This is a genomic window from Bifidobacterium criceti, from assembly GCF_002286935.1.
GTDB lineage: Bacteria > Actinomycetota > Actinomycetes > Actinomycetales > Bifidobacteriaceae > Bifidobacterium > Bifidobacterium criceti.
Genome location: NZ_MVOH01000002.1, coordinates 1 through 115,343 on the forward strand (window position 1 = coordinate 1; position 115,343 = coordinate 115,343).

Annotated in this window: 74 protein-coding genes and 1 tRNA gene (1 of these 75 running past the window's edge); 21 read left to right on the forward strand and 54 right to left on the reverse strand. The window is 62.8% G+C overall.

Features of this window, described 5'->3' with window-relative positions:
* The coding region (locus B1526_RS00370) for a transposase (protein WP_162287909.1) at positions 1-537 on the forward strand (537 nt) is incomplete at its 5' end.
* Here B1526_RS00370 and B1526_RS09235 read toward each other — a convergent pair.
* The 4 genes from B1526_RS09235 to B1526_RS00390 all read right to left on the reverse strand — a co-directional run bounded on the left by B1526_RS09235 (position 534) and on the right by B1526_RS00390 (position 3,394).
* The gene (locus B1526_RS09235; protein WP_095614162.1) at positions 534-1,139 is read right to left on the reverse strand and encodes a hypothetical protein; all 606 of its coding nucleotides are present in this window, start codon (positions 1,137-1,139) and stop codon (positions 534-536) included. The genes B1526_RS00370 and B1526_RS09235 overlap by 4 nt on opposite strands.
* Before the next feature lie 59 nt (positions 1,140-1,198).
* Positions 1,199-2,500, reverse strand: coding sequence for a hypothetical protein (locus tag B1526_RS00380; RefSeq protein ID WP_095614163.1), 1,302 nt, complete (start codon positions 2,498-2,500; stop codon positions 1,199-1,201).
* Positions 2,501-2,573: 73 nt separating this feature from the next.
* Positions 2,574-2,873, reverse strand: a complete 300-nt coding sequence (locus B1526_RS00385) for a hypothetical protein (protein ID WP_095614164.1) — start codon at positions 2,871-2,873, stop codon at positions 2,574-2,576.
* Positions 2,874-3,112: 239 nt separating this feature from the next.
* Entirely contained in the window at positions 3,113-3,394 is a 282-nt protein-coding gene (locus B1526_RS00390) for a helix-turn-helix domain-containing protein (RefSeq protein ID WP_095614165.1), read from the reverse strand.
* A 435-nt stretch (positions 3,395-3,829) separates the two neighbouring features.
* Here B1526_RS00390 and B1526_RS00395 point away from each other — a divergent pair, with 435 nt between their 5' ends.
* Entirely contained in the window at positions 3,830-4,474 is a 645-nt protein-coding gene (locus B1526_RS00395; RefSeq protein WP_095614166.1) for a hypothetical protein, read from the forward strand.
* 131 nt (positions 4,475-4,605) lie between these two features.
* Here the strand turns inward: B1526_RS00395 and nrdG are convergent, their stop codons facing one another.
* Both nrdG and nrdD read right to left on the reverse strand, forming a co-directional pair.
* Entirely contained in the window at positions 4,606-5,310 is a 705-nt protein-coding gene (gene nrdG, locus B1526_RS00400) for an anaerobic ribonucleoside-triphosphate reductase activating protein (RefSeq protein WP_095614266.1), read from the reverse strand.
* Positions 5,311-5,419: 109 nt separating this feature from the next.
* Positions 5,420-7,813 carry an anaerobic ribonucleoside-triphosphate reductase gene (gene nrdD / locus B1526_RS00405; RefSeq protein ID WP_095614167.1) on the reverse strand — a complete coding sequence of 798 codons (2,394 nt, stop codon included), beginning with the start codon at positions 7,811-7,813 and terminating at the stop codon, positions 5,420-5,422.
* Positions 7,814-8,173: 360 nt separating this feature from the next.
* Between nrdD and xseA the strand changes: the two genes are divergently transcribed.
* The gene (gene xseA, locus B1526_RS00410; protein WP_095614168.1) at positions 8,174-9,475 is read left to right on the forward strand and encodes an exodeoxyribonuclease VII large subunit; all 1,302 of its coding nucleotides are present in this window, start codon (positions 8,174-8,176) and stop codon (positions 9,473-9,475) included.
* An 80-nt stretch (positions 9,476-9,555) separates the two neighbouring features.
* A complete protein-coding gene (locus B1526_RS00415; RefSeq protein WP_095614169.1) occupies positions 9,556-9,903 on the forward strand; it encodes an exodeoxyribonuclease VII small subunit in 348 nt (115 codons plus the stop codon).
* A 194-nt stretch (positions 9,904-10,097) separates the two neighbouring features.
* On the opposite strand, the gene B1526_RS00420 is transcribed toward B1526_RS00415, so the two are convergent.
* Positions 10,098-11,117 carry an endonuclease/exonuclease/phosphatase family protein gene (locus B1526_RS00420; RefSeq protein ID WP_095614170.1) on the reverse strand — a complete coding sequence of 340 codons (1,020 nt, stop codon included), beginning with the start codon at positions 11,115-11,117 and terminating at the stop codon, positions 10,098-10,100.
* Between the two features lie 461 nt (positions 11,118-11,578).
* On the opposite strand from B1526_RS00420, the gene B1526_RS00425 reads away from it, so the two are divergent.
* Positions 11,579-11,651: transfer RNA gene (locus B1526_RS00425), tRNA-Arg, on the forward strand.
* A 272-nt stretch (positions 11,652-11,923) separates the two neighbouring features.
* Positions 11,924-12,646 (forward strand): DUF4391 domain-containing protein, encoded by a 723-nt coding sequence (locus B1526_RS00430; protein ID WP_157908650.1) that lies wholly within the window; start codon positions 11,924-11,926, stop codon positions 12,644-12,646.
* Positions 12,647-12,773: 127 nt separating this feature from the next.
* On the opposite strand, the gene B1526_RS00435 is transcribed toward B1526_RS00430, so the two are convergent.
* Together B1526_RS00435 and B1526_RS00440 are read right to left on the reverse strand one after the other, a co-directional pair.
* Positions 12,774-13,742 (reverse strand): Ppx/GppA phosphatase family protein, encoded by a 969-nt coding sequence (locus tag B1526_RS00435; RefSeq protein WP_095614172.1) that lies wholly within the window; start codon positions 13,740-13,742, stop codon positions 12,774-12,776.
* A gap of 72 nt (positions 13,743-13,814) precedes the next feature.
* Positions 13,815-14,948, reverse strand: a complete 1,134-nt coding sequence (locus B1526_RS00440) for a pyridoxal phosphate-dependent aminotransferase (RefSeq protein ID WP_235606965.1) — start codon at positions 14,946-14,948, stop codon at positions 13,815-13,817.
* Between the two features lie 435 nt (positions 14,949-15,383).
* Between B1526_RS00440 and B1526_RS00445 the strand changes: the two genes are divergently transcribed.
* Together B1526_RS00445 and B1526_RS00450 are read left to right on the forward strand one after the other, a co-directional pair.
* Positions 15,384-16,517 carry a Gfo/Idh/MocA family protein gene (locus B1526_RS00445; RefSeq protein ID WP_095614174.1) on the forward strand — a complete coding sequence of 378 codons (1,134 nt, stop codon included), beginning with the start codon at positions 15,384-15,386 and terminating at the stop codon, positions 16,515-16,517.
* A 145-nt stretch (positions 16,518-16,662) separates the two neighbouring features.
* Positions 16,663-18,111, forward strand: coding sequence for a hypothetical protein (locus B1526_RS00450; protein WP_095614175.1), 1,449 nt, complete (start codon positions 16,663-16,665; stop codon positions 18,109-18,111).
* 137 nt (positions 18,112-18,248) lie between these two features.
* Here B1526_RS00450 and B1526_RS00455 read toward each other — a convergent pair whose 3' ends face one another.
* From B1526_RS00455 to B1526_RS00485, 7 genes are all read right to left on the reverse strand, one after another.
* Positions 18,249-19,748 carry a S10 family peptidase gene (locus B1526_RS00455; RefSeq protein ID WP_095614176.1) on the reverse strand — a complete coding sequence of 500 codons (1,500 nt, stop codon included), beginning with the start codon at positions 19,746-19,748 and terminating at the stop codon, positions 18,249-18,251.
* A 109-nt stretch (positions 19,749-19,857) separates the two neighbouring features.
* Complete coding sequence (locus B1526_RS00460; protein ID WP_095614177.1) at positions 19,858-21,981, reverse strand: APC family permease; 2,124 nt, start codon at positions 21,979-21,981, stop codon at positions 19,858-19,860.
* Between the two features lie 104 nt (positions 21,982-22,085).
* A complete protein-coding gene (locus tag B1526_RS00465) occupies positions 22,086-23,444 on the reverse strand; it encodes a C1 family peptidase (RefSeq protein ID WP_095614178.1) in 1,359 nt (452 codons plus the stop codon).
* A gap of 82 nt (positions 23,445-23,526) precedes the next feature.
* Positions 23,527-24,885: a C45 family autoproteolytic acyltransferase/hydolase gene (locus B1526_RS00470; protein ID WP_095614179.1), complete on the reverse strand. Its 1,359-nt coding sequence runs from the start codon at positions 24,883-24,885 to the stop codon at positions 23,527-23,529.
* A 336-nt stretch (positions 24,886-25,221) separates the two neighbouring features.
* A complete protein-coding gene (locus B1526_RS00475; protein ID WP_095614180.1) occupies positions 25,222-25,869 on the reverse strand; it encodes a peptide deformylase in 648 nt (215 codons plus the stop codon).
* Between the two features lie 96 nt (positions 25,870-25,965).
* On the reverse strand, positions 25,966-27,348 hold the full coding sequence (gene glmM / locus B1526_RS00480; RefSeq protein WP_095614181.1) for a phosphoglucosamine mutase: 1,383 nt from the start codon (positions 27,346-27,348) through the stop codon (positions 25,966-25,968).
* Between the two features lie 249 nt (positions 27,349-27,597).
* Positions 27,598-29,214 (reverse strand): S8 family serine peptidase, encoded by a 1,617-nt coding sequence (locus B1526_RS00485; RefSeq protein WP_157908651.1) that lies wholly within the window; start codon positions 29,212-29,214, stop codon positions 27,598-27,600.
* A gap of 717 nt (positions 29,215-29,931) precedes the next feature.
* On the opposite strand from B1526_RS00485, the gene B1526_RS00490 reads away from it, so the two are divergent.
* Entirely contained in the window at positions 29,932-30,729 is a 798-nt protein-coding gene (locus B1526_RS00490) for an anti-sigma factor (RefSeq protein WP_095614183.1), read from the forward strand.
* 98 nt (positions 30,730-30,827) lie between these two features.
* Here the strand turns inward: B1526_RS00490 and eccCa are convergent, their stop codons facing one another.
* From eccCa to B1526_RS00545, 12 genes are all read right to left on the reverse strand, one after another.
* On the reverse strand, positions 30,828-34,775 hold the full coding sequence (eccCa, locus tag B1526_RS00495; protein WP_235606952.1) for a type VII secretion protein EccCa: 3,948 nt from the start codon (positions 34,773-34,775) through the stop codon (positions 30,828-30,830).
* Entirely contained in the window at positions 34,772-36,091 is a 1,320-nt protein-coding gene (locus tag B1526_RS00500) for an FHA domain-containing protein (RefSeq protein WP_157908652.1), read from the reverse strand. The genes eccCa and B1526_RS00500 overlap by 4 nt, the downstream gene beginning before the upstream one ends.
* Positions 36,088-37,158 (reverse strand): hypothetical protein, encoded by a 1,071-nt coding sequence (locus B1526_RS09035; RefSeq protein ID WP_157908653.1) that lies wholly within the window; start codon positions 37,156-37,158, stop codon positions 36,088-36,090. Before B1526_RS09035 ends, B1526_RS00500 begins: the two co-directional genes overlap by 4 nt.
* A 93-nt stretch (positions 37,159-37,251) precedes the next feature.
* Positions 37,252-37,665, reverse strand: a complete 414-nt coding sequence (locus tag B1526_RS00505) for a hypothetical protein (RefSeq protein ID WP_095614186.1) — start codon at positions 37,663-37,665, stop codon at positions 37,252-37,254.
* 46 nt (positions 37,666-37,711) lie between these two features.
* Positions 37,712-39,139, reverse strand: coding sequence for a hypothetical protein (locus B1526_RS00510; protein WP_133088386.1), 1,428 nt, complete (start codon positions 39,137-39,139; stop codon positions 37,712-37,714).
* 46 nt (positions 39,140-39,185) lie between these two features.
* The gene (locus B1526_RS09205; RefSeq protein ID WP_201260111.1) at positions 39,186-40,508 is read right to left on the reverse strand and encodes a hypothetical protein; all 1,323 of its coding nucleotides are present in this window, start codon (positions 40,506-40,508) and stop codon (positions 39,186-39,188) included.
* 55 nt (positions 40,509-40,563) lie between these two features.
* Positions 40,564-41,016 carry a hypothetical protein gene (locus B1526_RS00520; RefSeq protein WP_095614188.1) on the reverse strand — a complete coding sequence of 151 codons (453 nt, stop codon included), beginning with the start codon at positions 41,014-41,016 and terminating at the stop codon, positions 40,564-40,566.
* A 44-nt stretch (positions 41,017-41,060) separates the two neighbouring features.
* Complete coding sequence (locus tag B1526_RS08940; RefSeq protein WP_133088388.1) at positions 41,061-42,629, reverse strand: hypothetical protein; 1,569 nt, start codon at positions 42,627-42,629, stop codon at positions 41,061-41,063.
* 57 nt (positions 42,630-42,686) lie between these two features.
* Positions 42,687-44,381, reverse strand: a complete 1,695-nt coding sequence (locus tag B1526_RS00530; RefSeq protein WP_095614190.1) for a S8 family peptidase — start codon at positions 44,379-44,381, stop codon at positions 42,687-42,689.
* A complete protein-coding gene (locus tag B1526_RS00535) occupies positions 44,381-46,018 on the reverse strand; it encodes a S8 family serine peptidase (RefSeq protein ID WP_157908654.1) in 1,638 nt (545 codons plus the stop codon). The genes B1526_RS00530 and B1526_RS00535 overlap by 1 nt, the downstream gene beginning before the upstream one ends.
* Before the next feature lie 206 nt (positions 46,019-46,224).
* Complete coding sequence (locus B1526_RS00540) at positions 46,225-46,512, reverse strand: WXG100 family type VII secretion target (RefSeq protein ID WP_095614192.1); 288 nt, start codon at positions 46,510-46,512, stop codon at positions 46,225-46,227.
* A gap of 55 nt (positions 46,513-46,567) precedes the next feature.
* Complete coding sequence (locus tag B1526_RS00545) at positions 46,568-46,879, reverse strand: WXG100 family type VII secretion target (protein WP_095614193.1); 312 nt, start codon at positions 46,877-46,879, stop codon at positions 46,568-46,570.
* Positions 46,880-47,323: 444 nt separating this feature from the next.
* Between B1526_RS00545 and B1526_RS00550 the strand changes: the two genes are divergently transcribed.
* Genes B1526_RS00550 through B1526_RS00560 form a run of 3 tightly spaced genes read left to right on the forward strand, consistent with a single transcriptional unit; the run spans position 47,324 to position 51,408 of the window.
* Entirely contained in the window at positions 47,324-48,694 is a 1,371-nt protein-coding gene (locus B1526_RS00550; RefSeq protein WP_235606953.1) for a ubiquitin family protein, read from the forward strand.
* Between the two features lie 18 nt (positions 48,695-48,712).
* Positions 48,713-50,143, forward strand: a complete 1,431-nt coding sequence (gene eccB, locus B1526_RS00555) for a type VII secretion protein EccB (RefSeq protein ID WP_095614194.1) — start codon at positions 48,713-48,715, stop codon at positions 50,141-50,143.
* Complete coding sequence (locus B1526_RS00560; RefSeq protein ID WP_095614195.1) at positions 50,140-51,408, forward strand: S8 family serine peptidase; 1,269 nt, start codon at positions 50,140-50,142, stop codon at positions 51,406-51,408. The genes eccB and B1526_RS00560 overlap by 4 nt, the downstream gene beginning before the upstream one ends.
* A 110-nt stretch (positions 51,409-51,518) precedes the next feature.
* Here the strand turns inward: B1526_RS00560 and pepN are convergent, their stop codons facing one another.
* The 8 genes from pepN to B1526_RS00600 all read right to left on the reverse strand — a co-directional run bounded on the left by pepN (position 51,519) and on the right by B1526_RS00600 (position 70,255).
* Positions 51,519-54,143, reverse strand: a complete 2,625-nt coding sequence (gene pepN, locus B1526_RS00565) for an aminopeptidase N (protein WP_095614196.1) — start codon at positions 54,141-54,143, stop codon at positions 51,519-51,521.
* Positions 54,144-54,229: 86 nt separating this feature from the next.
* Positions 54,230-56,200, reverse strand: coding sequence for a ribonuclease J (locus B1526_RS00570; RefSeq protein WP_095614197.1), 1,971 nt, complete (start codon positions 56,198-56,200; stop codon positions 54,230-54,232).
* 454 nt (positions 56,201-56,654) lie between these two features.
* Positions 56,655-57,563 carry a 4-hydroxy-tetrahydrodipicolinate synthase gene (gene dapA / locus B1526_RS00575; protein ID WP_095614198.1) on the reverse strand — a complete coding sequence of 303 codons (909 nt, stop codon included), beginning with the start codon at positions 57,561-57,563 and terminating at the stop codon, positions 56,655-56,657.
* Positions 57,564-57,728: 165 nt separating this feature from the next.
* Positions 57,729-58,481 (reverse strand): 4-hydroxy-tetrahydrodipicolinate reductase, encoded by a 753-nt coding sequence (gene dapB / locus B1526_RS00580; RefSeq protein WP_095614199.1) that lies wholly within the window; start codon positions 58,479-58,481, stop codon positions 57,729-57,731.
* Positions 58,482-58,628: 147 nt separating this feature from the next.
* On the reverse strand, positions 58,629-60,050 hold the full coding sequence (locus tag B1526_RS00585; RefSeq protein ID WP_235606954.1) for an MFS transporter: 1,422 nt from the start codon (positions 60,048-60,050) through the stop codon (positions 58,629-58,631).
* Positions 60,047-60,811, reverse strand: coding sequence for a GNAT family N-acetyltransferase (locus B1526_RS00590; RefSeq protein WP_095614200.1), 765 nt, complete (start codon positions 60,809-60,811; stop codon positions 60,047-60,049). Before B1526_RS00590 ends, B1526_RS00585 begins: the two co-directional genes overlap by 4 nt.
* A 217-nt stretch (positions 60,812-61,028) precedes the next feature.
* Entirely contained in the window at positions 61,029-65,531 is a 4,503-nt protein-coding gene (locus tag B1526_RS00595) for an ATP-dependent DNA helicase (RefSeq protein ID WP_162287910.1), read from the reverse strand.
* A gap of 2 nt (positions 65,532-65,533) precedes the next feature.
* A complete protein-coding gene (locus B1526_RS00600) occupies positions 65,534-70,255 on the reverse strand; it encodes a PD-(D/E)XK nuclease family protein (protein WP_162287911.1) in 4,722 nt (1,573 codons plus the stop codon).
* A gap of 424 nt (positions 70,256-70,679) precedes the next feature.
* Here B1526_RS00600 and B1526_RS00605 point away from each other — a divergent pair, with 424 nt between their 5' ends.
* From B1526_RS00605 to B1526_RS00635, 7 genes are all read left to right on the forward strand, one after another.
* The gene (locus B1526_RS00605) at positions 70,680-72,110 is read left to right on the forward strand and encodes a serine/threonine-protein kinase (RefSeq protein ID WP_095614203.1); all 1,431 of its coding nucleotides are present in this window, start codon (positions 70,680-70,682) and stop codon (positions 72,108-72,110) included.
* Between the two features lie 87 nt (positions 72,111-72,197).
* The gene (locus B1526_RS00610) at positions 72,198-78,203 is read left to right on the forward strand and encodes an Ig-like domain-containing protein (protein ID WP_095614204.1); all 6,006 of its coding nucleotides are present in this window, start codon (positions 72,198-72,200) and stop codon (positions 78,201-78,203) included.
* A 100-nt stretch (positions 78,204-78,303) separates the two neighbouring features.
* Entirely contained in the window at positions 78,304-79,734 is a 1,431-nt protein-coding gene (locus B1526_RS00615) for an AAA family ATPase (protein ID WP_095614205.1), read from the forward strand.
* Between the two features lie 124 nt (positions 79,735-79,858).
* A complete protein-coding gene (locus B1526_RS00620) occupies positions 79,859-81,085 on the forward strand; it encodes a DUF58 domain-containing protein (RefSeq protein WP_095614206.1) in 1,227 nt (408 codons plus the stop codon).
* Complete coding sequence (locus tag B1526_RS00625; protein WP_235606955.1) at positions 81,082-83,604, forward strand: DUF3488 and transglutaminase-like domain-containing protein; 2,523 nt, start codon at positions 81,082-81,084, stop codon at positions 83,602-83,604. Before B1526_RS00620 ends, B1526_RS00625 begins: the two co-directional genes overlap by 4 nt.
* A gap of 34 nt (positions 83,605-83,638) precedes the next feature.
* On the forward strand, positions 83,639-84,793 hold the full coding sequence (locus B1526_RS00630; protein ID WP_095614208.1) for a PP2C family protein-serine/threonine phosphatase: 1,155 nt from the start codon (positions 83,639-83,641) through the stop codon (positions 84,791-84,793).
* Between the two features lie 209 nt (positions 84,794-85,002).
* On the forward strand, positions 85,003-85,734 hold the full coding sequence (locus B1526_RS00635) for a variant leucine-rich repeat-containing protein (RefSeq protein WP_095614209.1): 732 nt from the start codon (positions 85,003-85,005) through the stop codon (positions 85,732-85,734).
* A 130-nt stretch (positions 85,735-85,864) separates the two neighbouring features.
* Here B1526_RS00635 and B1526_RS00640 read toward each other — a convergent pair whose 3' ends face one another.
* The 5 genes from B1526_RS00640 to B1526_RS00660 all read right to left on the reverse strand — a co-directional run bounded on the left by B1526_RS00640 (position 85,865) and on the right by B1526_RS00660 (position 96,539).
* A complete protein-coding gene (locus B1526_RS00640) occupies positions 85,865-86,599 on the reverse strand; it encodes an FHA domain-containing protein (protein WP_095614210.1) in 735 nt (244 codons plus the stop codon).
* A 161-nt stretch (positions 86,600-86,760) separates the two neighbouring features.
* On the reverse strand, positions 86,761-90,789 hold the full coding sequence (locus tag B1526_RS00645) for a DNA-directed RNA polymerase subunit beta' (RefSeq protein ID WP_095614211.1): 4,029 nt from the start codon (positions 90,787-90,789) through the stop codon (positions 86,761-86,763).
* Positions 90,790-90,840: 51 nt separating this feature from the next.
* Positions 90,841-94,401 (reverse strand): DNA-directed RNA polymerase subunit beta, encoded by a 3,561-nt coding sequence (gene rpoB, locus B1526_RS00650; protein WP_095614212.1) that lies wholly within the window; start codon positions 94,399-94,401, stop codon positions 90,841-90,843.
* Between the two features lie 430 nt (positions 94,402-94,831).
* Positions 94,832-95,530, reverse strand: a complete 699-nt coding sequence (locus tag B1526_RS00655; RefSeq protein WP_235606956.1) for a hypothetical protein — start codon at positions 95,528-95,530, stop codon at positions 94,832-94,834.
* Between the two features lie 34 nt (positions 95,531-95,564).
* Positions 95,565-96,539, reverse strand: a complete 975-nt coding sequence (locus B1526_RS00660; protein ID WP_095614213.1) for an HhH-GPD family protein — start codon at positions 96,537-96,539, stop codon at positions 95,565-95,567.
* Between the two features lie 40 nt (positions 96,540-96,579).
* Between B1526_RS00660 and B1526_RS00665 the strand changes: the two genes are divergently transcribed.
* Entirely contained in the window at positions 96,580-97,260 is a 681-nt protein-coding gene (locus tag B1526_RS00665) for a tRNA (cytidine(34)-2'-O)-methyltransferase (protein ID WP_407640974.1), read from the forward strand.
* 56 nt (positions 97,261-97,316) lie between these two features.
* Here the strand turns inward: B1526_RS00665 and B1526_RS00670 are convergent, their stop codons facing one another.
* The 7 genes from B1526_RS00670 to B1526_RS00700 all read right to left on the reverse strand — a co-directional run bounded on the left by B1526_RS00670 (position 97,317) and on the right by B1526_RS00700 (position 105,235).
* A complete protein-coding gene (locus B1526_RS00670; RefSeq protein WP_095614215.1) occupies positions 97,317-98,681 on the reverse strand; it encodes a PFL family protein in 1,365 nt (454 codons plus the stop codon).
* Positions 98,682-98,704: 23 nt separating this feature from the next.
* Positions 98,705-98,977, reverse strand: coding sequence for an ACT domain-containing protein (locus B1526_RS00675; RefSeq protein WP_095614216.1), 273 nt, complete (start codon positions 98,975-98,977; stop codon positions 98,705-98,707).
* Positions 98,978-99,171: 194 nt separating this feature from the next.
* A complete protein-coding gene (locus B1526_RS00680; RefSeq protein WP_235606957.1) occupies positions 99,172-100,269 on the reverse strand; it encodes a class C sortase in 1,098 nt (365 codons plus the stop codon).
* 243 nt (positions 100,270-100,512) lie between these two features.
* Positions 100,513-101,763, reverse strand: a complete 1,251-nt coding sequence (galK, locus tag B1526_RS00685) for a galactokinase (RefSeq protein ID WP_095614217.1) — start codon at positions 101,761-101,763, stop codon at positions 100,513-100,515.
* Positions 101,764-101,823: 60 nt separating this feature from the next.
* Positions 101,824-103,083 carry a galactose-1-phosphate uridylyltransferase gene (gene galT, locus B1526_RS00690; protein WP_095614271.1) on the reverse strand — a complete coding sequence of 420 codons (1,260 nt, stop codon included), beginning with the start codon at positions 103,081-103,083 and terminating at the stop codon, positions 101,824-101,826.
* A 5-nt stretch (positions 103,084-103,088) separates the two neighbouring features.
* The gene (locus B1526_RS00695; RefSeq protein WP_095614218.1) at positions 103,089-103,892 is read right to left on the reverse strand and encodes a DeoR/GlpR family DNA-binding transcription regulator; all 804 of its coding nucleotides are present in this window, start codon (positions 103,890-103,892) and stop codon (positions 103,089-103,091) included.
* 371 nt (positions 103,893-104,263) lie between these two features.
* Positions 104,264-105,235, reverse strand: coding sequence for a polyprenol monophosphomannose synthase (locus B1526_RS00700; RefSeq protein WP_235606958.1), 972 nt, complete (start codon positions 105,233-105,235; stop codon positions 104,264-104,266).
* 157 nt (positions 105,236-105,392) lie between these two features.
* Between B1526_RS00700 and B1526_RS00705 the strand changes: the two genes are divergently transcribed.
* Positions 105,393-106,541 carry a quinone-dependent dihydroorotate dehydrogenase gene (locus B1526_RS00705; RefSeq protein WP_095614220.1) on the forward strand — a complete coding sequence of 383 codons (1,149 nt, stop codon included), beginning with the start codon at positions 105,393-105,395 and terminating at the stop codon, positions 106,539-106,541.
* Between the two features lie 115 nt (positions 106,542-106,656).
* Here B1526_RS00705 and B1526_RS00710 read toward each other — a convergent pair whose 3' ends face one another.
* The 6 genes from B1526_RS00710 to B1526_RS00735 all read right to left on the reverse strand — a co-directional run.
* Positions 106,657-108,921, reverse strand: coding sequence for a transglycosylase domain-containing protein (locus B1526_RS00710; protein ID WP_407640975.1), 2,265 nt, complete (start codon positions 108,919-108,921; stop codon positions 106,657-106,659).
* 189 nt (positions 108,922-109,110) lie between these two features.
* The gene (locus B1526_RS00715) at positions 109,111-109,821 is read right to left on the reverse strand and encodes a Crp/Fnr family transcriptional regulator (protein ID WP_095614222.1); all 711 of its coding nucleotides are present in this window, start codon (positions 109,819-109,821) and stop codon (positions 109,111-109,113) included.
* A 261-nt stretch (positions 109,822-110,082) separates the two neighbouring features.
* Positions 110,083-111,279, reverse strand: coding sequence for a lipoate--protein ligase family protein (locus B1526_RS00720; protein ID WP_095614223.1), 1,197 nt, complete (start codon positions 111,277-111,279; stop codon positions 110,083-110,085).
* Positions 111,280-111,298: 19 nt separating this feature from the next.
* Complete coding sequence (locus B1526_RS09240; RefSeq protein ID WP_235606959.1) at positions 111,299-112,087, reverse strand: NINE protein; 789 nt, start codon at positions 112,085-112,087, stop codon at positions 111,299-111,301.
* Between the two features lie 532 nt (positions 112,088-112,619).
* Complete coding sequence (locus B1526_RS00730; protein ID WP_095614273.1) at positions 112,620-113,657, reverse strand: 3-isopropylmalate dehydrogenase; 1,038 nt, start codon at positions 113,655-113,657, stop codon at positions 112,620-112,622.
* Positions 113,658-113,735: 78 nt separating this feature from the next.
* Positions 113,736-115,343, reverse strand: the 3' portion of a protein-coding gene (locus B1526_RS00735; RefSeq protein WP_095614224.1) for a S9 family peptidase. It continues 846 nt past the right edge of the window; 1,608 of the gene's 2,454 nt are visible here — the last part of the coding sequence; its start codon lies off the right edge, out of view; it ends in the stop codon at positions 113,736-113,738.

Genomic DNA, 115,343 nt, shown 5'->3' on the forward strand with positions numbered 1-115,343 from the left:
GTCGTGCAACTGGCCGCCGCCCGCGTCACCAAGGTGCGCTGCCGCCTGCAACGCGACGCCACCGGCAGGCGCGGTGTCAAGGGCGACAGGCTCTACGACTGCAGGCGCGCCCTGCTGACCAGCGACGAATACCTCGGCGCACGCGGCCGTGCCAGACTCATGGCCCTGTTCGCCATCCAGACCAACCACGACCTCATGCTCGCCCACGACGTCTACCAAAGGGTCATACACGCCTACCGGTGCGACGACCGGCGACGCGGCGAACGCATGATGCGCGAGCTGATCGACGACCTGACCGGACCGGGGCGCTACAAAGGCTGCCGGGAACTCGCCTCCCTCGGCCGCGTGCTCAAAAGACGCATGCGCGACATCCTCGCCCTCTTCCGCCACCCCCACTCAAGCAACGGACCCACCGAAGCCATCAACGGCAGGCTCGAGACCCTGCGCGGCAACGCCATGGGCTTCGCCAACACCACCAGCTACATCCAACGATGCCTCATCCACAGCAGCCAACTCAAAGACATCCTTACACACTAACCTGAGAAGAGCCACTTATGGAACGTACCATCGACCGCAGTGAATACACGACCTTTATTGGGATGGCATTCGTAGAATCCGGTTCCCGACGCTTGCATCACCGCACGATCAGGGATTGTCACGCTGGGCGAGCCAAGGCCTATATCGCCGCCCGTCGTCACATCGATGCCCCGCCATTGATGGAGTTCCCGACCACCGTCCGGCCGGTGCAGTTGTTCATCGACGATGATGCACTGACGGTCCACCGTCAACGCCACGGTACGCCATGGGTCGTTCATCATCGAACCTACACGCCGCGGCCATACATGCACATACCCATCCCGCTCGTCCATCTGCGGCAACGAAACGACTTCCTGCCATTGATGTGTGTGGGCGTCAAGCCGAAATACGACATGGTCGATGCCCGTCGGATGCGCCTCCTGCCTGAGCTTACGGGCGAGCATATGCAGCACGCCTTCCTGTGTTCGCGCACGGTCGCGGTCCACCAGGACGATGAGCGACCCAGTGACATCCGGACCGAGGATATCATATAACATCATCGCCGATTCCGGAGTGCTTTGCCACAGCACCGTCGGCTGCACAGGATAATTCACATAAGCCATTGTCGTTCCCTCATCATTGCCGCATTGTCATCACAACTGGTTCTATACCACCGCCGATGTCACCAAGTGCTCCATGCGCCCGCTGACTGCGTCGCATCATTGGCCGCGCTGCCGTCGAGTGGCACCATGTATCTGTGGATATCGGAGACATCGACACGGGACCATAAGTTGGCGTGGTCGTTGTTCCTAAAAATCAAAGCACCATCGTAATATATCGGCCCATAGTCCCTTCCCCAATGTGTGAAATCTATATGATATTCAAGATTATCTTTCTTTGATTCGTATAGGGAACCATAACTGAATCCGACAATGAATTGCATAGGAATGTTTTCAATATCGGAATCTGAGAAGTTCTGCGCGTCGTTGACAAGTACGCACGCTTTCTTGTCCTCTATATCGATGAACACCCACGGAGGACCGTATTGATGACCGCATGCGCAGAAGAGCACCCGCTCATCGGCGGACAACTGCATGAATCGGTGAATGGAGGGGAACCCTTCAGGCAATTGGATGTCGCTCTTCAGACGACCCGTAGGCGTATACACCCGCAGGCATTGGTTCTTTCGGCAAAGGAAACCGCCATTCTTCAACGGGAACACGTTATTCCACTGGATATTCGCATAAGGGTCGGTTTCTCGCACCTTCTTCCGTGAATCCAGTTCGCGCACGATTGACATCGAATCGATATCAAGAATCGCATTGATATCGTCATTACTCCATCCCCATCCGCCGTCTTCCCATTCCATCCGTTCCCGCCAGTATTTTCGCCCTGTGAACGCAAGCGCATGCCCCTTTTCTGCGAACTGGCTTAATCTGCATTCGCCGAGCGCGGGGAAATACGCCGACCTGCGTTGCTCAAGATCCACAACACGCAGTCCATCAGATTCATACTCATATTTCACGCTTTGCGGTTCGCTGAACGTCACGTAACGTTCATCGTCGGAGATTGAGAAACCTTCATATGGACTAGAGTATTGCATGAGCTTCGTATCGGGAGGGAGAGGCGAAAGCACACTCAAGTCCGCGGCATCGAGGTCGAGGCACAGCAGAGAATGATCGCGCAGGAAAACGATATGCTTTCCTCTTTTCGTTGTTGCAAATTTAATATTATTAGGATAACGATTACAATCCATATGCGTCAATCCCCAATCCGAAAAGTCCAACCGCTCGCACACAGCTGGTGGAACACGCTTCCATCGGCCGTTGCTCAAGACCCAGTACTCATCCCGGGTTCGGAACAGCACACCTTTCGAAGAAAACGCGACGACATCGCACAACACCGTTTTCTCGCCATCGACCGACTCCACCTCGTCAAAGAACGTCGTATCAAATATCGGTGTCGGGTATCTAAATGCCATCATTCCCCCTTGTCTGCAATCATTGAATATTCACCATCATTCACACATCAATGTGCTCCACACGAATGGCGACCGCTCACTCGTATGTGTCTTTGAACCAACGTTTGAAGATGTTGATGACCTGCGTCGCGGACGCCGCCGGTACACCGTTCGAAATCATCATCGTGCGCGTCTTCGTGCACAACGTCGACATATGCGCATGGACCCAGTTGACGGTATCGCTATGGAATCCCTGCGGATACCCACCCTTATCCATCCAATACCGGAATGCGGATGAGAACTTCTCCAGATACCGCGAATTATCGGTACGCGACGTGGCTTTGTAATACGTCTTGAACTTGTCAAAAGCCACCGTGTAACCAGCCCACCTCTTCATGGGTGCTCCTTTCGACGCCACCGTGCAATACACCATACAAGTATGCATATTGTATATTGCATTCAGTAGGGAACATCGTAGCGTCGAATCACGCATGGCGCAAATTATCGGCGTCACTACAGCGTTTTCAACAACCAACATCTAACATTGCTAAAGCAATATACAGTGTGCTGGTTCGTCGGAAAGCGGGCGCGGCCACCGAACGGCCGCGTCCATCGTTCACACTGCGGACCGCAGCGTCAGCGGCCTTGCAGATCAGGCCACGGCGTCGGCACGAGTTCGTCAAGCGTCACGCCGAGCACTTGCGCGATCGCCATGACATTGCGCAGGCTCGGATTCGCGGGAGTTCCCGGCATCGATTCGCCTTTTTCGAATTTCTGGTAGGTGTTCCGGGAAAGGCCGGCATCGTTCGCCACCCGTTCCTGTGAGAGGTTCTTCCTCGTACGGAAGCGTTGCATGCGTAGACCCAGTTCTTTCGCGTAGCTGGACCATTCCTGTTCAGTCGGTGAGTTTCTTGGCATATCGCAAACTTAAGAGTCTCCACCGGTAATGCAACCTTGCACATATAGCTTTATTTTTCGTTGTGACACAAAGGTTTTCAAGTGTCTTGTTTTTTTTTTGCATACTACATATGTCAACATACAGTTGTCAGCACATCCATATCTTGCACCGACGGAACCTCAGTCAGTTCAGATATACCATGACTTCCCACACATGCTCCATATGGCCGTATATGTGCTGCCGTATATGGGATGCATGCACCGAAGCGTGATATGTATGTTGCATGATGATGGTCGCACGCGCACATGAACTCGTGCATACCTTAGAAATAGACAAAGATGGTGAGTCTACAAAAAGCCATATATACTTGGCAACGTGAGGTAACAACGTCTTCCATCGATCCTCTCCAACCTCCGGCGTGGAATCCACACCGCGCATCAACGAAAGGGCACCATATGATTCCGGAATATTTTGTATGGCAGAAAGCCGGCACCGAAAGCGGACAGCAATTCGCCGACATCGTCGCAGCCAAGGAAGCCCAACGGCAACTGAGCGGGAATGGCATCTTCCTATGGGGAGTCGGGAACAACCTGAACCTTGCTCCGCTCGTCGAAACATTGGGCATAACACGGCCGGAAGTCATCTTTACCCTTGTCAACGACACCCATCCCGATGACGCCCGTCAAGACCTGATCCGCGTCTGGAAGAAGGCGTACGCCAAGGACGCGAACGGCGTCGAACGGGAATGGACGATGCCACACGGAGCCGAGGTGAGATCCAAAGTCAACGCAGAACGTCATTATGCGCTCGTCTGCCACTCCGATACGCCGCTCGTCGCTGTGGATCCAGCACATGCGACCGACGCATTCGATTACGCCGACGTATACAGCTTAAGCGCGAGCGACCCTACCAAGCCCCTCAAACCAAGTCCACGTACCCTATTCGCGGTACGCTATGACCCGTCGCACCGTGGCCTCGGTAATAACAAATGCGTACTCCGGGCCGAACTCGTCCCACCCTATATCGTCAGACTCGACGCCCCGGAGAAACGTGTGTATGACGAGGCCACCGACAGATATCTGCCGCTGAGCACCCACTGATCGCCCCCGCCCACTCATGCTGTGTGCGGTACACCGCTGTCCCGCGCACCAACAGCACCCAGCACCAAAATCGCATGCCGGTACGCTAGCGGACGTCTCAGCGTACCGGCGTGCGGGAAATGACGCAGCGCTCAGCTCGCGTCGCCTTCGCCGGCGGCGCGCTCGTGGCCGTAGATTTCGGGGATGAACCGCTCCTGGTCGTGCAGTTTGCTCCAAATGACCACTTCGCCCTGTTCGAGGCTCGCCGGCACGTCGATGATGCGCTGGTTCGACGAGCCGCGGAACTGCAGGAGCGAATCGTGCAACGTCTTGATATAGCGGCCGTCGACGAGGATGTCGATTTCGCGCAGTAGATCGAGCTTGTCCGCGCTCTCCCCGTCGCGCATGAGCTCCTCCCATGTGTAGCCGGTCCAGCACCAGATGTCTTTCGTATGCCCGAAGCGTTCGCGGATCTTGCGCGCGAGCGGCAACAATATGCCGGTGTTGAGCAGCGGTTCGCCACCGAGGAACGTGATGCCCTGCACGAAGCTCTGCGCAAGGTCGTCCATGATCTGCGCTTCGAGTTGTTCGTTGTATTCATGCCCCGACTGGAAATCCCAGATCGACGAGTTGTAGCAGCCTTCGCAGTGGAACGGGCAACCGGAGACATACAGCGAACAGCGGATGCCCTCGCCGTCGGTCATCAGGAACCGTTTGTAGTCGGCGACCATGTTGTGGCTCATGCGCGCGCTCGTCCACTGCCCCGCGCGTGGATTGTTCGTCAACGGACTCGGTATTGACGGTCCCCTGTATTCGTTCGTTTTGACGAAATCATGACGTGCGCCTGACTCTACCATGCGTTCCTGTTCCTCCGTGCCCAATCTGCATCCATCATGACACAGGGCGGCACATCCCGCGTCCACCGCGGATGTGCCGCCCTGCCGGTCGCGCTATGCGCTGTGGGTATTACTTCGTCTCCTCGAACCATTCGCGCGTCTCGCCGTTGTCGAGCGTGACGCGGCCGGTCTCGCCTGCCATGTGCTTGACGCGGTGGGCGATCTCCTCATGGCGGCCATGCACCATCGGGCGCTGCACCGGGTTGCCCAGATAGCCGCATGTGCGCTTCGTCACGTTGCACTTGTCCGGGTCGGTATTGCCGCATTCGGGGCACTTGAAGCCTTCCTCGGTCGGCTCGAAGTCACCCTGGAAGCCGCATGCGAAGCAGTGGTCGATCGGCGTGTTCGTGCCGAGGTAGCCGATGCCGATGTTGTACGCGTAATCCCACACCGCTTCGAGCGCCTTCGGGTTGGCCTGCAGGCACGGGAACTCGCAGTAGTTGATGAAGCCGCCGGACGCGTAATACGGGAAGTCCTTCTCATAGTCGAGCTTCTCCATCGGCGTCGGCTGGAGCCACACCGGGTAGTGGAACGAGTTCGTGTAGAAGTCGTGGTCGGTCACGCCTTCGATGTCGCCGAACTTCTCGCGGTCCATGCGGTTGAAGCGGTCGGTGAGCGATTCCGCCGGCGTCGAATAGACCGAATAATGGTAGCCTTCGGCGGCCGACCAGTCCTTGCACAGCTGGTTCATGCGGCGCACGATCTCGAGCGCGAACTCCTTGCCCTGCGGATCCCAGCCGTGGTCGCGCATCCAGTGCTTGCCGTAGAACACGGCCGTCGCCTCATACAGGCCGATGTAGCCGAGCGAGACGGTCGCACGCTCGTTGCGGAACAGCTGGTCGACGTTGTCGTTCGCGTCGAGGCGGCCGAACGCGCCATAGCGGAACAGCGTCGGCGCGTTGACGGGCGTCGCCTGCTTGCAGCGCATGATGCGGAACTGGAGCGCCTGGTGCGCCGTTTCCATGCGTTCGTCGAACAGACGCCAGAAGCGGTCGACGTCACCGTGCGATTCGAGCGCGATGCGCGGCACATTGACGGTCACGACGCCGAGGTTCATGCGGCCGTCCTCGACGTCTTCGCCGGTCTCCGGATCGATCCACCCCTGCAGGAACGAACGGCAGCCCATCGGGGCCTTGAACGAACCGGTGATCTTGACGATGTTCTCATAGAACACGACGTCCGGGTACATGCGCTTCGTCGAGCATTCGAGCGCAAGCTGCTTCAAGTCGTAGTTCGGGTCGCCCTCGTCGGCGTTGATGCCGTGCTTGATCGTAAAGACGAGCTTCGGGAAGATCGCCGTGTGGCGGTCCTTGCCGAGGCCGCGGATGCGGTTGAGCAGGATCGCACGCTGGATCTCACGGGCGAACCAGCTCGTGCCGAGGCCGAAGCCGACCGTGACGAACGGCGTCTGCCCGTTCGAGACACGGTTCGAGTTGATCTGGTATTCCATTGTCTGCATCGCGTCGTAGATCGCCTTGCGCGTCATGATCTTCGCGTAGATCTCGCGCAGCTGGTCGATCTCGGGAAGGTCCTCATCGAACGGCGTATCCGCTGGAAGCGGTTCGCGGTTCTCGAAGTGCAGCCACTGCGGTTCCTGCTCCTTGAGGCCGCGCACCATGTCCTCAGCGACCTCGATCGGCATCGAATCCGGGATGAGCGCCTGCGCCATGTTGAGGTTCTTCGCGTAATCGCGGCGCGCGTATTCCTCAAGCATCTCGTCGGCGCGGTTGACGGTCTGGCCGCCGTACTGCGCGCCCGCGATGTCCTTGATGATCTGCGTGATCTGCGTCGCCGCGGTACCAATCGACTTCGGTGAATCCATCATCGCATTGCCGAGCGCGAATCCATGGCGCAGCATATCGCCAAAATCCGGCAGCGAGCAATTGTTCATCGACGTGAACGGCGAATAGTCGGCGTCATGGAAGTGGATGTCGCCCTTCATATGCGCGTTCGCGACGGCGTCCGGCAGCATCGAGAACGCCGACGCCTTCGAAACGGCACCCGCGAGCAGGTCGCGCTGCGTCGCGTAGACGTTCGAGTCCTTGTTCGCGTTCTCGCGTACGAGGGACTCGTCCTTGTTGACGAGTCGCTTGACGGCTTCGTTGATGTCGGTCGCCTTCGCACGCTGGATGTCCTTGTTGAGACGGTACGTCGTGTACGTGCGCGCGACCTCATACAGATGGTCGTCGATGAGTGCATGTTCGACGAGGTTCTGGATGTCCTCGATGCGCGCGGGGCCGTTGTACCGTTCCTTGATCTCCCCTTCGACCTGATCGGCGATGTCCGCGATCATGCGTTCCTCTTCGGGACCGACTTCCTTGTTCAGGTCAGCGAATGCGGATTTGACTGCGACGATGATGTTGACCGGATCGAAATCGACGATGCGCCCATCGCGCTTCTCGACGAGTACCTTCGCGGCGGTCTTCGGCTGCGCCATCGTCGCATCCAGAACCTGTGCTTCCATTCGCTGTTCCTTTCTCGGGGCCGGGGGCTTGCCGGCTCTTTTCGTGCGCCCGTGCTGCGCCGGACGTCTTGCTGACTGATAAGACTGTACGCCCTTCCCAAGAACGACGCGCCGCTATATGTAGTGTGACATGCGACACTCCATCACTAAATATGGAACTTTCGTTGATACGCCGCCGAAATGACATCGATGTGATTCGAGTGTGGCGTTCATCACGCACCACCGTGTTCGCTGAGCGGAAATCATCATAGTGTCGCCAAGTCCACAACCGTCCGGAAACGCCACCGATGCGGCGGAATCATCGATGACACGCCGTCGTCGCGCGGAATCGATGTCCGTTCGCTGATGGAACCTAGAACCATGTATTGGAACAACGAATATGGCGGCGGAACGCAGCCCGCGGACAACGCCGTCGGCGCGCCGCGACCGCTCGACGAACTGCCGAAATACGCGCGCGACACGACGCCTGAGCACCCGTGGCCCGTCCATCTGCTCAGCCGCAAATGGCATGACGTCATCGAACGTTGGCCGACTGTGTGGATCGAAGGACAGATCGTCGAAATCAACGCGCGCCGCGCGACATCCGTCTACATCACGCTGCGCGACAGCTTCGAGGACGTCTCGATCTCGGTCAACGGCTTCGGCGCGTTCGCGCAGATGGCGCGCGGCTTCAAGCAGGGCGACCGCGTCGTCGTGCACGGCAAGGCCGACCTGTGGGTCAAGCAGACGAGGCTGAGCCTGCGTGGCGACGACATCCGCAAAGTCGGCGTCGGCGACCTCAAGGAACAGATCGACGAACTGCGCCGCAAACTCAAAGGCGAAGGCCTCTTCGACGAGTCGAACAAAGTGCCGCTCCCCGAATTCCCGAAGAACATCGGCCTCGTGTGCGCGCCGCAGGCGAGGGCGGAAGGCGATGTCATCACGAACGTCATGCTGCGTTGGCCGACCGTCGACTTCACCGTGTGCCATGTGCACGTGCAGGGCCCGCAATGCCCACCCGAAGTCGTCGACGCGATCGCGCGCCTCGACGCCGACCCGAACGTCGACGTCATCATCGTCGCGCGCGGCGGCGGCAGTTTCGAAGACCTCATCGGTTTCTCCGACGAGCGCGTCGTGCGCGCGACCGCCGCGTGCGTCACACCGATCGTCTCCGCGATCGGACACGAGGACGATTGGACACTCATCGACCTCGCCGCCGACATGCGCGCGTCAACGCCGACGGACGCCGCGAAACGCGTCGTGCCCGACGTGCGCGAGCAGCAGCGGCTCATCGCGAACGCGATCGGCACGATGCGCATGCGCATCGGCGCGATGGTCGACAACGAAACGCGGCTCGTCGAAGGGTATGCGAACCGCCCAAGTCTCACACGGCCGCAGACGATGCTCGACCCGTACGAACGGCAGATCGACGACGCCGTGCGCACGATGAGGATCGGCCTGACACGCATCGTCGACGACGAACAGCTGCGCGTCGAGAAACTCGAGGCGACATTGCGCGCGCTCAGTCCGCAATCGACGCTCGACCGTGGGTACGCGGTGCTGCAGACCGCGGACGGCCACGTCGTCGACGACGCGTCCGCTGTCGCCGTCGGAGACGACATCACCGTCACGTTGCGCCGCGGTGCCATCGTCGCGAAGGCGACGCGCATCGTCGAAGCGTGACGCGCGCGCGTATATACATATATACAAAACGAAACACGAATCTCAATACAGACCGAATACATATGAACAAAGGAGCCAACATGGCCGAGGAAACGATCGACATCACCGCGACGGAGACGACCACGGACACCGTGGATACGACGGACGACGCGAACACGCAGGCCGCGTCGAGCCTGACGCAGCAGGAACGCGACATGATCGCGCAGATGCCGTACGAGGAAGCGCGCGACAAGCTCATGCAGGCCGTGCGCGCACTCGAGAACGGCGGCCTGAGCCTCGACGAATCGATGCGCCAGTGGGAGATCGGCGAAGCGCTCGCGCAGCGCGCGCAGTCGCTCCTCGGCGCCGTGCGCGCGAAGCTCGACGCCGCCCAGGCGCAGCAGGCGCAGACGGCGGCGACCGCGGGTACGCAGTCGAACCTGCAGTGACGGCGTCCGTCAGCTACGCGCATACGTACAACGTTGCGCATACGCCGCACATACGCATCGATGCATGACGGGGTCCGCGCACATCAACGCGCGGACCTCTTCGCATATATGCATATGCGCGTTCGTAGGTGCGTCGATGGGGGGTGTGCGGGTGTACGGGTGTGCGGGCGCGGTGCGCACGTGCGCATCGTGCGCTACGGCTGTGGGAACTCGAGCGTCGCGAGGAGCGCCTTGTGGTCGCTCCCGGGAATGCGGACCGTCTTGACCTGTCCGACCTTGACGTCGCGTTCGGTCACGATATGGTCGATGCCGGCGCCCGCAGGTACGAAACGGTAGTTCATCGGCCACGTGAACGCGAACCCGTGTCCGCTCGTCTGCGCCGCGTCGCGGAAACGGTTGCCGAGGAGACGCTCGAACGGCGCGTGGTCGGTCGTCGCGTTGAAATCGCCCATGAGCACGTAGCGCATGTCGTTGCGCGAGCGCAGCACATCCATCTCATCGATCGACGTACGCCACAGATCCCATGTGTCGGTCGTCGGCGACGTCGTGTGCACGCTCACGAAACGGACCGGCAGCGCGCCGCCCGCGAAACTAATCGTCGCACCCGGCATGTCGGATGCGCTCGAATCGAATTCGGCGTCCGCGGGCGAACCAAGCGGCGACGCCGAGAACAGCGCGTTGCTGTAGTACTTGTGGTTGGCGGATGCGACGGTCGAATAGGGCAGATAGTCGTAGATGCCGGCGTTCGCGAGTTCCTTGAGGAACGGTTCCGTCGTCTCCTGGAGCGCGAGCACTTCGACGCGTTCGTCGCGCACGGTGTCGACGATGTCGCGCGCGCTCGCCCCACCTTTGTAGACGTTGCACGTCATGACGCGCGCGTAGGCGTCGTCGGTCACGGGTTTCGTGTGGGCGACGGCGGACATCGCGGCGCCGCTGAGCGGCTGGCCACTGCGGAAATACGGCAGCTGCCACCACACCTGCAATGCGATGCACGCGAGCGCGACGCACGCCGTGAACCAGCGGCGCGACGCGCACGCGAGCGCGAACGAGATGAGTGCGACGAGCGCGAACCACGGTGACAACGAAATCACATACGGCACGTACGGCAACGATTGCATATCCTCGGGCAGCAGTCGCGCGGCGCAACCGAGCAGTGCGACGATCGCGAGGATTGCAGCGAGCGCCGCAAGTACCGGATGTTTGTGCCGTACCATATGTCTCCTTATCTGTTGTGGGTTGATTGGGTGGTGTGGGTGGTGTGGTGTGTTTTGCTGATGTGTGCTGTGGTTGGTGCGGATGGTCGGTTGTGATTGGTTGGTTGGTTGGCGGTGTTGTTGGTTGACGTTGCAGTGTTGTGTTTGGTTGTGGTGTGGGCGTACAGGGCGAGCGGTGCGCATCCGGTTCCGTCCGGTAGTTTCATACAGTAGTGCGTCGGTGGCGTGTTCCCATCGTTCTTGAGGTCGATTTCTCGGTGGGATGGTACGTACTCTGCACCCCGGTACGCTGACGAACCCCCAAGCGTACCGCACTGCGGCATCTCACGCACTCCGGTACGCTGACGGGCACCTGATCGTACCGTGGTGCGGTATGTATGGGCATACGATGCGCACGGTGTACACGATGCGCGCCGTGGTTGTGCTGTATGCGCGACGCTGTGTATAATGACAGGTTGTGCGCCCTGGTAGCTCAGTGGATAGAGCACCGCTCTCCTAAAGCGGGTGTCGTCGGTTCGAATCCGATCTGGGGCACGATCGCAGCCGTGGTGGCCTTCGCCGCCGCGGCTGTTTTGCTGTCTGCCGCCGTCTCCAGCGTCGTGCGCCGCCGCATCGCGCGGCATCGCACGTCACTGAGCCGACCTCAGCGTCCACTTTCCCCACCAACCGCGGCATCGCACGACGCTACCAACAGCATCAACACGGCACACATGAGACAGGATGGTGAGGCGCCCGCGCACAACGGTAGAGTGGAGTCGGCATCCGTTACGACATACGGAAACACGACATACGAAAGAAGGCTCACGATGACGATGGCCGCATGCGGTTCCGTGACCGCCGCAACACTCGGTCTGCCCACATCGAGCGCGTTCCCCACCGAAAAAAGCGTGCTGCCGAAGGCTATGTTCGCGGCGAAAACCGGCGCTCCCCTCTCAGCGAAGACAAAACAGCATCTGGTGCACGCGGTCACATCGATTACGCTGCTCGCGCTGCTGCGTCCGTCGAACACGGGACTCGAAGCGAGCGCGCGTATGCCGGAAGTCCTCGTGCTCGGCATACGTCTCGCCGACGGCGTACACGACACACCCGATGACGTCATCGAACTCATCGCGTCGCAGCGCAAATCAGGGATTGTGTTCGCGGTCGTACGCGATGTGCCGCACGAGGGCATGACGCGCGAGGAATGCCAATTCGTCGTGCGCCGCGCGATACCGGGACGCGCAGGGCATACGCCGACGTTCCGCGTATTCCATGGACCGTGGGAACCGAGCGGCGAAACGTTCCTCGATGTCAACGGCGCGACGATGGACGAACTGTGGGCGTCGTTCTGCTCACAGACGATTCTGGGTTCCGTCGATTGCAATGACCTCGACGCGCGCATCGCACGCGAAGAACACATCCGCGAGCTTGAGGCGACGGTCGCGAAACTGTCCGCCGACCACGCGCGCGCGAAAAACCCCAACCACCGCAACGAAATCTACGCGAAACTGCACAAAGCAAAAAACGAACTCGCCACACTCACACAGTGAGATACCGCAGCACGGTACGCTTGGGAGTTCGTCAGCGTACCGCGCTGCGGCAGCTCACGCCCCCCTGATACGCACACGCACGCACACGCACTCCGGTACGCACACGCACTCCGGTACGCGCACACGCTCAGAAGCCGATGCGCGTGCGGCCGTATTGGTCGAGCCAGCGCAGGATCGCGCCTTCACGCAACGCCCATGGGCACACTTCGATTTCGTTGATGCTGAGTGCGTCCATGATTTCGACCGCGACGATGCCCGCGCCGACGATCGTCAGCGCACGGTCCTGCGTGATGCCGGGCAGTGCGGCGCGGCTCGCGGGTTCGATGCTCGCGAGCCGCGGGACCCAGTCCTCAAGCTGTTCGCGTTCGACGGACAGCGCATCCTCACGCCCGGGTTGGTGGATGACCGACCCCGCGAGACGCGCGAGCGAACGGATCGCCTTCGACGTGCCGACGGCGTGGCTCGAATAGTCCTCCGCCGGGATCGCGTCGACGAGGTCGCCGATGCGTTTGCGTACTTTCCTGCGCGCCGTCTCGAGTTCCTTCGGCGTCGCCATGCCGCCGGGAAGGTAGTCGCGTGTCACGATGCCCGCGCCGACGCGCGCGCTCGTCGCGATCGACGGTTCCTCTTCCGAACCGAGCGCGACCTCAAGCGAGCCGCCGCCGATGTCGATGACGAGCAGGCGCCCCGCATCCCATCCGTACCAGCGGCGCGCGGCGAGGAACGTCATGCGCGCCTCGTCGTCCCCTGACAGCACCGTGATGCGCTGTCCGACGATTTCCTCGATCTTATGCAGGATCTTGTTGCCGTTCGGCGCGTCGTGGATCGCCGATGTCGCGAGCGCGAGCAGTTGCGAGATCTGGTATTGTTCCGCGAGCTGCATCGATTCGTCGACCGCGTTGAGGAGCGCTTCGACGCCCGCTTTGCGAATCGACCCGTCCTCTTTGAGGAAGTCCATGAGCCGCACCGTCGTTTTTGTGCTCGCTTCCGGTTCGGGCCGCGAGCCGACGGCCGCGTCGACGATGAGCATGTGCACGGTGTTCGATCCGATGTCGAGCACGCCGAGGCGTGTGGAATGGGCTTTGCGGTTCGCCATCCGTCCTCTTTTCCGTTCGTTGTCCGTTGTCTGTCCGTTCCTACAGGTTCCGTATGACGCTACGCGACGCCGTCACGCGCGCAGTGTGGCGACGAATGCCTTGAGGCGCTTGAGCCCTTCGCGCAGCGCGTCGCGCGACGCCGCGTACGACAGGCGCACATGGGTGTCCGCGGTCGCCTCTCCGAAGTCCGCGCCCGGGGTGAGCGCGACGTGCGCCTGTGTGAGCGCGCGTTCGCAGAATTCGGTCGCCGTCAGTCCTGTCGAGCTCACATCGAAGTAGGCGTAGAACGCGCCGTTCGGTGCCACGTCGACGGGCAGTCCGAGGTCGGCGAGTCCATTGATGACGATCGTACGACGTTCAAGCAGTTCGAGGCGGCGTTGCTCGCTTATCGCGAGCGACTCGTCGTCGAAGCACGCCATCGCCGCCATCTGCGTCGGCGTGTGCGCGCTCAGGAAGAAGTTCGCCGCGAGTTTGTCGACCGCGTCGACGATGCCGTCGGGCACGACGAGCCAGCCGAGCCGCCAGCCGGTCATGCCGAAGTATTTCGAGAAGCTGCTGCATACGATCGCGTTCGGGTCGACGCTCAGCACCGACAGCACACGTGTGCCGTCCTCTTCGACGTCCGCGAGGTCGAGGTAGGTCTCGTCGACGATGCGCCATGCGCCATGCTCGGCCGCATAGTCGCATACGGCGCGCAACGTGTCCTCGCTTATCGTCGTCCCCGTCGGATTCGACGGGGACGTCACCATGACGGCTTTCGTCTTCTTCGACCAGTAGTCCTCGAGCAGCTGCGGTGTCAGATGGAACCGTGTCGCCGCGTTCGTCGGCACGTCGACGACGACGCCGCCGAACGAGCGCACGAGTTCGCGGTTCGTCGGATACGACGGGTCCGCGATGATGACCTCGTCGCCGTCGTCGACGGTGAGCGCCGCCGCGAGCAGGAGCGCCGACGAACCTCCTTCCGTCACGACGATGCGTTCCGGATCGACCGTCACATTGTGCTGGCGCGCGTAGAATCCCGAAATCTTCTCACGCAGCGCGGGCAGTCCGCGCGATTCGGTGTAGGGCAGCGGACGGCCGTCGTACAGTCCGCGCATCGCGATGCGCACTGGTTCGGGCGCGCCGTAGTCCGGCTGTCCAACGTTGAGTTTGATGACGTCCTCACCCGCCGCGATCATGACGTTCGCACGTTCACCGATCTGCATCGCGCGGAACGGGTGCACTTCGCACGCGCGTTTCGACAACCGCGGCTGCGGCAGCGGCCGCTCCTGCGCACCCGGCTCCGTCTGCGCGGCCGCCGTTCCCTGTTCATCCTGCGCTTCGCGCACATCGCCCGTCATATCGTCTCCTTGACATCCAAACAGCCATTCGCCGCCCCCATTGTGCCACCACGGCCGCACACACGACGCCGCACACCCCCACTCCTCCCCCGGCGAACGCCGCCGCGGCACATGGTCGATGCGGCACCGTGTGCGGATTTAGACACCGATTGCGCTCGCAGACGACACCACCGCGGCCGCGCTTTCACGCTAGCGTAGGAATACAGGACACCTATATATACATACGGACGCGGCCATCGCGACGCCAGTGCAGGCCGCACACGCAACAGCCGCGGCCCGCCGATGACAAAAGGACATGACATGACGAACGAACCGGTCGAACAGACCCACACACCAATACACGAACAGCTCGAAGCACACGACGAACCCCAAGCGGCAGGCGGCGAACGCCCGCTCAACGTCGCGATCCTCGGTGCCGGACGCATCGCGCAGTCGATGGCGCGCACGTTGACGATGATGGCCGCTGACGAACGCTACCGCACACTCGTCACACCGTACGCCGTCGCATCCCGTTCGGCCGAGAAGGCGCGCGTGTTCGCGCGGCAATTCGGCATGCGCACCTCATTCGGTTCCTACCGGGACATGCTCGACGACCCTGACGTGGACCTCGTCTACATCGCGACGCCGCACACGCTCCACGCCGACCAGGCGATCGCGTGCATGCGCGCCGGCAAGCATGTGCTCGTCGAGAAACCGTTCGCCGTCAACGTCGACGAGGCGCGGCACATGCTCGACGTCTCCGCGTCGACCGGCCGCTTCTGCGGCGAGGCGATGTGGACGCGTTTCATGCCGTCGCGACTCGTCATCGACCGCATCGTCGCGTCCGGCAAAATCGGCGCGCTCACGTCGGTCGCCGCCGACCTGAGCTATCCGATGACGCACAAGAAACGCCTGACCGACCCGGACCTCGCGGGTGGCGCCCTCCTCGACGTCGGTGTCTACCCACTCAATTTCATCGACATGGTCATCGGCGAACGTGAGATCACGGACATCGTCACCTCGATGACGCCGTATCCGACGGGCGTCGACGCACAGAACGCGACGACGTTGTACTACGATGACGGCACGATCGCGAATGCGACGTCGTCGATGCTGTGCGCATCCGAACGCGGCGGCCACATCCGCGGCACGAACGGCTACGTCGAATGCACGAACATCAACAACGTGAGCGCCGTCGACGTGTACGCGGCGGACCACACCCCCATCGACCACATCGACATGCCGCAACAGCTGACCGGATACGAATACGAGGTCGCCGCCGCCGTGCGCGCGATTCGCGCCGGGCGCCGCGACTGCATCGAGATGCTGCACGCCGACACGTTGCGCATGCTCGCGCTCACCGACACGTTGCGCGAACGTTGGGGACTGCGGTACCCGTTCGAATCCACGGACGCGCACGACGACGCCGACGGCGACGTCGGCACTGACGAATAATGAGATGCCCCACGTACACAATGTAAAAACTTCGCATAGGGGCACCACGGAAACTGCTAGCGTGGCTCATGCGCATCAACGCGCACACCACGCGGAGCCGTTATCGCGTGCACGCACACCCGCGACCCCCAGCGAAGGGAACACCATGACCATGCGATCCGACCGCGCGAAGCTCACGGCATACCGTGAGCTGACGCAAATGCAGGATTTCATCGACAACGAATGGGGCTTCAGCGACGAATTCGACGGCCCGACGTTCCTATGGGACCCGACGATCGGCACATGCTCACGCCACGACGACGCGCTGCGCGCCGACACGCCCGTCGCACCGCCCGACGAAGCCGAACAGATCATCAGCAGGCCGATGCAATGGTATTTCGACGGCATCGCCGCGATCACACCGACCGCACACCATTCGACCGATGGCGTCGACGTGCCGCATGCTGACATGCCGACGTTCCGCATCGAATCGCAGGCACTCGCGGGCGTCGACGCCGTCGTCGCGAACGCGACGCCGAGCACGCATTGGCTCGACGGCACACGCAACCTGTGCCGCGCGATCGAATTGACCGCACGGTTCCTGAGCACATGCGAGGACCGCAACCAGGAAGGGCTCGAATACCTGGGCGAATTGTTGCAGACCACGCGCATCTACCTCGACGCCGTCGCGCGCAACGCGGACGCCGCCGATGGCGCCGAAGCGCTGCGCATGGTCACGGCCGTCGCATGCAACGATGATTTCCGTCTCAACCCGGCGCCGATGATCGAACTGCTGTCCTGCTGCCTGTCGTTCGCGCAATACGACGACACGCGTATCCACGCGTACGAGACGCTCGGCACGGCGGTCGCGCGCATGGAAGAGATGGCGAGCCGCCATGGCGAGGCCGCCGACGACGACGCGCGCTTCCGCACGATGATCGACGACGAATACGCGTTCGAACTCGCCGACCTTGAGGGGCTCGCGCACGACCTGTACATGTCCGACAACACGCCGGCGGAGCTCGACGAGCAGGACGCGGAACTGCACGCGCTCTACCGTTTCCGCCAGGCCGTGCTGCTCATGCGGCACGACCTCATGCGCATGAGCGGCGACGGCGACGGAGCCGACGCGCTGTTGCGCACGCATGCGATGACGTCGCCGCTCGGCGACGCGTACGCGGCCCGTCTCATCCATGCGCGCCGCTGGAGCGAACTCCTCGATTTCACGAGTGCGATGGTCGATGACGACAGCGCGCCGTTCCTCGTCATGTTCCCCGACGAACTCGTCCCCTACGATTGGGAATCGCTTCAGGAGGTCGCGCTGCAGGCGCTCGACGACCGTCCGCATCTGCGTGACCTGTACCGCGAACGGGTGCTGTCGTCGTTCGACGAGGACGAGATGCCTGCGTTGACGAACCTGCGCCGTGTGAGCACGAAGCGCGAATGGCGCGAACAGGTCGCGCGCATCGTCGAGATCTACCAGCACGAAGCGACGCACGCCGTGCGCAACCGCGTCTACGAACGGATGCTTGTCATGCAGGGGCTGCGCGACGAGGCATTGCGTTACCTTGACGATTTCCCCGATGCGTGGCCCGACCTCGCCGAGATCCTCTGACGGACGACAGCATATTTTCCGCGTCGTGGTACGCTTCGGCCCCCGCCACCGTGCCGTTGTGCGGCAATTGCCGCACAACGGCACGGTGGCGGGGGCCGAAGCGTACCACGACGCTCAATCGGAGAGCGTGGCAGACGTCACTGCACCGCCTGGTCCTCGTGGCGCTTGTCGTAGAACGCCTTGAGTTCAGGGCCGGCAGCCGCGAGCGCGACGCCGTCGCAGTACAGCATGTGGCCGTTCGAATGCAGATGGTATTCGATGCGGTCCTTGAGCGCCTGCGGCAGGAACAGCTTGTTGATGTCGTGGCGCACGTTCCAGTACGGCGTCGCGGCGTCATGGATGCCGCCGAGCACGCAGATGCGGCTCGTCGGGTTGCGGCGCAGCGCGGTCGCGAGGTCGTAGGCGACGTTCGGCACCTGGTCCGAACCCATCGTGCCGGGCGCCTGATGCGTCCAGTTCCACGACGAATTGACCTTGAGCGACAGTCCCTCGTAGTTCTCGTAGCCGTGGAAGCCCATGTCGCCGAGCATCTTCATATAGACGTCGAGGTAGGCGGCGTTGATCGCGTCGTACGACGGGTCCTCACCCGCGTAGAACTCGTTGTCGCCCTGCACGTCCTGATAGGCGTAGGTCGCGAAACGCGTATCGTAACGGCCGATCGTCTTGCCTTCGTCCTTGAGCAGGCTCTTGCGGAACGTGTCGAGTTCGATGCGCAGGCCCTTGCTTTCGATGAAGTCGGCCGGCAGTCCGGTGAAGTCGCTCATCTGGGCCGCGATCTGCTTCATCTCGTCGGCCGGAAGCGCGTCGGCGAGCGTGATCGCGCGTGCGAGCGTGTTGTTCGCATAGTCGAACGCCTTGTCGTACCACTCGTACTGGTCGACGCCGACGCCCGCCTTCTTGAAGTAGTTCGCGGTCGCCGCGTACACCGGGAACATGCCCAGATAGTAGGCGTCCTCACCGGAGAGCGTCGGCTCGTAGTCGAGGATCGTCGACTGTTCGGTCACGCCCGCGACGCCCACGCCGTGTTCGCCGAGCATGCGGTAGACGACGGCGTTGCGCATCGTGCCATACGATTCGCCGTACAGGTAGTGCGGCGAGTTCATGCGCCCATACTTCGTGAGCCATGCGATGATGCCGCGCGTGAACGCGTCGGCGTCACCGTCGACCCCCCAGACCTTCTTCGCGTCATAGTTCGGGTCGACGTGCGAATAGCCGGTGCCGAACGCGTCGATGAACACAAGGTCCGAGCTCGGCAGCAGCGAGTACGGGTTGTCCTCGACCTCGCCGACGCCCGTGAGGTGCGCCATGCCGTCGGTCTTGACGCGCACGGCGCCCATGCCGCCGATGTTGACCATGTAGGACGCGCCGCCGGGGCCGCCGTTCCACAGGAAGGTGACCGGGCGGTCGGACTTGTCCTGCTGATCGGAGACCTGGGAGAACATGAACATGTTGCCGATGAGCTGGCCGTCGTCGGCACGCACCGGGATCATTTCCGCGGTGGCGGTGTAGTTGATCCTCGTGCCGTCGGCGCCGGTCCACGTGTAATTCTTGGTGGCGGTCGCGGGGACGGGCTCAAGCGGCTTCTTCTGCTCGCCGTTGTCTGTTTCGTTCTTGGTTGCTTCTGTGTTGTCTGCCATGGAATACTCCTTAGCTTGTATACGCATGGAGGCAATGCCCATGCGCCGAAGAATGTGGTGAATGTGCGGCCCCGCGTCATTCACGGGGCCGCATCGGGAACGCCCGGGCTCAGTGCTTGGGCTGGGACGGGTCGTCCGCCGGCTTGGTCGGGTTCACAGCCGCATCCGCGTTGATGGAATCGATTGGCTTGACGCTGGCCTGCGCCTCATGCACCTGCGCCTCATCGACCTGCACACGGTGCGCTTCGCGGGCCAACGTCTCGTCGTCCTTCGCCTCATCGGTGAGGGCCACGGCCTCGTTGTGGTATTCATGCGCATCATGGCCGGCGACCTTGGCCTCGGCCTCGGCGCGTCGCGCATCGGCCGCGGCGTCCGTGGGGACGCGGGCCGCGGCTACATCGGCTGCGGTCGGCGTCGGGACCATGTTGCCGGAGATGTTCGTATGCACCGGTTCCGGTTCGTAGGCAAGCGTCTTGACGCCCACCGTCGGATCGCCGACCAACGCGACCTTGGCGGGTTCGGACGGTTCGGTGATGCCATGCTGCTTGAGCAGCTGGGCGGCCGCCTCGCCTTGTGCGGGATCGTTGCCCGCCGGAAGATTCTTGAGCATCTCGTTCGGGTCGAAGTGTTTCTTGATCGGCAGGCCCATCGGGTTCTGGCCTTCGGACAGCATCGCGGTCGGAATGTTCGACAGCGCCTTGCCCGGCTTCTTCATGCCTTCGATCTGCCAGGTGAACGGGGCGAACTCGTTGGTCGGATCCGCCCAGTTGTGCTTGCGGGAGGCACGGTAGATGAGCACGCACGCAAGGAACACGAACGCGAGCAGGCCGATGATGATGAGGTCATACGTCGCGCCGGAGCCGACCTCGGCGGCCAGCTGCGCCGGCGGATAGAACGCGAGCACAATGCCGAAGACCGAGGCGAGGATGCCGATGCCGGCGACGATCCATGCGCCGACGATGCCGCCGGGGACCCTGAAGCCACGCGGACGGTTCGGCTGCTGGTAGCGCAGACGCAGGAACGCGATGAACATGAGGACGTAATACGTCAGGTACAGGATTGTGATCGCCTGCGTGATCAGGGCGACGAATCCCTCGACGTTCGGCAGCAGGAACACGATGAACGCGATGATCGTCATGAGCGCCATCTGCGTGTACATCAGGCGGCTCGGCATGCCGTGCTTGTTGTTGTTCTGCAGGAACTTGGGCAGGAAGCCCGAGCGGCCGGCCTGGCCGAGCATGTAGGACGGGCCGGCGAGGTTCGTGATGAGCGCGGCGAAGCTGTTGAGCATGCCGAGCCAGCAGAACACCAGATACAGGTCGGGGAATCCGATTGTGGCGCCGAGCGCACGGTATGTGGCGTACAGCGTGTACAGCAGGTTGATCTGCTTGTTCGGGATCACCATCGCGATGATCAACGTGCCGACGATGAAGATGATGAGCGACAGGATCATCGAGACGAAGATCGCGAGTGGGAACTGCTTGTTCGGCTTCTTGAGGTCCTTGATGTGCGCGGCGTTCATATCGATGCCCGCGAACGAGAAGAACACACCTGCGGCGAGTGCGAGCGTCGACATGCCCTCCCACTTCGGCACGAGGTTGCTTGGGGCCATGTCGATCGCCGGCGCGTGGCCCTGGCACAGCCAGACGACGGCGAGGATCGTCATGACGCCAAGCGGCAGGAACGTGCCGAGGATGACGCCGTACTTCGCGATCTTGCTGAAGGTCTTGACGCCCTTCGTCGCGAGGAAGCAGCAGAACCAGTAGTAGGCGAGCCAGCCGATCATGATCGGCAGCGTGACCTTCCAGCTGTGCGAGTTCTTTGCGAAGTCGATCGCCCAATCGTACTTCGTCGTGAAGAAGCCGATCGTCGCGGACATCGACGGGATGCCGGAACCGAATGTGAATGTGGTCTGGAACCACAGGATGAGCAGGCAGGCGACGGCTGGGAACACGCCGATGCCTTCGCCGACCCAGCGGAAGATGCCGCCGCGCTGGCTCCACCCGGATGCGAGTTCAGCCGCGACGAGGCCCGTCGGCAGGAAGAACAGCAATCCGCCGAGCAGGAAGAATGTAACTGAGGAGAGGCCGTAGAACGACTGCTGCACGTCATTGGCAAGGCCCGCGATGACGGTGACGTTCATCATGATGAGCGCCATCGTCGTGAGGTTGCCGGAACCCCCCTTGGCGCCCTTGACTATGGCGCCGGATTTGTTTTTCGTTGTATCACTCATGATTTCCTGGCTTACGTCCATGCGTCGCCCAGGGCCCCGGCGCATGGCCGGGGCGGTGGGCGACACCATTGATTACAGACGCGACCCTGCGAAGCCTCGCGGGATCACGGTTCCGGATTGAACGTGTTCCAATACGGGAGCACCTCAGGTTCGGCATCGTACGCCTTGACGACGTCGTCGGGCAGGTATTCCCTGCGCACGGCGACCTCATAGTTGTATTCGGTGAACCACGAATCGTCCATGATGAAGTAGCCCTGATGGCCGACCGGCTTGCCATGCGCCGTCGTGCCCCACGAATTCTCGACCTTCCAGCGGATCGGCTTGCCGTCCTCGCCAAGGTCGACGCCGGCGATCATCATCGCATGCGTCGGCATGCTCTGGTTGTACTGGAAGCGTTCGCCTTTGTCCATCTTGAACTCCAGGCCCATCATCTTCTGCACGTCATACAGGTTGAGGGACATGATGCCCTTGACGAAGTCGGAATCCTGCAGCACATCGCAGCCGAACCACACCGGTTCGCCGGCCTTGAGCTGCTTGATCGCCGCCTCCTTCATGACGTCGATCGGCACGTTGACGTAGCGGCAGCGGCGCTTCGCGCCGAGCACCTCGCCCGTCATGTCGATCTCATAGGCCTTGTTGTATGCCATGCCTTCCACCGGCAGGTTGATGACGCCGATGCAATCGCCGAGCTTGACATCGCCCAGATACTTCTTGTAGAACTCAAGCGGCGTCAGGCCACGGTCGGCATGGTACTTCTTGTCGGTGTCGCGGTAGACGAAATCGACCTTCTCCGGCGGCTCGCCGAAGCTCACACACAGCACACGGTAGATGTCGGACAGCATGTCCTTGCGCGCGGCGTCGATGTCCGCATCCGACTTGCCGTCCGCGACAAGCTTGCGCAACGCGTACGCGTCCTCGCGCAGCATGCGGTTGAGCAGCGCGTCGAGCTCGGACGAGTTCTTCGTCGCCGCCGTCTCCGGCATCGCCTCCTCAGGGACGACACCATACTTCTCGACGAGTGCGACGATCGGGTCGAAGTCACCGCCGTCCTGTTGCGGGGTCGCGAGCAGGAAGTCGACGCGGCGGTCATCAAGGTCGCTTTCCGCGTACTTGACGATGTTCTCCATGAAGAAGTTCGATTTCTCGAGCTTGTCATAGAAGAAGTTGTACGCCTGCGACAGCTCGAAGCTGCCCTTTGGCAGCTTGAGCTTCTTCTCCATATGGAACCGCAGGAAGTTGAGCGCCGAATACATCCAGCAACGGCCGGACTGGCGCTGGTTCGCGACGGCTTCATCATCCACGTCGACGGAGAACACGAAATTGTTCTTCGTCACGACGACGTGCTCACGTTCGCTTGAGGCGTGGATGCCATTGTTCTTGACGGCCTGCTCCGCGATCTGCTGAGCGGCGTCCTTCTTGTACGCGTCTGCCATCTTCAGCAGATCTTCCTTGGTTAGTTCCATGATGGATCCTTTCTCCTAACCGTTGCGCTTACTCGAAATAAGTCCTGAATTCGTATCGTGTGGCGTCGTGTGCGGCGGTCGGTCACTCGAACAACGTCCACGGCTGGCTCGGACGGTCATACAGGTACCCTTCCTGCCAATTCCACTGCGGATGTTGGCGCAGGAACGCGGCCGCGTCGAACGGTTCGCCATCCGCGCGTCCGAAGATGCCCCACATCCTCATGTTCACGATGTCGTCGGCGTCCGCGCACTTGCCGTCGCACGAACCACCGGGGAAGAACGGCACGTTCCACACACCGTGCGGATCGTCCGCGTAATATTGCGGATCGCAGTCGTAATGGGCGCAGATGTCACGCGAACTCGCGCATTCGTATCCCAAATACGGATCGAATTTGTCGGCGAGGATCTTCTTCGCCATATCGTCGTCGATGCGCCCCGCGACCTCGGGCATGAGCTGCTCAAGGCGCGTGCGACGGCCGCCCGTCTGCTGGCGCGGGTCGTTGTAGCCGTTGTCGACGCATTCGAGGTTGCGGATGCGCGGATTGTGCGCGGCGTTGCAACCGTAGTACCAACCATCCTTCGTGCGCAGCAGCTCCTGGTGCTTGAGGCCCTGCTCGTAGCGCGCGATCTCGTTCGTGTTCGTGTCCGCGAGCAGCCAGATGTTCGCGTATCCGCCGTTGTTGCCGTCGTTCTCGATCGCAACCCATTCGTCGATCGTGTGCGCGTATTGCGACGCCTTGCGTGAACGCACATATTCGGGGACACCGTCGACGTCGTAGCCGACGAAGCCCGCGAGTGTCGTCTCCGTGATCGCGAGTCCCGCGGACGTCACGTAGAAATCGGTCATCGAACTGATGTATCCGGGGATCGTCTGCATCTTCATCGCGAAACCATGGCTCGGCTTGATCATTTCGCACACGTTGAAGTACTGTCCGCTCCAGAAATCATCGAAACTCTCGTGCGCGATGACGGGGCGTCCGTCCGTCGTCGCGGAACCGGTCGCGACGAAGCCCGTGCAATGCGAACCCTTCGGCCCCATCGGCGGGTTGTTCGAGTACTGCGCGGCGACCTGCGGCCACCAGTAACCGGTCAGTTCCATCCACGCGTTCCATCCGATCACGTCGTCGAGCGTCGTCGGGAACCCACCGGCCGTGAATCCATCCGCCATGCCCTGCATCTCATCGAGGTATTCCTGCGGGATCTTGTCCTTGTGCAGCTTGACGGCCTGCTTGACGAAGAACTCGTAGTCCATGCCGAGCGTCTCGAGCGTCATATGCGTGTAGACGCGGATCGCATCCTTGAATTCGTCGACGAGCAGATAGCCGTGCTCGAAGCCGATCTCGTATGGCTCCCCTTCCACGGTGATGTAGTGCCAGCCGTTGATGTCCTGCCTGTCCGCCTTCGCGAGCGCCGCCTGTTGGGCTTCGGTGAGTTCCGCCATGGTCATTGCCATCCTTCGTTGTCCTGTTTGCTATGGCACACGTTAGGTTCGGGCGGCATATGTGCGGAAACCGTTTCAATCAAGGCATAATCATTTACGGTTTTCCATAGTTGATATCGGGAAAATCATTGATTTCATGTTTATTTGTGAATCTTTTTTGCTGACAACTATATATCGGCGCCGGTAATTGGTGCGTATCCCCCGATTGCACCATTTACCGGCGTTTCCTGTGTGCGCGCCGTCGTGCGCATGCGCATTCCGCAGAGTGGTACGCTGACGCGGCGTCCAGCGTACCGGAGTGCGGCATAGATGCAGCGCGGTGGGCACTGTGGGGCGTCAGAGCGTGAAGCCGAGGGTTTTCGCGGCCTCCGTCGGGACGGGGTCCTCGCACCAGAAGTCCTCGAGGTTCTCGACGGTCGTCAGGCTGCGGATCTCCGCGTTGTCGATGTAGAGTTCGCCGCTCAGATGGTCGGTTTCGTGCTGGAAGATACGCGCCGGCCATCCGTGCAGACGTTCCTCGTGCGGTTTGCCGTTCTCGTCGTGCCACCGCGCGATGATGTCGAGCCAACGTTTGCGCACCGCCTGATACCCTTCGAAACTCAGGCACCCTTCATAGAACGAGCGTGTCTCCTCCCCGACCGGCGCATACGACGGGTTGATGATCACGTGGAACGGGAATTCGGCGATCTCACGCGGGTCGTCGTCCGCGTCCGCATGGTCCTCGACGACCGCGAGCGCAAGGTTGAGTCCGATCTGCGGTCCCGCAAGGCCGACGCCGGGGGCGTCGAGCATCGTCGTGCGCATCGTTTCGATGAGTTTGTCGAGCGTGTGTTTGCTCAGCTGCCCGTCGTAGCGCACGCATTGCGCGCGCAGGACCGGTTCGCCCGCTTCGACGATTGGCAGCACGCCGTTCTCCGCCGTTTTGAGCAGTCGTTCGACGTCCCTGTTGAGTGCGATGTCGACGCGTTTGTTCGATCCGAACATCCGTTTCTCCTTCTCGTTCTTCCGTTCTCGGTCTTTCATATTGCCGGTTTGGTGCGCACCGCGGTCGCGACGCGCACCGTCATGATGTCGCGCGCGTCACAGCGCGAGTTCGTCGGCGACGACTTTCGCGAGGCGCGCCGTGACTTCGTCGGCCTGTTCCTGTGTCGCGGCTTCCGCCATGACGCGTACGAGCGGTTCGGTGCCCGACGGGCGCAGCAGGACGCGTCCGGTGTCGCCGAGCAGTTCCTCCTCGCGCGCGACGGCGGCGAGGACCGCCTCGTTCGTCTTCGCCGCCATCTTGTCGACGTTCGGCACGTTGATGAGCTGCTGCGGCAACTGCGGGAAGTCGGCTGCGAGGTCTTTGAGGCTGCGTCCGGAATCGACGATCTCCTTGCACAACGTGAGCGCCGTGAGCGTGCCGTCGCCCGTCGTCGCGAATTCGCGGTTGATGACGTGTCCGGATTGTTCGCCGCCGAGGCTGTAGTCGCCGCGCAGCATCTCCTCGAGCACATAGCGGTCGCCGACGTTCGTCTGCACGGTCTTGATGCCCATGTCCTTGAGCGCGAGTTTGAGGCCGAGGTTGCTCATGACGGTCACGACGAGCGTGTCGTGGTTGAGTTTGCCTTCGCGCTGCTTCGCGCGCGCGAGGATGCCCATGATCTGGTCGCCGTTGACGAGCGTGCCGTCTTCGTCGACTGCGAGGCAGCGGTCCGCGTCACCATCGAACGCGACGCCGAGGTCGGCGTCGGACGCCTTGACCATCGCCTGCAGCTGCTCGGGATGCGTCGATCCCGCGTTCTTGTTGATGTTGTATCCGTCAGGTGACGCGTTGATGACGATGACGTCGGCACCGGCGCGGCGCAGCGCCTCCGGTGCGACGACGGACGTCGCGCCGTTCGCGCAGTCGGCGACGACCTTGAGTCCTTTGAGTGGTTTCGTCTGTGCGCCGTCGACGATCGGAGCGACGGTCGCGACGAGGTGGTCGATGTACATGTTCGTCGCCGTGTTCGAATCGTGGCTCACACGTCCCACGCCCGCTCCCGTCGGACGTTCCCAATCCTGTCCGAGGACCGCTTCGATCTCGTCCTCCTTCGTGTCCGGGAGTTTGAAACCACCGCGTGCGAAGAACTTGATGCCGTTGTCTGGCATCGGATTGTGCGATGCGGAAATGACGGCGCCCATTTCCACATTGAGTACGCTCGTCAGATATGCGACGCCCGGTGTCGGGATGATGCCCGCGTCGATGACGTCGAATCCACCCGCGGACATGCCTGCGGCGAGCGCGTTCGACAGGAAATCGCCCGAGACGCGCGTGTCACGTCCGATGAGTGCGCGGCGGCGCCCTGTCTTCCGGTCGTTTGTCCCATCATCGTCGCCGAGCACGCGCACGGCGGCGTCCCCCAGGTCGAGCGCGAGCTGCGCGGTCAGATCACGGTTGGCGAGACCGCGGACACCGTCGGTTCCAAACATACGTGGCATATCGTCCTCACTTATATGCATCCAAGACCGGATCCGACCAAACCATACGGCCGGACCACACGTGCACGATTCTACTGCACCCGCGCCCATTGCGATGCCGAGCGAAACGGTATGCTGACACCGGTCTGAGCGTACCATCGCGAACACGTCCCGCACCGCGGTACGCTGACATGCGCCTGAGCGTACCACCATGCGATAAAACATGAACGGCGGTATGGTGGCGTTTGTTCAATACCACCTTCGCTGGGATCATATCCGCCGCTTTGACGGAGATGCTTGCTTACGATGGTTGATCACCAGCACGGCGACCAACACAAACAGCGCGAGGACCACGATGATCAGCGCCCATGCCCACACCGGCAGGCACCCCCACACCGATTGCGTCGAAGTCTGCGATGACGCATACGCCTCAGGGGAAACCCTCTCCTGCTCATCATTCTCATCAGACGCGTACAGATAGTCATACTCAGTGAACGAACCCGGTTTGACCTCCTTGGGCACGAACTCGTCGGCCTTGTCCGCCGTCGCCGTCGCCGAGTATCGCATGCAATCCGAACCACCGTCCTTACGGCACTGCTCAACCTGCGCCCACGCCGTCTTCTGCCGTTCATACTCCACACCGACCTTCACCGCGTCACGCTGCACATCGATCGACTCCGGGAACGGCTCGGTATGGCCCCACAACGTCTTCTTCCAGAACGAATCCGTACGGTCGGTATACATGCCCTGCGTCTGCTCATGCGCCTCGCTGTTCGTCACCGCCGCCTCCAACAGAGGATTGATGTCCGGATACTGCGACGGGTCCGTCGACAACAGCTTCGCCACATCAGGCTGCCCATACCCGTATTTGTGCGCAGGATCCAGCTTGCCCGCACCCCACGGGTTGTTCTTCGTCGAATGCACCAACGCCTGCAGGATCTGGTTGCCCGTCGCATCCGGCCACCGCTGCATCATCAATGCCAGATACCCCGCCACCATCGGCGCCGCCAACGAATTACCCTGACCATCAGCACTCAACCTCTTGGGGTTGCCCGAATTTGGAGTCGATATTCTTGCCCCGGGCGCAACGAATGACACATTGCCGTCCTTCGTATCCGACGGCCCCTCGTCCAGCTTGCCTTCCGGCCCCACAGCGCTCACCGCCAACGTCCCCGGAAAATACGTCACATCCATCGGATCCCCCACCAGATCGTCAGTCCCCGGCGTCTGTGTGTCCCAACGCGCGTTCACGATGACTACACCCTTGCGCAACGCCCTGACATATGTATCCACATCTGGATGCTGCATCGAAGTAAATGACATGTTCACCACACGCGCACCATCATCAATCGCAGCCGATAGCACACGATTGATGGCTATGCCTCGACCACTATCAGTCATGCAAGTTGCATTGTTGAATGATAGATTGGACTTAGATACATCGACGGGGTAGGCGGTCACGCTTGCGTCCGGTGCCACGCCCGTCATACCCGGATTGCCGTCATATCCCTTGCCAGACCCCACGATCACACTTGCCACTTCCGTGCCATGCGTCGACAGGATATCGGAGCTCTTCCTGTACGGCTCATCCACCGTCAACACAATATCCTCATGATCCTGCGCATGGCACCGCGTAGCGCCATCCGGCAAAACAAGCCTGTAGGATATATCCGCATCCGCCAACGCCGGATAATCCGACACCACATCCGAATCCAACACCGCCACCTTCACACCCTTGCCCGTGACACCCTGCGCCCACGCATCACGCACACCAGTGGCATCCACATACCACAACCCCGCATCCACGGCCAACGCCGACGGGACGACCGCCAACACCACCGCGCACACAGCGGCGCACACCGACGCCACACCACAACGCAACCGCATTGCACCTCTCGTTACCGTTACACCCCTCATTTTTCCTCAGTCCCCTGCTTGACCAGACCATTGCATGGTTCCATCGATTTGCGCGCAAGCGCACATGCGCCGGCTGCAATCCGTCCCGCCATTTTCACCCTTTACGTTTTGGAGACTGTATGCGTACGCTTTGTCAGACATTGCCGTCTGACACCCTCGGGATCCGCCCCATTGCCCAGTCATGCCCATATAGGTCACTGAAAACGTTGTCACTAGCGTTTGGTCGATACTGCGAAGCAACCCCCGCAACACTTCCCATCCCTGATGGCAGCCACACCACGATGCGACATGGTGGAAAAGTAACACACACATGCACGAAATGACAAATTACGCTCATTGCGCATCTCATAACGAAAGAGGAGATTGCTCCTGATATCATCCACATCTCGTCATGGAGGGCATGCCCCTATACGACAACGCCCACGGCACAATCTCACGCATACCGTACGATGGAGGACATGAGTTGGGAGACAAGAACAACAAGGACCCCAATCAAAGCGGAAGAATCCAATTGGCACGACATTCACCAAACCATCCCTCTTTGATGACACCGTTGTCATACCAGATCAGCGCCGTAATCCGAGCGTGCGATCACGCCCGGTCCACTCGGCAACCCTGACGCAGATACGTGAACCCACACATCCAACACCCATCAGCCCAATACCCATGACATGAACAAGGAGCGCCATGAGCACACCCAACGGCTACCAATGGAATCAGGGGAACCAACAGCAGCCGCAGTACCCGCACTACCAAACACCATATGAGAACGGCCCACAGCCGACGCCTGCGGGCGGACCGTGGCCATCCAACGGCGCAACGGACGCGGTCCCCTGGTACAAGCGGTGGTATTTCTGGGCGGTCGCCGCGCTCGCCGTCATACTCATCGGTGTGCTGATATGGCTCATCGTGAGCGTCAATGATGACAAGGACACGAATGCGCAACAGGACAACGGCTCCGGACAGCCGACCACATCGCAATCGCAGGACGCCAATGGAACAACACAGCGTGGTGGCAAGACAAAAAATGACGCAACGGACGCCTCAGATGGCGAAGACATGTCCGACGACACCGACGCGTTCGAATGCGACGCGAACGGCTACTGCCGCATGAAGAACTACGGCCACTACGCTCCCGACTACGACAAAATGATGGACGACAATTCGGGAGCGGGCGCCTCCGATGCCGCCACAGGCGATGCCCGTGCGTCCGACAATGCCGATTCCCTCGATAAGATGAACGATATGATGATGATGGCGGTCACATACAGGGATCCCAGTTATTTCTCCGCCTACATGACCGGCATCTACAGACAACTTGGGGTTTCCGATGCGGATTGCCGTATGCTGGAAGACCTGAATAGGCGTCTGGTCGAGGATCTCATCAAACTGACTACGGAAAAGGATCCAGACGCACGTCAGGCCATCAACGATGATTACGATCGAGTACAGGACCGGATTGACGAAATCCTCGACAAATACTGACGGCGTCGCATACCGACCATATGGATGGGGGCGGACCGTGGCGATTGCCATGGTCCGCCCCCATAGGTCTGGAGAAGAGTAGGTTCGTCAGTCCTTGCTCAGTCACGCAACGGCGTGTAAGCGAGCTGGGCCATGAACAGGCCTTCGTCGCGCGTGACGATCTGCGCGCGCCCGGGAACGGCACGCTTCGGCTTGAACCGGCCAATGAGCTGCCCCTCATTCGGATCGCCGGACAGCATGATGCCCGGCATACCCAAGTCCTGGCACGCCTGAATGACCGGGTCATACATCGCACGGCTCGCACCACCAGTGCGGCGTGTGAGAATCACATGCAGTCCTACATCGGTCGCCTGCGCGAGGAAGGGCACGAGCGGACGCAACGGGTTGCCGGCGTTCGTGGAGACGAGATCATAATCGTCCACCAGCACGTATACTTCGGAACCTTTCCACCATGAACGGGTGCGCAGCTCCTCAGGCGTCAGGTCAGGGCCGGGCATACGCGTCTTGAGGTATTCGGCAAGCTCCTGCATCTGCGCTGCCGCATCGTCGGGCGATGTGATGTAGCCGGCAAGATGCGACTGGGGAATCTGGGCGAGGTTTGCACGACGGTAGTCAATCATGAAGATCTTCGCCTCATTGCCGGCGTATTCGCGTTCGATCTCCTTGCAGATGAGACGCAGGAACGACGATTTTCCAGATTTTGATTCGCCGAAGAGATAGCACAACGGATACGTGTTGAGGTTGAACCCGATCGGAGCAAGCGCATCCTCGTTGATACCGAGCACAAAATTGCCTGGTACATCGATGATCTTCCTATAGGATTCGTTCTGCTGCATGTACGCGAGCAGCTGTTCGTGTTTCAGCATCTCCGGCAGCAGCCGCAGCTTCGGACCGGGCTTGCCCTGCCATGCACGGTTGACTTTCTCAATGAGGTCTTCGACGCCGTCGCCGACCGTGGCTGGGTCGTCCCCGCCATCGATGCGCGGCAGACCGCCCATCATATGCAGTCCGGAGGGGCTTACACCACGACCGGCCATGCCCATCGGCACCGTCTGGGCGACTTTGCGGTCGATGACGGAATCTCCCGGCTCGCCGAGCCGCAGTTCAAGTTTCGTGCCGACGGAATCCGCGATGTTCGCCCGGATTTCCATCCAGCGGTTCGCGCTGAGGAGTACGTGCACACCATAAGTGAGACCACGTGCCACGATTTGCTGCACTTTCGGTTCGAGTTCCTCGTAGTCGGCGCGGAAATTGCCCCACCCATCGATGATGAGGAACACGTCACCGAATCCGTCATTGATCGCACCTTCGGCACGTCGACGACGGTACGTTTCGATGCCGTCGATGCCTGCTTTCTTGAAGAAGACCTCTCGACTCGCGATGATGCCACTAATCTCGGCGATTGTTCGGCGCACTTTCTCCTCCTCGTTGCCGGCGGCGACACCACTGACGTGTGCGAGCCGCTGCAATGGTGTGAAGGAGCCACCGCCGCAGTCGACGATATAGAACTGCGTCTCGTGTGGGGTGTGCGTCAGCGCGAGTGAGGTGACGATCGTGCGCAGCATCATGCTCTTGCCGCTCAATGGACCACCGACAAGCGCCATATGACCGCCCGCTCCGGAGAAGTCAAGCGCCATGACCTCGCGCTTCTGTTCGCGCGGCTTATCCTCGATCGCGCACGGGGCGACAAGCGCGCCCCTCGTGCGCCAATACGGGGAGATGAGACCGAGGCCTTGCACGACCTGCAGATCCGGCATGAACCTGTCCAACGTATCCGGTGTCGTCAACGGCGGCAGCCACACCTGGTGCGCCGACGTACCTTTGCCGCGCATCTGCTCGACGGCGTACTGGAACGTCGTCATATCCCCATCGAGCCCATCCGGTACGCCTGATACATACGACGCACGGAACCGCGACATCGTGCCATCCGGCTTCTTGAGATACCCGATGCCCGGCAGGCTCGGCAACTCGAACGCATCCGTCACACCAAGCACCGCACGCGACTCGCTCGCCGAGAACGTCTTCAAACCGATGCGGTACGACAGATGCTCATCAAGACCACGCAACTTGCCCTGCTCGAGACGCTGCGACGCGATGAGCAGATGGATGCCGAGCGAACGTCCCACCGCGCCGATGCGCACGAATGACTGTACGATGTCCGGCTTCGCCTTCATCAACTCGGAGAACTCATCCACGACCACGACGAGCGACGGCAACGGCTTGAGGTCACTCCGGCCGCCGTTGACGCGCAGTTCCTCGTATTCGGTGATGTTCGCCAGATTACCGGCATCACGCAGCAGTTCCTGACGACGGTTGATCTCACCGTCCAACGCGTCCTCCATACGGTCGACGAGCGACGCCTCACGCCCAAGGTTCGTGATGATCGACGAAATATGCGGCATGCCATCCATACCAGCGAACGTCGCACCACCCTTGAAATCGATGAGCACAAAATTGAGCTGGTCGGGCGAATGGCTCAACGCGAGCGAAAGCACAAGCGTGCGCAGCACCTCCGACTTGCCCGAACCCGTCGCACCGACGAGCACACCATGCGGGCCCATGCCGCGCTGGCCCATCTCCTTGATGTCCAACATCGCCGGCGACGTATCGTCATACAAACCGATTGGCACATTCAGGCGCGTGCGACCGGTCCTGTATGCCCACAACGCATCGAGGTCGATATGCGTGAGATCCGCGATGCCGAGCAGGCTCGGCAGGTCGTTGCTCTTCTTGCGCGACGGTGCCGCCACATCCGAACCTGCGCTCTCCTCATTGAGCGACATGTCACACAGCCGCCTCGCGACGGCGCGCGCCTCACCTTCGCTCAATGCGTCCGCATGCAGTTCGAGCGGATGTTTCATCGCCGTCGATGACAGTTGGATGATCCCCGCGTCGAGTGTCTGTTCGACGACGTTGAGCCCCCGCTCGACCATGGTCTCCGAGAACAGCATGCGCAGCACGTTCGCGTCGGTCAGGTCATCCCATGCGTCGGGCATATCGATGACGGTCACGCCGTCAAGTCCGGCCTCGTCGAAGACACGTGTCTGTTCGCCAAGCGTCCTGGCGTCATACCCGTCATTGATGATCAGCAAATGCGGCTCGGAGGAATAGTCCGCGGTGCTGAACACGCTTCGGCTTGTGATGTCCGACCCGACGAGTGCATCCACGTCATGCACGTTTGACGTGACCATGTACCGCCGTGAGGAAACGGACTCACCCGCATAGTCGCCGTCGGTATACGCCCCTTCCGTCCGGGCATGGGGCAGCATGCGCACCCACTCCCATGCACCGATCCTGTCCTCAGTCGCGAGGACGGCCACTTTCAGATGTTCGGGCGAATGCCAGACCGTGGCCTGCGCAAGCAGGGCGCGCACCAATGGCTGCACCTGCTCGGGGTCACCGAGCATCTCGATGCGCTTGTAGTGTCGCATGTCCACAGTGAACGGCATATTGCGCAATTTCGCATGTGCGATGAGGAACCGGTGCGCGGCGGATGCGGATACCGGGTCAAGCTGCGCGAGCGCCGAGACTTCCGGGGATTCGAGTTTGACGCTCAGGTCCTCTTCATGGGTGCCCACCCGCAATGTCATGAAGTCGTCATCGGAGGGCATGCGTTCCCAGCACCGTGCCGGCTCGCATGCGATCGTCACGAGCGCCTCCGGCGACGGCGAGTTCCACAGTGCTGCGCTGCGCTGACGGTAGGCCGACGTGCGCACCGCCTTGCGTGTCTGCGCAAGATAGGTGAGGTATTCGCGCCGTGACGCGGTGAGGTTCGCCATACGTTGCGAGCGTTGGCGCACGCCGTTGACGACGACGAATCCCATCGAGGACAGCATGAACATGCCGCCAGTAAGTATGCCGGTCAATCCGCCGTTCGTCATCAGCATCATGACGATCGCGCTCACGGAACCGAGCAGCGGCACCATTGATGTCAGCAGTGTGTTGACGCCGTCGCTCGCTTCGAGTTCCGGCGGCGGCTGCAGCACGATTCTCCCCTTCGGCGCCACAGGCCCCTGCAGACGGTCCGATTTCATTTCCTCACTCACGCGCTCCTCCTTCGCGCCGTTTCCATGATGCTGCCGGTCATGTCACCGAATGACAGGCGCGCACCAGGTTCCACATGTTCCCTATGGTCCCGCTGCAGTCGTCTTTCCTCGCCGTCGATGGTGATCGACGTGCCGTTGAGGCTGCCCAGATCGGTGATCCAGATGGTTCCATCGTTGATTTCGATGCGTGCATGGCTTCGCGACATCGTCCCCGTCGTGTCCTTGACCGTGACAGTGCCGTCGCCGTCCTCCACAGCAGTCGGTTTCCTGCCCACGACAATCGCCCCATGCGTCGGCAGACCTATCCGTGTACCATCCTCAAGATACATGATGAACGCACGTTCCTGCACCGTATCCACGACCGGTCGTTGCGGGAGATCGACATGTATGCCTCCTGAGAGTGGTCGCTGCTGATGTTGTGCCGCAGATGGCCTCGCCGGCAGATCGACTTCGGGGCGAGGCACCGCATGCCGCATCCGCTCCTGTCGACGTGGTGTCCGAGCTGGCATTGCAGGTGTCGACGCCACAGGGGCCGGCACGGGCGCAGGCGCCGGGGCCGGAACGGGGGTGGAAACCTCGGCAACAGACACCGACGTTCCGGGAGCCGGCACAGCAAGCGGCTGCGGCACCGGAACGGCGGGCGCGGACGGCAACGTCTCTATGTTCGGAGCCGGCGCTGCAGGCGGTTCGATGCGTTCCGAGTGCCATTCACCCGACGGACTCCGGGAAGGCTGTTCCGGTACCATCCGCGGTTCCGGCACGGCATCCGTTTGCGTCCGTGACGTGAAAAGGACATCGAATGATGAGTCAAGCGGCGAGCCCACTGTGCTGATGTTGAGCAACAACGGGCGGTCGATATCCACTTGGACGAGGGATGCGATGCCGTCCGCCCAGTCCCGGCGCACCGCGGCCTTCGACGAAAACGCCGATGAGCACATCTCCGCAATGAGTCCAACACCGACCGCGCACGCGCAGAGCAGCAACATGCCGTATTTCTTCGCGATGAGCAACATGCCGGCCGGCAGCACACCGCCGGTGCGTGTCATCACACATTCCTCGCGCACGGTACGCGTGCCGGTGATGAGCTTGCCGACCGTCTCACCACGCGCGCCTTCCCAGATCATCATCGTCAATACGAGCTCAACGGACACGATGACCGTCAATATCGCATCATGGCTCAGCAGATGGGTGGTGCTCGCAGCGACGACGAGCACAGCGAAGTCGATCCAATTCGCCGCGATCTGTTTGCCACACGATGCAACCGCGTAGGTCTTCTCCTGCCGTTGTATGGACGATGCACCAATGACGACGCTCATACGACTCCTCTCAACCATTCCACGAGTCCCGCGGACAGGAACGCCGCGACCGGCGCAAGACACAGCGCCGCAAAGCAACATCCGTCCCCCAGCCGGGACAATGCCAGCGAATAGAACCCATTGTTCTGTGAAATCATGCCGAATCCCAACGCAAGTCCCACCACCGCACACACGCCGATGACCGCGAGCGCCATATGCGCCCCCATGTGTGGCAGCGCCTGCGGCATATGGGACACAAGCACACACAATGATGCGACCGCGGCGCCTCTCAGCAGGAAACGTTCGAACGGACGGCCGGATTGACGCGGTTTCAACGCCAGGTACAGGACGATTGCGATGCCTACGGTGAGGAACGTGACACGTTCCAGGGCGGCCGAATAATCGGCACATCCCGCGAGCGCGATGAAGGACATGATGATGCATGCCGTGCAGCAGATTGTGCCTGCCGTGTATTGGGCGAGGAACCGTTGCATGTCCTCGTGCACGTCATCATCGGTGAGCATGCGCGCATCTTCGGGGATGCTGCCGCGTACTGTCCAACGGCGTGTCATATATGTGCGCCACTGCACGAGATAGCGGTCAGGGACGCGCACGACGAGGTTGGCCATCATTTGCGTGCCCCACATGCCCATTGCGATGCCGAACGCCGCAAGGATTGATGGGCGCACATCGAGGCAGATCGCCGTCGCGCAGCTGAGCGCCGCGAGCAGAAACACGATCATGCATACGCGCACCATGCCAATCAATTGCGGATGGGCGACGCGTGTCGACATGATTGCCGCTTCGATGCCTCCTGTACAGGCCATGCAGAACACGGCGATGATGGCTGGATGCGATGTGGGGATGAGTGCCGCCCCGCAAATGCCCGCGCACATCGCAAACCAGATGCCGGCACTCAGGTACCATGCGGCGGCATTATGCTCATGCCGTTTCAGGCAGCCAAGACATGCGACATCGGCGACGAGTGCCGCAAGCGTGAGACCTGCGACAATGCCACCTATGATGCCGATGGCCGCACGCGTCTCCATTGCCGGAAACGAGTATGGCAGGATGGCGGCACCTGCCATAAGACCCATGATGATGGGCAAGGTCAGATGCACGCCATCCTGCCGCACCGCCTGTCGCGGATGTGAAAATGAGGAGACTGACATGGGAGTGTGTCAGACGTCCTTACGCATGCCGGCTTCCATCGCCTGGAGCTTTGCCATGCTCTCCATTGCCTGCCGGTAATGCTGTTTCGTCTCTTCCTCTGGGTCCATCGCGTCGATCTCATCGCGGATCTTCGTCATGTTCTTGATGAGGTCCGCTCTCACTTCACGTGCCTCCGGCGACTTGTCGATGCCATTGAAGATGTCCATCTCACAGGTCTTGCCCAAATCGATGCGTGATTGCAGCGTCTGCCAGGCTTTTCCCATCTGGCCGGCGCGTCGTGCCTTGACGACTTCCTCATGGTGCTCGGCGAGACGGGGCTGGTTGTCCGCGTGGAGTTTGTCGAGTTCCGTACGTGCCTGTTTGAGTTCCTGCTGCGCTTGTTCGATTTGTTGCATGAATGCTTCGAATTCCACGGATGCCATCTATGTTTCCTCTCGTTATGCCAGTCGTTGCCTTATCGGTGGGGACTCAGCGCGCGCCAAAGACCGCGCCACCGGATTCCTCCTTCCTCTGGCCCCGCGTCCCGTCCAGAGCATCGTTGATACCCTCTTGCAATGAATCCCCGAAGTCCTCGATGGCATCCTGCCCACGATCGTAGAATTCGTTGTAGGTCTTCTGCCACGCATCGCCGCTCTCCCGCCGATTCTCCTGCCGTTGATCGGTGATGCGGTAATTGGCTTCATTGCGGGCATCGTTGGCCGCCGTGCGGTCCGCAGAGCGCTGATCAAGGTTGTCTGCTATCCCATGCCCCCCAAAGGCATCGAACATGTCCGAGAGTCTGTCATCCACAAAATTGGCAGCTCCGGTTGTGACGTTGTTCCAGCCGCGCCGAATGTCCTGTCCGCGATCGGTGCCCCAGTCCCATACCGCTTGGCCAGCATCGTAGAGGACATTACCGCCCCATTGCTGTGCGTCACCAAGCGCACGCTGAACGCCCTGCGCGCCATCGAACAACCCATTGCCGAGGAGCTGTCCGCCATCCACGAGAGTGTCACCGGCCCATTCGATGCCATCCCAGACTTTTTCGCCAAACTTGCCCAAGCCGTTCCCAAAACCTGACACCGCGTCTTTGAGACCGGCACCCGGATTCGTAATGAACGCGGCACCCTTGATCATGTTCTGCGTGGAAGCGCTCAGCGGTGCTCCGGATGTCAGGTTGCATTCGGACAGTGCGCTCATCGACTGGTCATACGCGGTACCGAAATGCGCAAGGCAGTTGGCGAAGGTCCTTGCCGTTGCCAGCATCTGCTGGAGTCGGTCGCTAACGGTCGTGATGAGGTTCGTGACGGCGTCAATCGCCTTATGGGTGTCCCACGCCCCCTTGAAGTAACCGATCACCGGAATCGAGATGTCCGCCAATACGCTTGCGAGCAGATTGGCGATCTCCTGCAATGTACTCATGATGAAGTCGAACGTGTCCTCGGCGAGTTTGGCGAGCTTCCGCATACCTTCCGCCCCTTCCTGGCAGGGCGCGACGCCGGCTTGCATCGCCTTCGCGAGCACATCGTTGTCTTTCTTGAACTCGTTGGATGCGTTGCCACTCCAGCTCGTGCCATCCCCCACGGCGTTGGAGACCGCTGTGATGGCGGATGCGGTCTGCGTCAGATTGGCCGCGAGCGCGTCCCAGCGTTCGGCGGTCGTCGTCATCGCATCCCAATCGCCGCTGAATGGTTTCTTGATCCATTCATCGATTGGGCTGTAGCCGAACAGGCCTTCGAATATGCCGTCGACCGCCGAGATGATCGCACCTCCGAGTTGGATGCCGGATTGGATCCGCTCGTTCAGTTCGGAAACGGTTTTGGCGTCGCCTACGAGTTTGCGCAATGTTGACGAGCCGGTCGCCACTTGGGTGCCTCGTGCCGTCAATACGTTGGTGCTCAATGCAGGGGATGTCATGGTATGGTCCTTCTGTCCGTATATGTCTCGTTACCGCATCGTGTGTTCAGATTGCGGTGCTGATGCCTTCGCGCTCAGGAAGGCGCGTGATGTCTCGGTCAAGGAAGAGCGCCTGGAGCTCTTCGGGACTGCGTCCGAGGGGGTCGTTGCTGGCGATCTGTTCCCATGCGGCCGCCATGGCGTTCTGCTGTGCCTGCGCCCGTGCCGCGGCTGATTCGCCGACGCGCATGACAGCGTCATAATCACCGTCATTATCGAAGTCCACTGCGGCGAACTGGCTGTCGCCTTCCTCATAGACGCTGATCCGCGAATCAGCGGCCATGTCCGGCGTCATCGCGAGGTCATTGATGCCGTCATTGTTTGCGTCCAATGTGAAGGTGGACGCGTCCTTCGGCTGCATGCCGTCTGGCAACGGTATCGCCGTTGTGTCCGTATCGGTTTTACTCAAGCGAATCGAACCGTCCGCCTCCATGACCGCATGCGTGTTGCCATCGGTGAGGTTGAGCGAGTATTCATCCTGTGCGTCACCGCTGACGTCCAGCCCAATCGTATTGATGCCGTCGCGCGGATTGCCTGGACGCCCGTCGATTCCGGTTCCGTCCATGCCTGTCAGCCCGTCACTGTCTGTCTTGGTGGAGCCATCGGTTCCGGGTGCCGTACCGGCGCCACCATCCGCAGTGGATGCGTCTCGATCGGGTGGGATGGTTCCTGTACCCGGATTGACGCTGCCTGCTGTGCGGTCGTCGCCAGTGGAGCCGTCCTCCGCTCCCATGTCCGCACTGTCGTTGGCCGTCGGTGTTCCCGATGCCGTACCGGCTCCGGATGCATCCGCATCAATCGTTCCGGTGCCTTGTGACACGGATCCTTCATACCGGTCGTCTTCCTGCGCATCATGGCCTGTACCACCGCCGGATGCGCCACCGCCGGCGTAGCCGCCTCCACCTGATCCTCCGGAGACGCCACCGCCGACGGATCCACCGCCGCCACCGCCGACGGTACCGCCTGCACCGCCATTGCCGCCCTGGGGGTCTCCGAGCTCGTCAAGCTTGTCATCGATATCATCGAGTTTGTCTTGAATGCTTTTCAGATACTCGATGATGGCGTTCTCATTGTTGGTGAAGTCCTGCTGGGCTCCGTTGATCGCACCCTGCAGATAGGTGAGCACCTGGCCGATATTGCTCAGGTACCCTGATGTGCATTCCTTGGCCGACATATACATCGGACGGAACATCTGCAGCACAAGGCCGAAATTCGGGTCCTCATTCTGGTTGAATGCGCCTGTCGTCGCCATGAATTCATGTGAGGCCGAACCGTATTGTGCCTGCAACCCTTTCAGATCACTGCATTCAATGTTGATTACGTCTGCCACTATGCCACTTCCTTATCTTCCGGTGAGGGTCCGTTGATCATCGAGTTGAATGATCCTATGCCCGGTCTTGTTGGGCGATGAAGTCGAGAATCGTGTCATGGACGTCCACGATCGATGACATCAATGTTCCCGAAGACTGCTGCTGGTTGCTGATTGCATGCTCGTTCGCCTGCACCTCGAGGCTGAATGCCAGACTATCCACAGCCGAAGCGACTTTGGCCACTGCCGCCTGCTGATCCTGCTCGGTCGTCTCGAAGTCGACGATGATCTGTTCAAGTGCCTTCGCATAGTTCGACAGTGTCGTCTTGAGGTTCTCACGCGACTGCCGGTAGTTCTCATGCATCTGTTGAATCTGCTCGTCGAGATCCTGCCCGAAGAACTCCGGCGACGTATGGGCAGCCGGCTGCCATCGCGCGTTCCGCGTACGGTCAATGTCCTCGCTGAGATGTTGCAGTTTGCGCACCATCTCGCGGTCCTGTTGCGGATCGATGTTGATTTCATCCACCATTGGTCATGCTCCTTCCATGTTGTGGGTGAAATGGTCGCCACCGGTCATGCATCTTCGGCGGTCCGGCGGTGGCCCGCCATGTTGCCGATCGGTGTCGGGCTGAACTCCTCATCATCTTCGATGACGGGCGCCACATAACCGAGCAGTTGTTTCTTCTTCTTGTCACCACCGGCGCCACCGGCCCCCGTGCCACCCATCATCGCGGGATTGGCGCGTCCGTTCGCGCCCGTGGCGGCATTTGTCGCTGCGGCGTTGTTCTGCAATCCCGCAGCAAGGCCTTGCGCGCCACGGATTGACGATGCTGGTGTGATTGTGGCCGTGACCGGATTGTTCGCATAGAACGAACCGACACCACCGGCGGCACCTACTGACCCCAGACTGCCACCCATACCTGCGGCGCCCATGGTGGAGCCGGCCATAGCCGAGGACATTGCTCCTGCGCGTCCTGCGATGCCCGCCGCGGCGGCACCGGTGGCCGCTACACCGGTGCCGGATGCGACCGAAGACAGATTCGATACGCCTTGCGTACTGTAGCTGTCGACGTCGACGCCTTTCGCATCGGTGCGCACCCATGCGTTCTTGTCGGGATCATACCGGTATGTACCGTTCTCATCCCATTCATACAGATAGTTGTCATCGTCATACTGGTAGTCGCCGTTGGAACCATTGGAACCGTTGACGCCACCTGTATAGCGTCCGTCATATCCGGTCGAACCATTGGTACGGTGGGCACTGCCTTGCATCGATCCGGACGTGGCAGATCCTCCGGACGCGCCAGTTGCATGCGACCCTCTCACCGCGGCGGAGCCACCCGTCGTGCCTCCGGAAGCATTCGCCGAAGTAGCTGACACCGAGACATTCGTATGTCCTCCACGGCTCGCCACTGCGCCTGCGCCCACAGCCGCCGCGGCTGCAACTGCCGCCGCGCCACCTCCCCAAGATTGCGGATTATCGGAAGAGGACCCTCCCTGCCCTCCTCGCGGGATATTAAAACGAGACCAATCTATTTCTATATTAACATTAAGAGGTATATCCACAACCGGAATCACCTCAGGCGCTTTCGGATCTGTATATCCAATGCTCTCCTGTATACTTTCATACTTTTCTCTCGCCTTATCCTCACGGTGGCTGGACATCAATTGAGAGATGAGATTCACACCGGCGATTCCCATGACACCCGTCAACGTTCCCAGACCCGGTATCGCGACATTCAATGGCTCAGTAGTATCCATAATCTGTTGCTCCTGGGCTGCATTGAGCCGGTCCCCCGGCAACATAACCGCATTAGCCTCATCTATACCGTTATTATATGCGCATATCGCTTGTCTTATATTTTTCACATACAGTTCATTTTTAGAACGGCCTGCATCTATTACATCCCTTATCTTCATCGCCGTTTTATACATCCCACTCTGCGCAGCACACTTAAACACCCCAGGCTGCATCATCCATGAACACATGTTATCAATCCTCTCCCGCAGCACCAGCAACATTGCCTGACAATTTTTCACATTGTCGACGATATCATCTTCATCCCAATGATCAGTTTGCGCAATTCTCGCAAGCCGACCCTCGTATGACCCCACCGACGCTTCACCAAACTCTAACATCATGCTCCTTTCATGGATTAATATACACAATAGTTTATAAAAAGCGATGACACGTTACTTTTAATTCGATGAACCAAATCTTCTTTGATTCTCTATATTATCGTTAATAGGTGAATGTGCTTCATACTCGTTTCTGTTTCTTCGGGAAAGCAAGCATGCAACGACGATGAGCGCGACCACAGCCGCGACGCCAGCGCCGACCGCAAGCCACAGCCACACACCAGTCGATGACGAAGAAGACGATGACGATGCGGACGAAGCCTGCGCATTGCCCTCGGAGCCCACGGCACCGGAACCACTCTCCGAGCCCGCCAACGACGACAAGGATGTCTGGCCGGTGCGTGTGGCTGAGTACTGCATGCAATCGGCGCCGCCATCGGCACGGCACCGCTCCACCCTCGCCCACGCGTCTTTCTGACGCTCATACTCCTCACCCACCAACGACGCCTCACGCTGCACATCGATATGGGAACTGCCATCCAGATCAAACACCTGCGTGTTGGCGATCTGATGGTCACCCCAACCCGAACGGTCCGTATACATGCCCTTCGTCTCCTCATACTTCTCGCTGTTGACCACCGCGGCCTCCAACAACGGATTGATGTCCGGATACTGCGACGGGTCCACAGCCAACAGTTTCGGCAAATCGATCACACCGAACCCCGAACGAAGCTCCTTGTCGAACACCGGCTCACCGGACGTGTTGCCCTGCGTGTGATGCACCACCGACTGCAACACCTGATTACCCGTCGCATCCGGCCATTTGCTCATCACCAGCGCCAACATCCCACTCGTGATCGCAGACGCCGCCGACGAACTGTTCGCCCTGCCGTCGGCATCCTTCCCAAGCTCCCGGTCCGCCGTCGTCCCATACCCGTTGATGCCACCGCCTGGCGCCAACAAGGTCACACCACCATCACGACGGTTCGTCCCGCCCGACGCATCCATCGCATTGACCGCCAACGCACCGGGAAAACGATTCGTCTTCGTCGGCTCACCCACATAATCCCTAGGCCCCGAATCCTCCTCGTCATTGCCAGTGCTGGATACAATCACCACACCGGCACGCAACGCCTCGACAAACGCCTCCACCGTCTGCGGACGATACTTCGACTCGAACGACATATTCACAATCCGGTTGCCATCCGCAACCACTCGACGCAGCACTGTCGAAAAATCGACATCATCCCCAACCTCGCACAACGGCGCCATCCCGCCAAGCATCCCATCATTGCTGAACGACATCGGGAAATGCGTCACTCTGGCGTCCTGCGCCACCCCCACCAGACCACGACTGCCGTCATACCCCGAACCATCACCCACAATATATGCGGTCATCTCCGTGCCATGCGTCATATACAAGCCACGATCCCCCGCACGCAGGTCCGGATTCGATACATCCATACGCAACGTCCGATCCTTGTCCATGCACGACGAGCCACCGTCCTTCAACACCAACTTGGACTCCACATGCTTGCCTGCAATCGCCGGATAATCCGACACAATCTGGCTGTCCAATACCGCGACCTTCACACCGTTGCCGGTCACACCCTGACCCCACGCATCCTGCACACCGGTCTTCGTGACATACCAATCACCATCATCCAACTCAACCGCCCACACCGACGGCACAACCGCCAGCGACACCGCCAACACTGCAGCCACCACAGCCAGGCACACGACACGCAACCGCGCCACCACACGAGACAATCCCATCACCAGATCCTTTCCAAAACAGTCAACAACACCAAACATCAACGACCACCCCCAACACCATGCATCCCCGACACATTCGCCGGCATGGACGCAACCGTCGCACACCCACGCCCACGACGCGCAAACAGGCACGCGACGACGATGAGCGCAATCAGGGCTGCGACACCAGCGCCGACAGCCAGCCACAACCACAAATGATTTGACGAGGAGGACGACGGCACAGCCGTCGGCGATGACACGCCATCTCTGGCACCATCAGCTTTAGACGAGGAAGACTGCCCACCAGAGGACGAGGACGATGCGCCTTGGCCGGTGCGTGTGGCTGAGTACTGCATGCAATCGGCGCCGCCATCGGCACGGCACCGCTCCACCCTCGCCCACGCGTCTTTCTGACGCTCATACTCCTCACCCACCAACGACGCCTCACGCTGCACATCGATATGGGAACTGCCATCCAGATCAAACACCTGCGTGTTGGCGATCTGATGGTCACCCCAACCCGAACGGTCCGTATACATGCCCTTCGTCTCCTCATACTTCTCGCTGTTGACCACCGCGGCCTCCAACAACGGATTGATGTCCGGATACTGCGACGGGTCCACAGCCAACAGTTTCGGCAAATCGATCACACCGAACCCCGAACGAAGCTCCTTGTCGAACACCGGCTCACCGGACGTGTTGCCCTGCGTGTGATGCACCACCGACTGCAACACCTGATTACCCGTCGCATCCGGCCATTTGCTCATCACCAGCGCCAACATCCCACTCGCAATCGCAGACGCCGCCGACGAACCACCAGACGTCACACTGGCATTCCTCGCATCACCGCGAGCATAGCCATTGATATCATCGCCAGGTGCCAACAAGGTCACACCACCATCACGACGAGTAGTCACCCCAGACGCATCAACCATGTTCACCGCCACCAATCCCGGGAACCGGTTCGTCTTCGTCGGCTCACCCACATAATCCCGCGGACCCGAATCCTTCGTATTGTTACCCGCCGCGCTCACAATGACCACACCGGCCCGCATCGCCTCGACAAGCGCCTCAACCGCCTCATTATTGTCCTCCGAATGCCACGACATATTGATGACACGATTCCCATCCGCAACCGCCGCACGAACCGTATCACCAAAACCGATGACATTCCCATTGACTTCACATGCCGTCTGTAATCCGAAGAGGTTCGCCACACCAAATGTCATGGGATAATGCGTCGCCTGCGCGTCCTGCGCCACACCCACCAGACCACGACTGCCGTCATACCCCGAACCATTACCCACAATATACGCGGTCATTTCCGTGCCATGCGTCATATACAAGCCCTCCTCACCGGTACGTAGACTCGGATTCGATACGCGCATCGTCCGTGTCCCGTCCGTACTTTTGCACGACGAAGCCCCCTCCCTCAACACGAGCTTCGACGCCACACCTTTGCCTGCAATCGCCGGATAATCCGACACAATCTGGCTGTCCAATACCGCGACCTTCACACCCTTGCCGGTCACACCCTGATCCCACGCATCCCGCACACCGGTCTTCGTGATATACCAATCACCCTCATTCAACTCAACCGCCAACGCCGACGGCACCCAACACAACACCACCGCGCACACAGCCGCCACCGCGCTGCAGAAGGCGGTGCCCCGTTTCCCCTGAGTCAATCGTCCCATCAATCGAATTACTTTCCAATCTCCATCGGCCATAGTTGCTGGACACATAGCACAACAGCCCATCCATACCCGTCACACACAAGGCATCGTGCGTACGATGGTGCGGTGCACACAGTCTCACATACACCGCACCATCATGCATCTCCGATAGTTCCGAGACGCCGTCGCCATCCAATACAGCGGATGACGACGACGCCAGCGTCCCCTCAGAAGCGCGCAGCGGAACGATTGTCCGATTCCACGTACTGGTCAGCGATCTGCTGGGTCGTGGAGGAAATCTGAGCCAGAATCTGATTCATCTCCTGAATCTTCTTGTTCCAATCGGTCTGCGCGCGGTAATACGCCTCTCGCGCAGCGCCATCCCACTGATCGATAAGGGAACGCACTTGCGAATCAAGCGTGTCGAGCTCCTGGCTGATGCCCTTGGAATCATTGGCGATTTCGTTCGACAGCTGACCGACCATCTCCGGGCGAACAGAAATAGAACCTACCATTGGTTTCTCCTCAACTTGTTATGTACTTAGCTATGTACGGTTGTCTTATTTATCGTCAGCCCAAAAGAGCCTGCAGACGAGAGGTCTGGGACTGGTTGTCCTCTTCGTTCGCCGCCTGATCCTTCGCGGTGCCACGAATGTTGTCGCGCAGATCATTGAGGATGTTGTTCAGTTGATTGGCTTTCCTCTGCCACTCCATCATCAGCGCGTTGTACGATGTGGCCGCATCGCCTTTCCAGAACGAGCCAAGCTCCGCCATCTTGCTTTCGATGTCCTTGATGTGATGATCAATGCCGACCCTCGCATTCTCCACCGCTACAGCGCCCTTCTCAAGCGCTCCTTCACCAGCCGCGATTTTTTCTGCCATGCTTTTCCTCCACATTCAGCAGGTTGGTTGATACAGCACTGCCATTTGCATTGCGCTTACACCCCTACGAGAAACCTGTCCTCATTGGCACTAGCGAGAGCGAACCCAAACCGCAGATTGCCTCAGTATATCGAACACATAACACCAATCATGCCACTTTCTCCACACAATGCCCGTACTATCAGCAGATTCATTGATATTTCTGCGCATTATCACCCATCTCATGTTCGCTCTGCGTATGATTTCCCTGATATGCTATACAATCCCATACATACCGTTGGGGCATATTCACAGGCACCGTCGGCACACAGCCAATATTCACTGCATCCCAATGTGGGATGCAATGTTCGGCTCAACGGGATTCATTGAAGAGGAGAGACAGGGTACATGGACGCCAACGCATACCTACCATTGCCTCAGCCCCCCGCTGCGGGCGACGAGTCAATGGCGCCGCATGCAGACAACATTCTGGAAGACCAGCCTACCGCACTGCAATCCCCCGTCTCGATCACCGTCATGTACAAGAAACGCTCGGTGACCTTGGAGGCCGCGCCGGACATCATCGTCGCTGAACTCCTGCCTGACATCGCACGCCGTCTCGGCGTCCTCGACCCTGCGATCGTCTATGGCGGCTACCGACTCGTCAACGACGAGGACGAAGCGCTCGACCCGGCCCAGACCATCCTCGAGCAATGCATCGCGCCACAACGCCCGTTCACGCTCACGCCAGGCGCACTCGTCGACTCGGATCTCATGTATGACGATGTCGTCGAAGCGGTCGGTTCGAATGTCGGGCAGGTCTACCGCGCATGGACGACCGCCCATACGACAATTACCACATTGATCATCTGCGTCGGTATGCTCGCAATCAGCGCGGTATGCCTCGCCGTCACGCCGGCGTCGGTCATCACCGCATCCATCGGCATCGCGTTCGCCATCATCATGCTCGCGCTGACCGCATTGCTTGACAACCACGGTCTGAAGAACCAAGCCATCATCATCGGATTGTTATCAGGCATCTTCGCGGCCCTCGCCGGTTTCCAAATCATCTCGGCGACATACCAACCGACCACCGCATATGGCATGCCGATGCTCGGTGCATCCGCTGGATTCCTCATCGCCGGAGCTGCCATGACCTTCGCCGCGCCCCATACACGACCCTACGGTTTCGTTCCGGTCATCGTCGGCACGGCGACGCTCATCCCGAGCACCCTCGGAACCTTCTTCCCACAGGCGCTCAAGCCAGCGTGGACCATCACCGCGACGATCGTCGCGCTCATCATCAACGCGTTGCCCTGGATGTGCCTGTCCGTGGCCCGCATCAGCGTACACAGTCCACAATCCGAATCGGAGATCTTCGCACTACCCAAACCCATCGATTACGACGATATCCGCGCCCGATACATCCAAGGATCCACCTATCTGTTCATCGGGCGCATTTCCGTCGCCGCAACGTTGCTCATCTGCACCCCGTATATCATCGGTCTCGGCGGCACCTTCGCCCCCCTCTTGTGCCTGCTCTCCTTCGCCGCGATCCTGCTTGATTCAAGACAGATATACACATTGCGTGAGATGGCAATCACCGTCGGAGCCGCCGGCATCGGCATACTGCTCAGCGTCCTGCTCCTTGCCGCGACACAGCCACAGACGCGTCCCGCACTCGCCATCGGCCTGCTCGTATGCGCGATCGTCGCACTCGTATTCACGTATATCTCACGCCGCCAATCGCTTTTCGTCACACGTGTGACGGACGCGATCGAAATCATATGCGTCCTTGCGTTGCCCCCGCTCACCTACTTCATCATCGCGGCATGACAATCCAGAGGAACCATCATGGCTGACAAGAAAGACCTTGCCGAAGCGCAACGCTACTCACGACGCAGACTCGTCACGGCCTTCACGAGCGGCATCCCATCGGATGTCGAACTCACACCGAAAAAGAACCAGACACCCGTCATCGTCGGCATCGGATTGACGATCATCGCAATCCTCATCGGCATCTTCTACGGATACATGAAACCGGCGTTGCCCGACAACTGGCAGAACAACAAACTCATCGTCGCCAAACACTCCGCGGCACGCTACGTCAGCGTCGATGGAAGACTACATCCTGTTATCAACGCGATCAGCGCACGGCTCATGATCCCGTCTTCCGATTTCGACGTCATCACCGTGGACGACGAACAGCTCGAAGGAATACCGATCGACGCCACCCTTGGCATCCTCGGAGCCCCGGATTCACTGCCCGAGCATGACGGACTCGTGGACGGCGCAGCAACAAGCTGCACCTATGAACAACGCCTGTACAACACTCTCAGCGGCGACAAGAAGAACATCCCGGCGACCAACGAAGCCGTCGTCGCGCATGTAGACGACACGGACTACCTCATCACCGGTACGAAAAGGCACAAGCTTCCCTCGGACGTGACCTCGCGCGACGGATTCCTACGCGCATATGGGATACCACAAACCGCACACGTCGAGACCTCCATCCAATGGCTCAACCTCTTCGAAGCGGGTACAGCGATGCAACGCATCACCATCGACGGCGCATCGGAGCTCAACACCGGCGACATACGGCCCGGCGCGATCGTCATGCAACAGGGCGCCCCATCGGAAGCGCGATACGTCGTCATGGCCGATGGATCGATCAGCCATCTCGACGACGTCGCCTATGCACTGTACGCCATCGGGAAAAGCGACGCCCAACTCGAACCCGTCATGCTGAGCGCGTCGGAATTCCAAAAGCTCACGAACGCGGAGCTCTCGCCGCTACCCGCGGATTGGCCAAGCGCTACGCTCACGACGGCGGACGGCACGAGCGCGATGTGCGCGGTGCTTCCGTTGCAACAAGACGGCGACGAAACGGCTGCGCGGTTCTACACTGATGAGGACATCGCGCGTCAAGCACGTGGTGACGCCGCAAACGCGCAAATGGACGAATCGAACATCACGACGACAATCCATGGCGGGACTGGAGCGCTCATCCGGACCAGCATCGGCGGTGCGAGCGATGCTGGAACCGTATATGCAATCGACGCGACCGGCACCGCATATCCACTTCCCGGCGCTCAGGAAGAGACACTCAAACGGCTCGGTTACACCAATGGGGACGTACACAACGTGCCACGCGGCTGGGTCGACATCTTCCCGACTGGCGTGGAACTGACACCACAAGCAGCCTCAAGCGCACCAGGAGCGAAGAAGCCGGATGTGGAGACAGTGAAGGACCGCGGCGCCGCAGCACAGGTGAACGCATCATGACGCGCGCCACCAGGATCCGGCACCACCTCATGCGCGCGGCCGCAGCGGCCTGCGCGGCCCTAGGCACGATAGGCGCCATCGGGCTCGGTCTACAGGCCACATCCGCCACCGCACGCGCCGAAGAAGGCCAACGCCAATGCCAGGCGGGCATCGAGAACTACATCACCGAGACGCCATGGACGAACACATTATTCAATGTGGAGGCGTTGCATGAGCAAAGCACCGGCAAAGGAGTGACGGTCGCGATCATCGATTCGGGTGTGAGCGTCGACAATCCCCATCTCGTTGACGCCATCGTCGAGGGGACTTCATATGTGCCCGATGACGATTCCCATGGAAAACAGGATGTCTACAATCATGGCACAATCGTCGCGGGCATCATCGGAGCGCGGCGCATCAACGGCTCGTCGCTCGTCGGCATCGCGCCGGACGCGAAGATCATGCCGATCCGCGTCTTCGAAGCGCTACGGCAGGAAAATGGTCAGACGACGGGCGGCCCCGACATGTTCACCATCGCGGAGGGCATCCGCTACGCCGTCGACCATGGTGCGGACGTCATCAACATATCAATGAGCGACACCCATGACGTCCCGGTCGTGAAGGAAGCCGTCGCCTATGCGGACGACCACGGCACACTCGTCGTGGCGAGCGCTGGGAACCGTCTCACATCATCGAGCACCGTGGACGGCATGCGGTATCCGGCGGCATATCCGCAAGTCGTCGGCGTATCGGCCGTGACCAACGAACTCCTATCCACCGAGGACGCAATCCACGGCACGCAGGTCGATGTCGTCGCCCCCGGCGCGAATGTGGCCTCGACAATCCCCAGCGGCATCGACTGCGCATTCAGCGACGGATCATCGACGAGCTATGCAACGGCTTTCGTGAGCGGACAGGCGGCGCTCATCGCCGAACGCTACCCTGACGAGACACCGGCACAATGGAAGCAGCGCATTCTTGCGACTGCGAACCGCGCACACCCCGATGAACGGGACGACGAATACGGATGGGGTGTCATCGATCCGATCGCATCACTCAACGTGGCGCTCTCGGATGACATACGCGGACCAAGCGCGGAAGGCGGCGCCGCGCGTCTGCAAGCCGACCAGACGACGGAACGTGTCACGTTAGTGCCACTGCACGATCCGAATGCACTTGCCAAACGAATCGTCATGCTGATGACGATTGCCACCGTCGTCATATGCGCGACGGCATGGTTGTACAGCCTACGCCGACGTGACAACGCAGACAGTACTCAAGCCTGACGTGCGTGGTAGTGGTAGAGGAAGTGGGGGTGTGATTCAATATGAATCACACCCCGCCTTCCTTACACTAATATATGAATCGAATTATTAAGGGACTTTCGTTCGTCTTGTCAGCCTTCGACAGTTCCAGTGACCGACGTGTTGAACGCGGCGACGTCGCGCGTGCGCTCGGATGCCTCGACATTGCCGCGGACGATGCGCTTGAGCGCGTTGTCCGCGTCCTTGTGCTCGTCGAGCCACGCGTTGCCCGCTTCGACGAGCTTCGCCGGATCGGCGTAGCCCGGATAGAGGCCCTCAAGGAGCGCTTCGGCCATATGGAAGGACTTGTTCTTCCAGATCCATTCGGCCTGCGCGAAGTATTCGTCGACATACGGGTCGGCGAGCGTCTGGCTCGGCGTGCCCGCGAAGCCGCGCGCGACCTCTTCGAGCTGGCTGTTCGTCAGGTCCGCGTTGTGCAACGCCTGATCCCATGCCCACGCCTTCGCGTCGGCGGTCGCGCGCACGGCGCGGGCGCCATAGGCGAATTCGCGGTTCTCGGTCGTGTCGCGGCGCTGGAGTTCGGCGTCGATGTCCTCGTCCTTGATCGCGTTGACGGACGCGAGCGCGCGCACGAGCGACCAGCGGAAGTTGTTGTCGAGTTCGAGGCCTTCGAGCACGAGCGAACCGTCGAGCAGGCCGCGCACGGTGTCGGCGAATGCGTCGTCGCCTTCGACGCCGTAGCTCAGGTAGGCGGACGCGAGCTGGAACTGCATGTCGGAGCCTGCGGGCGCGCGCTTCGCGAGCGTGAGCAGCGCGTTGGCCACATGGCGCGCGATGAGCGTGCGCTTCGCCGGGTCGGTGTAGTGCCATACGGTCGTTGAGAGCGTCGCGAGCGCGTAGCGGAACGTCGTCGATTCGGTTTCGGTCGACAGCAGTTTGAGTGTCGTGTCGATGAAATCGGTCGCGGCGAGTTCGGCGTCACGTGTCATGTCCCACAGCGCGAGCCAGATGACGGCGCGTGTGAGCGCATCGTCGAAGCGGTACAGGTTCGCGAGCGCGAACGCGAGGGAATCGTCGTCGAACCGCAGTTTCGTATAGGTGAGGTCGTCGTCGTTCGCGAGGATGAACGCGGGCTTCGCTTTGCCGGCGGCGGGTACGATCGTCGTCGCGCCGTCGACGTCGAGTTCGATACGGTCGGTGCGCACGATCTTGCCGCTTGCCGCGTCCTCGTTGTAGAAGCCGACGGCGAGGCGGTGCGGGCGCAGCACGGGGTGTGCTTCGGGCGCGCTTTGCGTGAGCGTGAGTGTCGTGATCGTGCCGTCGTCGGCGGTCGCGACGTCGGTCGAGATCGTGTTGATGCCCGATTGCTCCAGCCACTTCTCGCTCCACGTCTTGAGGTCGCGACCGGAGGTCTGTTCGAGTTCCGACAGCAGGTCGTTGAGTGTCGCGTTCGAGTATGCGTGGCGGTACAGGTAGTGGTTGATGCCTGCGAAGAACTTGTCACGGCCGACGTAGGCGACGAGCTGCTTGAGGACGGACGCGCCCTTCGCGTAGGTGATGCCGTCGAAGTTGACGTAGGTGTCGTTGAGGTCGTTGATCGGCGCGACGATCGGGTGCGTCGTGCTCAGCTGGTCCTGGTTGAGCGCCCAGCTTTTCTCACCCGAGCAGAACGTCGCCCATGCGTCGTGCCATTCGGTCGCTTCGGCGGTCGCGAGCGTCGACGTGAACTCGGCGAACGACTCGTTGAGCCACAGGTCGTTCCACCATTTCATCGTCACATAGTCGCCGAACCACATGTGCGCGAGCTCGTGCAGGACCGTCACGACGCGGCGCTCGGCGAGCGCGTCGGTCACCTTCGACGAGAACACGTAGGAGTCGCGGATCGTGACCATGCCGATGTTCTCCATCGCGCCCGCGTTGTATTCGGGCACGTAGATCTGGTCGTATTTCGCGTACGGGTAGGGCACGCCCCACGTCTTCGCGTAGAACGCGAAGCCTTTCTTCGTGATGTCGAACAGGTAGTCGACGTCTTTCGCGAAGTCGTCTTTGAGCGCCTGGCGGCAGTATTGCGCCATCGGGATGGTGCGGCCGTCCTCGTTCTCGTACGTCGTATGCCATTCGGCGTACGGGCCGGCGCAGATCGCGGTCAGGTAGGAGCTCATCGTCGGAGTCGGCGCGAACGTCCAACGCTTCGTCGTTTCGGACGGTTTGCCGGCGAGGGTGCCGTCCATCGTCATCCGGTCGAGGTCGGCGACGGAGGCGACGGGCATGTTCGACGTGACGATCCACGACTTGGGTGCCGTGACGGTGAAATCGAACACGGCTTTGAGGTCGGGCTGGTCGAACACGGCGTAGACGCGGCGCGCGTCCGGCACTTCGAACTGCGAATACAGGTAGACGTTGCCGTCGGAGGGGTCGACGCTCCTGTGCAGGCCTTCACCGGTCGTCGAATAGCGGCACAGCGCGGTGACGGTCACGGTGTTGTGTTCGGCGAGGTCGTTGAGTTGGATACGATCGTCGTCGAAGACCTCGTTCGGGTCGAGTTCGGTCCCGTTGACGGCGACCTTCGTCACTTCGTCGGCGATGAGGTCGAGGAATGTGCTCTCCCCCGGCGTCGCGTCGAATTCGACCGTCGAGGTCGAGACGAACGTCTTGTCGCCCTGTGTGAGATCAAGGTCGACGGCGTAATGGATCGGGTATTGGACGACCGATTTGCGTTCCTGCGCTTCGACGCGCGTAAGGTTGGCTCCTGGCATACTGCTCCTTCACTTCGTTGGTATCGCGCCGCCGGGCGTACGGCGGCGCCGTTCATGGTTCTTCGTGCACGCGGTGCGCGTGGCCGTCAGTTCACGTAGCCTTCCATCGCGTCCATGTCGGCTGCGATGTCGGCGACGACGGGCACGATCATCGGCTTGCGGTGCAGTTCGCGCGCGACCCAGCCGCCGAGCGTGCGGCGCATGATCTGCTGCAGCTTATACGTGTCCTTCGTGCCGGTCATCATCGCATCGCGCAGCTGTTCGACGATCTGATGGCGCACCTTTTCGAATTCCTTCTCGTCCTCGGCGACGGCGTTGAGATACACCTTCGGCCCCGAGACGACCTCGGACGCGTCCGTGTCGACGACGGCGAAGCACGAGACGAAGCCCTCGGAGCCGAGGATACGGCGCTTTTCAAGCTCCTCGTCGGTCAGTTCGCCGACCGAATCGCCATCGACGTAGATGTACCCGCACGGCACCGAGCCGACGATCGCGGCCTTGCCATGGTAGAGGTCGACGACGTCGCCGTCTTCGGCGAGCACGACGTTCTCCGGGTCGATGCCGGTCTTGACGGCGATCAGGCCGTTCGCGACGAGGTGGCGGTTCTCGCCGTGGATCGGCATCGCGTTCTTCGGCTTGACGATGTTGTACATGTACAGCAGCTCGCCCTCGTTGCAATGCCCGGAGACGTGCACGGCCGCATTGTCACGGTTGACGACGCGTGCGCCAAGCTGCACGAGCTTGTTGATGACCTTGTACACGCCGTGCTCGTTGCCCGGGATGAGCGAGCTCGCGAGGATGACCGTGTCGAACTCGTTGATCGTGATGTCGCGGTGGTTGCCGTCGGCGATGCGGCCGAGCGCGGCCATCGGCTCACCCTGCGAACCGGTGCACATGTAGACGAGCTTGTTGTCCGGGTAGTCCTTCGCCTTCTTCAGGTCGATGACCGTGTCCTCCGGCAGGTGCAGGTAGCCGAGGTCGGCGGCGATCGCCATGTTGCGCACCATCGAACGGCCCACAAAGACGACCTTGCGGCCATACTTGTGCGCGGCGTCGACGACCTGCTGCACACGGTGCACATGGCTCGAGAAGCTCGCGACGATGATCTTGCGCGTCGCCGTCGCGAACACCTGGTCGAGCGCGGGACCGATCGACGTCTCCGGCTTGACGAACCCAGGCACCTCGGCGTTCGTCGAATCCATCATCAGCAGGTCGATGCCCTGTTCGCCAAGCTTGCCGAACTCGACAAGATCGGTCACACGGTGGTCGAGCGGCAGCTGGTCAAGCTTGATGTCGCCCGTGTCGATGAGCGAGCCGGCAGGCGTGCGCACGCACACGGCGAGCGCGTCCGGGATCGAATGGGTGACGGTCACGAATTCAAGGTTGAACGGACCAACCTTGAGCTTGTCGCGGCCCTTGACCTCGATCATCTCCGGATCGAGATGGTGTTCCTTGCATTTCGCCTCGACGAAACCAAGGGTGAGCTTCGAACCGATGAGCGGGATGTCCGGACGCATCTTGAGCAGATACGGGACGCCGCCGATATGGTCCTCATGTCCGTGCGTGAGCACAAGCGCCTCGACCTTGTCGAGACGGTCCTTGATGTAGTTGAAATCAGGAAGGATGAGGTCGACGCCCGGCTGCTCCTCCTCCGGGAACAACACACCGCAATCGATGAGCAGGATATGCCCGTTGTATTCGATGACGTTCATGTTGCGGCCGATCTCACCGAGGCCACCGAGCGGCACGATGCGCATCGAACCCTTACGGTACTTCGGCGGCGCGATGCGGTTCTCATCACTCGTGTCCGACGTCGCGAGCGCACGTGTGCGCGCCTTTCTAGCGTCCGACTTCGCGTTCGACTTGCGCGTGCGCGTCGCCTTCTTCGTCGACGCCGATTTCGACGACGTGGACTTCGACGACGTCTTGCGTGTGCGCGTCGTCTTCGCCGTCTGCTCACTGAGCGATTCGACGGCGAGTTCGGCGGCCTCCTGCGCCGTCTGTGTGGTCTTCCTCTTCGATCCACGCACATGCGTGGTTGTTGTTGTCTCTGTCATGGTTCTGTTGTTGGTTTCTCTTACGTGCCGCCCGCCTGTGCGCGCGGCGAGGCTTCATACGATCGTGTCCGGCGCCTGTGTGGATGCGCGACCGGCATCGTTCGGTACGGCGATGAGGCGGGTGGTCATCGGCTCACAATCGTCATTCATTATGCTCATTCTGCTCACAGTGTATCGCCACCGGGAACCGTCGTGGGGCGCCAACGGCGCACTTGCAGCTCATGGCGCAATCACCGTGCGCCAAACTGTGCAACCGGACGGCGCGGACGTGCGTGTGTGGACATGTCTACTGCAGTGGACGATGGCGGACGTGTACGGCGGTGTGCGTCGTGTGACCGCCGACGATATGACAATGCGATTGCACGCGACGCATGCAATCGCACATTGTCGGCGTCCGTTGTGGCGGCGTCCATCTCGGCGGCGTCCGTCGGCTTACGGCGCGACGCTGACGCGTTCAGTCGATTAGGCCGCTCGCCTGCATTCCCGCGCGCACGACCTCGATCTGTTCGGGCGTCGGACCGACGTTCGGCAGACGCATCACGGTGCTATCGAGGACCCCGCGCACATACAGCGCCGCCTTCGCCATGACGGCCTGGAACCCGGTGCCGTTCATCGCGTCGATCGCGGGCGCGATGCGGTTCGCGAGCTCCTGCGCGCGATGGATGTCCCCGCGGTCGAAGGCTTCGGCAAGCTCACGCATCGGATGCGCGGCCGCATGCGCGACGACGGAGATGATACCGACGGCGCCGATCGACAGGAACGGCAGATAGAGCGCGTCATCACCCGAATACCACGTGAGCCCCGTCTCAAGACGCTTGCGGACGGCGCCCGCGATGTCGCCCGTCGCGTCCTTGACCGCCTGAACATGGTCGAGTTCGGACAGATGGCAGTAGGTGTCGAGCGCGATGCGCACACCCGTGCGGCCCGGGACGTCATAGACGATGATCGGTTTGTCTGCGGACTCGTCGACGGCGCGGTAATGATAGAAGATGCCCTGCTGCGACGGGCGCGAATAATACGGGCAGACGACGAGCACGGCGTCCGCGCCCGCCTCCTGCGTCTGCTCGACCATGCGCACCGTATGCGCGGTGTCATTCGAACCGGCACCGGAGATGACGGGGACGTCGACGACCTCCTTGACGGCGCGGACGAGGTCGACTTTCTCATCCATATGCGTCGTCGGCGATTCACCGGTCGTGCCGTTGACGACAAGACCGTCGGCGCCGTCGGCGACAAGCTGTTTCGCGACCGCCTGCGCGGCGTCGTAATCAATCGATCCGTCATCCTTCATCGGCGTGACCATCGCGGGAAGGACACGCCCGAACGGGGCGGGGTCAAGAAGATGCATCGTTCCGTCTGTCATAGCTGCAACGGTACTTGTCGGTTAGGACGCGCGCAGCCGCGCGGATGTGGATGTTCCACGCCCGCGCCGCGATACGCGCGTCGCGATATGCGCGGCGCTGTGAAACATCCGTGGAACGGTGGGATATCGTCGAACTGAATCCGGATATCATCGAACCGGAGAACGTCACAGGTCGAGGAAATGGTCGAGACCGACCGTCAATCCCGGGAACTCATGCGACGCCACTTTGCGCACGGCGAGCAGCACACCAGGCATGAACGAGCCGCGGTCGAAGCTATCGGCGCGGATGACGAGCTGCTCGCCGGCGTTGCCGAACAGCACCTCCTCATGCGCGTTGAGACCACGCAGGCGCACGGCGTGCACATGGACGCCGTTGACGACCTGGCCGCGCGAGCCACCATCGGTCTGCGTATTGTCCGGGACTGCACCGAGCCCCGCCTTCGCACGCGCATCGCCGATGCCCTGCGCGGTGTGGATCGCCGTGCCCGAAGGCGCGTCCACTTTGTCCGGATGGTGCAGCTCGATGACTTCCGCGGATTCGAAATACGGTGCGGCGAGACGCGCGAAATAATCGGCGAGCACAGCGGAGATCGCGAAATTCGGCGCGATGAAGACGCTCTGTCCTTCGCGCGGCGCATTGGCGAGCGCGGCGCGCACCGCGTCGAGCTTGTCGTCGGTCCAACCGGTCGTGCCGACGACGACGTCGAGGCCCTGGCCGACGAGCGTGAGCACATTGCCGAGCGCGACCGACGGCACCGTGAATTCGACGACGACATCGGTGTTCTCGGGCGTGATCTGCGTGAGGTCGTCGCCTGCGTCGAGCGCGAGCGCGAGTTCGGCGTCGGGCGCGGCGTTGACGGCGTCGACGACGTGCGATCCCATGCGCCCCTTGGCGCCTACTACGGAAACCTTGATCATGGTGTCCCCATCTTTCTTTCTCATGGTGAAGTGGATAGGTATGGCTGTATTCCAAATCCAGTGTAGCTGCGCCCCTGCGCGGCGGGTACGCAGTGCGGTACGCCGAGCGGCGCCTCAGCGTACCGTCGTGCGGATAGGTGGTCGGGGTCAGAGGGTGTCGCCGCGTTCTTGTTCGATATCGGCGTTTTTGTGCGTGAAGACCCACCATCCGAAGAGGGCGAAGGGGATCGCGGCGGCCGTGTACACCCATGTCATCATGACGCCCGCGTGGGAGTCGAGATGGTCGAGGATGACGCCGCCGAGGAGCGAACCGAGCGACGCGCCGATCTGGCCGGCTGTCGTGAGCCATGAGAGTCCTTCCGTGAGCGACTGCTCCGGCACTGTTTCGCGCACGATGAGGTTGCCCGTCGCGAACAGTGGTGAGACGACGAGTCCTGCGAGCAGTTCGACCGCACCGAGCGCGAAATAGTTGTCCATCGTCGCGCGCATGCACGCGAAACCGACGACGAGGATCGAGAGGCACACGATCATGCGCCGCCAATGGGGGCCGCGGTGCTGCCGCGAACCGAAATACAACGCGCCGATGCACGAACCGACGGCGATCATCGCGAGCTGCAGTCCGAGGAAACGGTCGAGGTGGTCATGTTCCATCGCGGCCGTGATCGACACGTCGAACGTCGTGAAACTCATGTTGAAGCAGATGAACGTGAGCATGAGCGGGAGGATGCCCGCATACAGCAGCACATTGCGGGTCGTCGTGCGCGACGACGCGGCGAGCGCGTTGCGTTTGCGCATCGTGTCCTGCAACGCGGCGCCCTCGGCTGCCGCGACGCCCGCATTCGCCGTCGTACCGTCCACATCGAATTCGCCGCGCGCGATACGCAGTTCCATATCGTCGGCGGCGACGGGGTTCGTCTCGACGACGCGCAGCACAGGCGGTTCCGAACGTTTGAGTGAGAAGAAGACGGTGCCGCCGATCGCGCACGCGGCGGTCGGTACGAACAATTGTGAGACCGGATGCACCGATGTCGCGAGCGTCGCCGCGAGGATCGGTCCGAAGATGAATATGATTTCATCGATTGCCGATTCGAGCGCGTACGCGGTGTTGAGGAGGTCCATATTATCGGTGCGTTCGAGGAGATATGTCCACCGTGTGCGCACGAGCGCACCGAACGAGAACTGCGTCGCGCCCATGATGAGCGCGAGTGCGAACAACAGTGGTATCGGCACGCGCGCGAGCGCCGCGAATGCAAACGTGAGCATCGCGACGACCTGCACGGTGAGCGCGACGCGCCCGACCTTGCGCTGGCCGAAGCGGTCGAACAGGCGCGCGTAGAACGGCGTGACGGCGGCGACGGCGAGGATGTACGCGCCGCTCATCGAACCGGCGATCGTCCAATTGTCGTACAGGTGGTTGAGCGCGAGAACGATGCCGAGGCTCATCATGCTCATCGGCAGCCGCGCGAGCGCCGCGGACAGGCAGAACGCCTTCGCCCCAGGCAGTGCGAACATGCGCGCGTATGGCGAACGCTGTCGTGTCGTCGGTGTCGTCGTTGTCTTCCCGCTCATGCTCCGCGCACCTCGTCCTGTGCGGGGTTGAGCGCGCCTGTGAGCGCGGTGTTGTTGAGGTCGGCGCGGTAGATGTATTGGTCGTCGGTGTTGAGTCCTTCGGTGAGGTCGGCGTCTTCGGGGTGGTCGGCGGCGATCCGTTCGGCGACGCGCACGAGCCCCTTGTGGTCGTAGAAGCCGTAGTCGCAGCTCGAATCGGTGTGCAGGAAGAACGCGCGCACTCCCATCGCGCGCAGCGCACCGAGCAGATCCTCCCACAGGGCGCGTCCGACGCCGTGGCCGCGCACGTCGGGGTTGACCATGAACAGTTCGAGTTCGGCCTGGGTGTCCGCGCGCACGTCGCTGTCCTCTTCGAGGATGTCTTCGCGTACGAAGAAACCGTGTTCGAACATGTCGAGCATCTGCGCGCCGCGTGGGTCGGCGTTGATGAGCGCGCGCGTCTCCTCGAGCGCGTCGTGCGCCTGCGGGAAGAGTGTGGGATGTCCTTCAACGCGTACGAGTGTGATGCCGGCGAAGGTGCCGTCACCGAGTTCGGCGATGTTCGCCCATGTGCCCTGTTCAACGTAGTGAAGCGTCAGATAGCGCGCGATGAGCAGCGCGAGCGGTGTGCCCGCGATGCCTTCGCGCTGCGGCCAGACGCGGTCGAAGCACGCGGTGACGTCGTCGAGGTCCTCCCAGCGCATCGCGCGATAGTGCACGCCGTTCGTTGACGTGCCGGTGGTGCGTTGGATGTTCGTTGTGGGTGCGTCGTTCGGGGACATGTGCGAGCTCCTTCATATGTTCGCTGTGCGCATGTGTGCCCGCCCACGCATGCCGAAGCGGCGCCGCGCACACCGCGCAGTGCGTTTCCCTGCGCCGTCCGTGCCGTCCTGATGTGCGCGGGGCCGCCGGCGCATATGCCCGGCGGCCCCGTTGCCGTACGTTCAGCGCATCAGTGTAGTGCGCGGCGTCGATTGGCTCACGGTGTACGCCTGCGGCCTAGTGGCGTTCGACGTTGCCGTCGTCGTCCTCGAATGCGATGCCGTCGCGGATTTCGTTGATGATCGTGGCTTCGTCCTTCGGTTCGGCGTCGATTTGCCGCGCGTCCGCGTCCTGTTCGGAGACGTAGTAGAGCGCGCCGTCGACCGCGTCGAGCGGTATGCCGCGTTCCTTCGCGAGCATGAGCCGGTAGAAGTCGAGCTGTTTGAGTTTCTCCGCGACCTCTTCAGGTGTACGTGGGCGCCGTCCTGTCTTCCAATCGACGACGGTGAACAGTTTCGACGTGTCCTGTGGATCGATGCCGCCGACGAACACGGCGTCGAGTTTGCCTTGCACGAGGTTGTCGACGCCGTCGAGCGCGACGACGATCGATTGTTCGGCGCCGTAGGGCGTGCGCGACGCCCACGGTGAGTCGATGAGCCGCCGCTGCCATAGGGCGAATCGATGGTCCGACGATGCCGTGTCGTCGGCCGTCTCCTCGAGTGCGCGTTCCACGTCCCCGATGAGCCGCGCACGCGAACCGCCGTCATCAATGCCCGCGTTGACGAACGCCTCCGCCCACGCGTGGAACCGTGTGCCTTCCTCGGCGTACGGCGACGACATCGACGGAACCGGCCGCAGGATGCCCGCGATGACGTCGAAACGCTCATACGCGTTGTTGTTGTCTGTGTTGCCGTCTTTGTGCTTGCCACTGTTCTTGCCACTGTGGCCGCCGATCGCATGGCCGCGCTGGAGCGCCGTCGCGTTCATGCGCTGGCTGCGCAACGCACGGCGCGCCTTGTCCTCAAGCAGCTTGAGCAGCTCGTCCTGCGGCATGTCCGGCAGCGCGCCGAAGCTCGCGTCGTCGATGAGCGCGCTTGCGCGGTCGTAGAGCGAACCACGCTCCACGTCGTGCTGTTCCGACGTCGCCGCCGGTTGTGCACCATCCTTGCCCACACGCCGGTCCATCGCGTTGCCGATCTCATCGGCGCCCGCACGCAGCCGTTCGGCGAGGCTTGCGCTCAACGTGAATGGCCACGGCCGCCGCACGGCACCATCCTCCTCATCGATCGGCGTGTTCCACGCGTCGCCGACGACGGCGTCGGCGAACTCCTGCGCGTGTTCGCCGACGAAGTATCCCGTCGGCCTCGCCTCACCGATCTCGTCAAGTGTCCACATCTGCGGGGCAGTCGCCGGAATCTCGTCGGCATCAATCACGAACGCGCATTCGTATGCCTGCTCCTTGAGCCCTTTGAGCGTCTCGTTGAGCGCGTCGAGTTCGTCTTTGCCGACACCTGCCGCTTGGGCGGCCTCAATCCTCATCTCGGCGTCCTCGACGCGTTCGCGCGCCGCACGCGCCATGTTGTAGCGCGCGATGAACGATGGCTCATGCATCGCCGCAAGCCACGCATCATCGAGCGCCGCGGCCTCATGCGCGGTGCGCGCCGTACGATGTGCGGCGTACGCGGCGGCATGCGATGAAACGTCGAACATGAGCGAACTGTGCACTTCCTGCCAGAACGCGGACGCCGTGTACGGCGGCACGATGTTGTCGGCGTGTGTCGTCGTCCAGTCGCCGTAGCCGGCGGCGCATGCGACCGCGTGTTGTGCGACGTCGGCGCGCGCGGCGGCCGCGTCCTCGAGCGTGCGCGCAAGCGACGCGTCCTCACTGTAGGTGAGGAGCGCCTCGTCGCGCGCACGCGTGAGCGCGACATACATGAGCCTGCGTTCGTCCGCGTACAGCCTGCGTCCGAACTCCTCGGTCTGCGGCATCGTCCACAGGTCCGCCTCGCCCCACAGTTCGCGCGCGTGCTGCGGGAACTGCGGATCGTTGACGATCGTGTATTCGCGCAGCGAACCGAAGACGTCGTCGTCGAGCAGTCCGACTTCGTCGTCGTTCGCGAGCGCCGCGATCGGATCGTAGTCGTTCGAACCCGCGACCTTCCGCGCGTTGCCGGGGAAGGCGGGCAGGATCGCCGCGTCGGTGCGCATCGGCACGGGCACGGCGGACGGGTCGGTGATCCATGTGTGTGCGCGCGCCGTGTAGCGCGGCGGTGTCCACGCGCCGATCTGCCCAATCAGCTCTTCGACTTCGGCGTCCTGCTGATCCCCATCTGGTTCGACGCCCGGCAGGTCCTCGACTTCGACGCTGAGGCGCTCGCCTTGGTTCGACGGGAACTTGTTGCGCTGCAGGCCGACGACGGCGACGGCGTCCCATTCGAGGCCCTTCGACTGGTGCACGGTCATCAGGATGACGTCGACGGGTGTGTCCGGCATCGGCGCGGCGCCTTCGTCGATCGAGCGTTGCGCGTCGATCCACGACAGATACCCGCGCAACGTCGGCGTGAGCGACGTCGAGATTTCCTGGACATACGTCTGCACGGTGCGCAACAGTGCGTCGATCGACGCACGCACGGCCGTTGTGCCGCATGCGCCGTCGTTGCCCGTGTCCCGCCCATCGCCGTGCGCATGGCGGCGTTCGGCGTCGGCGACGAGCAGGTCGATGTCGAGGTTGAGCGCCTCGACGGTCGCGCGCATGACGTCCTCGATCGGACCGTACGCGCTCTGCCGCACATGCCGCAGCACGGCGCCCGCATGGTGGAGCGCGCGCTTGCCCGCGTCGGATATCGGCGAATGTTCGATCGTGTGGTCGGCGTCGTCGTCGATGAGCAGATCGGCGGCGAATATGGCGTTTGGCACTTCGCGCGCATGGTCGCGCACGATCCTGCGGCGCGCGGCCGCGTCGTCGGCGGCCGTGTCCTCGATCGCGCCCGCTTCGATGAGCGTACGGTACCGGTAGTCGGTGTTGCGCGCGTCCGCCATCCGCGCGAGCGTACGCAGGTCGGCCGCGCCGAGGCCGAAGCGCGGCGTCGCGAGCAGCCGCATGAGCGATGCGGCGTCGGAACGGTCGGCGACGACGTGCATGAGCGCGAGCACGTCAAGCACTTCGGGTTGTTCGAGGAGCGACGACGTGCCGACTGCGAACGTCGTCAATCCGGCTTCCTCAAGCGCCGCCTGGAAATACGGGATCTGCGCCTTGCCGCGGAACAGGACGGCGACGTGCGGGCGTGCGCCGCCCGTCGGGTCATCGTGTTCGTGTTTCGCGATCGCCTGTTGCGCGAAGCGCACGACGCCGTCGATCTCCTGTCCGCGCGTCGCATAGCCGAGCACGCCGAGCGTGCCTTCGTGTATCGGTGTCGCGCCGTCGTGCGGCACCGAGAGTTTGCACACGTCCACTTCGCGCACGCCGACGCTGCTGCCATCGTCCCCCACCCCGCGCAACGCGGCTGTCAGATTGTTCGCGGCGTCGAGCACGATGACCGAGTTGCGCCGCGTTTCGGACAGCGCAAACGGTTCGTAGTCGTCATCAAGGCCGAACGAACGCTGGAACATGCGGAACGCGCCCGGGCTCGCGCCACGCCACGCGTAGATCGATTGGAACGGGTCGCCGACGGCGTTCACGGCCGACTTGCCGTCCTCGCTTGAGAACAGTTTCGCGAGCAGCATCGCCTGTGTCGTGGACGTGTCCTGGTATTCGTCGAGGAGCACATGCGTGTAGCGGCGGCGGTAGCGTTCGCCGATCGATGGGAACCGTGTGACGAGCTGGTACGCGGCGACGGTGAAATCACTGAATTCGGCCATATGGTTGCGCCGTTTCGCATCCGTATACCACTGCACAAGTGTAAGGAGCAGTTCGCGTTTGCGTGTCGCGTCGCGCATCTGCTTGACATGGAACGATTCGATCGTGTCACGCCAATGGTCGATTTTCGCATTCGTGCGTTCGGCTTGCGCGTACGGTTCGCCGTTCGTTTTCTTCCTGTTGTCGCGTTGGTATTTGCTGTACCGTTTCGACGATGGCGACAGGTCGGGCACAGTGGGCTCCTCGTCGGGCACCGCGTCGAAATCGATGTCCATCGCGTCGATGAGGTCGAGGAACGCCTTGTCCCATGTGCGTATCCTCTCGACTGCCTTCTCCACGCTGTCGCATGTGCCGCCGATCATCGCACTCGAGATGTTCGCGGACAACGCGTAGACGCCATCGACGATCGCGTTGAAGTTCGTGAATTCGATGCCGCTGTCGTGCACGATGTCGATGTGTTCGCCGACCGTCGTCGCGATGAGCTGACGCGCGCCCGCTTCGCTCAGCGGCTGCGTCTGCTGGTCGAAGCCGACGAGGAGGCCGTATTGGCGTACGATCGTCTGGAAGAACGCGTCATAGGTGTACACGTCCGGTTTCATGAACGACGATGTGCGCGAAGGCGCGCGTTTCGTGACCGCCGCGGACACGCGTGTGAGGAGTTCGGACGCGGCCTTCTTCGTGAACGTCAATCCGAGGATGCGTTCGGGTGGCACATTGTTCGGCGGTGCGATGAGCGCGATGATACGCTCCGTCATCGTGAACGTCTTGCCCGATCCGGCGCCCGCGACGACGAGCAGGTCGTCGTCGGCGGACGCGTCGATGATCGCGCGTTGCTGCGCGCTCGGTGTCTTCTTCGTCTCCTGTGGTTCCTCGTCGTGCGCCATCGTCACATTCCCTTCGTTTCGTAGATCGTCTGCAGTTTCTCGGCGCACGCCGGGCATATCGGTTTGTCGCCGCAGTGTTTGAGATGGGCCTGTGTCGGATGCGCGTCGATCGTGTCCGCGAGGCTCGCGGCGGCCGCGTAGAACACGCGCGCGATCATCGTGAGCGACCACACGAGCGTATGTGACGACGCGCCGGCGACGAGCGTCTCCCACACCTGGTCGTCGACGTCAGGCGTCTTGAGGTCGCCGACCGTCTTGATATCAGGGAACAGCACCGAGATCTGCGAAACCGTGTAGGTGCTCATCGGATCGGCGCGTTTGGACGGTGTGCCGGCGTTGATGCCGTCCCCTGCGAAGAGCGGCTCCTGATAATGCATTTCCGCTTTCGATTGCTTCGAGGACGGGTAGGTCACATGCGAGACGTCGAAGAGCGCGGCGCGCGAGACCGGCAGCCGTTCGCCCGCACCGCCGTCCTCGGTGTGCGGGAAGCGCATCGCGAGCTGGTAGCACACGAGCTGCAGGTCGCTGAAGTTCTCGCCCCGTCCGTGCACATGGCCTGTCTTGTAGTCGATGAGGCGCCATGACAGCGCGCCGGCTTCGTCACGGCGCGTCTCGCGGCGGTCGATGCGTCCCGTCAGGCGGATGCGCATATCGTGGTCCCATGCGCATGGCCAGCCGCCGATGAGCGCGCCCATGATGGCGGCGAGCTGCTCGCCGTCGACCTGCAACCGTGTCGCCTTGTTGAACGCCGCCGTGATGTCCGCGAGCGTGAAGCACGCGTCGAACGAGACCTCCGGTTCCGCGTCGACGAGTGTGCCGACCGTCGGGATGCTCGCATGCGTGTATTGGCGTGGGCGTTGCTGTTGTTGCGGTTTGCGCTGCCGTCCCGTCGGCGGCACGGTGATCGTCTCGGTCGAATCGGGGCCCTGCTCGTAGATCGGCATGTTCGAGCGCACGAAATAGTCGGCCACGTTGAGCAACGTCTGTTTCGTCTTTTCGTCACGCAATGTCGCGTTGTAGCGTTCCGCATCGTCGCGCAATGTCTCCGGGTCGATGCGCAGCGTCTCATAGTACGCGATCATCAGCTCGGCGATCCTCGCGGCGCGCAGCCCGGCGACCTCGTCCCATGTCGCGTAGTCGGGCGACGGCGCGCGGAACCGTTCGGCGAGGTCGGCGTCGTCGATCGCGATGCGCTCCTGGTATTCGGGTGTGTCCCAGCCAAGCTCGGTCGCATGTTCGAGCACGGCATGCACGATCGAACCGTAATCGAGTGTGAATGGTTGCACCGTGGGTCCGAAGAACTCCCTCTCCATGCGCGCACACACCGGGCACGCCCACAGCGCGTCGACCGTGGATGGCGACAATGTGACGGTCGGTGGCTGCCCGGTGCCATCGTGCTCATGCGGCTTCGTACCGGTGCCCCCGGCGTTGTCGGCACCATTGGCGTTGTCGGCACGGTGGGCCGGCACGAACGGCCGGTTCGAGATGCGTGGGATCGACGCGCGCAACGCATGGCTCGCGTCCTTGCCGTCTTTGCTGTCTTTGTCTTCCTTGCCTGCATCCGCCTTCAGCGCCGCCGTATCCTGCGCATCCTCTTGCTTGGACGGGGCTTCGTATGCGCCCCACATGTCGAGGAACGGCCAATTGCCGGGACCTGCGTCCGCGTATCCCTTGGTCGCGAGCAATGCGAGCGTCCGGATCGCATCCTCGCCTTCTTTGCTCGCGGGGCCTGATGTGGCGAGGCGTTCGCGCGCGAGCGCGATGATGCCGCGCACATCCGCGTCGAGCACGGTGCCGCCGTCGCCGCCCGTCGGCGTATAGACGCGCCGTTCGGGCTTCGCGTCGCGGTCGCGGTCGTAGCGCTCGGGCATGTAGTTGTAGAGGAACTCGGATGGCACCATGTCGTCGTTGAGCGTCGCGCTCACATGCACATGGGCGTCGGCGCGTGTGAGCGCGACGAGGAAGCCCTTCTGCTCGGTGCCGAGCACTTCCAGCACGGCGGGGTCCTGTTGGCCCATCCGCACTTCGCGCAACGCGTCGAGCGTGCCGTACAGGCGGATGTCGACGAGGTCCTCGCCGCCGAACATCGTGTTGCGTGCCGCGAGGTTCGGCCAGACGCCCTCCTGGACGCCCGGGAGCCACACATGCTTCCAGTGCCTGCCGACCGCGCCCGCGGGCGTCGCCAACGTGACGGCCTCGTCGAGCGGCGCCGTCTTCGCGAGCGAATCCGCCTCGATCTGCAATTGGCGCACCTGTCCGATGAACGCCGGAATCGACATATGCGTGCCGTTGCGGTTGACATAGTCGAACAGGCGCATCGCTACGTCGAGGCGGTCGTTCGCGGCGCGCCCCGTCGGTGTGTTGAACAACGCGAGGCGCTGCCAATGGGATGCGACACCGCACACCGTCCACGCCGCCTCAAGCGCGAACCTCGGCTGCGCCGCATCCTGTTTCGTCAATGTGCGCAGCCGTTCGGCGAGCGTCGCGACATACCGCCATAGGCGCACGAAACGGCGAATCGGCGCGTTGCGACCGACCGCGCGTCCGTGCGCCCCGTCGCCCTCGTCGAATCCGGATATGCGTTCGAGGATGCCGATGACGTCGGGCGAGCCGTCCTCGGCGAGCATGAGATACATCGCGTCGACACCGAAACCGATATCATCACCCGCGTCGTCGTCGAGGACGTGCACATGGTCGGCGTCGGCGTGCGCGGCGGCGACGGCGTCGCGCAGCGCCGCCCATTGCGCGCGCAACGCGCCCAACGCGCGCGACGACGCGCCATCCGCACCGTCCACATCATTGCGGTCGTGCACATCGACGATATCGTCCGTATGACCGTCACCGGGCACGACGCGCGCCTCGTCGGCCTCCTCACGTGCGCGCACATCTCGAATCAGGTCGGCGCGGTCCTGCACGTCGGCGATCGACTGCAGCGAGCGCATCGCGATGTCGATCGCATGCATGTCGACGGGACGTGTCGCGTTGTAGACCTTCGCCTCACCACGGCGCGCCCTCGGCGCGACGTCGAGGAGCGGACTCGCGACGACCGCGCGCACACGCGAACGCACGAACGCGGCGAGCTTCGTGAGCGGCAACGCGCGCTGCGCGAGACCATCGTTGCGCAATTGCGCGAGTTCGATGAGCGAGAACAGGCCCTCGACGAACGGTTCCTCGGCGAGTGGACGTGTGACCGACGAGAACCGTACTGGGACGCCGTCCCTGCGCAGACGTTCGCCATATGCGCGGATTGCGTCGTTGTCGTGCATAATGACGGCGATGTCGTTCCACGACACGGCATCGCCCTCCCCCGTGTTGGTCGACGTGTCCGAGGAATCCATATCCCTCGAATCCTCCCTCGCATCGAGGTACGTGCGCTTGATATGCCACACGACGTCGTCCATCTCCTCTTCGGGCGTGCGGTAGAGCGCGGATGTGACCGACGTGTCCCCACTGGGGGCCTCAACGGGCGCGACCGGATACGCGCCCGGAAGCGCCGGCATCTTGCCCAGGCGTTGCGCGACAGGAGGGAGCCCCTCCTCGCCCGTCGCGACCGAAAGGCTCACGCGCGCCTGCACGACGTGCAGATAGTCGTCGCCGCCCACGTAGCCGAGCGTGACATGCGCCGGATCGAGTTGTTCGTCGATCTGACGGAACAGGTATTCGGGGTACGACCCGCGGAACGACTGGACCGATTCGTCCGGATTGCCGACAAGCACGAGACGCACACCGCGCGCGTGCAACGCCGAAAGGAACGCGAAACCGGCGAGCGTCAGATCCTGCACGTCGTCGACGATGACGATGCGCGGCAGCTCATGCTCCTCGACGCCACGCGCGGCGACCGTGCCCGCGACCTGCAGATAGCTCGCGTCAAGGCGGTATTCGTCCGGATAGGCGTCGCGTACCGCCTCGATGTATTCGGCGCGCAACGCGTACGCGAGGCGCCATTGGATGCGCAGGCGCTCGCCCGTCATGCCGCAGTTCTCGACGGCGGCGAGCGTCGCGTCCTCGGTGCTCGCCCCGGCACCGACCTCGTCCATGCGTGCGAGCATGTCACGCAACTGTGCGACGAACGCGGCGTTCACACCTTCCTCGAGGATCGCCTCGGTCGTCGCCGCCGACGTCTCGTCACCGACGTCTCCGTCGGCGACGAACGCCATCCACCGTTCGTTCTGGAAATAGTCACGCAGCAGGCGGCACGTGCCGCACGTGTCGCCCGAGCGCACATGGTCGAGATGCGCGGCGAGCACACGGCGCAGCAACGCGTCCTGCTCGGCGCCATTGAGCAGGCGCGGTGACGGGCGTCCGTCATGCGCGCGCTGCGCGGCGACGAGGCGGAACGCGAGCGCGTTGAGCGTCGTCGCGGGGCGTGCCTGTGTGCTCACGCCGATGTGGCGGATGAGTTCGGGCGTGTACTCGTCGGCGAGACGGCGGTTCGACACGGCGAGCACGGCGCGCTGCGCGCCGAACACGTCGAGCGCTTCCTTCGCAGCGGCGAGCGCGAACGTCGTCTTGCCGCTGCGCGGCGGTCCGGTGACGAGCACGGCGCGACGCGCAGGCGCGGCGCCAGTGTCGGTGTCGGCACCGTCGGCGTCGGCATCTGCATCGACAAACAATGCGCGTATCGCATCCGCATCGAGCGCGGCGCGCACATGCGCGTCGACGGTCGTGTCGGTGTCCGGCTGTGCATCCGGATCGCAGGTGAACTGGGACGACTGCGTCTCCATATGGCCCCTCCTGGGTGCGGCGCACGCCCCCGCGCGCCGCGATCGATGTTCGGCATCCGCGCTCCAGCATACCGCATGCCATTTCCGCACTGCGGCATGTTGCACCCTTCCCACCGTACCGTGGTGTGGCCAATTCCGCATTCCGGTACGCTGAGCAGCCCGTGAGCGTACCGTTCTGCGAACATGGCGGGCAGTGGCACTCATGCGCGGTTGCATGCAAACGTGTGCAAACGGTGGGCTTCCGTATGAGGAACGGCACCTTCCATATCGTGAAAACAACCGTGGCATTTGACCACCGTTTCGGCAACAATGGGGATATCAGAGGAAACAATGCTTTGCGCACGTGCGCACCGACGCGACCAGGGGACGGCGACGCGTTCGTGCACGGACACGTCGCGCAGGACGAAGGACGGGAACAAGCCACATGCCCAATGTGACCGCGCATACGGCCGGACGCAAACCCACCGCCACCCCCACGCCCCCACGGCTCAAGGGATATCGCTATGTGGGCGTCATCGGCAAGGGGTCCACGGCCTACGTGTACCGCTACCGGCAGGAGGCGACCGAACGCGACGTCGCGATCAAGGTGAGCAACACGCACCTCGACCCGAAGTCCGGCGCGCGATTCAGCACCGAGGCGACGGTCATGGCGTCGTTCCCGCATCCGAACATCCTGACCGTCTACGGCGCGGGCATCACGGGCGATGGCCGCAGCTACATCATCTTCGAATACGCGCCCGGCGGCTCCGTCAAGGACATCATCGCGAAGCAGGGCGCCTACCCGGTCGACAAGACGCTCGACTACGGCGTGCAGCTCGCGAGCGCGCTCTACCTCGCGCACCGCAACCGCATCGTGCACCGCGACATCAAGACGAGCAACATCCTCATCACCGCGCAGGGCCTGCCGGCGATCGCCGACTTCGGCATCGCGACGAGCCTGTACGATCACCGCAGCACCGGCTATTCGCCGCCGTGGGCGCCGCCGGAGGTGCTCGCGTCGAACGGTTCGGGCGACGACCGCAGCGACATCTATTCGCTCGCGGCGACGCTCTACGCGATGCTCGCCGGCAAATCGCCGTTCGAATACGCGTATGCGCCGCGTTCCCTCGACGAGCTCGTCGAGTGCATCATGCACAAGCCGGTCCTGCCGATCAACCGCCCCGACGTGCCGAACGCCGTGCAGCAGGTGCTCATGAAGGCGCTCAGCGCGGACCCCGCGGACCGTTATTTCACGGCGGTCGAATTCGCGCGCGCGTTGCAGGATGCGCAGATCCAGCTCTACGGCCATGCGACGCCCGTGACCGTGCAGGGCATCGAACCATACCCGGCGCGTGTGGCAATCGCGCCGGCGGCCGTGCAAGGCAATCTGCCGACCGCGCAGGCACCGGCCCCGAAGCACCGCAAGCCGCTCATCATCACGGCGGTCGTCGCCGCTGTGCTCGCCGTCGTCGGCATCGTGTTCGCGGCCGTCATCATGCCGAACATCGACCGGTCGCAGCACACAACCGCGGCCGTCGTCAACCCAGGCATGAACGGCGCGACATCGGACGGTGAGGATTCGGATGTCACGGATGGCGGTGGCACCGCCGTGCCGTCCCCCGTCGAACTGTCAGGAGCATACGCGGGCGACGGCGTGAAGTTCACCTGGAGCAACCCCGACCCGCAGGATGGCGACAAATACGCATGGTCCGTCATCAACAACGGCGACTCGGCGAGCACGGGCGCGCAGCTGACCGACGACACGTCGGTGAGCGTGCCGGCGTCCGATGGCGCACAGACGTGTATCCAGGTGAGCATCGTCAGACAGGACCGACGCATGTCGTCGACGCCGGCGACCGTCTGCGCGGTGAAATAGGACAGCATGCAGCCCATGCGGTGAAATAACGGTGAACAAGACGGGAAACGGGCACATCGACGGCTCCGGGCCGGTACGGTTCGAGGCATGAGGGAAGGAACACGGATGAACGGCAAACGCAGCACGCCCCCAGCCGTCGCGAACGATGGCTACGAACGCGACACACGCCGCAAGGAACGGCTGCAATCGGTGCTCAGGACCGGCAGGCGGCCATGGGTCATGCCCGTCGTGTGCCTGTTCGCCGTGCTCGCCGTCATCATCGGCGCGTTCATCGTCAGTTCGGTCACCGAACGGCATCTCAAACTCGACGACGGCACCGTGTGGGTGACGTCACGCAACGACGGCAAAGCGGCCCGCTTCAACGTCAAGCTCAAGGAACCCGACGTCGCCGTCATGGCGTCGGGTGCGCAATTCGACGTCGCCCAGGCGGACGGCGTCGCGATGCTCGACGAGGACACGTCGACGGCCGCGATCGACCAGGCGACGATCTCGATGGCCGACGCGACACCGACGAAGAACGGCATGCGCACCTACGTCGGCGGCGGCACCGTCGCGATGTTCGACGCGCGGCGCGGCAGCGTATGGGTCGGTGCCGCCGACGACATCAAATCGATCCGCCCCGTCGACGACGATCCGACGATGAAACTCGGCATCGGAGGCAAAGTCGTCGTCGCCCACGACGGCACTGTCTACGGCTACCGTCCGCGCGACGCGAAGGTCCTCGCGGTCGACGTCGAACATCCGGACAAGCCACGCGAGGTCGCGGCGCTCGCCGACGGCGCACAGCGCGCCGATTCGTTCACGGTGATCGGCGACCATCCCGTCATATCCGATGGCGACCGCATCATCTGGGACAAAGGCGGCAGCGCCGTCTTCAAGGACGCCGGCCCGCTCGTGCTGCAGGCGCCGAGCGCCGACGGCAAACAACAGGGCTGGGTCGCCGCGGGCGCGCAAAGCGGACTCGCGGTCGCCGAACTCAAATCGGGCGGCGAACCACGACTCCTCAAAACGGACGCGAAAGGCGACGTGGCGCAGCCGGTCTCACTCGACGGCTGCGTGCACGGCGCATGGTCGCAGCGCGCGAACAACGCGATCAAAGTGTGCTCACCATCCTCGGACGCGCAATTCCAGACCCTTGAGGAAGTCACCGGCACATCCCAGCTTGTATTCCGTGTCAACCACCGTTTCGTCGTGCTCAATGACGTTACGAACGGCAACCTGTGGAATCCGGACGTCGACACAAGCGTCATCAAGATCCAATGGAAGAAAATCGAGACGAAACAGCAGAACCGCGAGGAAAGCAGCGACGAATCAACGAACAGCAAACGCAATTTCGAAAAGCAGTGCTCAGCGCAATCGGGACAGATCAAGGCCGAAGACGACGAATTCGGCGTACGCATCGGCTCACATGAGATCCTCGACGTACTCAGGAACGACGAACAGACCGACTGTTCGGTGCTGCGCATCACGTCGGTGAGCGCGCCGAAGGATGGTTCGTTCCAGATCTCGCCGATCTACGACGGACGATTCCTGCAGCTCAACGCATCCAGCGCGTCGAGCGGCACGGCGACGTTCACCTATGAGATCAGCGACGGACGCGACCAGACGAGTTCGGCGACCGTCACCCTCAAGTTCAACGCGTCCGGCAACCATGCGCCGAAGCAGAACGAGACACCCGAACAGATCGACGTCGAACAGGGCGCGAGCTACACCGGCAACGCGCTCGGCGGCTTCATCGACGAGGACGGCGATCCGCTCACACTCGTCGGCGCGACCGTCGAGAACACCGAGGAGGCGACCGTCTCGACGCGCGCGGACGGCCAGATCACGTTCAACGCCGGATCGATGAACTCGGGACGCGCGACCGTCAAACTCACCGTCTCGGACGGCACAGAGACAAGCACCGGCACGATGTACTTCGCGGTGCGCCCCGCACATACACTGCCCGCGAGCATCGACCCGGTCGTCAGGAAGACGACGCCGAACACGCCGACGCACATCGACCTCAAACCATATGTGCACGGCACATCGGTCGACCCGGTCAAGATAAGCGACGTCGAAGCGCCCGACAAGACGACGGCGTCACCGGACCCGTCGGGCATGGGATTCACGTTCACGGCGCAGCAGACGGGCACCTATTACGTCTCCTACACGGCGACGCAAGGCACAATCCCGGCGACGGGACTCGTGCGCGTCGAAGTCGAGGCGCTCACGAAGGACGAGGCGAAACCGGTCGCCGCGAACGACATCGCGCTCCTCGGCGCCGACAGCACGGCGATCGTCGAACCACTGACGAACGACGTCGACCCACTCGGCGGCGTCCTGTCCGTCACCGGCGTCAAGGCCCCCGCCGACTCAAGCGTCAAAACAGGCATCGTCTCGAACAAACGCGTCTATCTGACGGCCGTGCAGATGCCGACAGCGCCCGTCGCGATCGAATATACGGTCGCGAACGCCGCAGGCTCATCGACGGGCACGATCGTGCTGCAGCCGCCGGCGCTTTCCGGCGCGAGCAGCGCGCCGAAAGCGACGAACGTCGACGTCTCCGTGCGCACCGGCGGCATCGTCTCGGTCGACGTGCCCGACCATGTGAGCTATTCGGACGGCACGACGATCACGTTGAGCAACAAACTGCAATACGACACGAGCACGTTCAAAGGACTCGTCTTCGTCGCGTCCGACGTCGTGCGCTACCAGGCGCCGGGCGAACCCGGATCGTATCCGGTGACCTACACCGTGACCGACACGCTCGGCAACAGCGCATCCGCGACGATCACGTTCAACGTCCACCGCGCCGACGCCGACGCGAAGAGCGCCGCAAGCCCGAAGGACGTCGAGGCGCAGGTCGCCGCCGGACAGAAGATCCGCATCCCGATCACGTTGCGCGGCATCGACAACGACGGCGACGACGTGCAGCTGCTCGGCCTTGGCAACGATGTGCCGGAACTCGGCCGCATAAGCGAGGTAGGCGCCGACTACCTCGTCTACGAGGCGTACGAGGATTCGTCGGGGACCGACGAATTCAGCTACGCCGTCGAGGATTGGACGGGACGGCGCGCGCAGGCGACGGTACGTGTCGGCATCTTCAAAAGCGGCGCGAACTCAAGCGTCTACGCACGCGACGACACGGTCACGTTGCGCCCGAACACGGCGACGACGGTGCCCGTGCTCCTCAACGACGTCTCAAGCGACGACAGCAAGATCAGCGTCGAGAAGGAACTCGAAGCGCAAGGCGTCAACGACGCGGCCGTCACGAACGACATGGTCTCGTTCACGACGCCGGACGCGGCGGGCACCGCCTACATCATCTACACGATCCGCAACAAGGCCGGGCTGACCGACCGTGCGACGCTCACCGTCAACATCGACCCGAAGGCGCCGATCGAGCCGCCGACCGCATACGACTACCATGTACCGGCGATCGCGACGATTGACAAACGGTCGGTCGACGTCGACGTCTCGAAGTTCATCGCGAACCCGTCCGGATCGAGCGACGTGCTCGCCGTCGACGTCGACAAATCGGCGCGCGACCATGCGCATATCGCGTCCGGCAAGAAGACGACGGTCTCGATCGATCTGACCGACGAGGCTCGCGCGGTGCCGTACACGGTCACGAACACCGAACACAACATCACATCGACCGCGTTCATCATGGTGCCCGCATACGGTGTGTTCCCGCCGCAGCTGCGTCCGAAGGCACCCGCGTTGAGCGTCAACGCCGGATCGTCGATCACGATCAACATCGCCGACTATGTACGCGTCGGCGTCGGCAAGACGGCGGTCGTCGAGAAGGATTCGGTGAGCGCGACGAAAGCCGCGAACACCGACCTCTACGTCAACGACACGACGCTCAAGTTCACAGCGGCGAAGGACTACGGCGGCCCCGCGTCGATCACATTCACGGCGACCGACGGCAAACGCGAAGGCAAAGGCAACGTCAAGATCGTCAATTCGTCGGTCATCACGTTGCCGATCACCGTCATCGGACACGAGATGCCGGCGCCGACGTTCTCGTCGACGACCGTCGACGTCGTCGCGGGCGAAACGGCGACGACGATCGACCTGCGCGCGCTCACGCACACGTCCGAATCCGACGAGGACGCGAAGTTCAGGTATGCGGGAGGCACGACGAGCGGCGGCATCACGTCGAGCGTGACGGCGGACGGCACACTCACCGTGAGCGCCGACAAGACGGCGAAGCCGGGCGCGACGGCATCGATCCCGATCTCGATCGCATACGGTGACAACGGTGGCGTCGTACAGGCGGGCGTGACCGCGCGCGTGACGGCATCGACACGTCCGCTCGCACGTGTCAACGGCACGACGACACAGATCAAGGCCGGCGAGACGAAGAACGTCGACGTGCTCGCGGACGCCTACAACCCGTTCCCCGACACGCCGCTCAAGATCGTGTCCGCGGCGTCCGACGACGGCGGCAAGCTCACCGTCGCCGTCGAGGGGTCAAGGATCTCGGTCACGGCCGCGCAAGGCATCGGCGCATCGTCGACGCGCGTCCTCGTGACGGTCGGTGACGCGACCGGAAGCGCGGACCGTCAGGTGACGGCGACGTACACGTTCTCGGTCGTCGACAAGCCGGACGCGCCGATTCTCTCACCGATCGCGGGCGAGGCGCAGGACAGCGCCGTCGCATTGTCGTGGACGCCAGGCAACGCGAACGGCAGCCCGATCACCGACTACGAGGTCAGCTGGCAGGACGGCAAGAAGTCGTGCGGCGCCGTGACGGCATGCCAGGTCACCGGACTCAAGAACGGCACGGAATACACGTTCACGGTGCGCGCGAAGAACGACGTCGGCTGGTCCGACTCGTCGAAGCCCGTGAACGCGACGCCGGACAAGGTGCCCGATGCGCCTGAGCACGTCCAGGTCACCGGTGGCTACAAGAAGGTGCATGTCTCGTGGGACGCGCCGAAGTCCACCGCGAGCGCGCCGACCGGCTACACGGTCACGGTCAACGGCGCCCAGCATGCTTCGGACGGCACGCGCACAAGCATGGACTTCGATATTGACAACGGCCAGATCGGCGACGGCAAGTTCTCGGTCACGGTGAGTGCGACGAACAAGATCGGCGCGGGCAAACCGAGCGCGGCCGCGACGACATCCGATGTCTACGGCGATCCGGATGCGCCGACCGTCACGGTCGCGCAGAAGGACGAGGACACGATCGAGGTCACGACGAAGACCGGCAATCTGCGCGGCGCCGGATGCTCGGCGATCGAGATCGTCGGGCATGGGTCCGTCGCCTGCGGCGCATCACTGCCAATCAAGATCACGCATGACATGTACCTCACCGATTTCAAAGTCGACGCAATCCTCAAGCCGGCGAAATCCGGCGCGTCCGAGGCGAAGGCATCGTCGAACACGATCCATATCACGGCGGATACCGGAACGGTCACGATCAACGACGTCGGCGTACGTGACAACAACATCTGCACAGCATCGTGGACGCATAGCGGCAAGGTCGATGACGTGCAATTCACGTTCGGCACGGAATCCGGCACAAAAGGCGCGAGCGATTCCGCCGAAGTGCGCATCGGACCGTGGGATCAATGCCCGGCGATCACGGTGACCCCGCGGTTCAAGGGCCAAGGTGGCACATCTGAATCGAAGAAGCATGAGTACACGTACAAAACGAAGCCTGCGATGGATGCGGGCAAGTTCGCGCTCGCATGGAGCCAGAATGACCGCGACAAACTCACCGTCATCAGCAACAATCCAGTGAACTCCTACGGGCAAAGCGTCTCGTACCAGCTCGAAATCGACGGCAAATCGTACCCCTACGACCAGAACATGGGGGAGATCACCGTCGAGGAATCCACGAACGACCATGCCCACTGGAAGCTGACGGCGACGATCAACGGCACCGACCTGAGCGAATCGATCACCGGCCAGATCAACATGTCGCCGAACCGCAAACCGAAGCCGGAACCGGCACCGACACCATCGCCGAGTGAGCCGACGCCGTCACCGTCGCACAGCGGCGAAGCACAGCCGAGCGCGTTCCTCGAACGCAGCATACGCCCGTATACGCAGCGCGCCGTCGTGCCGGGAAGGCATACCGTGCTGTTCCTGTAGCGGCGCGGCGGTCCATCATCCATCAACCCACGATCCATCAACCCACGATCGACCAACACAATCCAACCCATCTCGACAACCAACATCAAGGAGCCAGCAGATGACGAACAACAACGACGACGCGAAGCAGGAGATCGCCGAGGAGACGGTCCTCGCAGGCGCGCACGAATCGGCCGTCGAACAGTCGGCCGCCGCGACGGCCGATGAGACGGTTCTCGCGTCCCCGTCGGCGAAGGATGCGGCGTCCCCCACGCCGTCGGTGCCGCATGTCGTCATGCCGGACCTGCCGACGCGCGAGATGTTCGAGCACACGCATACGACGGGCACGGCCGACGACGCCGACATCAACATCGAAGTCGACGAAGGCACGATCCTCGCGACAGCCGCGGCGCCGGTGACGGCACCTCCTGTCGTCACACCGCCCGTCGCCGCGTCCCCGGTCTCATCCCCTGTCACTGCATCGCCGTCCACGGCCGCGTCGTCGCCCCTCCCCACGCGTGACGGCAGCGTCATGACGTCGACGGTGCACACGCTCCCGCCGATCGGCGCCGTCGCCGGCACAGGGCAGGCGACGAACGAGGAGATCGCGACGTTCAAGAAGCATTTCTCGGCGATTGTCGACAACGTCTCGCAAGTCGTCGTCGGCAAGGAATCACCGATCCGCCAGTGCGTGACCGCGCTCGTCGCGGGCGGCCATATCCTCCTCGAGGACAATCCGGGAACCGGCAAGACGCAGCTCGCGCGCGCGATCGCGAATTCGGTGCGCGTCTCGTTCAAACGTATCCAGTTCACGCCCGACCTGCTGCCGTCGGACGTCGTCGGCGTCACGTTCTACGACCAGAAGACCGGCGAATTCAGCTTCCGTGAAGGCCCGATCTTCGCGTCGATCGTCCTCGCCGACGAAATCAACCGCGCGTCGCCGAAGACGCAGTCCGCGATGCTTGAGGTCATGGAGGAGCAGAAAGTGACCGTCGACGGCCATACGCACCCTGTGCCGCAGCCGTTTATCGTCATCGCGACGCAGAACCCGATCGAACAACTCGGCACTTACAAACTTCCCGAAGCGCAGATGGACCGTTTCCTCATCAAAACGACGATCGGTTACCCGTCGACCGAATACAGCCTCGACATCCTGCGTCAGGTCAACATCACCGACCGCGCGGGCGAGATCGGGGCCGTCGCGTCCGGCGACGACATCCTCGCGATGCGCGCGATCGCGAACAAGGTCAGGGTCGACGATTCGATCCTCGAATACATCATGCGCATCATCGAAAGCACACGGCATGACGAGAGCATCGCCGTCGGCTCGTCGATGCGCGGCGCGCTCGCGCTCACGCGGTGCGCGCGCGTCTGGGCGGCCGCCGACGGACGCGGCTACGTCATCCCCGACGATGTCAAGGCGCTCGCCGTCCCCGTCCTCGCGCACCGCATCATGCTCACGTCGGACGCCGTGTTCCTGTCGAGCACACCCGAGGACGTCCTCACGCGCATCCTCGGCGAGATCCCCGCGCCGCAGCTCGGCGCGAACTGATCCGCACGCCGGCAATCCACACCGATGTGGACAACACGGTGGAATGGCACCGGACGTTGTCCACACCCCATCCCCTGCGCCGCTCACGCCGGCGCGACATCCCCGTTCACCGGAAGGTTTCATCATGACCGATTCCGTGGTCCGCTCACGGCAGCGCAAGCGCGCGTTCATACGCCGCTGGAACCGCTTCACGCGCCGTGTACGGCACGCCGTCACCGCCTACATCTCGCCGCTCGGATGGACGGCGATCGCGCTCGCGGCCGTCGGCCTCACGCTGTACCTCACGCTCGGCTATGTGGAAGCGCTCGCGTTGTGCCTCGCCGTCGTGACGATGCTGCTCGCCGCGCTCGCATTGTCGATCGGCAACACGTTGTTCCACGCGGTCATCAGCGTCTCCGACAACCGCGTCAACGTCAACGATGTCGTCGAAGTGCAAGTCGACGTCTCGAATCCGGGCACGACGCCGACCGCGAGCGCACGCGCCGACCTCCCGCTCGGCGACGAGCATGAGCGTTTCGGCATACCGATGCTCGCGCCGCGGCAGTCGAAACACACGACCGTCACGTTCACGGCGATCGCGCGCTCGGTGCTCACCGTCGGCCCGCTCACGATTCGCAAAGGCGACCCGTTCGGGCTCATGCGCCACGAACATGAGCTCGCCGACCGCTTCAACGTCTACATCCATCCGTCAATCGTCCTGCTCGATGCGCTCCACGCCGGCATCCCGCGTGACCTCGAAGGCAATCCGAGCGGCGACATCGTCGACGACGACCTTGACTTCTATGGGTTGCGCGAATACGAGCCGGGCGACGACGTGCGCCATGTCCACTGGCTCAGCTCGGCGCGCACACGCACGCTCATGCTCCGCCAATACGAGGCGACGCGGCGCACCGACACGTCGGTCACGCTCGACGTGAACCCGGATGATTACATGAGCAAGGACGAGTTCGAGCTCGCCGTGAGCGTGCACGCGTCGATCGGCGTTCAGGCGCTCCGCGAGGGCCGTCCGCTCTACACGCATGTCTCGCGCACGAACCTCAACCCGCGCAATCCGACGGAGCTGCTCGACGCGTGCAGCGCAATCAAACCCGATTTCCGCGACAACCGCAATCTCACGCAGGAGGCGCTCGCGACGACGCCCGACGCGTCGTTCTATTGCTTCACGGTCGGTCATGCGAAGCCGCTTGATGACATCCGCCGCATGATGATGGCGCTGCCGCCGAGCGCGACGTGCCTTGTCCTGCAGACGACGCCGACCGAACCGCGCACGTTGCGCCGCTTCCCCGGTTTCACGTTGGCGACCGTCAACACACTCGACGACCTTCCGCAGATCATGGGGGCACTGAGATGAGCACCGCACCCAATCCCTCCACGATTCCCGACATGTCGCTCACGGGTACGCACACGTCGACCGAGACCGGTTCGTGGGCGATGACGACGCATTCGGTCATCTGGTCGACGAACACCGGCAGACCGACGCACCGCGTCGTGCGTGAGAAGACCGAGGCGCGTCCCGCGCTCGTCTCGTGCGCGGTCCTCGCTGTCGTCACGTTGTTGTGCGCCGCGAACCTCATCGACGTCTATGGTTCTGCCGCCCAATGGGCGCTTGGTGCGGTCCCGGCTGCCGTGATCGGCGCCGCGGTCGCGTTCGCGGGCGTCTTCCGCGCGTTGCGCCTGTGGTGGCAGTTGTGCTTCCTTGTCGTCGCGCAATGGGTCATCGGCCCGGTCGTGTGCCTCAACGACACGACGATCGGCCATGTCGTCCCATCGCTTGAGACGTTGCGCGTCGGGTGGCGTGAGACCTTCGGCTCGTTCAAATACCTCATCGCGATCGAGCCGCCCGTCGGCAACGCGCAGGGCGCGCTCCTCGCCGTGTGGACGCTGTGCCTGTGGGCGACCGCGATCGCCGGCTTCTTCGCGCTGCTGCCCGACCCACGCTGGTCGTTCGTGTCGATCGTCATCGAGATCGCGACGTTGTGCGCATGCGCGCTTCTCGGCACGTCGGCGGGCGTCGCGCGCATCCCGTGCGGCATCGTGTTCGCGCTCACGCTCATCATCTGGCTGTCGTGGCGCATGCGGATGTTCGAATCGGGACGGTGGGTCAGTTCGTGCGTCATCGTCGTGCTCGCCGCCGCCGTCGCGTGCGGCGGCTGCCTGCTCATGCCTGCGGACCGCACGATCCTGCGCGACCATTACGAGCCTCCGCTCAGCCCGAACGACTATACGAGCCCGTTGAGCACGATGCGCGCGTACATCAAGTCGTACCGCGACACGACGGTGTTGAGTGTGCGCGATCTGCCCGAAGGCACACCGGTGCGCCTCGCTGTCATGGACCGTTTCGACGGCAATGTGTGGAACCTGTCCGATTCGAGGGAATCGAAGGATTCGGCGAACTATACGCGCGTCGGCACGTCGATCAGGAACGATGCTCACGGCCGCGGCTTCACGGCCGAGTTCACCGTGCACGATGGTCTCGGCGACGACTGGCTGCCGCTCGCGGGCGCGGCGACGTCGGTGCGTTTCGGTGACGAGAAGAACGCGGAGGCGTTCTACTACAACGTCGGCACCGATTCGGGCCTGCTGCGCGACGGCGTGCACAAGGGGCTGACGTACACGGAGACGGGCATCCTCCCCGACGAGCCGAACGACAAGCAGATCGCCGAAGCCGAAGCGGCGCACATCGACCAGCCGAAGGCCGAGGATGTGCCGAACGAGGTCGGCAAGCTCGCTTCGGCGACGGCCGGCGGCCAGTCGCACGGCGGCGAGGCGGCGCAACAGCTCGTCTCGATGCTCAGGGAGCAAGGCTGGTTCTCGCATGGCCTCGGATCCGACTACGCGTCAAGCCCGGGCCACGGCAACCACCGCCTCACGCAGCTGCTCGGTGGCGAAATGGTCGGCGACAGCGAACAGTACGCATCGGCGATGGCGCTCATGGCGCGTGAACTCGGCCTGCCGAGCCGCGTCGTCCTCGGCTTCCTGCCGAAGGACAAGGACGGCGACATCTCGAACGCGCGCACAACGACCGAAGGCGATGGTACGCTCATCGACTTCACCGGCAACGATGTGACGGCATGGGTCGAGATCAACCTCGACCATTACGGCTGGGTGCCGTTCTATCCGACGCCGAAGGAGACGAAGACACCCGACGACGACCAGAACCTCACACCGCCGAACCCGCAGAACCTCGTGCGCCAGCCCCCGCTGCCGCTCACCGACCCGCTGCGCGACGAGACGAACACGACGAGCCAATCGTCGTTCGGAGGTTCCGAAGCCGCGGAGGCACCGGAGCCGTCGAAGTGGGCGCAGGCCGGACGCGTCATCGGCAAGGTCGCGCTCTACGGTTCGCCCGTATGGGCGCTCCTGCTCATATGCGGCGCGATCCTGCTCGGCAAGGCGCTCCAGCTCGCATTGTTGCGCAAACGCGGCAAACCGCAGATGCGCATGGCGTCCGGCTGGCAGTCGGTCGCCGTCCTCGCGCGCCAAAGCGGCATCGACGCGCACGGCACACGGCGCGAACAATCGCAGCAGATCGCCGAACAACTCAAGATCGATTCATCGATGATGCAATCGGCGTGCAGACAGGCCGATTATGCGACGTTCTCCGGGCAGGACGTGAGCGACGAACAGGCGGCGTCGTATTGGCGGCGCGTCGACGAACTGCGTGCGGCGATGCTCGCGGCGCTCCCCCGCATGCGCCGCTGGCGCACGAAGCTCTCACTGCGCGGCGTGCGCCAGATGAAACCGACCGATGTCACCGTCGAGTATCATAAGGCCGAGGCAAGTGACGACGCCGACACGATGCGCGGCGACGGCACGACGGCACGGAAGAAGCACAGGAAACGCTGGTTCTCGCACGCCCGTCACCAATGACGGCGGCTGTGACACATAGACAGGAAGGATGCGCATGCAACAGGCAGTGATCAGTGTCGCTGCGCTCACCGACATCGGACTCAAACGCCGCACCAACCAGGACAGCTGGCTCGCCGAACGCGGCGTCTACATCGTCTGCGACGGCATGGGCGGCGAATCCGGCGGCGAACGCGCGAGCGCGATCGCCGTCGAGGAACTCGCGCAGCTCGCGCGTGAGGAACACCGCACGCGCATGTCGATCGACGATGCGCTCGAGCGCGCGCAATCGCGGACGCGCGCGCTCGGGCTCACGCTCGGCGGCATCGCCGGGACGACCGTCAGCGGCATCGTGCTGCCGCATTGGTTCGCGGCGCCGTGCCACGACGCCCCCGCGGCCGGCGATGGGATCGAATGCGGCCGTGCGGACGGCTCGACGCATGTCGCCGACGCGCATATGACGCCGGCGGCAACGCATCATCCAAAGCACAGCGCGCAATACAACGCGCTCGCGACGCTCGGCGCGATCGACGAACTCAAACCGCTGTGCGGATTCGGCGATGATTGGGACGTGACGCAGCCGGGCGCCGACGACGCCGATGATGCCGCGCAAGCGGCGACCGAGGCGTCCTTCGGCGAGCACCGCGCGGACACCGCGCCGGACGCGTGGTCGATCGCGATCCGCCAACTGCTCCCTGACACCGAACCGCGCATGTGCTACGTCATCAACGTCGGCGACTCGCGCACTTACCATATGGACGCCGATGACGACGGCCATTGGGACGCCGCGACGCTCACGCAGATCACACACGACCATTCACGCAGGCAGGAGGCGATCGAATCGGGTGAGATGACGCGTGAGGAGGCGGAACGTTCGATCGCGCGCAACATCATCACCCAGTGCGTCGGCTCCCCGATGGGCATCCATCCCGACATGTTCATGGCAGGTGCGTCCGGACGGTTCATCATATGTTCGGATGGGTGTCATGGTGAGATCGATGATGCTACGATTGCAAACGTTGCAGCACAACACGGAACGGCTGATGCGGCGGCCCGCGCGCTCATAGATGCGGCACTTGCGGCCGGTGGCGGTGACAACGTTACCGTCATCGTTGTCGACATGCCGACGGACACCGCGGAGGACTGGACGTGTGAACGGCTCGAGGTCGACGAGGATCTCTCGGACATCGACGATGCCACCGTGGAAACGTGAAATGGTTCCACCAGACAGCACCGTGGAAACGTGAAACGGTTCCACCAGACAGCACCGTGGAAACGTGAAACGGTTCCACCAAATGACAACGTGGAGATGTGAGACGTTCCCGTTCGCGGCGGCGTCGGCAGATACAATTTAATAACTACAATAAATAATCGATATATCATCGAACCATATTCGGGAAGATGTCGGGAAAGAAGGACACCATGGTCAGTTATGATGACGCGGTCGCGATCATCCAGGATCCGCAGGCGGACCCGGTCACGCTTGCGAAGGTCGCGTATGAGAATCCGGAGTTCGGCGCGAACGTCGCCGCGCATCCGCGCGCGTATCCGGGACTGCTGCGTTGGATCGCGCAGTTCGGCGACGAACGTGCGCGCATGACGGTCGCACAGCTCGGTTATGAGGCGCAGCTCGGCCCCATCGAGGACCGTGAGGTCGAAGACGCCGTCATCGCCGCGGCCGAAGCGAACGCGGACGCCGTGCAGGCCGAGGCCGCCGCGAACGACCATCCGGTCGCCGTCGAAACGTCGACCGTCGAATATGAGGAACCCCAGCCGGCGTCATTCGAACCACAGCAGCAGACGGGCGTCGATCTGCTCAGTGACCAGTTCGACAACATCAACGTCGACGCGTCGCACGTCACCGACGCGTCCTCCCCCGCCACCTCCGCGCAGTCCACTGCACAGAACGCCGCGCAGACGCCACAGCAGTCGCCGTACGCGCAGATCCAGGCGACGAACCAGTACGGATTCACCGCGGAACTCGCGATGACGACGCCCGACACTGGCGTCATGCAGCAGATCGCGCAATACGCGCCCGAACTGCATCCGGCGCTCGCGCTCAACCCGTACCTGTATCCCGAACTGCTCACGTGGCTCGGCATGCTCGGCGAACCGGCGACGAACGCGGCGCTCGCGCAGCGGCCGCAGCACTGAGCGCACAGCGGCGCACATATGCACCTACAACGCGCGCAACGCATATGACGAAGGAGGTCCGCGATGGTATCCATCGCGGACCTCCTTCGTTGTATCGGCGGCAGTGGATGCCGCCTCTCCTATGCTTCCCCTATGCCTCGGTCGCCTCGAAATCGAAGATCTGGTCGCCGATGCGCACCTTGCACGGCACCGGGAGCCTCATCGGCGTGCCTTTCATCACCTGATGCTCGCCTTCGTCATCAATGACATACGTGCCATTGAGCGAACCGTAGTCCTCGATCCACAACGAACCGTCCTGATCGAAGCTGATCGCCGCATGGTTGCGCGAGACGGTACGCGTCGGATCGACGAGACGTACCGACTTCGCGCCCTGAGGAATGTCCTGCGACGGCTTGCGCCCCATGAGCACACCCATGTCGACGAGGATGTTCTGCCCGGTCACCTCGTTGACGAGGCGGTAGACGTTGCGCGGCTCCTTTTTCATGAACGCGGTCGACAGGACCGTGCCGTCCCACTCCTCGCTGCCCTGCGCGCCTTCCTCGGCCGTGTATTCCAGGTCGTCGCCAAGATGCGCATTGTACGAATCGTCGGGGATGAACGCGGGCTGCTCGGACGTCGCCGCACCGATGTGCGCCGCGTCGTTGTCCGCGATCGTCACGATGCCGTTCGCTGCGGGCGTCTGCTCCGCGGGCGCCGCGGTGGCGGTCTCCACTGCTGGTTTTGCTGTGGGTTCCGTTGCGGATGTGGCCGCTTCGGTCTGCTGCGGCGTCGGCTGGGCGTGTTCGGGAACGAGCTTGTCCGCGTCGACGTCATCGTCGGCGTACCAGCCCATTTCAGGCGCCGGAGGATACGGTAGTTTCTGCATATGTCAGTCTTATCACATCATCCCGGACCTGCATACCCATGCGCCACTGTGCGGACGGCGATGCCGGCGCGCGGCGCTGCACACTGTATGGACGCGCGACACAGACTGCAATGAAAAACGGCCCCTCCCGAAGTGGGAGGGGCCGTTCATGTCAGCGGCGATCAGAAGTTGAAGTCATCGCCGAGATCGATGCCCAGATCGGACTGGCCACCGTTGTCGTCCAGATAATCGTCCGGGTTGAAATCGTCGCCGAGCTTGAGGTCGCCGAAATCGACGCCCGAATAGTCGACATCGGACATGTCGCCATCACCGAAGTCGCCACCGAGCGCGTCGTCACCGAGACCGAAGTTCGGGTAGATCGTGTCACGGATCGCCTTGTCCGGCTCGACGACGGCGTTGCGGTACCGCGCGAGGCCCGTGCCGGCAGGGATGAGCTTACCGATGATGACGTTCTCCTTGAGACCCTTGAGATCGTCTTCCTTCTCGCTGAGCGCGGCTTCCGTGAGCACACGCGTCGTCTCCTGGAACGACGCGGCGGACAGCCACGAATCGGTCGCAAGCGACGCCTTCGTGATGCCCATGAGCTCCGGACGGCCGGCCGCGGGCTTGCCACCGTTCGCGACGGCCGCGCGGTTCGCTTCGGTGAAGCGCGCACGGTCGACGAGTTCGCCCGGAAGCAGCGTCGTGTCACCGGAATCGATCACGGTGATGCGGCGCAGCATCTGGTGGACGATGACCTCGATGTGCTTGTCGTGGATGTCGACGCCCTGCGAGCGGTACACGTTGTGCACCTCTTCGACGATGTTCTTCTGCGCGGCGTTCGGTCCGAGGATGCGCAGGATCTTCTTCGGGTCGACGGAACCCTCGATGAGCTGCGTGCCGGCTTCGACGTGCTCGCCGTCCTTGACGAGGAGCGGCGCGCGGCGCGTGACCGGATAGACTTCCTCTTCGCTGCCGTCGTCGGGCTTGATGAAGACCTGGCGTCCGCGTTCGCTGTCCTCGACGCGCACCGTGCCCGCGACCTGCGCGATCGGCGCCTCGCCCTTCGGCGTACGCGCCTCGAAGAGCTCGGTGACACGCGGAAGACCCTGCGTGATATCGGAAGCCGACGCGACACCACCGGAGTGGAACGAACGCAGTGTCAGCTGCGTACCCGGCTCGCCGATCGACTGGGCGGCGACGATACCGACCGCCTCGCCGACGTCGACGAGCTTGTTCGTCGCGAGCGACCAGCCGTAGCACTTCGCGCACACGCCACGCTTCGATTCGCACGTGAGCACCGAACGTCCCTTGACTTCCTCGACGCCGTGCGCGACGAGGTCGTTGAGGACATCCATCGAAAGCGCGTCGCCGGCATGGTAGAGCACCGTCTTGCCGTCGGCCGGGTCGATGACGTCCGCCGCGAGCAGACGCGAGTACGGACCGCCATCGGCCGCCTTGACGAGCACGAGGTTGCCGTCCTCGTCACGTTCGGCGACCTGCATCGTCAGGCCGCGCTTCGTGCCGCAGTCCTCTTCACGGACGATGACCTCCTGCGAGACGTCGACGAGACGACGCGTGAGGTAACCGGATTCCGCGGTACGCAGTGCCGTATCGGCGAGGCCCTTGCGCGCGCCGTGCTGCGAGATGAAGTACTCGAGCACGGACAGGCCGTCGCGGTAGTTCGACTTGACCGGTCGGGGGATGATCTCGCCCTTCGGGTTCGCCACGAGGCCTCGCATGCCGGCGATCTGGCGGATCTGCATCCAGTTGCCTCGTGCACCGGACTGGACCATGATGTTCACGTTGTTGTCATCATGGAAGTTCTCGCGCATCGCCTCGGCGACCTTGTCGGTGCACTCGGTCCACAGGTTGATGAGCTCCTGGCGGCGCTCCTCCTCGGTGAGCAGACCAAGGTCATACTGGCTGTTGACCTTCGCGGCCTCATCCTCATAGCTCTTGATGATCTCGTTGCGGTCGGCGGGGGCGACGATGTCGGAGAACGCCATCGTGACGCCCGACCACGGCGCGCGCGTGAAGCCGAGGTCCTTGAGCGCGTCAAGGACGGCGGCGACCTGCTGCGTCGAATAACGGGTCGCGATGTCGTCGACGATCTTCGAGAGCTTGCCCTTCGGGCACTGCTCGTTGATGAACGGGTAGTTCACCGGCAGCGTCTCGTTGAACAGGATGCGGCCGAGCGACGTCGCGAACAGCACGGTGCCGTCGGTGAAGCGTTCCTCCTTGACGACATCCGGGCTGCCCGGCCCCGGATCAACGACCTTGACCTCGCCCGGTTCCCAATCCTTCGGCAGCACGAAGTCCTCGGGAAGGCGGATGAGCACCTTCGCCTGCATGTCGATCTCATGGCGGTCGAGCGCCATCTGCGCCTCGTCAAGCGACGAGAACACACGGCCCTGGCCCTTCGCGCCGTCGACGACGGTGCTCAGGTAGTACAGGCCGAGAATCATGTCCTGCGAAGGCATCGTCACGGTGTGGCCATCGGCCGGCTTGAGGATGTTGTCGGACGCCATCATGAGCGAACGCGCCTCAGCCTGCGCCTCGGCGCTCAGCGGCAGGTGGACCGCCATCTGGTCGCCGTCGAAGTCCGCGTTGAACGCGGCGCACGCGAGCGGCGGCAGATGGATCGCCTTGCCTTCGACAAGGATCGGCTCGAAGGCCTGGATGCCCAGACGGTGCAACGTAGGCGCACGGTTGAGCAGGACCGGATGCTCGGAAATGACGTCTTCGAGCACGCCCCAGACCGCGGAGTCGCCGCGGTCGACGAGGCGCTTCGCGCTCTTCATGTTCTGCGCGTAGTTGAGGTCGACGAGCTGCTTGATGACGAACGGCTTGAACAGTTCGAGCGCCATCGGCTTCGGCAGGCCACACTGGTGCATGCGCAGCGACGGGCCGACGACGATCACGGAACGGCCCGAATAGTCGACGCGCTTGCCGAGCAGATTCTGACGGAAACGGCCCTGCTTGCCCTTGAGCATGTCGGAAAGCGACTTGAGCGGGCGGTTCGACGCGCCGGTGACCGGACGGCCACGGCGGCCGTTGTCGAAGAGCGAATCGACGGCTTCCTGGAGCATGCGCTTCTCGTTGTTGAGCATGATCTCTGGGGCGCCGAGCTCGATGAGACGCTTGAGACGGTTGTTGCGGTTGATGACGCGGCGGTACAGGTCGTTGAGGTCGGAGGTCGCGAAGCGGCCGCCGTCGAGCTGCACCATCGGGCGCAGGTCCGGCGGGATGACCGGAATCACGTCGAGGACCATCGCCTCCGGCTTGTTGCCCGTCGTCAGGAACGCGTTGACGACTTTGAGACGCTTGAGCGCGCGGGCCTTGCGCTGGCCCGTGCCGGTCTCGATCTCCTCGCGCAGTTCCTTCGCCGCGGCCTCGAGGTCGAAGTCCTGCAGGCGCTTCTTGATCGCCTCGGCGCCCATGCAGCCTTCGAAGTAGTCGCCGTAGCGGTCCTCCATCTCACGCCACAGGTCGACATCGTTCTCCATGTCGCCCGGCTTGAGGTTCTTGAACTTGTCGAAGACCGCGCCGAGACGTGCGATCTGGTCGTCGTAGCGCTGGCGGATCGCCGCCATGTCGCGCTCGGCGCCGTTGCGCAGCTTCGTACGGGCGCTGCCCTTGACTTCGCCTTCGGCTTCGAGCTCCGCGAGATCGGCCTCGACCTTCTTCGCGCGCTCCTCGATCTCGTTGTCGCGGCGGCGCTCGAGGTTCTTCACCTCGGTGTCGAACTCGTCCTGCAGGTCGGGAAGATCCTGGTGGCGCTGCTCCTCATCGACCTTCGTGACCATATAGGACGCGAAGTAGATGACCTTCTCAAGCTCCTTCGGCGCAATGCCGAGGAGGTAGCCGAGACGGCTCGGCACACCCTTGAAGAACCAGATGTGCGTGACCGGCGCGGCGAGCTCGATGTGGCCCATGCGCTCGCGGCGCACGCGGCTGCGCGTCACCTCGACGCCGCAGCGTTCGCACACGATGCCCTTGAAGCGCACGCGCTTGTATTTGCCGCACGCGCACTCCCAATCGCGCGTCGGTCCGAAGATCTGTTCGCCGAACAGGCCGTCCTTCTCCGGCTTGAGCGTGCGGTAGTTGATGGTCTCCGGCTTCTTGACTTCGCCATAGCTCCAGCCACGGATGTCGTCCGCGGTCGCCAGGCCGATTTTCAGTTTGTCAAATGCGTTGACGTCCAGCACTTACGTTTGTCCTGTCTGTGTAGGTTCTTGTTTCTCTTGAATGACTCGTGATCACTTGTATTCAGGTTCATCAACGATTTGGTCGGCCTTCGCGGCGGCGTCCGGGCGGGCGCCGATGTTGAAGCCGAGGTCGTTGGAGGAGGAGACCGGATCGTCGTCCTCGTCCTTCATGTCGATCGCGACGCCTTCGGCGTTGAGCACTTCGACGTTGAGGGACAGGGACTGCATTTCCTTGAGGAGGACCTTGAACGACTCGGGGATGCCCGCCGGCGGCAGGTTATCGCCCCTGACGATCGCGCCGTAGACGCGCACGCGGCCATCGACGTCATCGGACTTCGTGGTCATCATCTCGTGGAGCGTGTACGCGGCGCCGTAGGCCTCAAGCGCCCACACCTCCATCTCGCCGAAGCGCTGGCCGCCGAACTGCGCCTTGCCGCCGAGCGGCTGCTGCGTGATCATCGAGTACGGGCCGGTCGAACGCGCGTGGATCTTGTCGTCGACGAGGTGGTGCAGCTTGAGCATGTACATGTAGCCCACCGAGATCGGCTTCGGGAACGGTTCGCCGGTGCGGCCGTCGAAGAGCGTCGCCTTGCCGTTGTCGCCGACGAGCTTGTTGCCGTCGCGGTCGGTGAGCGTCGTCGACAGCAGGCCCTTGAGCGTCTCCTGGCGCACGCCGTCGAACACCGGCGTCGCGACCGGGGTTCCCGGCGCGCCCTTTTCGGCGCCCTTCGGCACGTACTGCTTCCATGCGGCCTCAAGGTCCGGATCGAGCGAGATGTCCCAGCCCGCGTGCGCGACCCAGCCGAGGTGCAGTTCGAGCACCTGTCCGAGGTTCATTCGCGACGGCACGCCGAGCGGGTTGAGCATGATGTCGACGGGGGTGCCATCCGCGAGGAACGGCATGTCCTCTTCCGGCAGGATGCGCGAGATGACGCCCTTGTTGCCGTGGCGGCCCGAGAGCTTGTCGCCCTGTGTGATCTTGCGGTGCTGTGCGATGTAGACGCGAATCATCTGGTTGACGCCGTTCGGCAGCTCGTCGCCGTCCTCCTCGGCGTCCTCACGCGTGATCTCCTTGACGGCGATGACGGTGCCGGTCTCGCCGTGGGGCACGCGCAGCGACGTGTCGCGCACTTCGCGGCTCTTCTCGCCGAAGATCGCGCGCAGCAGGCGCTCCTCGGGCGTGAGTTCGGTCTCGCCCTTCGGCGTGACCTTGCCGACGAGGATGTCGCCGGCCTCGACCTCGGCGCCGATGCGGATGATGCCACGCTCGTCGAGGTTCGCGACCGCGTCCTCACCGACGTTCGGCAGGTCGCGCGTGATCTCCTCGGCGCCGAGCTTCGTCTCGCGCGCGTCGATCTCGTATTCCTCGATGTGGATCGACGAAAGCGTGTCGTCCTGCACGAGGCGCTGCGAGATGATGACGGCATCCTCGTAGTTGTAGCCGTTCCACGGCATGAACGCGACGAGCAGGTTCTTGCCGAGGGCCATCTCGCCCTTCTCGGTCGCAGGGCCGTCCGCGAGGACGGTGCCTTCCTCGACGCGTTCGCCGTCGTGGATGAGCGGGACCTGGTTGTAGCACGTCGTCTGGTTCGAACGCTGGAACTTCGCGAGCTTGTAGGAGCTCGTCGTGCCGTCGTCGTTCATGACGCGGATGATGTCCGCGGACACGTACGTGACGACGCCCGGCTTCTCGGCGAGGATGACGTCACCCGAATCGACGGCCGCGCGCCATTCCGCACCGGTGCCGACGAGCGGACGCTCGGACTTGATGAGCGGGACCGCCTGGCGCTGCATGTTCGTACCCATGAGCGCTCGGTGGCCTTCGTCGTGCTCGAGGAACGGGATGAGCGATGCACCGACGGAGACCATCTGACGCGGCGAGACGTCCATGTAGTCGACCATCTCGACCGGGACGTCCTCCGCCTCGCCGGCCGCGTCTCGCACGAGCGCTTCCTTCTCGACGAAGTCGCCGTGCTCGTCGAGCTTCTGGTTCGCCTGCGCGATGACATGCTCGACGTCGCGGTCCGCGGTCATGTAGACGACCTCGTCGGTCACATGGCCGTTGACGACCTTGCGGTACGGCGTCTCGATGAAGCCGAAGGGGTTGATGCGTCCGAACGTCGCGAGCGAGCCGATGAGGCCGATGTTCGGGCCTTCAGGGGATTCGATCGGGCACATGCGGCCGAAGTGGGACGGGTGCACGTCTCGCACTTCCATCGACGCGCGGTCGCGCGACAGGCCACCGGGGCCGAGGGCCGACAGGCGGCGCTTGTTCGTGACGCCCGCGAGCGGGTTGTTCTGGTCCATGAACTGCGAGAGCTGCGACGTGCCGAAGAACTCCTTGATCGTCGCGTTCACCGGACGGATGTTGATGAGCGACTGCGGCGTGATCGCCTCGGCGTCCTGCGTCGTCATGCGTTCACGCACGACACGCTCCATACGGCTCAGGCCGGTGCGCAGCTGGTTCTGGATGAGCTCGCCGACCTGACGGATGCGGCGGTTGCCGAAGTGGTCGATGTCGTCGACGTCGACGCGCAGCTCGATGTCCTCGCCGTCACGCTTGCCCGGGAATGTCGCGGCGCCGGCGTGCAGCGTCACGAGGTACTTGAGCGTCGCGATGATGTCCTCACGGCTCAGGCTGCGGTCGTTGTAGTCCCGCTCAAGGCCCAGCTTGCGGTTGATCTTGTAGCGGCCGACGCGCGCGAGGTCGTAGCGCTTCGTGTTGAAGTAGAACGAGTCGAGCAGGTTCTTGCCGGCCTCCGGGGTCGCCGCGTCGGTCGGGCGGATCTTGCGGTACAGGTCGACGAGCGCCTCGTCCTGGCTGTCGATCTTCTCGTTCTCGAGCGCGTCGAGCACGAGCGGGTAACCTTCGAAGGCCTCGCGGATCTCGCTGCGCGACATGCCGATCGCCATGAGGAAGACGATCGCGGACTGCTTGCGCTTGCGGTCGACGCGCACGCCGAGGAAGTCACGCTTGTCAATCTCGAACTCAAGCCATGCGCCGCGGCTCGGGATGATCTTCGCGCCGAAGATCTCCTTGTCCGACGAACGGTCCTGCTGACGGTCGAAGTAGACGCCCGGGGAGCGCACGAGCTGCGAGACGATGACGCGCTCGGTGCCGCCGATGATGAACGTGCCGTGCGGCGTCTGCAGCGGGAAGTCGCCCATGAAGACGGTCTGCGACTTGATCTCGCCGGTGTCGCCGTTCTCGAACTCGGCGTTGACGTAGAGCGGCGCCGAATACGTGTAGTCCTTCTCCTTGCATTCCTGCACGGTATGGCGCGGCTCTTCGAAGTACGGGTCGGAGAACGTCAGGCTCATCGTCTGCGAATAGTTCTCGATCGGCGAGATCTCCTGGAAGACCTCGTCAAGTCCGGAGATGTGCGGCACCGTGTGCGTGCCCTTCTCCTCGTCCTCCTGGACGCGCGCCTGCCAGCGTTCGTTGCCGATGAGCCAATCGAAGCTGTCGGTCTGCACGCCGAGCAGATACGGCACGTCGATGGGTTCGGCGATCGAGCCGAAGTTCACACGGTCCGACGCCTTGTGCAGGGCGATGTCCTGTTCGTCGGCGCGCGCGATGATGGAAGTGGTGTTCGTCGTAGTCTCAGACAATGGACGTTCCTTATCACTGCTTGTTGTTCGTAACTATCTCACAGTCAGAAGCGCGGTCACCGGCCGCCATATGCCTAGGTACGCGGGCGCTTCGTCTTCGATTAGCATGCCCGCCATATGACACACTAAGACACGAAATCAATATACTAGTACGTTCAACGGTTCCACACGATATCTATTCCAACAATGTGAGCAATATCACATTATGTCGATATCGATATCGACTATCATCGACAATCACCCCATACCGACACGAACGACGACAGCCGCCCACTGCGGCACCGCCGCCAACAACGTCTGTTCATACGCCGCAAACAGCCGCACGGTGCGGCACCGCCGCCAACGACACCCATCCACACGCCGCAAACAGCCGCACGGTGCGGCACCGCCGCCGCGCACAGCCGCACGCGACCGCCTACTCCACTGTGTCCTACTCCACGGTGATCGTCACCGGTTTGCTCTCGACATGGGCATCGCCGTCGATGACGAGTTTCGCCGTGTACGTGCCGCGGTCGACGTGCGGCAGCTCCGACGACGCTTTGCATTCGGCGCCCGAACGCACCGTGTCCCAGACGATCTTCTGTTCGTCGGTCACACCTTCCATCATCAGCAACGGACGGTACGTCGATTCGCACATGTCGGAACGCCACACCGTGTCGTTCTCGGACGTGATGACGAGGACGCGCGCATCGTCGGCACCGTCGACGAAACACCCCTCCGTACCGGAACCGATGTACGTCATCGCCGCCGTGAATTCAAGGGAACCACCCACGGGCACCGACGTCGACGCGGGCGTGAGCGTCATCTCAAGGTTCTTCGCCGTGCAATCCTTCACCTTGCTCTTCTTCGGCACCGCAGGCACCGCGGAACGCGACACGGACATGCGGTCGGACACACCGATCCACTCATGCGCGGCGACCGCGCCACGGATGAGACTGTAGGCGCACAACACACATACGACGACGAACACGAGCAGACCACCGAAGAACACAAGACGACGTTTGCGGTACATCGCGCGACGCTGTTTCGACATCGTACGTGTGCGCGGCTTCGCGGCACCGCCTTTCGTGGCGCGCGGTTTCGAGGTGCCGTTCGACGACGACGTGCGTTTGCGTGGAGGGTTCGGCATGGTCTTCATAGTACGACCCCATAGTACGCCGACGTCACGCGGGAAGCCGCACATCGTGACCGGACACGATCTCGACGAGACCGTCGTCGTCAAGTGACGCGATGCAGCGGTCGAGCTGCGCCGTGTCCTTCCACAGACGCGACGCGTCCTCATGACGCAGCACACCGTGCGCGTCCTCGGGCAGGTCGCGCAACGCCTGCATGATGATACCGCGTACCTGACGGTCCGTCCCCGCGAACCGCTGCCGCGGACGTGTACGCCGTTCCCCGAGATGCGGCAGCCCCGCCGCAAGGAACAGGCAGCCGCCGCGCAACGGACAATCCGCACACGCCGGCTGCTTCGCCGTGCACACAAGCGCACCGAGTTCCATGACCGCCTGGTTCCACGTCGCGCTCGCCGCCGCGTCGCGCGGAAGCACCGCGTTCGCGAGCGCACGTTCGACCGCGCCCGTCGCACCACCCAACGATTCCTCACCAAGGAACGCGCGGCTGAGGACACGTCGTATGTTCGTATCGATCACGGCGATGCGCTCGCCATAGGCGAAACTGAGCACAGCGCTCGCGGTGTAGTCGCCGACGCCCGGCAGCGCGACGAGCGCGTCGTAGTCGCGAGGCAGTTCGTCGCGGCATTCGGCGGCGACGACGCGCGCGCATTCCTGGAGCCGCAGCGCGCGGCGCGGGTAGCCGAGGCGCCCCCACGCCGCGAGCACGTCGGCGCGTGGCGCGTCGGCGAGCGCGGCGGCGTCGGGCCATCGTTCCATCCACGCGTTCCAATACGGCACGACACGGCTCATCTGCGTCTGCTGGCTCATGATCTCGCATACGAGGACGCCCCACGGCGACGTGCGCGCGTCGCGCCACGGCAGGGCGCGCGCGTGCACGTCCCACCATGCGAACAGCGGACGGCGCAGCCGCGCGCCGAGGCGTTGCGCGGCGCGCGTGCGCGTGACGCCGAGGACGGCGTCGGGGTCGTCGTGTCTGCGTTTCGTCTTCTTCGTCGCGTTCGTCATCGCGCACCCATTGTAGTGCGCACACAATATCGTGTCTCTCGTGACGAATGAAGCGATGCACGCGGACGGTCCGCAGACCCCGGATCCGCAGTCCCCAAACCCCGAGTCCCAAGTGGAGAAGATGTTTGAATACGGCTACCGTAAATCGAATTACGGTCCCGACGAACTCGTGACCGACGCGCACGGCAATCCGATTTCCGTCGTCGATGCGATGATGTCGGCGAAGGAGGCGGCCGCGACGCCCACGTCGACGCCGCATCTGTGTTATTACTCGCCCCGTATCCCCGGGAACACGGGGTCGGCGATACGTCTGTGCGCGGTCACCGGGACGATCCTCCACCTCGTCGAACCACTCGGGTTCAATCTGCGTGACACGAAGTTGCGGCGCGCGGGGCTCGACTACCATGACATGGCGCACGTCGTGCTCCATCCGGATTTTGACGACCTCGTCGCATCGATGCCGGATTCGCGCATCATCGCGTTCACCGCGCACGCGACGAAGTTGTACACGGATGTCGAATACAAACCGACCGACATCCTGTTGTTCGGCCCTGAACCCGGCAACATCCCCGATCCGACCGACATCATGTTCGGGCCGCATGTCGCCGAACAGGTACGGCTGCCGATGCGCCCGAGCCTGCGCAGCCTCAATCTGACGAACTGCGCGTCGATCGCGATCTATGAGGCGTGGCGGCAGTTGGGGTTTGACGGCGGACGGTAGCCAAAACACCCGAAGAACGGCGGATGTGCGCGCATCCGCCGTTCTTCGGGTGTCGCTCAGTTCTTGAAACTATGGATAGGCGCCGGAATGCGTCCACCGCGCGTCACGAACGCCTCACATGAGGACGTGTTGACCGGCATGATCGGCGCATAGCCCATGAGGCCGCCGAAGTTCGCCATCTCGCCGACCGTCTTGCCGACGACCGGGATGACGCGCACGGCCGTCGTCTTCTGGTTGACCATGCCGATCGCCGATTCGTCGGCGATGATGCCGGAGATCGTCGACGCCGGTGTGTCGCCCGGGATCGCGATCATGTCGAGGCCGACCGAGCATACGCACGTCATCGCTTCGAGCTTCTCGATCGTCAGGCAGCCGGATTCGGCCGCGTCGATCATGTTCTTGTCCTCGGAGACCGGGATGAACGCGCCCGAAAGGCCGCCGACATACGACGACGCCATGATGCCGCCCTTTTTGACCTGGTCGTTGAGCATCGCGAGCGCAGCCGTCGTGCCCGGTCCGCCGACCTGTGCGAGACCCATCTTCTCAAGCACTTCGCCGACCGAATCGCCGACGGCGGGCGTCGGCGCGAGCGACAGGTCGATGATGCCGAACGGGATGCCGAGGCGCTTCGACGCCTCCTGCGCGACGAGCTGCCCGACACGGGTGATCTTGAACGCGGTGCGCTTGATCGTCTCGCACAGGAATTCGAAATCCTTGCCGACGGCCGCGTCGAGCGCGCGCGAGACGACGCCCGGTCCGGACACGCCGACGTTGATGACGGCGTCGCCTTCCGTCACGCCGTGGAAGCCGCCCGCCATGAACGGGTTGTCGTCTGGGGCGTTGCAGAACGCGACGAATTTGACGCATCCGTACGAATCATTGTCGGCCGTCGATTCCGCGATCTCCTTGATGATGTGGCCGAGCATTTCGACGGCGTTCATATCGATGCCGGTCTTCGTCGATCCGACGTTGACCGACGAACACACGATGTCCGTTTCGCTCAACGCGGCCGGGAGCGAACGGATGAGCAGTTCCTCGGCCGGGGTCATCGATTTCGAGACGAGCGCCGAATAGCCGCCGATGAGGTCGACGCCGACGGTCTTCGCCGCATGGTCGAGCGCATGCGCGATCTTGACGAAATCGGCGCTTGTCTTGCAGCAGCTCGCACCGACGAGCGCGATCGGTGTGACCGTGATGCGCTTGTTGACGATCGGGATGCCGAAGTCGCGTTCGATCGCTTCGCCCGTCGAGACGAGGTCCTTCGCGTACGTCGTGATCTTGGCGTAGATCTTCGCGCACGTCTCGTCGACGTCGGTCGTCGCGCAATCCATGAGGCTTATGCCCATCGTGATCGTGCGCACGTCGAGCTTCTCCTGCTCGATCATTTGGTTGGTCTCGTGGACCTCCATGATGTTCAGCATGCTGGTTCCTTCCCGTCCCTGTGTCAGACGCGGTGCATCTTCGTGAAGATCTCCTCACGCTGGCAGCGGATGCGCACACCGATGTCCTCGCCGAGCGCTTCGAGGTCGTCGACGATCGTCTCGAACGCGACGTCCGCGTCCGAGTAATCGACGATCATCATCATGTTGAAGAATCCATCGATGATCGTCTGGGAAATATCGAGCACGTTTGTGTGGTGTTCGGAAAGATACGTGCAGACGCGAGCGATGATGCCGACGGTGTCCTGTCCGACGACGGTGATGATTGCCTTGTTCAATGCCTCTCCCTGAAGTCTCGGGCGCGCGGCGCCCTGAAAAGTACCGGCAGCTCACCAGTATAGGGAGGGATTGCGCCAAATACGCACACATCCCGCATGTCAGGACACGCGCATGCCAGGACGCGCATTGCGCCACGATAGCGTGAAGGCCCGCACATGTCCTATCGGACAGCGCGGGCCTTCACCAGTGGCCGTCAGCGTTTCGCGTGGTGCATCGGCTGGTTGCGCAGACGCCTGCGCTGCACGACGAACACGGTGACGATGGCCGCGATGACGACAGCGGCGATGACGGCCGTGATCGCGATGTCCTGTGTCAGGCCCTCGTCCCTGTACGGTGTGTGCTGCTGCGCCGATTCAGTCGGGATCCTATGCCCAGTCACGATGAGCCGGTGCGAGTTGACGCCGTACGGCGTGCATGTCACGAGGCTCGCGAGGTCGCGGCCCTCCTGGATCGCGAGGTCCTTCACTTCGTTCGGCAGCACCGTGTGCGTCGCCTCGACCTCGTACGTGAGGACCTCGTCGTAGACCGTGATCGTGAATTTGTCGCCTTTGCCGAGCGTGTCGAGGCCGGTGAACAGCATCGCGCTCGGCAGGCCGGTGTGGCCGGTGAGCACGGTGTGCGTCGACTCGCCGCCGATCGGCAGGCTCGACCCTTCGAGGTGCCCGGCCGCGATCTGCAGGACCGTCTCCTCGGTGCCGTGGTAGATCGGCAGACGCGCCTTGATCTTCGGGATCGTCACATAGCCCATGATGCCGGTGCCGCTCACGTCGAGGATCGAATCGTACACCTTCTTCTCCTCGGGCGTCGGCAGGAACCGCGAATTGCCCTGACCGATGAGCGATTCGTTGTATTCCTTCGCACGCGCGAGCTCCTTCTCGCGGTCCTCCTTCGACGTGTCCGCGACCTTCTCGATGTATCCGGCGACCGCGCGCGACGAGACATGCCTGTTCCATGCGTCGGCGATCGTCGGGTAGAGGATGAGGCCGACGCCGATGATGAGCAATGCGCTCATCGCGGCGAGCATCGCGAAGAACCTGCGGTTGTCCTTCTTGCGTTTCGCGGCGAGTTCCTCCGGTGTGAGCTTCGGTTCGCCAGGTTCGTGCGGATCGATCGCATCCTCGAACGTCGGTGTACGACCGCCGGCGTCCGCACTGTGCACGTCTGCATCGTCCGTGTCCGCAGCGGAACCGCCGTCCGCGTCGGCACCCATATCCTCCCACATATCCCAATCGTCGTGGCCCATATCGTGGCTCGTGTCGTCGTGGTTCGCGTCGTCCCACTGTCGGCTCATAGCGCGTTCACCCTCACCCATCCGTATCACGCGGCCGCAGCGTGTCACTGCGCGCATCGCTCGCGTCGAAACATCGTTTTTCTGTTTAGAGCATAACCGCTGCGCCGCTCATCCGCACGTCTCCCCGACAAACCTTTACGTTTTCCGACGCGGACGCCCGCCGCGCGCAGTGTATTGCACTGCGCGCGGCGGGCGTCCGTCTCCCCTGTGTTCCTCACATGGAACGTCTCATATGGCGTTTCCTCACATGACGCGCTGCGCGGCCGCCGCTGCGGCGGCCGGCAATGCGCGCGGCGTACGGAAGCCGCGACGTTCGAATTCGTCGGCGATCCGTTGCGCGATGCGCTCGCTTGCTCCGGCGTTGACGAGTGCGATGATCGATCCACCGAAACCACCGCCTGTCATGCGCGCGCCATACGCGCCGCTGTCACGTGCGACGTCGACGGCGACGTCGAGTTCGGGGACCGTCACTTCGTAGTCATCGCGCAGCGAATTGTGCGACGCGTTGAAGAGCGCCCCCGCCGTTTCGATGTCCCCTTGTGCGAATGCGTCGATGAACGCGTCGACACGGCCGATCTCGGTCACGACGTGGCGCACGCGCTTGCGCATCGTCTCGTCGTCGAGTTTCGCGAGCACGTCGTCGAGCGCGGCCGCGGGGTCGGCGGACGCGTTGACGGCGTCGGCGACCTCACGCAGGTTCGCGGCGCCGAGCAGCCGCGCCGCCTCCTCGCACATCGTGCGGCGCGCCTCATACTGGCCGTCGTTGAGCTGGTGCGGCGCGCGCGTGTCGAGGACGAGCAGTTCGAGCCCGTAGCGCGCGAGGTCGAAGGGTTCCTGTTCGACGCTTTCGAGCGCGGTGAGCCCGGGACGGCAGTCGAGGCGGATCGCGTGGCCCTGCGTGCAGCGCATCGACGCGTTCTGGTCGAGGCCTCCTGTCGACGCGCCCGCCATGTCGTTCTCCGACGCGATCGCCGCGTTGATGAGCGCGACACGTCCCGCGTCGCTTCCGCCGAAGCCGAGTGCGTACACGTCGTCGAGCGCGAGCGCCGTCGAGCATGTCATCGCCGCCGACGAGCTCAGGCCGGAGCCGAGCGGCACGCATGAGCTGAACGCCGCGTCGAATCCCTGCACGCCGTCGAATCCGGCTTCGCGCAACGCCCACGCGACGCCGACCGGGTACGCCGCCCAGCCGTCCACATCGCCCGCCGCGAGCCCGTCGAGGTCGGTTTCGCCGACGTCGTCCGGATTCACGTCCGAGACGACGCGCACCGTCGTGTCACCGCGCTTCGCGAGCGCGACGTACGTGCGGTGCGGCAGTGCGATCGGCAGGCACAGCCCGCCGTTGTAGTCGGTATGTTCGCCGATGAGGTTGACGCGTCCGGGCGCCGCCCATACGCCGTCCGGTTCCTTGCCGTAGCATTCGCGGAAGAGTTCCGCGGCGCGGCGTGCGCCTTCGTCGTCACCCATCGCTTCGATGAATTCCACCTGTGCCATGTTGTGTTGTCCAATCCGTCACTTCGTTGTGCCCATTGTTGTCCGCGTCCTGTTCCGCGCTCAGCCTTCGTCGCTGATGTCGACGGGCCCGAGTTCGTGGAAGCGCGCCGCGATGAGTTCCGGTGTCGTGTCCGACACCCATGCGGCCATGCCCGATTCCGAACCCGCGAGGTACTTGATCTTGTTCGCCGCGCGGCGGAACGAGAAGAACTGCAGGTTGAGGCGGTAGTGGTCGCGGCGCGCGTCGCGCACGGGCGCCTGGTGCCATGCGGCGATGTACGGCAGGTCCATGCCCTTGCCGTCGCCCTTGTCGAAGAAGCGGTTGCCGCGCTTGAGCAGTGTCGAATACATCTGCGCGAGGTCCCAGCGTTCGTCGTCGTCGAGTTGGTCGAGCGTGAGGATGCCGTCGCGCAGCGGTGCGACGTGCACTTCGAGCGGCCAGCGCGCCGTGGCCGGCACGTAGGCGACCCAGCTGTGGTTGCGCATGACGACGCGTTCGTCCGCGTCGATCTCCGCCATCATCAGGTCGTGCAGCAGGTTGCCGCCCGTGCGTTCGAAATACGCCTGCGTGTGCTGGAGTTCCGTTTCGAGCTTCGGTGCGATGAACGGGTACGCATAGATCTGGCCGTGCGGATGCGCGAGCGAGACGCCGATCTCCTCACCGTGGTTCTCGAACGGGAAGATCTGTTCGATGCCCGGGATGGCGCTCAGTTCGGCCGTGCGGAACGCCCACGCCTCGACGACGGTGCGCAGCCGCGACACCGGAAGGTCGGCCGGCAACCCATGCTCGTTCGGATCGAAGCAGATGACCTCGCAACGGCCGCCAGCGGGGCGCACCTGCCACAGCGGATTGCCGTCCACGTAGCTCACATCGTTCGGCGTGCCGGGGACCTGCACCATCGACGGGAACCGGTTCTCGAAGATGACGACGTCGTAGTCGGTGTCGGGCACTTCGCCGTCCTGGTACGGATCGCCCGGCTTGCGCGCGGCGAGCGGATTGCCTTTCGCCGTCGCCCCCGCACCCGCAGTGATCGGGCGGTTCATGCGTGCGGTCGCCATCGGGATCCAATCACCGGTGAGCGGGTCGCGGCGCATCTGCGGTGCCTCGTAGCGCACTTCGACGCCGTCGGCGTTCATATGCGGCGCGAAACGGTACGGCAGGTCGCGCGGATCCTCAAGCTGCCTCGTGCGTTCGCCGGACACGAACTCCGGTTCGTCATCGAGATAGAAGAAATCGCGGCCGTCGGCGAGCGTCGTCGGCGTGATGCGGATATGCTCCTTCGCGTATACGCCCGGTTCGTATTGTGCGTATTGCGACATCGTCGTCACTCACTTTCCTCTTCTGCGGACCTGTCATGTGCGAGCACAAGCTCCTTGACGAGATCCCTTGTTTTTGTTGCCGAATCGGTGTCGAGACCGTCATCGGTGATGACGGTGTCCACCTGGTCGAAGCGTGCGAACAGCGAAAGGGACGTGCTACTCCACTTCGTATGGTCGGTCAGGATGATCGTCCGGTCGGCGATGTCCATCATCGCCATGTCGGTCGCCGCCTCAAGCGAGTTCGGCATGAGGAAGCCGCGCGGAATCGACACGGAATGCGTGCCGAGGAATACCGTGTTCACACGCAGTGACGCGATGACCTTGTCCGCGATCGGCCCGACAAGCGAATTCGAACGCGTGATGACCCCGCCGGTCACGATGACCTCGACATCCTTCGATTCGAGCGCTTGGACGAGCTCGGCGACGGGAATCGAATTCGTCAGGATCGTGATGCCGTTCGAACGCTGCGATTCGAGCAGATGCTGCGCGAACACATAGGCCGTCGTGCCACCGCCGATCGCGATGACATCACCCGGCGAGACGTAATCGACCGCCTGTTGCGCGATCGCATCCTTGAGGCCGATGTCCATCTGCGACTTGACCGAGAACAGCGGCTCGCTCAGCAACGTGCTCGTCGAGACCGCGCCACCGTGCACACGTTTGAGCAGACCTTTGTCCGCGAGGTCGGCGATATCCCTGCGGATCGTCATCGCCGAGACACCAAGTTCCTTCGAGAGCGCCGTGATACGCACCGCACCGCGCGTGCGCAAGCGGCTCAAAATCAGATGTTGCCGTTGTGAGGAAATCATGCGAACATTATCGCACATTTCTTTTCAACAGACAACTTGAAACAAACATTTCGGCGTGTTTTCCACACAGAAGTGCACAAAACCCGACAACCGTCGCCCCCTGCGGCACCACCGCCAACCACAGCCGCAACTCAACTACAGACGACTCATCTCTGCGGCACCGCCGCCAACTACAGCCATATCAACACCCCAAACGGCTCATCCTTGCGGCACCGCCGCCAACTGCGTCCATTCGCGCACCGCAGACGGCTGCCCTTCGCGGCACCGCCGCAACCAACAGCCGAAACACCGCCGTACGCGGCTGTCCCCTGCGGCACCGCCTCCACCGACAGCCGCCCCAGCTGCACAACCGCGCACACTACACAGCCGCGTCAGTCGACGTCTTCCGCTTCCGCTTCGAGGTCGTCGGCGAAGACGTCGTCGGGTGCGTCCGTGATCTGCCTACGCGTCGCGCGACGCTCAAGTTCGCGCGCGTGCGAGTCGCGGATCCGCTTGTGCATGCGCGCGACGCCCCACTGCGTCACTTTGTGCATCGCTTCGCGCACGATCGAACCATCCATCTTCGATTCGCCGAGCGCGCGCTCCGGGAACACGATCGGCACTTCGACGACGACGCCGCCCGCCGCGACGACGCGCCTCGTCATATCGATCTGGAACACATATCCGTTGTCGTCGATGCCGTCAAGGTCGATTCTGCGCAGGACGCGCGCGCGGTACGCGCGGAATCCGCTCGTCATGTCGCGCACTTTGAGGCCGAGCATGAACCGCGCATACGACGACCCCGCACGTGAGATGACGTCGCGGTACCACGGCCAGTTCTCCGTCATGCCACCGGGAACGCGGCGCGAACCGAGCACAAGGTCGACATGTTCGTCGTCATGGATGCGCAGGAGGATGCGGTGGAGGTCGTCGGGGCGGTGCGAACCATCCATGTCCATTTCGCAAATGATGTCGTATCCGCGCGCGAGCGCCCATTTGAACCCGTCGATGTACGCCGATCCGAGCCCGAGTTTGCCCGCGCGGTGCAGCACGTGCAGTTTCGAACCGTTCGTCGTCGCGTTGATGCGGTTCGCGACTTTGAGGTCCGCGGTGCTCACGTTCGCATCCGACAGCAGCGCCGCGTCGTCGTCCTCGTGGAACGACACGTCGCTCGCGATGTCGTTCCTCTTCTTCTCGACGGTCAGCCCAGGCGTCATATGCGTCGCTTTCGCGATGACGTCGGCGAGGCGCCCCGTCCCATCCGGTGAATTGTCGTCGACGATGAGCACATCGACGGCCGGGTTCTTCTCGAACACACCGGTGAGTGTCGGTTCGAGGTTCGCGCGTTCGTTGTATGTCGGCATGACCACGCATACACGACCCGTCATATCCGCCTCCCGTCCGTTGCTGCGACGTGCAGTCTGCACCCGACTTTACCGTATCCGCGCGCACGCCGTCATTTTCACACTTCCCCCGCGGTTCGCGCGTGCGACTTCGCACCGCGCATGGCACAATGGAGCAATGCCCTACGTTTCCGACAACAGTCTGCGTGACGCGATCAACAAGGCGACGACCGATTTGTTCACGTTCAGCTACAAACACATCATCAAACCCCATTTCGTCTTCAACAATCCCCCCGACAAAGCGCACGCGCAGATGATCGACTTCTGCAAGGTCACGCGCAACATTCCCCCACTCATGTGGCTGCTGCGTCAGATGCTCGACTATACCGACCCGATTCTCGAAACGTCGGTCATGGGAGTCGATTTCGCGAATCCCTTCGGTCTGTCCGCTGGACTTGACAAGGATTGCGAGATGGCGACCGTCCTCGACAACGCCGGTTTCGGATTCGAAACGGTCGGTTCGACGACCGCGCGTCCGTGCAAGGGCAACGCGCGCCCGTGGTTCCACCGTCTTCCCGAATACGATTCGATGATGGTGCACGTGGGACTCGCGAACGAGGGGTCCGACAAGATCATCGCGAAGACGGAGAGCGCATGGCGTCGCACGCGCACGATGCAGATGTCCGTTTCGATCGCGCGCACGAACGACGACCTCGTCGGCGACCTCGACGAAGGCATCGAGGACTACTGTGTGTCGATGCGCCGCGCCGCGGGGCGCACGGCGATGGTCGAAGTGAACATCTCATGTCCGAACACGACGGTCGGCGAACCGTTCAATGAGGATCCGGACGCGCTCGACCGCCTGTTCACGGCGCTCGATACGATCGACCGCCCGCAGCCGACGCTCGTCAAGATGCCGCTCAACAAGACGTGGGAGGAGTTCCGCGACCTCATCGACGTCCTCGCCGCACACAATGTGCAGGGCTTGACGATCGCGAACCTGCAGAAGGACCGCACCGGCCTCGATGTGCCGCGATCGTGGCTCGGCGGACTGTCCGGCGGCCCATGCACGGTCGAAAGCACCGAACTCATCCGCCGCGTCTACCGCGAATACGGCGACCGTTTCGCGATCGCCGGCGTCGGCGGCGTCTTCACGCCGCAGCAGGCGTATGAGAAGATCCGCGCCGGATCGTCGCTCATCATGTTCATCACGTCGCTCATGTACCGCGGTCCGCAGCAGATCACCGTGCTCAAGCGCGGCCTTGCCGAACTGCTGCGCCGCGACGGGTTCTCGAGCGTCGCCGAGGCTGTTGGCGTCGACGCGTAGCGCGCGGAGCGGCTCGAGAGCGCACATACACATAACGCTTGAGGGGCGTCCTTCCACATGCAATGTGGAAGGACGCCCCTCAAGCGTTTGCAGCCGGTTCCGGCATCCGCGGACGCTACCGCGTCGTCGTGTTCTGCTGCGTGTTCTGTTGCTGCGTTCCCGTTGTGCCGTTCGTTGTGCCGTTCGTCGAAGTGCCCGACCTGCCCGACACACCGACCGACCTCATGTATCTATCGACCGGCTGTCCGTAGTCGTTGTCGATCGGCAGGTTCTTCGTCTCCGCGTATCTGCTCGCGGCCTTGCTGAACGCAGGCGCGGCGATCGTCGCACCATCCCAGTAGCCGTGGTATTGGCCGTTGATCGCGATGTTCTCGATCGGATGGTTCATCGGGTCCTGCACGTCGCCTACGAGCACGAACGTCGCGATCTGGTTCGGGATGAACCCGCCCGTCGTCACGTACATGTTCTCATTCGTACCGGTCTTCGCGAAGGTCTTGCGGTTGTTCGCGAGCTGTGCCGCGCCCGCGACGCCGTCAGGACGGGTCACGCCCTGGTTCATCGTGTACGCGAGCGTCTGGATGATGTCCTTGTCGACCGCCTGATGGCAGTTCGCCTTCGGCACGTCGAGCTGTTCGCCGTCCGTGTTCTCGACCGACTTGATCGCGATCGGCGTGCATTCCACACCGTTCGCCGCGTACGTCGCATAGACGTTCGCCATCGTGAGCGGCGACACGGATGTCGTACCGCCAATGAGGAGCGACGGGTGCATCGAGATGTCCGAATACACGTCCTCCTGTCCGATCTTCGCGTTGTGGTAGCCGACGGCCTTCGCCGCGTCGGCGACCGCGCACAGGCCGATCTGCGCGCCCATCGCCGCCATCGTCGTGTTGTGCGAGTGCACGAGGCCGAGGAAGGGGCTTTCCGGCGAGACGGTGCCGTTCGTCAACGCGTTCGTCACATGCCAGTTGTCGGTGCCGCCCGCGTAGCCGTTGCAGTTGAAGCGGTTCGTCAGGAAGTCGGTCGGTGCGACAAGCATCTCGTTGATCGACCGTCCCTGCTGCATCCACGCGACGAGGTTGATCGGCTTCCACGACGAGCCGATCGGGAAGCCCTGGCCACCGCCATCGACCTGATCGACGGCGTAGTTCATCGACGATTTCGTCGGATCGGTCGCGGCCGCGTCGGTCGCGTCATATTCGCGGTTGAGGCCGAAGCCGAGCACTTCGCCCGTGCCGGGCTTGACGGACGCCATGACGATCTCCATGCCGGAAGGGTCGTTCGCCGGGATCGTCTCGTTCGCCGTGTCCATCATCGCGTTGCTCGCGTCGAGGTCGAGCGTCGTGACGATCTCGAGACCGCCCTCCTGGAGCAGTTTCTCGCGTTCCTCGGCCGTCTTGCCGAATTCCGGCGAGTTCTCGATCTTGTGCACGACGTAATCGCAGAAGAAACCGGTGTTGTACTTCGCTGCCATGCATCCGCGGCTCACGTCGGTCAGGTGGAGCGTATCCTGGATCGGCTGCTTGATGGCGTCCTCATACTCCTGCTGCGTGATGAACTTCTGGTCGAGCATGAGCTTGAGCACGATGTCGCGCTGCTTCTGCGCCTCCTCCTGGTTCTCGGGGATCGACGGATCGTATTTCGACGGGTTCTTCGTGATCATCGCGATCGTCGCCGCCTGGACGACGTTGAGCTTGTCCGCGGTCGTGTTGAAATAGCGTTCCGCGGCCGCCTGCACGCCGTAGAGCGAGTTCGAGCCGAACTGTGCGATGTTCAGGTATCCCTGGAGGATCTCCTGCTTCGAATATTTCTTCTCCATCTGCACCGAGAGCAGCATCTCGCGCAGTTTGCGCGCGACCGTGTCCTCGGTCGCGTGGTATTCGCCGATCGGATCGTCGCTTTCGCGCGCCTTCGTCGCGAGCACGTTCTTCACGTACTGCTGCGTGAGGCTCGATCCGCCCTGCTGGTCGCCTTTCCTCATATACGTCTGCACGAACGCGCGCATGACGCCTTGCACGTCGACGCCCGAATGTTCCCAGAAACGCTTGTCCTCTCGTGCGACGACCGCCTGCATCATCGGTTTCGAAATGTCCTTGAGTGGTACGACTTCACGGTTCTGCGCGTAGAATTCCGCAATGACGGTCTTGCCGTCGTTCGCGTACATCGTCGATTTCTGCGGCAGGTTCGTCACATCGAAGTCGATCCCTTCGACTTCCATCGACGGCGACACCGCCCTCGCCACATTGTTCGCCCCCATGACCGCAGGGAGGAACAGCAGGCACGTCGTCGCCCCACCGGCGACGCACAGCGTGATGAACGCGAGCGCGAGCGCGAGCATGCGCACTCCGCTCATGGTTTTCTTCTTCTTCGGCATGCACACCATTCTATGTGGTCGGCTCTACCGAGTCCAGAGTCGCATCCGTTGGATTTTCATGTGTTCCGCGGGCGTCGTGCGACACGCGTCCAGTGGTTTCACAAGGTTTTCACAGCGCTTTGCCATTGTGCGTACCGTGCGCGCATATTGGTGCCCGTATGCACGACGAGCGACGCGTTCGCGCACAACGCTGTGCGCTCATCGTTGCGATCTGCGGATGAGTTTTCCCGGTTGGTAGATGATGATCGTGCGCCCTTCGCGCGCGATCCATCCGCGGTTCGCGAAGTCCATGAGCGCTTTGTTGACCGTCTCCCTCGACGATCCGACGAGCTGCGCCATCTCCTCCTGGGTCAAATCGTGCGGCACCTGCAGTCCCGCTTCGACCGGTTTGCCGAATCGCGACGCGAGGTTGAGGAGCGTCTTCGCGAGGCGCGCGGGCACATCCATGAACACGAGGTCGGCGATGCGTTCGTTGTTCGCGCGCATGCGGTGCGCGAGCACCTGGAGCATGTCGACGGCGACGCGCGGATATTTGTCGAGCCAATGGAAGAGCGCGTCACGTTCGAGCCATACGAGTCGTGTATCGTTCATCATCGCGATCGCGGACGCCGTGCGCGGCCCTCCGTCGGGATCGAACACGGGGATTTCACCCAGCACTTCGCCACGTGTGTGGATGCTGAGCAGCTGTACGCGGTCGTCCGCTGATTTCCGCGTGAGTTTGACACGTCCCGATTCGATGACGTACATCCTGTGGTCGGTGTCCCCTTCGCGGAAGATGCATGCGCCTTTGTGCGCGGTCTCATGGTGCAACGACGGCAGCAGTTCCTTCGCCTGTTCCGCGGAGACGTGGTTGAACAATGCTGTGTGCAGCAGCGGATTGTTCTCTTCGAACGTATCGTTCGGTGCCATGACCACCTCGTTTCACGTGTTTCACCCTTGTTTCACACGGCCGTGCGCGCGCACACCATCGTTCATTGTACCGTCGCCGCCCCGAGCGCGCCACCACCAATCGCACACTGCGGCACCGCCGCCAACTACGTCCATCTGTACGCCGCAGACAGCTGTACTTCGCGGCACCGCCGCCAACACAGTCCACAAGTCGACAGTAGACGGCTGCACACTGCGGCACCGCCGCCAACTACGTCCATATGTGCGCCGCAGACAGCTGCACTACGCGGCGGCGCTGCCAAAGGCGGCCGCCGTTGCCGCCATCACCGCGACGATCGCGTCGCGCGACATCGTCGTCTGCGTGACAATTGGTTCGACGCGTCGTTTCGCCGATTTGACCGATTTGTCCGACATCTTCTCCGGATCGGTGATGAGGACGTCGCCCATCGCGTCCGCGTCGATTGCGTATGCGAGCGTCACATGGTGCAACAGGCAACCGGGGCCACCATTGTGCGGCGGCACGCGCATTTGCGCGGCGCCGCCGATTTTGCCGCGCGCGCCCGCGATGTCGTTGAGCCCCGCGAAATGCGCGCGCACGCCGCAGCGCGCGAGCGCCGCAAGCAGCCACGCGTCGCACAACTGGTACGTCTGCGCCGCGTCGAGCCCATCAGCGAACGACAGCGGCGCATACAGCGAATACGTGATCGTGTGTTGTGGTTCGATGAACATCGCGCCGCCGCCCGTCGCGCGGCGCACGATGTGCACGCCGCGCACACGCGCCGCCGCGACGTCCACTTCGTCCTCAATCGATTGGTATCTGCCGCAGACGACGGCCGGCGCCGCCCAATCCCATATGCGCAGCGTCGCGCCGCGCGCGCCACCGGCGACCTGCCGCGACCACAATGCCTCGATGTCCATCTGCGCTTGGGGCATCCGTGGTACATCGACGATGACGCGCGGCCGCAGCGCCGCCCACCGTGCGCCGATCTCATCATCGTCGATCACGCGGGGCGCCGCGCCGCCCGCGCGTTGCGCCGCGTTCCACGAACGCCGCACACGCGCGGCATGGTATGCCTCGAACGCGCGCACCGCGTCACTGTCCGCCGCCGTCGCGCGCATCGCCGCGCGCGCGATCGCGTCGGCGCTCGCTCCTATGAGACGTCCGCCGAGTACGCCATCGATCTGCCGCGCCGTCTCCCGGTACCACTGTCCGACCGCGCGCACGCGCGCGTCACCGTCATCATCGATGCCAACGTCGGCACCGTCAATGTCGATATCTTCTTCGATACCGCGTCCGGCAGCGCCAACGATGTCGTCGAGGAGCGGCGCGCGCGCATCGATGATCGTCTCGATCGACGATATGATGCCGCGCGCATCGCCGTCCGCGAAGAAATCGCCGTCAAGGCGCGCGCCGGCGGCAAGCGTCACACGGACGAGCTTGCCGCCGGGCACTTTGACGGAACCTGAGCGCGCTTCCATCGGTTCGGTCGACCGATCGTCAGTCCATCAGTTCGACGCCGCGCGCGTCGCGGTGTTCGGGTGTGCCGTAGTCGGATGTGAGGATGCGCACCGCTTCGACCCACGACCACACGAGCGCGGCGAGCGGACCCAGCCCGAACACGACCCATCCGAGGAGCGAGAGAAGCAACTGCGCGACCGCGCGGCCGGTGTAGCCCAGATAGAAGTTGTGGATGCCGAACATGCCGAAGAACAGCGCGAGCACACCCGCGAGGATCTTGTTGCGCGCGATGTAGTACGTCGGCGCGGGCGTCGCGTATGTCTGCGGCTGCATCGGCGGTGTGTACGTCGGCTGCTGCTGTGGCTGCGCGGCGTTCGTCGCGCCGCCGTCCGCGTATGTCGGCGCGGCTTGCGCCGCGGCCGCATACTGCTGTGCGCCCGCTTTTCCGAACGTATGATCCGGCGCGTACTGCTGCTCGTGGTCGTAGGGGCTCGACGTCGCCGTCGTCATATACGGATTGCCCGTCGAATCGACCGTCGTCGTGAACGGCGCCGCGGAAGGCTGCGTCGTCGGCTGCCCTGTCGAGAAGACCTCGGTCACCGTTTCGTCCGTGCTGCGCGCCGCGCTGTCCGTTCCGTCCTTGTTGTCCGTTCCGTCCGTATCCGTGGACGGTTCCACGAACACGTCCGTTTCGCCGACCGCGTCACCGGTGACGGGATTGGTCACGTCCGTCTCCTCGACCGTGACCGTCGGCGCGTCGTCGACGGAGGACGTCTGCGCATCGCGCGCGTCCTCTTGTGGATTCATGGGTATCTCCTGCTGTGTCATCGTTCCTCGATTCCTCGGTGTGGCTCAGCGACCGCGGTTTCCCGCGCGCGTCGCGCCGTACTGGTGTCCATTATCCGCGCCGACGTTGGCAATCCGCTGTGCATATGCTGATGTTCAGCGCACAGCGCGCCACAAACCGCACGTCCTGCGCGATTGTGCACACCGCATCGCCGCGCAGGACGAAAAAACGGACGTCCGCGGTTGTGCGAACGTCCGTCGTACTGCTATCGATGCGGTGCAGCCGCACTCACGCGACGTAGACCGGGCCGTATTCGGTCGGGACGTGCGTCGTCGCGATGTACGGGCCCGAGGTCGGACGCGCGTAGGTCTGGAAGCCGTTGCTGTAGTTCATCGATGCTTCTTCACAGTTGCAGCACATGATTACCTCTTTCGTACGGCACAAGGTCGTGCCGTGGTTCGTTATGGGAACCGTATGGAACGGTTCGTTGCACATACGATGCCCGATTCTACAGCCGAGTGCAGATGAGGGCGTTCGTGTGGTGTGCGGCGCACGCTGCGCCGCACACCAATGTCAGATGCGTGCGAGGATGTCGCGGCCGACTTCGTCGGTCGTGCGCGTCGTCGAGCCGAGTTCCTCGATGTCCGCTTCGACGGCCGCGTCGATCTTCGCGGCCGCGTCGTCGAAGCCGAGGTGGCGCAGCAGCATCGCGGCGGACAGGATCGCGGCCGTCGGGTTCGCGATGCCCTGTCCGGCGATGTCCGGGGCGGAACCGTGGATCGGTTCGAACATCGACGGATACTCGTTGATCGCGTTGATGCAGCCGGACGCCGAATAGCCGACGCCGCCGACGACCGCGCCCGCTTCGTCGGTGAGGATGTCGCCGAAGAGGTTGTCGGTGAGGATGACGTCGAAACGCTGCGGGTCGTTGACGAGGTAGATCGTCGCCGCGTCGATGTGGTTGTAGTCGTGCGTGACTTCCGGATACTCCTCGCCGACCTTGTCGACGATGCGCTGCCACATGTCGCCCGCATTGACGAGCACGTTCTTCTTGTGCACGAGCGTCACATGCTTGCGACGCTTCATCGCGAGCTCGAACGCGTAACGGACGACACGTTCGACGCCGTACGCCGTGTTGATCGAGACCTCGGTCGCCACTTCATGCTCGGTGCCTTTGCGGATCGCGCCGCCCGCGCCGCAATACAGGCCTTCCGTGCCTTCGCGCACGACGACGAAATCGATCTCACCCGGCTCGGCGAGCGGCGACGTGACGCCCTTGTAGAGCTTCGACGGACGCAGGTTCACATACTGGTCGAGCGCGAAGCGCAGTTTGAGCAGCAGGCCGCGTTCGAGGACGCCCGCCTTGACGCGCGGGTCGCCGACCGCGCCGAGCAGGATCGCGTCGGTGCGCTTGATCGCTTCGAGGTCCTCGTCCGGGAGGATCTCACCGTCGCGCAGATAGCGTTCGGCGCCCAGATCGAAATTCGTATACGTGAATGCCGCTTCGCCGGCAGCCGCCTTCTCCAACGCCTGCTGTGCCCACGGGGTGACTTCCTTGCCGATGCCGTCACCTGGGATGACGGCGATTGTGTACTGCTTGTGTTCGCTCATGACATGCGAGCGTACACGCGCGGCGCGCCGACGCATACACCACCGTTCATTTCTTGGACAATCACCTACCGCATCCGCCTATATCCACCTACCGTGCCTTGAGGCAATGAGCACCTCAGCACCCATCGCCTCAAGGCACCACGCGTTCTCATAGCACACGTCACGCCACTGCTTGTAGCGCCCGGTGCCGCCGCCATGACCGGCCTCTACCTCGATCTTGATGAGCGCGTCAAGTCCCGCCGCCTGGAGGCGCGCGACCCATTTGAGCGGTTCGACGACGAGCACACGCGTATCGTTCATCGACGTCGTCACGAAGATCCTCGGATAGTGTTCGACCGCCTCACCGTCGCGCCACACCGCGTGCACCGCGCCATCGGCGGCCGGCTCGGGCATCGGCGCGTTCTCATACGGCGAATAGTCGCGCATGTACCGGTACGCCTGCACGTCATGCAGCGGGTCGCCCCACTCGTCCCATTCGGTCACGGTGAGCGGCAGCGACGGATCGAGCATCGTCGTGAGCGCGTCGACGAACGGCACGTCCGCCTCGATGCCCGCATACCGTTCGGGCGCCATGTTCGCGACGGCGCCCATGAGTAGGCCGCCCGCCGAACCGCCGTTCGCGACCGTGCGCGCCGGATCGGCGAGGCCGCAGTCCTGCAGCGCGGCCGTCACATCGACGAAATCCTCGAACGTGTGTTTCTTATGCATCCTGCGGCCGTTCTCATACCATGCGCGTCCCATCTCACCGCCGCCGCGCACATGCGGCACCGCATAGAGCACACCGCGGTCGAGCAGGCTCAGGCGCGCGATCGAGAACCCCGGATCGGAACTGATCTCATAGGCGCCGTAGCCGATGATGAACATCGGCATATGCGCACACGCCGCGCCACGGCGCCAAACGAGCGACACGGGGATGCGTTCGCCGTCGCGCGCCTCGACCCATATCCGGCGTTCGGCGTACTCGCGCGCATCATAGCCGCCGAGCACGGTCGCCTCTTTGAGCAAGACGTCGGTGCCGTCGCGCGTGTCGAGCTCATGCAGCTCGCCCGGCCGTGTATAGCTCGTGAACATGTAGCGCATGCGCGGCGCGTCATAGGACGGGTTGCCGGCCGTGCCGATCGAATACAGGCGTCCGGCGGCCCCGTCGAAACCATCCAATGCCGGCATCGGCACATCCTCGGGCTTCCAATCGCCTTCGAGCGCGGGCGGCGTGACCGCCTCGAAACGCCACGGGCTGCCATCGAGGAAATCCTCTGCGGCCGCGGCCTTGCCCATGACGGCGAGGCGCGGCAGGCCATCGGCTCGGTAGGACAACGCGACGAAATGGCGGTGCAGCGCGATGCCTTCGATGACGAGGCCCCGCGCGCCGCGCAGCAACGCGGGATTGCGCGGATCGTCGAACGGCGTGCCGACAGGCATCGACCAAGCGCCCTCGACGACGGCATCACCGAGCTCGCAACCGTACGGCGAACCGCACGCGATCATCTGGCCGTCACCGAACGCATACGGCGCAAACGGCGGCTCCACACCACGCATATCGATGACATCGATCTCGAAGTTCGGATTCGTCGCGTTATGGTAGACGACGGCGACGGGCACATCCTCACCATGCTCATCTGCGCCTTCGAACGTCGCGAAACTCACATCGTATTCGACGCCTTCCTCACGCGGGATGAACGGCGTGAA

Excerpts from the sequence above, each read along its gene's own strand:
- B1526_RS09235 (WP_095614162.1), bottom strand. The coding sequence starts at position 1,139 with ATGGCTTATGTGAATTATCCTGTGCAGCCGACGGTGCTGTGGCAAAGC.
- B1526_RS00380 (WP_095614163.1), bottom strand. The coding sequence starts at position 2,500 with ATGATGGCATTTAGATACCCGACACCGATATTTGATACGACGTTCTTT.
- B1526_RS00385 (WP_095614164.1), bottom strand. The coding sequence starts at position 2,873 with ATGAAGAGGTGGGCTGGTTACACGGTGGCTTTTGACAAGTTCAAGACG.
- B1526_RS00390 (WP_095614165.1), bottom strand. The coding sequence starts at position 3,394 with ATGCCAAGAAACTCACCGACTGAACAGGAATGGTCCAGCTACGCGAAA.
- B1526_RS00395 (WP_095614166.1), top strand. The coding sequence starts at position 3,830 with ATGATTCCGGAATATTTTGTATGGCAGAAAGCCGGCACCGAAAGCGGA.
- nrdG (WP_095614266.1), bottom strand. The coding sequence starts at position 5,310 with ATGGTAGAGTCAGGCGCACGTCATGATTTCGTCAAAACGAACGAATAC.
- nrdD (WP_095614167.1), bottom strand. The coding sequence starts at position 7,813 with ATGGAAGCACAGGTTCTGGATGCGACGATGGCGCAGCCGAAGACCGCC.
- xseA (WP_095614168.1), top strand. The coding sequence starts at position 8,174 with ATGTATTGGAACAACGAATATGGCGGCGGAACGCAGCCCGCGGACAAC.
- B1526_RS00415 (WP_095614169.1), top strand. The coding sequence starts at position 9,556 with ATGGCCGAGGAAACGATCGACATCACCGCGACGGAGACGACCACGGAC.
- B1526_RS00420 (WP_095614170.1), bottom strand. The coding sequence starts at position 11,117 with ATGGTACGGCACAAACATCCGGTACTTGCGGCGCTCGCTGCAATCCTC.
- B1526_RS00430 (WP_157908650.1), top strand. The coding sequence starts at position 11,924 with ATGACGATGGCCGCATGCGGTTCCGTGACCGCCGCAACACTCGGTCTG.
- B1526_RS00435 (WP_095614172.1), bottom strand. The coding sequence starts at position 13,742 with ATGGCGAACCGCAAAGCCCATTCCACACGCCTCGGCGTGCTCGACATC.
- B1526_RS00440 (WP_235606965.1), bottom strand. The coding sequence starts at position 14,948 with ATGCAGATCGGTGAACGTGCGAACGTCATGATCGCGGCGGGTGAGGAC.
- B1526_RS00445 (WP_095614174.1), top strand. The coding sequence starts at position 15,384 with ATGACGAACGAACCGGTCGAACAGACCCACACACCAATACACGAACAG.
- B1526_RS00450 (WP_095614175.1), top strand. The coding sequence starts at position 16,663 with ATGACCATGCGATCCGACCGCGCGAAGCTCACGGCATACCGTGAGCTG.
- B1526_RS00455 (WP_095614176.1), bottom strand. The coding sequence starts at position 19,748 with ATGGCAGACAACACAGAAGCAACCAAGAACGAAACAGACAACGGCGAG.
- B1526_RS00460 (WP_095614177.1), bottom strand. The coding sequence starts at position 21,981 with ATGAGTGATACAACGAAAAACAAATCCGGCGCCATAGTCAAGGGCGCC.
- B1526_RS00465 (WP_095614178.1), bottom strand. The coding sequence starts at position 23,444 with ATGGAACTAACCAAGGAAGATCTGCTGAAGATGGCAGACGCGTACAAG.
- B1526_RS00470 (WP_095614179.1), bottom strand. The coding sequence starts at position 24,885 with ATGGCGGAACTCACCGAAGCCCAACAGGCGGCGCTCGCGAAGGCGGAC.
- B1526_RS00475 (WP_095614180.1), bottom strand. The coding sequence starts at position 25,869 with ATGTTCGGATCGAACAAACGCGTCGACATCGCACTCAACAGGGACGTC.
- glmM (WP_095614181.1), bottom strand. The coding sequence starts at position 27,348 with ATGCCACGTATGTTTGGAACCGACGGTGTCCGCGGTCTCGCCAACCGT.
- B1526_RS00485 (WP_157908651.1), bottom strand. The coding sequence starts at position 29,214 with ATGCGGTTGCGTTGTGGTGTGGCGTCGGTGTGCGCCGCTGTGTGCGCG.
- B1526_RS00490 (WP_095614183.1), top strand. The coding sequence starts at position 29,932 with ATGAGCACACCCAACGGCTACCAATGGAATCAGGGGAACCAACAGCAG.
- B1526_RS00500 (WP_157908652.1), bottom strand. The coding sequence starts at position 36,091 with ATGAGCGTCGTCATTGGTGCATCGTCCATACAACGGCAGGAGAAGACC.
- B1526_RS09035 (WP_157908653.1), bottom strand. The coding sequence starts at position 37,158 with ATGGCAGGTGCCGCCATCCTGCCATACTCGTTTCCGGCAATGGAGACG.
- B1526_RS00505 (WP_095614186.1), bottom strand. The coding sequence starts at position 37,665 with ATGGCATCCGTGGAATTCGAAGCATTCATGCAACAAATCGAACAAGCG.
- B1526_RS00510 (WP_133088386.1), bottom strand. The coding sequence starts at position 39,139 with ATGACATCCCCTGCATTGAGCACCAACGTATTGACGGCACGAGGCACC.
- B1526_RS00520 (WP_095614188.1), bottom strand. The coding sequence starts at position 41,016 with ATGGTGGATGAAATCAACATCGATCCGCAACAGGACCGCGAGATGGTG.
- B1526_RS08940 (WP_133088388.1), bottom strand. The coding sequence starts at position 42,629 with ATGATGTTAGAGTTTGGTGAAGCGTCGGTGGGGTCATACGAGGGTCGG.
- B1526_RS00530 (WP_095614190.1), bottom strand. The coding sequence starts at position 44,381 with ATGTTTGGTGTTGTTGACTGTTTTGGAAAGGATCTGGTGATGGGATTG.
- B1526_RS00535 (WP_157908654.1), bottom strand. The coding sequence starts at position 46,018 with ATGGGACGATTGACTCAGGGGAAACGGGGCACCGCCTTCTGCAGCGCG.
- B1526_RS00540 (WP_095614192.1), bottom strand. The coding sequence starts at position 46,512 with ATGGTAGGTTCTATTTCTGTTCGCCCGGAGATGGTCGGTCAGCTGTCG.
- B1526_RS00545 (WP_095614193.1), bottom strand. The coding sequence starts at position 46,879 with ATGGCAGAAAAAATCGCGGCTGGTGAAGGAGCGCTTGAGAAGGGCGCT.
- B1526_RS00550 (WP_235606953.1), top strand. The coding sequence starts at position 47,324 with ATGGCGCCGCATGCAGACAACATTCTGGAAGACCAGCCTACCGCACTG.
- eccB (WP_095614194.1), top strand. The coding sequence starts at position 48,713 with ATGGCTGACAAGAAAGACCTTGCCGAAGCGCAACGCTACTCACGACGC.
- B1526_RS00560 (WP_095614195.1), top strand. The coding sequence starts at position 50,140 with ATGACGCGCGCCACCAGGATCCGGCACCACCTCATGCGCGCGGCCGCA.
- pepN (WP_095614196.1), bottom strand. The coding sequence starts at position 54,143 with ATGCCAGGAGCCAACCTTACGCGCGTCGAAGCGCAGGAACGCAAATCG.
- B1526_RS00570 (WP_095614197.1), bottom strand. The coding sequence starts at position 56,200 with ATGACAGAGACAACAACAACCACGCATGTGCGTGGATCGAAGAGGAAG.
- dapA (WP_095614198.1), bottom strand. The coding sequence starts at position 57,563 with ATGACAGACGGAACGATGCATCTTCTTGACCCCGCCCCGTTCGGGCGT.
- dapB (WP_095614199.1), bottom strand. The coding sequence starts at position 58,481 with ATGATCAAGGTTTCCGTAGTAGGCGCCAAGGGGCGCATGGGATCGCAC.
- B1526_RS00585 (WP_235606954.1), bottom strand. The coding sequence starts at position 60,050 with ATGAGCGGGAAGACAACGACGACACCGACGACACGACAGCGTTCGCCA.
- B1526_RS00590 (WP_095614200.1), bottom strand. The coding sequence starts at position 60,811 with ATGTCCCCGAACGACGCACCCACAACGAACATCCAACGCACCACCGGC.
- B1526_RS00595 (WP_162287910.1), bottom strand. The coding sequence starts at position 65,531 with ATGGCGCACGACGAGGAACCACAGGAGACGAAGAAGACACCGAGCGCG.
- B1526_RS00600 (WP_162287911.1), bottom strand. The coding sequence starts at position 70,255 with ATGGAGACGCAGTCGTCCCAGTTCACCTGCGATCCGGATGCACAGCCG.
- B1526_RS00605 (WP_095614203.1), top strand. The coding sequence starts at position 70,680 with ATGCCCAATGTGACCGCGCATACGGCCGGACGCAAACCCACCGCCACC.
- B1526_RS00610 (WP_095614204.1), top strand. The coding sequence starts at position 72,198 with ATGAGGGAAGGAACACGGATGAACGGCAAACGCAGCACGCCCCCAGCC.
- B1526_RS00615 (WP_095614205.1), top strand. The coding sequence starts at position 78,304 with ATGACGAACAACAACGACGACGCGAAGCAGGAGATCGCCGAGGAGACG.
- B1526_RS00620 (WP_095614206.1), top strand. The coding sequence starts at position 79,859 with ATGACCGATTCCGTGGTCCGCTCACGGCAGCGCAAGCGCGCGTTCATA.
- B1526_RS00625 (WP_235606955.1), top strand. The coding sequence starts at position 81,082 with ATGAGCACCGCACCCAATCCCTCCACGATTCCCGACATGTCGCTCACG.
- B1526_RS00630 (WP_095614208.1), top strand. The coding sequence starts at position 83,639 with ATGCAACAGGCAGTGATCAGTGTCGCTGCGCTCACCGACATCGGACTC.
- B1526_RS00635 (WP_095614209.1), top strand. The coding sequence starts at position 85,003 with ATGGTCAGTTATGATGACGCGGTCGCGATCATCCAGGATCCGCAGGCG.
- B1526_RS00640 (WP_095614210.1), bottom strand. The coding sequence starts at position 86,599 with ATGCAGAAACTACCGTATCCTCCGGCGCCTGAAATGGGCTGGTACGCC.
- B1526_RS00655 (WP_235606956.1), bottom strand. The coding sequence starts at position 95,530 with ATGCCGAACCCTCCACGCAAACGCACGTCGTCGTCGAACGGCACCTCG.
- B1526_RS00660 (WP_095614213.1), bottom strand. The coding sequence starts at position 96,539 with ATGACGAACGCGACGAAGAAGACGAAACGCAGACACGACGACCCCGAC.
- B1526_RS00670 (WP_095614215.1), bottom strand. The coding sequence starts at position 98,681 with ATGCTGAACATCATGGAGGTCCACGAGACCAACCAAATGATCGAGCAG.
- B1526_RS00680 (WP_235606957.1), bottom strand. The coding sequence starts at position 100,269 with ATGAGCCGACAGTGGGACGACGCGAACCACGACGACACGAGCCACGAT.
- galK (WP_095614217.1), bottom strand. The coding sequence starts at position 101,763 with ATGGCACAGGTGGAATTCATCGAAGCGATGGGTGACGACGAAGGCGCA.
- galT (WP_095614271.1), bottom strand. The coding sequence starts at position 103,083 with ATGTCGCAATACGCACAATACGAACCGGGCGTATACGCGAAGGAGCAT.
- B1526_RS00695 (WP_095614218.1), bottom strand. The coding sequence starts at position 103,892 with ATGATTTCCTCACAACGGCAACATCTGATTTTGAGCCGCTTGCGCACG.
- B1526_RS00700 (WP_235606958.1), bottom strand. The coding sequence starts at position 105,235 with ATGCCGACATACAACGAACGCGCGAACCTCGAACCGACACTCACCGGT.
- B1526_RS00705 (WP_095614220.1), top strand. The coding sequence starts at position 105,393 with ATGCCCTACGTTTCCGACAACAGTCTGCGTGACGCGATCAACAAGGCG.
- B1526_RS00710 (WP_407640975.1), bottom strand. The coding sequence starts at position 108,921 with ATGGTGTGCATGCCGAAGAAGAAGAAAACCATGAGCGGAGTGCGCATG.
- B1526_RS00715 (WP_095614222.1), bottom strand. The coding sequence starts at position 109,821 with ATGGCACCGAACGATACGTTCGAAGAGAACAATCCGCTGCTGCACACA.
- B1526_RS00720 (WP_095614223.1), bottom strand. The coding sequence starts at position 111,279 with ATGGAAGCGCGCTCAGGTTCCGTCAAAGTGCCCGGCGGCAAGCTCGTC.
- B1526_RS09240 (WP_235606959.1), bottom strand. The coding sequence starts at position 112,087 with ATGACACAGCAGGAGATACCCATGAATCCACAAGAGGACGCGCGCGAT.
- B1526_RS00730 (WP_095614273.1), bottom strand. The coding sequence starts at position 113,657 with ATGAGCGAACACAAGCAGTACACAATCGCCGTCATCCCAGGTGACGGC.